95 protein-coding genes, 1 tRNA gene and 1 pseudogene are annotated in these 115,343 nt (G+C 38.1%); 49 read left to right on the top strand and 48 right to left on the bottom strand.

What is annotated here, in order from left to right:
* Positions 1 to 189 precede the first annotated feature (189 nt).
* The 3 genes from corA (at position 190) to WD048_03160 (ending at position 3,799) form a co-directional block, all read left to right on the top strand.
* Positions 190 to 1,137, top strand: a complete 948-nt coding sequence (gene corA, locus WD048_03170) for a magnesium/cobalt transporter CorA (protein MEX0811190.1) — start codon at positions 190 to 192, stop codon at positions 1,135 to 1,137.
* A 324-nt stretch (positions 1,138 to 1,461) separates the two neighbouring features.
* A complete protein-coding gene (locus WD048_03165) occupies positions 1,462 to 2,103 on the top strand; it encodes a class I SAM-dependent methyltransferase (GenBank protein ID MEX0811189.1) in 642 nt (213 codons plus the stop codon).
* Between the two features lie 4 nt (positions 2,104 to 2,107).
* On the top strand, positions 2,108 to 3,799 hold the full coding sequence (locus WD048_03160) for an insulinase family protein (protein MEX0811188.1): 1,692 nt from the start codon (positions 2,108 to 2,110) through the stop codon (positions 3,797 to 3,799).
* 12 nt (positions 3,800 to 3,811) lie between these two features.
* Here WD048_03160 and WD048_03155 read toward each other — a convergent pair whose 3' ends face one another.
* Positions 3,812 to 4,330, bottom strand: a complete 519-nt coding sequence (locus WD048_03155; GenBank protein ID MEX0811187.1) for an acyl-CoA thioesterase — start codon at positions 4,328 to 4,330, stop codon at positions 3,812 to 3,814.
* Between the two features lie 72 nt (positions 4,331 to 4,402).
* On the opposite strand from WD048_03155, the gene WD048_03150 reads away from it, so the two are divergent.
* Both WD048_03150 and WD048_03145 read left to right on the top strand, forming a co-directional pair.
* Positions 4,403 to 4,476: transfer RNA gene (locus tag WD048_03150), tRNA-Arg, on the top strand.
* A gap of 795 nt (positions 4,477 to 5,271) precedes the next feature.
* Entirely contained in the window at positions 5,272 to 10,983 is a 5,712-nt protein-coding gene (locus WD048_03145) for a PKD domain-containing protein (protein MEX0811186.1), read from the top strand.
* Between the two features lie 147 nt (positions 10,984 to 11,130).
* On the opposite strand, the gene WD048_03140 is transcribed toward WD048_03145, so the two are convergent.
* Entirely contained in the window at positions 11,131 to 12,840 is a 1,710-nt protein-coding gene (locus tag WD048_03140) for a hypothetical protein (GenBank protein MEX0811185.1), read from the bottom strand.
* A 126-nt stretch (positions 12,841 to 12,966) separates the two neighbouring features.
* Between WD048_03140 and WD048_03135 the strand changes: the two genes are divergently transcribed.
* The 4 genes from WD048_03135 (at position 12,967) to WD048_03120 (ending at position 15,116) form a co-directional block, all read left to right on the top strand.
* Positions 12,967 to 13,695 carry a glycosyltransferase family 2 protein gene (locus tag WD048_03135; GenBank protein MEX0811184.1) on the top strand — a complete coding sequence of 243 codons (729 nt, stop codon included), beginning with the start codon at positions 12,967 to 12,969 and terminating at the stop codon, positions 13,693 to 13,695.
* A 9-nt stretch (positions 13,696 to 13,704) separates the two neighbouring features.
* The gene (locus WD048_03130) at positions 13,705 to 14,475 is read left to right on the top strand and encodes a DUF6503 family protein (protein ID MEX0811183.1); all 771 of its coding nucleotides are present in this window, start codon (positions 13,705 to 13,707) and stop codon (positions 14,473 to 14,475) included.
* Between the two features lie 108 nt (positions 14,476 to 14,583).
* The gene (locus tag WD048_03125; GenBank protein MEX0811182.1) at positions 14,584 to 14,841 is read left to right on the top strand and encodes a DUF4160 domain-containing protein; all 258 of its coding nucleotides are present in this window, start codon (positions 14,584 to 14,586) and stop codon (positions 14,839 to 14,841) included.
* A 5-nt stretch (positions 14,842 to 14,846) separates the two neighbouring features.
* A complete protein-coding gene (locus WD048_03120; protein MEX0811181.1) occupies positions 14,847 to 15,116 on the top strand; it encodes a DUF2442 domain-containing protein in 270 nt (89 codons plus the stop codon).
* Between the two features lie 15 nt (positions 15,117 to 15,131).
* Here WD048_03120 and WD048_03115 read toward each other — a convergent pair whose 3' ends face one another.
* Positions 15,132 to 15,545, bottom strand: coding sequence for a transcriptional regulator (locus WD048_03115; GenBank protein ID MEX0811180.1), 414 nt, complete (start codon positions 15,543 to 15,545; stop codon positions 15,132 to 15,134).
* 2 nt (positions 15,546 to 15,547) lie between these two features.
* Positions 15,548 to 15,877: a type II toxin-antitoxin system HigB family toxin gene (locus tag WD048_03110; protein MEX0811179.1), complete on the bottom strand. Its 330-nt coding sequence runs from the start codon at positions 15,875 to 15,877 to the stop codon at positions 15,548 to 15,550.
* A gap of 170 nt (positions 15,878 to 16,047) precedes the next feature.
* Here WD048_03110 and WD048_03105 point away from each other — a divergent pair, with 170 nt between their 5' ends.
* Positions 16,048 to 16,701 (top strand): hypothetical protein, encoded by a 654-nt coding sequence (locus tag WD048_03105; GenBank protein MEX0811178.1) that lies wholly within the window; start codon positions 16,048 to 16,050, stop codon positions 16,699 to 16,701.
* A gap of 42 nt (positions 16,702 to 16,743) precedes the next feature.
* Here WD048_03105 and WD048_03100 read toward each other — a convergent pair whose 3' ends face one another.
* Positions 16,744 to 18,402 carry a M1 family metallopeptidase gene (locus WD048_03100; protein ID MEX0811177.1) on the bottom strand — a complete coding sequence of 553 codons (1,659 nt, stop codon included), beginning with the start codon at positions 18,400 to 18,402 and terminating at the stop codon, positions 16,744 to 16,746.
* A 34-nt stretch (positions 18,403 to 18,436) separates the two neighbouring features.
* Here WD048_03100 and WD048_03095 point away from each other — a divergent pair, with 34 nt between their 5' ends.
* From WD048_03095 to WD048_03075, 5 genes are all read left to right on the top strand, one after another.
* A complete protein-coding gene (locus WD048_03095; protein ID MEX0811176.1) occupies positions 18,437 to 19,666 on the top strand; it encodes a metallophosphoesterase in 1,230 nt (409 codons plus the stop codon).
* Between the two features lie 995 nt (positions 19,667 to 20,661).
* On the top strand, positions 20,662 to 21,834 hold the full coding sequence (locus WD048_03090; GenBank protein ID MEX0811175.1) for a DUF262 domain-containing protein: 1,173 nt from the start codon (positions 20,662 to 20,664) through the stop codon (positions 21,832 to 21,834).
* Positions 21,824 to 22,546: a hypothetical protein gene (locus WD048_03085; GenBank protein ID MEX0811174.1), complete on the top strand. Its 723-nt coding sequence runs from the start codon at positions 21,824 to 21,826 to the stop codon at positions 22,544 to 22,546. The genes WD048_03090 and WD048_03085 overlap by 11 nt, the downstream gene beginning before the upstream one ends.
* Before the next feature lie 287 nt (positions 22,547 to 22,833).
* Complete coding sequence (locus tag WD048_03080) at positions 22,834 to 23,091, top strand: hypothetical protein (protein ID MEX0811173.1); 258 nt, start codon at positions 22,834 to 22,836, stop codon at positions 23,089 to 23,091.
* A gap of 23 nt (positions 23,092 to 23,114) precedes the next feature.
* Complete coding sequence (locus WD048_03075) at positions 23,115 to 24,611, top strand: hypothetical protein (protein MEX0811172.1); 1,497 nt, start codon at positions 23,115 to 23,117, stop codon at positions 24,609 to 24,611.
* Between the two features lie 61 nt (positions 24,612 to 24,672).
* Here WD048_03075 and WD048_03070 read toward each other — a convergent pair whose 3' ends face one another.
* From WD048_03070 to WD048_03040, 7 genes are all read right to left on the bottom strand, one after another.
* Positions 24,673 to 25,113 (bottom strand): hypothetical protein, encoded by a 441-nt coding sequence (locus tag WD048_03070; protein MEX0811171.1) that lies wholly within the window; start codon positions 25,111 to 25,113, stop codon positions 24,673 to 24,675.
* Between the two features lie 358 nt (positions 25,114 to 25,471).
* Positions 25,472 to 26,551 (bottom strand): DNA polymerase IV, encoded by a 1,080-nt coding sequence (dinB, locus tag WD048_03065; GenBank protein MEX0811170.1) that lies wholly within the window; start codon positions 26,549 to 26,551, stop codon positions 25,472 to 25,474.
* 364 nt (positions 26,552 to 26,915) lie between these two features.
* The gene (locus WD048_03060; protein MEX0811169.1) at positions 26,916 to 27,995 is read right to left on the bottom strand and encodes a cytochrome-c peroxidase; all 1,080 of its coding nucleotides are present in this window, start codon (positions 27,993 to 27,995) and stop codon (positions 26,916 to 26,918) included.
* Positions 27,996 to 28,095: 100 nt separating this feature from the next.
* Positions 28,096 to 28,917, bottom strand: coding sequence for a hypothetical protein (locus WD048_03055; protein MEX0811168.1), 822 nt, complete (start codon positions 28,915 to 28,917; stop codon positions 28,096 to 28,098).
* A gap of 212 nt (positions 28,918 to 29,129) precedes the next feature.
* A complete protein-coding gene (locus tag WD048_03050) occupies positions 29,130 to 30,107 on the bottom strand; it encodes a DUF4249 domain-containing protein (protein MEX0811167.1) in 978 nt (325 codons plus the stop codon).
* 123 nt (positions 30,108 to 30,230) lie between these two features.
* Positions 30,231 to 31,184, bottom strand: a complete 954-nt coding sequence (locus tag WD048_03045; GenBank protein ID MEX0811166.1) for a T9SS type A sorting domain-containing protein — start codon at positions 31,182 to 31,184, stop codon at positions 30,231 to 30,233.
* Positions 31,184 to 33,103, bottom strand: a complete 1,920-nt coding sequence (locus WD048_03040) for a S8 family peptidase (GenBank protein MEX0811165.1) — start codon at positions 33,101 to 33,103, stop codon at positions 31,184 to 31,186. Before WD048_03040 ends, WD048_03045 begins: the two co-directional genes overlap by 1 nt.
* Before the next feature lie 337 nt (positions 33,104 to 33,440).
* On the opposite strand from WD048_03040, the gene WD048_03035 reads away from it, so the two are divergent.
* From WD048_03035 to WD048_03025, 3 genes are all read left to right on the top strand, one after another.
* The gene (locus WD048_03035; GenBank protein MEX0811164.1) at positions 33,441 to 35,132 is read left to right on the top strand and encodes an asparagine synthase-related protein; all 1,692 of its coding nucleotides are present in this window, start codon (positions 33,441 to 33,443) and stop codon (positions 35,130 to 35,132) included.
* Positions 35,129 to 36,376, top strand: a complete 1,248-nt coding sequence (locus WD048_03030) for an oligosaccharide flippase family protein (protein MEX0811163.1) — start codon at positions 35,129 to 35,131, stop codon at positions 36,374 to 36,376. Before WD048_03035 ends, WD048_03030 begins: the two co-directional genes overlap by 4 nt.
* 108 nt (positions 36,377 to 36,484) lie before the next feature.
* Positions 36,485 to 37,300 (top strand): class I SAM-dependent methyltransferase, encoded by an 816-nt coding sequence (locus WD048_03025; protein ID MEX0811162.1) that lies wholly within the window; start codon positions 36,485 to 36,487, stop codon positions 37,298 to 37,300.
* Between the two features lie 276 nt (positions 37,301 to 37,576).
* Here WD048_03025 and WD048_03020 read toward each other — a convergent pair whose 3' ends face one another.
* Both WD048_03020 and WD048_03015 read right to left on the bottom strand, forming a co-directional pair.
* Entirely contained in the window at positions 37,577 to 39,364 is a 1,788-nt protein-coding gene (locus WD048_03020; protein MEX0811161.1) for a chloride channel protein, read from the bottom strand.
* A gap of 101 nt (positions 39,365 to 39,465) precedes the next feature.
* A complete protein-coding gene (locus WD048_03015; protein MEX0811160.1) occupies positions 39,466 to 39,963 on the bottom strand; it encodes a DUF1761 domain-containing protein in 498 nt (165 codons plus the stop codon).
* A 724-nt stretch (positions 39,964 to 40,687) separates the two neighbouring features.
* On the opposite strand from WD048_03015, the gene WD048_03010 reads away from it, so the two are divergent.
* From WD048_03010 to WD048_03000, 3 genes are all read left to right on the top strand, one after another.
* On the top strand, positions 40,688 to 41,872 hold the full coding sequence (locus WD048_03010; GenBank protein ID MEX0811159.1) for an AIR synthase-related protein: 1,185 nt from the start codon (positions 40,688 to 40,690) through the stop codon (positions 41,870 to 41,872).
* Positions 41,873 to 42,108: 236 nt separating this feature from the next.
* On the top strand, positions 42,109 to 43,437 hold the full coding sequence (locus WD048_03005) for a hypothetical protein (protein MEX0811158.1): 1,329 nt from the start codon (positions 42,109 to 42,111) through the stop codon (positions 43,435 to 43,437).
* Between the two features lie 17 nt (positions 43,438 to 43,454).
* Positions 43,455 to 44,777, top strand: coding sequence for a lipase family protein (locus WD048_03000; GenBank protein MEX0811157.1), 1,323 nt, complete (start codon positions 43,455 to 43,457; stop codon positions 44,775 to 44,777).
* A gap of 73 nt (positions 44,778 to 44,850) precedes the next feature.
* Here the strand turns inward: WD048_03000 and WD048_02995 are convergent, their stop codons facing one another.
* The 5 genes from WD048_02995 to WD048_02975 form a co-directional block, all read right to left on the bottom strand.
* On the bottom strand, positions 44,851 to 45,783 hold the full coding sequence (locus tag WD048_02995; GenBank protein MEX0811156.1) for a sterol desaturase family protein: 933 nt from the start codon (positions 45,781 to 45,783) through the stop codon (positions 44,851 to 44,853).
* A 297-nt stretch (positions 45,784 to 46,080) separates the two neighbouring features.
* Positions 46,081 to 46,530, bottom strand: coding sequence for a MarR family transcriptional regulator (locus tag WD048_02990; protein ID MEX0811155.1), 450 nt, complete (start codon positions 46,528 to 46,530; stop codon positions 46,081 to 46,083).
* A 62-nt stretch (positions 46,531 to 46,592) separates the two neighbouring features.
* Positions 46,593 to 47,282, bottom strand: coding sequence for a DUF4412 domain-containing protein (locus WD048_02985; GenBank protein ID MEX0811154.1), 690 nt, complete (start codon positions 47,280 to 47,282; stop codon positions 46,593 to 46,595).
* A gap of 6 nt (positions 47,283 to 47,288) precedes the next feature.
* On the bottom strand, positions 47,289 to 48,419 hold the full coding sequence (locus WD048_02980) for a sulfotransferase (GenBank protein ID MEX0811153.1): 1,131 nt from the start codon (positions 48,417 to 48,419) through the stop codon (positions 47,289 to 47,291).
* 75 nt (positions 48,420 to 48,494) lie between these two features.
* Complete coding sequence (locus tag WD048_02975) at positions 48,495 to 49,919, bottom strand: hypothetical protein (protein ID MEX0811152.1); 1,425 nt, start codon at positions 49,917 to 49,919, stop codon at positions 48,495 to 48,497.
* Positions 49,920 to 50,126: 207 nt separating this feature from the next.
* Between WD048_02975 and WD048_02970 the strand changes: the two genes are divergently transcribed.
* On the top strand, positions 50,127 to 51,218 hold the full coding sequence (locus WD048_02970) for a T9SS type A sorting domain-containing protein (GenBank protein MEX0811151.1): 1,092 nt from the start codon (positions 50,127 to 50,129) through the stop codon (positions 51,216 to 51,218).
* 221 nt (positions 51,219 to 51,439) lie between these two features.
* On the top strand, positions 51,440 to 53,674 hold the full coding sequence (locus tag WD048_02965; GenBank protein MEX0811150.1) for a PKD domain-containing protein: 2,235 nt from the start codon (positions 51,440 to 51,442) through the stop codon (positions 53,672 to 53,674).
* 259 nt (positions 53,675 to 53,933) lie between these two features.
* On the opposite strand, the gene WD048_02960 is transcribed toward WD048_02965, so the two are convergent.
* Positions 53,934 to 55,577, bottom strand: a complete 1,644-nt coding sequence (locus WD048_02960) for a T9SS type A sorting domain-containing protein (GenBank protein MEX0811149.1) — start codon at positions 55,575 to 55,577, stop codon at positions 53,934 to 53,936.
* Positions 55,578 to 55,635: 58 nt separating this feature from the next.
* On the opposite strand from WD048_02960, the gene WD048_02955 reads away from it, so the two are divergent.
* Complete coding sequence (locus WD048_02955) at positions 55,636 to 55,956, top strand: antibiotic biosynthesis monooxygenase (GenBank protein MEX0811148.1); 321 nt, start codon at positions 55,636 to 55,638, stop codon at positions 55,954 to 55,956.
* 140 nt (positions 55,957 to 56,096) lie between these two features.
* Here WD048_02955 and WD048_02950 read toward each other — a convergent pair whose 3' ends face one another.
* On the bottom strand, positions 56,097 to 56,519 hold the full coding sequence (locus WD048_02950; protein MEX0811147.1) for a lipocalin family protein: 423 nt from the start codon (positions 56,517 to 56,519) through the stop codon (positions 56,097 to 56,099).
* 289 nt (positions 56,520 to 56,808) lie between these two features.
* On the opposite strand from WD048_02950, the gene WD048_02945 reads away from it, so the two are divergent.
* A complete protein-coding gene (locus WD048_02945; GenBank protein ID MEX0811146.1) occupies positions 56,809 to 58,278 on the top strand; it encodes an NAD(P)/FAD-dependent oxidoreductase in 1,470 nt (489 codons plus the stop codon).
* 209 nt (positions 58,279 to 58,487) lie between these two features.
* Here WD048_02945 and WD048_02940 read toward each other — a convergent pair whose 3' ends face one another.
* Positions 58,488 to 59,384: a hypothetical protein gene (locus WD048_02940; GenBank protein MEX0811145.1), complete on the bottom strand. Its 897-nt coding sequence runs from the start codon at positions 59,382 to 59,384 to the stop codon at positions 58,488 to 58,490.
* A gap of 45 nt (positions 59,385 to 59,429) precedes the next feature.
* Between WD048_02940 and WD048_02935 the strand changes: the two genes are divergently transcribed.
* Positions 59,430 to 60,854: a GH1 family beta-glucosidase gene (locus tag WD048_02935; protein ID MEX0811144.1), complete on the top strand. Its 1,425-nt coding sequence runs from the start codon at positions 59,430 to 59,432 to the stop codon at positions 60,852 to 60,854.
* 38 nt (positions 60,855 to 60,892) lie between these two features.
* Positions 60,893 to 61,804: a hypothetical protein gene (locus WD048_02930; protein MEX0811143.1), complete on the top strand. Its 912-nt coding sequence runs from the start codon at positions 60,893 to 60,895 to the stop codon at positions 61,802 to 61,804.
* Here the strand turns inward: WD048_02930 and WD048_02925 are convergent.
* The 4 genes from WD048_02925 to WD048_02910 are packed head-to-tail and all read right to left on the bottom strand — an operon-like array spanning position 61,788 to position 64,708.
* On the bottom strand, positions 61,788 to 62,432 hold the full coding sequence (locus tag WD048_02925; protein ID MEX0811142.1) for a GNAT family N-acetyltransferase: 645 nt from the start codon (positions 62,430 to 62,432) through the stop codon (positions 61,788 to 61,790). The genes WD048_02930 and WD048_02925 overlap by 17 nt on opposite strands.
* Positions 62,429 to 63,349: a glycosyltransferase family 2 protein gene (locus WD048_02920; GenBank protein ID MEX0811141.1), complete on the bottom strand. Its 921-nt coding sequence runs from the start codon at positions 63,347 to 63,349 to the stop codon at positions 62,429 to 62,431. Before WD048_02920 ends, WD048_02925 begins: the two co-directional genes overlap by 4 nt.
* Before the next feature lie 49 nt (positions 63,350 to 63,398).
* Entirely contained in the window at positions 63,399 to 64,460 is a 1,062-nt protein-coding gene (locus WD048_02915; GenBank protein MEX0811140.1) for a ketoacyl-ACP synthase III, read from the bottom strand.
* Positions 64,460 to 64,708, bottom strand: a complete 249-nt coding sequence (locus WD048_02910) for a phosphopantetheine-binding protein (protein ID MEX0811139.1) — start codon at positions 64,706 to 64,708, stop codon at positions 64,460 to 64,462. The genes WD048_02915 and WD048_02910 overlap by 1 nt, the downstream gene beginning before the upstream one ends.
* Positions 64,709 to 64,892: 184 nt before the next feature.
* Here WD048_02910 and guaA point away from each other — a divergent pair, with 184 nt between their 5' ends.
* From guaA to WD048_02885, 5 genes are all read left to right on the top strand, one after another.
* The gene (gene guaA, locus WD048_02905; GenBank protein ID MEX0811138.1) at positions 64,893 to 66,437 is read left to right on the top strand and encodes a glutamine-hydrolyzing GMP synthase; all 1,545 of its coding nucleotides are present in this window, start codon (positions 64,893 to 64,895) and stop codon (positions 66,435 to 66,437) included.
* Entirely contained in the window at positions 66,394 to 67,911 is a 1,518-nt protein-coding gene (locus tag WD048_02900; protein MEX0811137.1) for a hypothetical protein, read from the top strand. The genes guaA and WD048_02900 overlap by 44 nt, the downstream gene beginning before the upstream one ends.
* Positions 67,908 to 69,494 (top strand): choice-of-anchor B family protein, encoded by a 1,587-nt coding sequence (locus tag WD048_02895; GenBank protein ID MEX0811136.1) that lies wholly within the window; start codon positions 67,908 to 67,910, stop codon positions 69,492 to 69,494. The genes WD048_02900 and WD048_02895 overlap by 4 nt, the downstream gene beginning before the upstream one ends.
* Position 69,495: 1 nt before the next feature.
* Positions 69,496 to 70,188: a TrkA family potassium uptake protein gene (locus WD048_02890; GenBank protein ID MEX0811135.1), complete on the top strand. Its 693-nt coding sequence runs from the start codon at positions 69,496 to 69,498 to the stop codon at positions 70,186 to 70,188.
* A gap of 187 nt (positions 70,189 to 70,375) precedes the next feature.
* On the top strand, positions 70,376 to 72,631 hold the full coding sequence (locus tag WD048_02885) for a sodium-translocating pyrophosphatase (protein ID MEX0811134.1): 2,256 nt from the start codon (positions 70,376 to 70,378) through the stop codon (positions 72,629 to 72,631).
* A gap of 114 nt (positions 72,632 to 72,745) precedes the next feature.
* On the opposite strand, the gene WD048_02880 is transcribed toward WD048_02885, so the two are convergent.
* From WD048_02880 to WD048_02835, 10 genes are all read right to left on the bottom strand, one after another.
* Complete coding sequence (locus WD048_02880) at positions 72,746 to 73,609, bottom strand: RNA polymerase sigma factor RpoD/SigA (GenBank protein MEX0811133.1); 864 nt, start codon at positions 73,607 to 73,609, stop codon at positions 72,746 to 72,748.
* Between the two features lie 123 nt (positions 73,610 to 73,732).
* On the bottom strand, positions 73,733 to 75,862 hold the full coding sequence (gene pnp / locus WD048_02875) for a polyribonucleotide nucleotidyltransferase (GenBank protein ID MEX0811132.1): 2,130 nt from the start codon (positions 75,860 to 75,862) through the stop codon (positions 73,733 to 73,735).
* Positions 75,863 to 75,941: 79 nt separating this feature from the next.
* Positions 75,942 to 76,208 (bottom strand): 30S ribosomal protein S15, encoded by a 267-nt coding sequence (gene rpsO / locus WD048_02870; GenBank protein ID MEX0811131.1) that lies wholly within the window; start codon positions 76,206 to 76,208, stop codon positions 75,942 to 75,944.
* A 65-nt stretch (positions 76,209 to 76,273) separates the two neighbouring features.
* A complete protein-coding gene (accD, locus tag WD048_02865; GenBank protein ID MEX0811130.1) occupies positions 76,274 to 77,119 on the bottom strand; it encodes an acetyl-CoA carboxylase, carboxyltransferase subunit beta in 846 nt (281 codons plus the stop codon).
* A gap of 212 nt (positions 77,120 to 77,331) precedes the next feature.
* Positions 77,332 to 78,390 (bottom strand): class I fructose-bisphosphate aldolase, encoded by a 1,059-nt coding sequence (locus tag WD048_02860; protein MEX0811129.1) that lies wholly within the window; start codon positions 78,388 to 78,390, stop codon positions 77,332 to 77,334.
* 129 nt (positions 78,391 to 78,519) lie between these two features.
* Positions 78,520 to 79,053 carry a hypothetical protein gene (locus WD048_02855; protein ID MEX0811128.1) on the bottom strand — a complete coding sequence of 178 codons (534 nt, stop codon included), beginning with the start codon at positions 79,051 to 79,053 and terminating at the stop codon, positions 78,520 to 78,522.
* Between the two features lie 206 nt (positions 79,054 to 79,259).
* Entirely contained in the window at positions 79,260 to 79,580 is a 321-nt protein-coding gene (locus WD048_02850) for a DUF5615 family PIN-like protein (GenBank protein ID MEX0811127.1), read from the bottom strand.
* Positions 79,564 to 79,827, bottom strand: coding sequence for a DUF433 domain-containing protein (locus tag WD048_02845; GenBank protein ID MEX0811126.1), 264 nt, complete (start codon positions 79,825 to 79,827; stop codon positions 79,564 to 79,566). The genes WD048_02850 and WD048_02845 overlap by 17 nt, the downstream gene beginning before the upstream one ends.
* Before the next feature lie 17 nt (positions 79,828 to 79,844).
* Entirely contained in the window at positions 79,845 to 80,069 is a 225-nt protein-coding gene (locus WD048_02840) for a hypothetical protein (GenBank protein MEX0811125.1), read from the bottom strand.
* A 260-nt stretch (positions 80,070 to 80,329) separates the two neighbouring features.
* Positions 80,330 to 83,245 (bottom strand): class I tRNA ligase family protein, encoded by a 2,916-nt coding sequence (locus WD048_02835; protein MEX0811124.1) that lies wholly within the window; start codon positions 83,243 to 83,245, stop codon positions 80,330 to 80,332.
* A gap of 725 nt (positions 83,246 to 83,970) precedes the next feature.
* Here WD048_02835 and WD048_02830 point away from each other — a divergent pair.
* Complete coding sequence (locus tag WD048_02830; GenBank protein ID MEX0811123.1) at positions 83,971 to 84,447, top strand: Lrp/AsnC ligand binding domain-containing protein; 477 nt, start codon at positions 83,971 to 83,973, stop codon at positions 84,445 to 84,447.
* Between the two features lie 341 nt (positions 84,448 to 84,788).
* Here WD048_02830 and WD048_02825 read toward each other — a convergent pair whose 3' ends face one another.
* Entirely contained in the window at positions 84,789 to 87,566 is a 2,778-nt protein-coding gene (locus WD048_02825) for a response regulator (protein MEX0811122.1), read from the bottom strand.
* A 60-nt stretch (positions 87,567 to 87,626) separates the two neighbouring features.
* Positions 87,627 to 88,070, bottom strand: coding sequence for a hypothetical protein (locus WD048_02820; GenBank protein ID MEX0811121.1), 444 nt, complete (start codon positions 88,068 to 88,070; stop codon positions 87,627 to 87,629).
* A gap of 83 nt (positions 88,071 to 88,153) precedes the next feature.
* Between WD048_02820 and WD048_02815 the strand changes: the two genes are divergently transcribed.
* Entirely contained in the window at positions 88,154 to 88,642 is a 489-nt protein-coding gene (locus tag WD048_02815; protein MEX0811120.1) for a helix-turn-helix transcriptional regulator, read from the top strand.
* 42 nt (positions 88,643 to 88,684) lie between these two features.
* Here the strand turns inward: WD048_02815 and WD048_02810 are convergent, their stop codons facing one another.
* Positions 88,685 to 89,455, bottom strand: a complete 771-nt coding sequence (locus WD048_02810) for a hypothetical protein (GenBank protein MEX0811119.1) — start codon at positions 89,453 to 89,455, stop codon at positions 88,685 to 88,687.
* 181 nt (positions 89,456 to 89,636) lie between these two features.
* Here WD048_02810 and WD048_02805 point away from each other — a divergent pair, with 181 nt between their 5' ends.
* The 3 genes from WD048_02805 (at position 89,637) to dgt (ending at position 92,863) form a co-directional block, all read left to right on the top strand.
* Positions 89,637 to 90,650 carry a M42 family metallopeptidase gene (locus WD048_02805; protein ID MEX0811118.1) on the top strand — a complete coding sequence of 338 codons (1,014 nt, stop codon included), beginning with the start codon at positions 89,637 to 89,639 and terminating at the stop codon, positions 90,648 to 90,650.
* 23 nt (positions 90,651 to 90,673) lie between these two features.
* Positions 90,674 to 91,423 (top strand): prolipoprotein diacylglyceryl transferase, encoded by a 750-nt coding sequence (locus WD048_02800; protein MEX0811117.1) that lies wholly within the window; start codon positions 90,674 to 90,676, stop codon positions 91,421 to 91,423.
* A gap of 66 nt (positions 91,424 to 91,489) precedes the next feature.
* Positions 91,490 to 92,863, top strand: a complete 1,374-nt coding sequence (gene dgt / locus WD048_02795) for a dNTP triphosphohydrolase (protein MEX0811116.1) — start codon at positions 91,490 to 91,492, stop codon at positions 92,861 to 92,863.
* Positions 92,864 to 92,923: 60 nt separating this feature from the next.
* On the opposite strand, the gene WD048_02790 is transcribed toward dgt, so the two are convergent.
* Entirely contained in the window at positions 92,924 to 93,748 is an 825-nt protein-coding gene (locus WD048_02790; GenBank protein MEX0811115.1) for a mechanosensitive ion channel domain-containing protein, read from the bottom strand.
* Positions 93,749 to 93,951: 203 nt separating this feature from the next.
* On the opposite strand from WD048_02790, the gene WD048_02785 reads away from it, so the two are divergent.
* The 3 genes from WD048_02785 (at position 93,952) to WD048_02775 (ending at position 96,020) form a co-directional block, all read left to right on the top strand.
* Positions 93,952 to 94,692 carry a glycosyltransferase family 2 protein gene (locus tag WD048_02785; GenBank protein ID MEX0811114.1) on the top strand — a complete coding sequence of 247 codons (741 nt, stop codon included), beginning with the start codon at positions 93,952 to 93,954 and terminating at the stop codon, positions 94,690 to 94,692.
* Positions 94,693 to 94,782: 90 nt separating this feature from the next.
* Positions 94,783 to 95,493 carry a YebC/PmpR family DNA-binding transcriptional regulator gene (locus WD048_02780; protein ID MEX0811113.1) on the top strand — a complete coding sequence of 237 codons (711 nt, stop codon included), beginning with the start codon at positions 94,783 to 94,785 and terminating at the stop codon, positions 95,491 to 95,493.
* 293 nt (positions 95,494 to 95,786) lie between these two features.
* The gene (locus WD048_02775; GenBank protein ID MEX0811112.1) at positions 95,787 to 96,020 is read left to right on the top strand and encodes a cold shock domain-containing protein; all 234 of its coding nucleotides are present in this window, start codon (positions 95,787 to 95,789) and stop codon (positions 96,018 to 96,020) included.
* 11 nt (positions 96,021 to 96,031) lie between these two features.
* On the opposite strand, the gene WD048_02770 is transcribed toward WD048_02775, so the two are convergent.
* Positions 96,032 to 96,760 carry an alpha/beta hydrolase gene (locus WD048_02770; protein MEX0811111.1) on the bottom strand — a complete coding sequence of 243 codons (729 nt, stop codon included), beginning with the start codon at positions 96,758 to 96,760 and terminating at the stop codon, positions 96,032 to 96,034.
* A 77-nt stretch (positions 96,761 to 96,837) separates the two neighbouring features.
* Here WD048_02770 and WD048_02765 point away from each other — a divergent pair, with 77 nt between their 5' ends.
* Together WD048_02765 and WD048_02760 are read left to right on the top strand one after the other, a co-directional pair.
* On the top strand, positions 96,838 to 97,695 hold the full coding sequence (locus tag WD048_02765) for a lysophospholipid acyltransferase family protein (protein ID MEX0811110.1): 858 nt from the start codon (positions 96,838 to 96,840) through the stop codon (positions 97,693 to 97,695).
* A 30-nt stretch (positions 97,696 to 97,725) separates the two neighbouring features.
* Entirely contained in the window at positions 97,726 to 98,475 is a 750-nt protein-coding gene (locus WD048_02760) for a lycopene cyclase domain-containing protein (protein ID MEX0811109.1), read from the top strand.
* A gap of 3 nt (positions 98,476 to 98,478) precedes the next feature.
* Here WD048_02760 and ahcY read toward each other — a convergent pair whose 3' ends face one another.
* Positions 98,479 to 99,786, bottom strand: a complete 1,308-nt coding sequence (gene ahcY, locus WD048_02755) for an adenosylhomocysteinase (protein ID MEX0811108.1) — start codon at positions 99,784 to 99,786, stop codon at positions 98,479 to 98,481.
* Positions 99,787 to 100,023: 237 nt separating this feature from the next.
* On the opposite strand from ahcY, the pseudogene WD048_02750 reads away from it, so the two are divergent.
* A pseudogene (locus WD048_02750) lies at positions 100,024 to 101,541 on the top strand (carboxypeptidase M32).
* 83 nt (positions 101,542 to 101,624) lie between these two features.
* On the opposite strand, the gene WD048_02745 reads toward WD048_02750, so the two are convergent.
* From WD048_02745 to WD048_02735, 3 genes are read right to left on the bottom strand one after another with little or no spacing between them, the layout of a single operon-like run.
* Entirely contained in the window at positions 101,625 to 103,439 is a 1,815-nt protein-coding gene (locus WD048_02745) for a potassium transporter TrkG (protein ID MEX0811107.1), read from the bottom strand.
* Entirely contained in the window at positions 103,432 to 104,412 is a 981-nt protein-coding gene (locus WD048_02740; GenBank protein MEX0811106.1) for a bifunctional ADP-heptose synthase, read from the bottom strand. The genes WD048_02745 and WD048_02740 overlap by 8 nt, the downstream gene beginning before the upstream one ends.
* Before the next feature lies 1 nt (position 104,413).
* Positions 104,414 to 105,607: a pyridoxal phosphate-dependent aminotransferase gene (locus WD048_02735; GenBank protein ID MEX0811105.1), complete on the bottom strand. Its 1,194-nt coding sequence runs from the start codon at positions 105,605 to 105,607 to the stop codon at positions 104,414 to 104,416.
* 99 nt (positions 105,608 to 105,706) lie between these two features.
* On the opposite strand from WD048_02735, the gene WD048_02730 reads away from it, so the two are divergent.
* Both WD048_02730 and WD048_02725 read left to right on the top strand, forming a co-directional pair.
* Positions 105,707 to 107,011 (top strand): peptidoglycan DD-metalloendopeptidase family protein, encoded by a 1,305-nt coding sequence (locus WD048_02730; protein MEX0811104.1) that lies wholly within the window; start codon positions 105,707 to 105,709, stop codon positions 107,009 to 107,011.
* An 81-nt stretch (positions 107,012 to 107,092) separates the two neighbouring features.
* Positions 107,093 to 107,533, top strand: coding sequence for a DUF5004 domain-containing protein (locus WD048_02725; GenBank protein MEX0811103.1), 441 nt, complete (start codon positions 107,093 to 107,095; stop codon positions 107,531 to 107,533).
* A gap of 304 nt (positions 107,534 to 107,837) precedes the next feature.
* On the opposite strand, the gene msrA is transcribed toward WD048_02725, so the two are convergent.
* Entirely contained in the window at positions 107,838 to 108,380 is a 543-nt protein-coding gene (gene msrA / locus WD048_02720; GenBank protein ID MEX0811102.1) for a peptide-methionine (S)-S-oxide reductase MsrA, read from the bottom strand.
* Positions 108,381 to 108,876: 496 nt separating this feature from the next.
* On the opposite strand from msrA, the gene WD048_02715 reads away from it, so the two are divergent.
* From WD048_02715 to WD048_02705, 3 genes are all read left to right on the top strand, one after another.
* Positions 108,877 to 109,389 carry a hypothetical protein gene (locus tag WD048_02715; protein MEX0811101.1) on the top strand — a complete coding sequence of 171 codons (513 nt, stop codon included), beginning with the start codon at positions 108,877 to 108,879 and terminating at the stop codon, positions 109,387 to 109,389.
* Positions 109,390 to 109,394: 5 nt separating this feature from the next.
* Positions 109,395 to 110,171 (top strand): hypothetical protein, encoded by a 777-nt coding sequence (locus tag WD048_02710; protein ID MEX0811100.1) that lies wholly within the window; start codon positions 109,395 to 109,397, stop codon positions 110,169 to 110,171.
* Between the two features lie 281 nt (positions 110,172 to 110,452).
* Positions 110,453 to 110,710 carry a hypothetical protein gene (locus tag WD048_02705; protein MEX0811099.1) on the top strand — a complete coding sequence of 86 codons (258 nt, stop codon included), beginning with the start codon at positions 110,453 to 110,455 and terminating at the stop codon, positions 110,708 to 110,710.
* Here the strand turns inward: WD048_02705 and WD048_02700 are convergent.
* Positions 110,707 to 111,570, bottom strand: a complete 864-nt coding sequence (locus WD048_02700; GenBank protein ID MEX0811098.1) for a hydroxymethylglutaryl-CoA lyase — start codon at positions 111,568 to 111,570, stop codon at positions 110,707 to 110,709. The two genes, WD048_02705 and WD048_02700, sit on opposite strands and share 4 nt — an antisense overlap.
* Before the next feature lie 129 nt (positions 111,571 to 111,699).
* Between WD048_02700 and WD048_02695 the strand changes: the two genes are divergently transcribed.
* A complete protein-coding gene (locus tag WD048_02695; protein ID MEX0811097.1) occupies positions 111,700 to 112,605 on the top strand; it encodes a histidine kinase in 906 nt (301 codons plus the stop codon).
* A 368-nt stretch (positions 112,606 to 112,973) separates the two neighbouring features.
* Here the strand turns inward: WD048_02695 and WD048_02690 are convergent, their stop codons facing one another.
* The gene (locus tag WD048_02690; protein ID MEX0811096.1) at positions 112,974 to 115,160 is read right to left on the bottom strand and encodes a PKD domain-containing protein; all 2,187 of its coding nucleotides are present in this window, start codon (positions 115,158 to 115,160) and stop codon (positions 112,974 to 112,976) included.
* Positions 115,161 to 115,343: the final 183 nt, after the last annotated feature.

Raw genomic sequence — 115,343 nt, 5'->3', positions numbered from 1 at the left:
ATATAATTGCTATGATGGGGAAATTGCACACACAAACTTTGGGATTTGATGTCTTATCGATTCATGAAACAACCCTACTTTAATCGAAAAACAAAAAAGAATAAGTAATTTTCCAAAAATTCAGTGAAGTCCTGTCAAGACATTAACTTTGATGCTTGTTATTTTTTTGAACGATTCACAAAATAAAATGTGATTAGAGTTTATTACATAAAAGAAGGAGAATTGCAATGGGAGAAAAACGAAGCTCCTCTTGACTATTCTAATGTAAAAATCATATGGGTGGATCTGCAGGATCCCACTGAACTGGAAAAATCACAAATAGAACTGCGCTTTAATATTGATTTTTTCACTCCACAGGAAGCATCTGAAATTGAAAGCAGTTCGCGTTATTTTGAAGGCAGCAATATCATTGAGGCAAATAATGTATTTGTGCTCTACAAGGATCAAAATTTCTACTCAAAACAGGTTTCTTTTATACTGAAAAATAAAATTCTCTTTACACTGCGCAATGACAACCTGAAGACATTTGCCGAAACCACTCGAAAGTTAAAAACACTTACAGAAGATTCTGTTTCTGCTGAAGAAATATGGGCTATGCTTTTAGAAACCCGCATTGATCTTGATGCCGATTATATTGAGGGCATTTCAAGAATTATCAATAACACGAGCAAAAAGCTGGTAAAGAAAAAAGATACTACAGAAGATATCCTGGTAAAAATATCCGAATTACAGGAGAACACCATTTTAATAAGAGAAAGTATTTTTGACAAGCAACGCCTGGTATCCGCACTGATAAAATCAAAGAAAGTCCCCGATGAAATAAAGGATCGTTTGCGCATCATTATCAAGGATATTGCATCTCTTTTACAACATACCGAATTCAGTTTTGAAAGACTGGAATATATGCAAAACACTTTCCTGGGCCTGGTAAATATTGAGCAAAACCAGGTAATAAAAATATTTACAGTGGTAACAGTTGTTTTTATGCCTCCAACATTAATTGCAAGTATCTACGGTATGAATTTTGAAGTAATACCTGAACTGGACTGGCAATATGGCTATCTATTTGCAATCGGTATTATGATTGCTTCTTCATTGATATTCCTATTGTACTTCAAAAAGAAAAAGTGGTTGTAGTTTAGGCTATGGCTTGACCTTGCTTAAAAGGCTCATCCGAACAGCATGGCTCATATAACCTGAGTTAAATAACTATTCCCACCCACTACAGAAGAAAACAATTCAGTAGGATTAGCTCAAATAATCTAATTTTGCACATGCTCCGATTTTAATACTAAAAAGAAAAACCTGAATTTCAGATTTCAAATACTGCAATGGTTACATTACCAATGGAATGCTATAAATATTTATAACACCCACTCTCCTTTTTTATATGATTTGGCAGAAAATGTACTGTCTAATGACAATATAAAAGTGACTGATTATTGCGCAATAAATAAGGTATTGAACAATAATCTAAAGAATAAAACCAACATTGAGTTAAATGATCTTGGAGCCGGCTCTAAAAAACACCATTCCGAAATTCGCAGCATTGCTCAAATCACAAAAACAACTGCAATACCTGCAAAATATGGGCGTTTGCTCTACCGGCTCACTCAATGGAGCAAATCAAAAAAAATATTGGAACTGGGTACTGGAATGGGAGTTTCTACCGCATACTTTGCACTGGCATCAGGTCCTGATTCCCTAACTTATAGCATAGAGGGTTCAGCAAGTTTGATTCCATTTGCAAAGGAAAATATCAAAATGCTAAAAGCCAATGAAAAAATTTGTTTCTACAATGGTAATTTTGACACTTTATTAGCCCCAGTATTAATTGAAATGGGAAAAGCAGATATTGTATTAATGGATGGCAATCACAAAAAAGAAGCAAGTCTTCGCTACTTCCGCCAGATTTTGCCTTATTTGCACAATGAAAGCATTGTTGTGATGGACGATATCCGTTGGTCAGAAGAAATGCTGGAAGCCTGGGAAGAAATTAAAAAATATCCTGAAGTGCGCTGCAGTATCGATCTTTTCAGAATGGGGCTGCTTTTCTTTAAAAAAGAATTATTAAAACCACAACACGTATCCTATAAATACTAAAATTATGCACAGAATTACCTTTTTTCTATCTTTTCTAATATTCAGTAATTTACTATCCGCCCAAAATTATTTTTCAGAAAACGAGCGCTATTATCAACTGACCAATGGCCTGGAATTATTTTTGATACAAGACAAAACTCAAGATGGATATACGTTATCTTATACAAGCAAAGCGGGAAGTTATACTGAATCAAAAGAACTCGATGGGGTAACCAGCTTTTTCAGCGATATTTTCTTTATAAAAAACATAGAAGATCCAAGCACCACCAACAATCAGGAAATTTTTAGGGAAGGTATTCAGCAAGAAAGTTCTTGCACTGAAGAATACCTTAATTTTTCGTTTAATTTTTCAGATAAAAATTCAATTTTAACGACACTTAATTTCCTTAAAAATCAAATTGAAGATACTACAATCACACGATCTGCTATTGATTATATAGCAAAAACCAAATTGCGCAATTACAGAATTAACAGAGAGGAGCCATTGCTTTGGGGTGATTACTTTAACAGGGTTAATAATAAAATACATCCTGACTCTTTAAATGAAAATCTAAAAAGCAAGCTTCAAATTATACAGCAACGCAATCTGTGCACACAAAACAGCCTTATTTTGATTAGCGGTAACCTGGACTTTCAAAACACCCTGGAACTGGTACAAAAAACTCTTGGAGGCTTGAATAAATGTAATTTTAATTATTTCAGTCAATTCCCGGTTCCACAGCCTGAACCACTGCGCTTTAATCAACAAATTGTAAATTATGAAAGGACTAATTTCAGGGCTGAATACTTTTTTCAGGGGCCTACATTGCGCAGTGATCTCACAAGTGTACTTGCAGGAGCTTTGCTAAATCCCCTGGTCAAACAAGAGTTAGGTATGTACGATATTTCTTTTAACATAAAGACACTTAACTATGCTAATCCTGCAACCCTTAGTGTTAAAGGCGATACAAAAGAGGAGTTTTTAAGTAACTGGGAGAAATTAAAATCAGAATTACTGACAAATAAAAACAAACTAAATATTCTTTCTAAATCGAAATTGGATGACATTAAGACCAAAATGAATCAGATATTTCAAACCATGCACAACAATTCGCTGTTAAAATCGCGAATGGTCTATACTATGTGGGCATATAAAGACATAAATTTTCATGCAAATATAATGGATAAAATAAATGCCCTTACCACTTCAGATATACAGAATTTGGTTGATAAATATATCTCTGACAGCAATTATATTTTAAAACTAACCATCCCTAAACCGGGAGATCTAAGCGACTCATCAGAAATTGAAACCGCTAAAAGTATAAATGATTATGAACTGCTATTTAAGAAAAACAGTGGGGCGTTACTGGATGCAAAACAAGATTCCATTATTGAAAATCTACTTTATTTCCTCAATTTAAATCCAAAATTAAAAATTAAAGTTGTAGGTATTGCCAGTAAATCTGAATTGACCAGTTTAAAAGATAAAGACACTTATAAATTCACAAAAAAAGAATTTGCAGATTTCAGAATACACCCAGAATCATTGCGCCCATCCTCATCAAAAATCAGACTTGATATTTACCGCACTATAAAAATAGCGGAAAGGCTCCACAACAATGGAATAGAGCTCGTAAGACTTTTCGGGTCGGGTCGCCTTGAAAAAGAAGATACCCAGGAAAATTACAAAGTTTACTTTAGGGAAATTGATTGATTTGTAGCCGAATTATTTATCTGTCTTAAACAATGATTGAATTTCGGTAGCTTCTTCAGCTTTTAGTCTTCCTGCCAGTAAAAGGCGGAGCTCTCTTCTGCGCAGCGCATCAGCAAATTGTTGATGTTCATCCTCAGTTTCGGGTTCTACTACGGGCACTTTTTTTGGACGACCATTGCTGTCTAATGCCACAAAGGTGTAGTAGGCTGTATTGCATTTGTAAGTATTTTGTGTCGGTAGATTTTCAGCAGTAACTTCAATATACGTTTCCAAACTAGTGCGAAAGGCACGTGTAACCTTTGCTTTAATGGTTACCACATCACCTAATTTTATGGGATTTTCAAAAGATACATTGTCCACCGCAGCAGTTACACAAACAGCCTGCGTATGTTTTCCAGCACTGATTGCTGAAGCTATATCCATCCAGTGCAGGATTTTACCTCCGCGCAAATTGTGCAGTGCATTGGTATCATTAGGCAATACAATTTCTGTCATTGTTACTTCCGATTCGGAAGGCTTTTTAGCATTCATAGTTTTGTTTTGCACAAAATTATCAAAAGAAAGCTATTCCACTGCCTATTTAATTTTAAATTTGCAGCCCATGGCCCGGTAGTTCAATTGGATAGAACGGCAGATTTCGGCTCTGTTGGTTGGGGGTTCGAGTCCCTCCCGGGTCACAAAGGTTTCTTTCTACAGGATTTGCTGTCATTATTTCCGGCACAGTATAAAAACAAAAGGCGGGAATCAAATTACTTTGAATTCCCGCCTTCAACAATTTAACACCGTAGTGCAAATCATTGTCGAATTACAGTTATTATGGCTTCCCATAGCCCTACAACATACATGATGCTATAGATATTTTGGGAAAACTTTAAATCCCACCTGTCGAAATTCCCGGCTTGCACCGTTTCATTCAGTAACTCCATACCGAAGCAGAAGCGAGAAAAATCCACCTTCTGAAGTTTACACTTTTTCAACCTTTCCTTCCGAAGAAATACTCAATCCTTTGGCTTTCATTTTCTCAGATGAAGATCAAAGCTTTTGGCTTGCGCCTCTACCCTTTATCTCTCATTCGATGTTATCAAAAATAGACCTAAAGCCCAGATGTACAAATATTTTCACACAAAATTAATGCACAATATTTCCTCATCTATTTCCACATAAAACAGGTGTTTATTCACATTATTTATAAGGATACCAACCTTTAATCTTTGTTTTTACACATTTAGATAAAAATGCCTGATTTAAGTCGCTCATTTATCCACAGTCACAAATCAAAAAACTTCTTCCAGGATTGAAAGAATTAATCAGAAATAAAAATACAGGCATATTCCGGGTTCAAAGGCTTTTTAATGTAAATCTGCTAATAGAACATCCTACTGCATTTGTTTTCGGATTACCACAACTTTTTAATTGCCCTCCCGTACAAAGTGAACAACCAAACTATAATTCTCTCAACCAAACATATTATCATGACAATTCGATTTGTAAGAATGATTCAGATACTGGCCTCAGTGCTCGTCTTTGGTTCATTTTCCGCTCACGCACAAGTTACAGCAAATTTTACAGCAAATATTACCAGCGGGTGTAGTCCGGTGGTCGTTCGTTTTTCAGATCAATCCACAGGAAACATTAGTTCCTGGAACTGGAAATTCGGTAATGGAAGTACATCAAGCAGTCAAAATCCGGGAAAAATTTATATTACCCCCGGAAAATATACAGTAGAGCTTACTGTATCTGATGGAGTGAATACAGATGTCATTGTAATGAATGACTTCATAGAAGTTTTTGAAGATCCTGAAATTAATATCAGTGCCAGTCAAATTAAAGGCTGCACTCCACTTAGTGTTGATTTTACAGATGAAAGTAATCCCGGTTCTTCTCCATTGCATAAATGGACATGGAATTTTGGAGATGGAGGCACGAGCACTCAGCAAAACCCTACTTATGTCTATCAAAATGCAGGAATATATAATGTCACACTTGTAGCTGAAAACCAGGATGGCTGTAAAAGCGACTCGGTTTTTTCTCAATTTATAGAAGTAGAAGCACTGCCTGAAGCAGATTTCACTTCTGATGTTCAGTCGAGCTGTCAGGAACCGCTTACTGTAAATTTTACACAGCAGGCTACCAATGCAATTACATACTTCTGGGATTTTGGGGATGGCAATACTTCAAATCAAGCAAACCCTTCACATACTTATACCAATTCAGGAGTTTATGATGTTACATTCACCGCAACAAACTCATCTGGTTGCTCAGATGTACTTAGCATTCCCGGATATATCGCAATTGAGCAATTGCAAGCAGACTTTTCTGCAAGCAGCACATTTGCCTGTGCTGGAAAAGCAATTCAGTTTACGGATCTTTCTTCTTCAAATCCCGACACATGGCTTTGGGAGTTTGGAGATGGAAATACTTCAACAGATGAAAACCCTGTTCATGCGTACCAAACACCCGGTACTTACAATGTAAAACTCACTGCAAGTAACTCTGCTACTTGTTGGGATATAACAGAAAAAACAGGCTATATTAATGTGACCAATGCACCTACTGCAGATTTTTCTGCCAATAACCCAAGTGCTTGCACAGCTCCGCACACCGTTAATTTTAACGATTTGTCGGTAAATGCCAATTCCTGGGAATGGTATTTTGGGGATGGGACTACATCAACTGATCAAAACCCCTCTCACACTTATACTACCGAAGGCCAGTACGATATCACACTGAGCGTTGGAAGTCTCAATGGTTGTCGTGATACTTTAATTCTGGAAGATTATGTTAGTGTGGAAAGTCCTGAAGCGAGTTTTATTGCAGACCAAACCAGCGGGTGTGTTCCTATGACAAGCAATTTTACTGATCAAAGTATTTCTACAGAACCCATCAATCAATATATCTGGGATTTTGGGGATGGAAATACTTCAACCCAACCCAATCCAGCCCACACCTATACAGCACAGGGCATTTATGATGTAAGCCTGATTGTGAGAAATGCCAGGGGCTGTCGCGATACTTTGCTTATGACACAGTTTGCATCTGCCGGTGAAAAACCGGATGCAGATTTTGCCTACTCTCCTACTGTCAGTTGTAAAAGTGATCCTATAAATTTCACCAATCTCACCACACCCAATTCCAATGATTGGTACTGGGAGTTTGGTGATGAAGGTCATTCAAGTGAACAAAACCCATCTTATGTGTATAGTGATACCGGTACATTTTCAGTGGTATTAATTGCTTCTATGTATGGTTGTGCCGATACACAGGCTTATCAAAATATTGTAACCATCCATCCTCCCGGTGCAGGATTTACTTTCGACAGAACTTGTGCCGATACTTATGAAATTTCATTTACAGATGCATCACTTGCTGCACAAACCTGGGAATGGGATTTTGGCGATGGAAATACCTCTACTGACAGGAACCCAACTCACCGCTTTGATTCAACCGGTGTTTATTCCGTATCTCTTACTGTAACAGACTCAGTTTATGGTTGTATGGACATTGCTGTGGAAAATATTCGCATATACGATACCAAAGCAGATTTTACCAGTGCAGATACGCTGGTTTGTAATCCCTATTTAGTTCAGTTAAAAAATCTTTCTGTAGATGGAGATAAATATAAATGGCAGATAGAACAGGGAACACGGACTTCTAGTTTAGTTGATCCTGCGTTTACATTCCACGAGCCTGGATATTACGATATCAGTCTGATTTCGGAAGATGTGAATGGTTGTGCCGATACACTGTTGAAAGAAGATTTCATTTTCGTGAGAGGCCCTTTAGCTAATTTTGGTGCTACACCTACAACAGGATGTGCTCCATTGAATGTGGTATTTATAGATTCATCCGTGGGATTTGGCGGTGCCGTGAATCAATTCAAATGGTACTTTGGCGATGGAGATTCCAGCCAGGTGCAAAACCCTTCACATGTCTATAAAAACAGTCTGATACAGGATGTTACGCTTATGATAGAAGACGTGAATGGTTGTACCGATACCATTGTTAAATCCCAATTGATCAAACCTTCATTGCCCATAGCCAATTTTAGTGCAGATGAATTGACCTGTACAGGTAAAGCCGTTAGTTTCACTGATTCTTCCGAAGGAAATGGCTTGAGCTATTACTGGGAGTTTGGCGATGGAAATACAGATACTATTCAAAACCCTGAGCATGAATACGAATTTGAAGGTACTTACACCATTACTTTAACTGTAACCGATCAATTCGGTTGTGATTCCACCTTAGTAAAAACGGATTATGTAACTGTTTCAGATCCGGTTGCTGATTTTTATGCCGATTCGCTTTTCTCACCTTGTCCGCCATTATTGGTGCATTTCACGGACAGCTCCAAAGGCAATATTACAGCATGGGATTGGGATTTTGGTGATGGCAGTAAAAGTCAGATCAACGAGCCTTCAAATGTTTACAATCAACCGGGGAGTTTCTCTGTAGAATTGATTGTAACAAATATAGTAGGTTGTAAAGACACTTTGAAAAAAGAAGACCTGGTAATAGTCAACGGTCCTAATGGCACTTTTAGTTTTACCCCTAAAGATGGCTGCCTGGGCAATGAAATAGAATTTACGGCACAGACAATCAATTCTGTGGAGAATACCTGGGATTTTGGTGATGGTACGCTTTTTACCGGAGGAGATACAGCTACTCATACTTATCCCAATTCCGGAATCTACAACCCCGTACTGGTATTGGATGACGGGCAGGGATGCTTATTTACAATTAGCAGTAGCGACACATTAATGGTTGGGGATATTCAGGCAGATTTTATTGCAGACAGCAATTATCTGTGTAAATCAGGAAGCATTCAATTCGGAGACCTTTCAACCGGATTCCCTAATATTACAAACCGACACTGGGATTTTGGTGACGGCAATACTTCTACAGCTCAAAATCCTTTACATCATTATAATAGCCCAGGAATTTATACAGTAGAGCTGATTGTTTCAAATGACTACTGTTCTGATACCATGAGAAAAGAGGCTTTTATTCGTGTTGATCGTGGGCCACAGGCAGAATTCAGTAATGCAGGATTAAAATGTATTTCCGCAGACATCACATTTACAGACCTTACCCAATCTGACAGTACACTTGCCAAATGGAGCTGGGATTTTGGCAATGGACTAACTGACAGTACTCAAAATACAGTGACACAGTATCCAGATTCCGGAACTTACGATGTTCAATTGATTGTAACATCAGTGAGTGGTTGTAGAGATACTGTTTCCAATGCAATAACCATCAACGAGTTACCTATTGCCAATGCAGGACAAGATTCAAGTATCTGTTCTTATGAGCAAACTCAACTTAACGGCCAAGGGGGAATTACCTATAATTGGACACCTGCAGCTGGTCTAAGCAATTCAAATATAGCCAATCCTATTGCACAACCGGATTCTACTACAAATTATGTTTTAACTGTTACAGACAAAAAAGGTTGCAGCAATACAGACTCTGTAAATATTCAAGTGAATTATCCACCACAGACAAATACAAGTTCAGATACAGTACTATGCTATGGGGAAATTGCTGAAATCTGGGCAAGTGGCGGTGATTTTTACAACTGGACTCCCAATGGCAATTGTCCGAGCTGTGACACTAATATTATAAGAGCTATAGAAAGCACTGTGTATTATGTAGAAGTAAGTAATTCTGCAGGATGTGTTAGTACAGATTCCGTATCTGTAACAGTAAATCCAAATCCCGATGGAATTGTACAAAACGACACCACAATATGTGAAGGTGCTTCAGTAGTGCTAAATACACAGGGGGGCAACAGCTATAACTGGATTGCTAATGGCAATAACAGCCTGTCTTGTACTAATTGCGAAAATCCAGTTGCCACTCCCGAAGATTCTGCAACATATGTAGTTGAAATGAGCAACCAATTTGCCTGTACAATTTCTGATAGTGTAAAAGTATTTGTAAACCCGCTTCCGGTAACTCACATTGTTGGCCCTTCTGATGCTTGCCTGAATGAAACCGTAAACCTGCAGGCAAGTGGAGGAGTGAATTACACCTGGCTTGAAAATACTTCAGGATTAAACTGCACAAATTGTGATGACCCGAGCTTTACAGCCATCAATGATATAGAATATGTTGTTGAAGTTGAAAGTGAATTTGGATGTACTGCACAAGACAGTATTACAATAACTGTTCGTCCTTTGCCAGATATTCAAACAATTGAGGACACAAAACTGTGCCTCGGTGATGAAATTACATTAAGCTCTGTTTCAAATACAGGTGTTGTTTTTGAGTGGACACAGCCAAAAGTATTATCGGCAGACAATATACTGAGCCCAACAGCAAATCCTGAAGATGATATTCAATTGATCGTAACTGCATACAATCAATATGACTGTCAAAATTCCGACACTGTTAACCTGGAAGTAATAGAAAAAGTGATTGCCAGTCCATTGAATGACACAAGTATATGTGCCGGCAATGTTGTGCAGTTCAATACTAATATTTCTGCTGAAAGCTATCTGGGTTCAACTGTAAGCTGGTCACCACTTAACTACCTGAGCAATATTTCAGAGCACTCTGTTCAGAGTAAACCAGAGCGCAGTATTAGCTACACCAGAATTATTGAAAGTGGCGCTTGTATTGCTGACACACAAAAGGTAAATATCAAAGTAAACCAAATCCCTGATCTTAAAATTGAGGATCCTGAACGCTCTGTTAATGGCGGAACAATCACCCTTAACGTAGTGAGCAGTCATTTTGCAAGAAATTATGAGTGGGGGCCTTATGAAGCCCTAAACTGTACCAATTGTGAAAACCCGGAATGGTACGTTGATCAGGACGAGCAGGAATTTACATTGAAATTTACCGATACTGAGGGCTGTGTGGCCTATGATACAGTATTGGTAAAATCTGCCGGGGATTGTGGTGACAATTTCTATATTCCCAATACTTTTTCGCCCAATAAAGACGAAATCAATGACGTGCTTTATGTAAGAGGATTTGGCGTATCCCATCTGAATTATTTCAGGATATTTGATCGCTGGGGCAATATGGTATTTGAAAGTAAAGATGTCAATCACGGTTGGGATGGCTTTTACAAAGGACGTATGTTGAGTTCAGACGTATTTGTCTATGTAATGGAGGGCGTATGCTCCAACGGACAGGAAGTATTAAAAAAAGGAAATGTGACGCTTCTGAGATAAGTTTCAGGAGCATCAAAAAAGAAACTATAGTTTGGTTGTTATAGTTTTTGGTTAGAGAGAAAAAAGGCTTTTTGCAGATATGCAGAAAGCCTTTTTTCTTATTATAACAACTGTGATTAGGCATCAAATTGAATTTCCAAACTCAGGCTAATAAACACCCTTATAATTATTGAGTTTTACCGCTTTGTTTGATTTTATTGAATCTATACTTAGCTCCTTCCATTTATTTCCATCGTGATAAAGTACTGCTGTATTTTCATTCAGCTCGCCTTTAATATACAAATCATAGGATACTACGTCATTCAGTACCATTTTATACCTTTCAGTTTCATACGACACAGCACCATGGGCATTTTTCATCCACCAGGAACCCCATTTGCTAAATGTAATACTCAGATGATTGCTGCTGTCACTTTGAATTGCGAATTTGTTTTCACTATCGACCATACTGTATTGCGCAACTTCCCATATTTTTCCTTCAAATTTCTTTCCTCTCATGGTTTCCAATGAAAGATTAAACATTGATTGATCAGAGTTTACAGCTCTCAATATAATTGCCCCCATATAATTATCAGGGGTATTCAGGAAAATTATTTCTTCTTTATCATAAAAAGAAAAATCATTAACTAAAGCACGGGTTATAATTCCCGACTTGTGCCATGCATCTATAGTTATGCTAAAAAAGTAAACACTTAGCATAAAGTAAAGCAAAACAGGTATCCATTTTAAATAGCTGCGAATATTAATGAAAAGAAGTACAAATGAAGCTATTATAAAAGGAGAAGCAAGATAGCCGTACCTGTCATTTTCGGACAACAATAAGTGATAAAAAAACAAATTCAAAACCGGCAACAAACTCACAAAAAACAAAACTGCAAAATGCAGTGAGAGTAAAATATTGCGAGGAATTTTCTTAAAATAGTATAAAGCAGCAAGAAGCAGAAAAATCAAAAAACCGGTAATTACAAGCAAGACAAAAGGCTGACTGAGCAACTCATAAGCCGGTTTGTTATAAAAATTAAAATTCCTGGCAAAAAGCAGGTGTTTTACAAAGTAGCTGTAGGCATTCAGGAGAATTTTATAAAAATCGAAATTAAGATGCTTATCTGCGCCATAATGGCCTATTGCACTACCCAATTTGAGATAGGTCAATGATAGATACCCTACAAAAAAGAAGGCGGGAATCAACAACATTCTAATTCCCAAGCTTAGAAATGACTTTTTATTTTCTGAAGATAATCTTGTATTGATCAAAGCAGCAGTTAAAAACCAAAGCAATGGAGTAATAAAGGAAATTTCCAGGGTGAACAAAGCAGTAGCAAAAAGCAAAATACCAATCCAATAATGTTTTGTGGAGTTTTCAACAACATTTACCGATATAAGATATAAGCTCAATACAATCGTAAAGAATGAGAGCAAATAGTGAAGGCATGCTTTCCAAACTACCGGCTCAACATTATAGGGATGAAGTATAAACAGAACTGAAATTACAGCTGCCAAAAATACAGGAGTAGTTATTTCAAAATTAAAAAGCAGATACTTTAAAAATTTGAACAGTACAAAAGCATTCAATCCATGCAGAACTGATGTCACCAAATACCAAGCAAATCCATCAAAACCAAACAGCTTAAAAAAAGAATAGGAAAAAGCATGTAGCACCGGATGTATGCCTTTGTATTCAAAGCTGTTCAAAGCATCAAGGAAAGTACCCTGTTGATAAAGCCATGCCCAACCAATAAAATCAAATACAAAACCTGAAGGAATACTTGGTAGAAATACAATTGCAGATAATAGTATGAAAAATATTAAATAGGCATAATCAGGCAATCTATTACAGGAACTAATAATCGACTTCATAAATAATGAGTAATAAATTTATTTATCCGTGAAAATAAGAGAATTGATATAAATACCATTGCATAAATTAAGCTATATCATTTCAAAAAATAACTACAGCAATTTTTCTATAAATTTGTTGTACTAATGAATAAACCCACTCTCGATTTAATTCTCCCCTGCTACAACCCGCTTCCTGATTGGGAAAAAAATGTATTCAACAGCTACATCGAAATTCGCAAATTACTGCCTGATACAAATATTCAAGTCATTATTGTAAATGATGGATCAAGCAAAGGTATAAATGATGCTGCATTGCTTTCTTTAAATCAAAAAATACCTGATTTATGTATTGAGCATTTAGCTATAAATAAAGGCAAAGGCAATGCAATAAGGAAAGGAATTGCTTTGGGAAAAAGTGATTTGCAGATATTCACCGATATAGATTTTCCATATGCCGAAAAAGATCTGGCAAACATGTATGAAAATCTTCTCTTTGAACAAGCAGATATTGCTGTGGGATCAAGGGAAACGGATTATTATAAGAATGTCCCATTCTTAAGGGTCTTAATATCCAGGTTGCTGCGTTCTAGTGTTCGCATGCTGCTTCAGCTCCCTACTTCAGATACACAAACAGGTCTAAAGGGATTTAACAACAAAGGCAAAAAAATCCTGCTTAAAACCAAAATCAACAGATATTTGTTTGACCTCGAATTTCTTTACCTCGCAAATCAGGACAAAACCTTGAAAATAATAACAGTACCGGTTTCCCTGAAAGATACCGTGACATTTTCTAAAATAAGCTGGAAACAGATGCTGATCGAATGCGCTAACTTTATGAAGATTCTATTTTACAGGTTTTTCAGCAAGAAATAAATCCAAATCATGCAAAAACAAAAATCGGGACTTTCTTATTTTCTTGTTTTATTTCTATTTGTTGCTTGCCAAAACAACCCAGAAGAATCACATAATGCTCAAAAAATTGTAGATAAAGCCATTGAAAAATCTGGCACACAAGCATTTGCAAACGCTAAGGTGCGTTTTGATTTCAGAGACAAAAGCTACAAAAGCATTGGCCAATGCGGACAAATGACTTTGGAGCGCATCAGCAATGATTCATCAGCTACAATCAGGGATGTACTTAGTCCAACAGGTTTCAGAAGATTAAAAAACGGTGCTACACAGCAAATCCCAGACACAATGGCGGCAAAATATTCCGCTTCTGTAAATTCAGTGCATTATTTTGTGCAATTGCCCTGGCGCTTGAATGATGAGGCTGTAAACAAAAAATACCTGGGAGAAGAAAACATCAATAATAAAAAATACCATTTGCTACAAGTCACTTTTGACCAGGAAGGCGGTGGCGAAGATTTTGAGGACATCTATCTCTATTGGATACAGACTGATTCTTTTACAGTAGATTACCTGGCCTACAGCTTTGAAACAAATGTTGGTGGCATGCGCTTTCGCGAAGCTTTTAACCCAAGATATATTGAAGGCATACGCTTTGTGGATTACAACAACTATAAGCCCCTGACTAAGGATGTAGCACTTTTAGAATTGGCACAGAAATTTGACTCTGATGAATTAAAACTGCTCTCTGAAATCATTACAGAAAATGTAAAAGTTGAGCTTTTAGATTCTGAATGTCCTTGAAGCGAAAATATGTATTAGAAAATTCCTACGCCCATACCATTATGCCGTGAATACACGAATTTAATATTGCTCCATCTAAAGATTCCAAAAAAAATGTAATTTTATTTCATGCCAGAAATAAGTAGATTTTATGGAATAGTAGTAAGAATGTTTTACAATGATCATAACCCACCACATATCCATATAGAATACCAGGATTATGACGCAAAGGTTGAACTGGAAAATGGAGTTATAAAAGGTGAAATGCCAAGGAGAGCCTTGAAACTTATTTATGAATGGATTGATTTACACAAAGAAGAATTATTGGAAGACTGGAAACTTGCCATGCAATTCAAACAGTTAAATAAAATAGAACCATTAAAATAATTCACATGCTAATAAAGGTAACAACTGCAAAACATTTAAAAGAATACAAACTTGAGCTTAGTTTTAATGATGGATTACGCAGAACAATTGACTTAAAAAAACATTTAGCAGGTCCCATTTATCAACCTCTAAAAAATGTTGAGTACTTCAAAAGTTTTACATTAAACAGATGGACAATTGAGTGGGAAAATGGTGCTGATTTCGCTCCTGAGTTTTTACATAAACTAGCCTTGGAACAAAACCCAAAATCAGATAAACAGCTAACAAGCAAATGATTTTAACAATTACATTCAACTCGCATTTCTGTACTGCTTGTCAATATCTGAAATTAATTTATAGGGTCTGTTAAAAGCACTCTGCCTTACCTTGAATCTTTCAGAAAGCAATCGAATGATATTTTTGGAAAGACCTTTTTTGTAGCTTAATATATCTGACAAATGCCCTTTTGAAATCTGAAGCAGATTCGCCAGTTCTATTTGCTTCAATTGATTTTCTTTCATCAAATACTTCAACAGTTCAATGGGGTCAAGCTCATTGAGACTTGAATGTTCTTGGTCATAATGTTCTATTAGCAGTGTAAGCGTTTCTATCTTATCCAATAACACATCAGAAGGATTGTCTTGGTATTTTGAGCTCAATCTTTCGAGTTCATTGCAATAAGCATAATATTGATCTTCTGTCCTGATGATAATATAGTTCGTCATTTTCATGAAAATTTATCAATTGAATATTGAAGGTTTCTGCTGCATAATTTTGTGTACTCTGCATGTGTGCCAATCCATTTCAAGTATAGATGAACCATTTTAGGGCCAAACCAAAAAGCACAAATCATACGATAATTATTACCTCCAATGTTAAAAACTATTCTATTGTTACTTATTAAATCTGCTGAAGCAAATGTTTGCTGAACATCATTGATCGAGTTCCAATCTGCCTGTTTAATACTTTCTTTAAAGCCTTCAAATGATACTTTTGAACGCGCGTGATTCAAAATGAATCCTTCAACAGATTTCCATTTGATTAAGTGAACTTTCATAACACACATCAAAACTAATAAAATAGTTCGCTAAAAGCGAATTTTTATTAGTGAGTATTTTTATGGTCTAATTCAAAGCAACCTAAAATAACCAATCCGGAAATTTTCTATTTTAGTGGGGTATGATGAGAATTTAAATCTGGATACATAACAAATAATTGCACTTAAATATGTTGGTACTAAAAAAATGTATGCTGTCTTTTTTATTTGTTCTTCTACTCTGTTGCAACAATGATAATGATAATACTAATCAAATTGATGTTGTTTTAAGCAGTATCACTTACGCTAATAAGGAGAAAATACGGTGTGATTTTAATGAGTATAATGATAAACTTGAAAATTATAGTTGTTTCTACCCTAATGGTTCAATTGCACTAAAGGGTAGCATAGTTGATTTAAAAAAAATTAATGAAGAGTATATTTATGATACAAGTGGTTTACTGAAACAGTATAATTTTTTTAATCCTAGTGGTGAATTAGTGTATAGAAGGTTTTATGATAGTGAAGGCGGTCTTGAATTTGAAGAAGGCCAGTACTTTTGTTATGCAAAATCTAACTCACTTGATATTAAAGTAGGAGATACTCTTCAATTGTCGGTATATGTTGCTACGCCTCCTGGTTCTATAAACAAAGTTTACGGTACCAATGATAAAGGCGTGTATGACATATTTAGAAAAAAAACAGAAGGTTACTTGAATAAAATGGAAGTCATTCATAAAAAGGTTGGAGAATTTAAATTTCCATTTCAAGTTATTTTCAATGATACTTTTAATAATATAGCTGATACTAATAGCAGTTATATAGTGATAAAAGCATCAAAGTAGAATCCACATCACTAGTACGAGTTTTCAAGCTCGTTCCTAAAATCAATCCACCTTTTCCACCCCAACATAAAACAATTCCTCGGCCACAGAGAAATCCTCCTTTTTCCTCAACGGAATTTCCATTTTTTGCCACTCCCCTCTTTTTGGGAAAATCCATTTTTTCTCTCCGGCAAAACGCACAATAACGGGCATATCAAAATCAGCAACATCGGCTTTCCAGCGATATGAAAGCTCGGCCGATTTTCTACTTCTGTCCAGTCGATATTCAAAAACGGGAATATTCGGATAAGCCAAATATTGCTCAAAAAATGCTGTCAAATCCTTGTTTAATTTCTCACTTAAAAAAGCCACTACTTCTTCCGTATCCGTAGTTGTATAAGAAAATTCAGCCACCAAAGCCCGAATGGTATTCCACCACAATTCATCATCCTCAACCAATGAGCGCAAAGTATTCAACACCAACATGCCCTTGCTGTACATATCGCTCGAACCCTCATGATTTACGCCCTGCACGCCCAACATTGGTTTTTTGTTCTGAACGCCCGGTTTTTTCGCATTGATGTATTCCAGCGCTTTTTCCTTATCGTACATGCACTCCACATATATCGCTTCCGAATAAGTGCAAAAGCCCTCGTGCACCCACAAATCAGCAATATCTGCCACACTCACGGCATTGCCCCACCATTCGTGTCCGGTTTCGTGAATGATGATATAATCAAATTCCAGCCCAATGCGGGAATAATCCCGGCCGGCATAGCCCGTTTTGTACTCATTTCCATAGGCTATGGCCGACTGATGTTCCATGCCCAAATAGGGCGTTTCCACCAGTTTATAGCCATCTTCCCAAAAAGGATATTCCCCCATATATTCCTCAAAACAGCGCATCATGGGCTTAACCTGCTCAAAATGGGTTTTGGCTTTTTCAAGGTTTTCGTTCAATACATAATAATGCAAGGTTTCCGTACTTTCCGCTCGTTCATATTCATCCGAGAAATAGGCATAATCGGCAATATTCAGCGTAACATTGTAATTGTTGATGGGATTGGAAACAAACCAATTAAATCGCTTCCAGCCATTTTCCAAAACTTCCGTATTCCTTAACCGACCATTGGAAACATTCATCAAATTTTCAGGCACCGCAACCGAAATCAACATACTGTCCGGCTCATCCGACAGGTGGTCTTTATTGGGCCACCAAACGCTCGCTCCCATACCTTGACAAGCCACGCCTACCCAATGCTTTCCATTGCTGTCTTTTTTCCAAACAAATCCACCATCCCAAGGAGCATTTTCGGCCACGATCGGTTTTCCCTCGTAATGCACCGTGATTTCATGCAGCGCTCCTTTCCTGGGGTTCTCATCAAAATACACATAAAAAGCATCGTGGTGCCGCACAAATTCCAGACTGTCCTCTCCCTGCATTACCGCATTGATCTGCATATTCTTGAACAGATCCAGTTGCAATCGCTTAAAGCTGTGCACCACCTCAAAAGCAATGGTATTGCTGCCACTGATAAACTGACTATCCGGATCTACTTTTATATCCAAATGATAAAAATGTACATCAAAACAAGTCCTATCTTTGTTGAGTGAACCCCGCAGGCTGTCCGCCTCGGTAAAAGTATCCGTTTTGGAAAACAATTGCTGAGCTGTGCAATCCAGGGAAAATATTAAGGCAATTAGAAAACAAATTTGACGCATAATCGATTATTGATTTTAGCCCAAAAATACCACAATGACCCGACTTATTGCCCCCATACTTTTTGTAATACTGCTGATGTTTCTCATCGACCTTTATGCCTTCCAGGCGTTTAAGGCGGGATTTCGCAGCGAACTCCATTGGATCAAATGGGGCTATTGGGCAGTGGGCATTGCCAGCATGACCTGTGTTCTGGCTATTTTGTTCATCCCCATTCCGCTGTGGCCAGATGCTCTGCGCACTTACATTTTTGCGGTCATCCTGCTCTTGTACCTGTCCAAGTTATTCGTAGTCTTTTTCCTGCTATTGGAAGATACCGGGAGATTTCTGCGCTGGAGCTTTTCCTTTTTTGGGGACGAAAAAACAGAAGGCACCATGCCCGACCGAGCATCATTTTTCGGGAAACTCACCATTGTATTCGGTGCCATCCCCTTGCTCAGCGGCATTTACGGAATGGTCAAAAATGCCTACAACTACCAATTGCACCGTGCACAGGTGAAATTGCCCCATTTGCCAAAATCCTTCCAGGGCTTTAAAATCGTGCAGATTTCCGATATCCACTCCGGCTCCTTTACTGCCAAAAGGCCCATCCTTCGCGCCATTGAAATGATCAATCGCGAAAAGCCAGATATTGTATTGTTTACCGGTGATTTGGTAAACAACCGCGCAGATGAGTTTTTGCCCTATCTGGAATATTTCGCCCAAATCAAGGCCAAAGAAGGCATTTACTCCTGTCTGGGCAATCACGATTATGGCGATTATTACCGCTGGAAAGACCAAGCCGAAAAGGATAAAAACATGCAATTGCTACAGGATATGCAGCGCAAAATGGGCTGGCAGCTTTTGCTCAATGAAAACCGCATCATAGAAAGAAATGGCGAAAAAATTGCCGTGCTTGGTGTAGAAAACTGGAGTGCCAAGCGCTTTGGCAAAAAAGGGCGACTCGACCTGGCTGAAAAAGGTACGGAAAACATTCCCGTAAAACTCCTACTCAGCCATGACCCCAGCCACTGGGATGCCCAAGTCATTCCCAAATATCCCAAAATCGACATCACCTTTTCCGGACATACCCACGGTGCACAATTTGGTATAGAATTCGGTTCCTTCCGCTGGAGCCCCAGCCAATACATCTATCCACAATGGGCAGGACTTTACCAAAAAGGTCAACAATATTTATACGTCAATCGCGGTTTTGGCTTCCTCGGCTATCCCGGCCGCATCGGCATCTTGCCCGAAATTACGGTGATGGAACTGCACAAAGCCTAAGCCGGATAAACCGGAAATCCTAATTGCTAAAAAATAAATCCTAAACAAACCTAAATATCAAAATAAAAATGATTTAAACCATAACTAAGAGGTGGCATTTAAAAAGTTGGACAAAATAATTCCCCTCTGAACCATCAATATTTACAAGTGTTTCAGGATAATACATAAATTTTTCTGCCAAAAAATGGTAGAATTTGAATTTTAAGACACTATTTTTCATCCTCAAATCAATCCATCAGCACATCAAAAAATCAGCACATCAAATCATCAGAATGGCGTGTTTACCGGGCTGTCCGCTCTATCTTTTGGTGCGATGGCAAAGTGTTGCAAATGGACTTTAGTATGAGCTTCCGCTGGTCGCTTTCCCAAAGCCCGCAACACTAATGCCCCGCCCCAAAAGGATACCGCTTCCATCCCTCACGCGGGTTTGCGTTTTCATAACAATATTGCTTTGGATTCGAAAACAGAAAGAGCAGCATTGAGGTTAAATTGAAACCGTCATTCCCGCCCGAACGTACCTTTTCGGTACGGGCGGGCAGAACGGAGCACCCGCCTGAATCGGCAGGGGCAGGAAGCGAAGGGAAGAATCTGGTAGGATTTGGGAGATTGCCACATCCTTAGCCAACACACAAAGCCACGCTCTAAGGATTCTAAAGGACGGCTTTTATTTTAGGTCTAGGAAACTACCATACCTTTTGAAACCCCGTCATTCCCCGACTTTATGTCCCTTAGAACTAAAGATCGGGGAATCTCCAAAGATTAAGCCGAACAACCAAACCACGTTTTTATAGATGATTGATTGAATAAAAAATATTAAAAGTCCTATTGATGAATTGTGAAAAAATGTACATTTACAATAGATAAACCCTAACACCACTTGTGTATATACAACAATCTTACATGTCAGGTATAAGAAGTTTTATGAGGGTTAAATGAGTGGTTACTTAAAGACGACAATGCACAATGGTAAGAACCACAGTAAAGAAAAATAATTTATGGACAACAGAGTTTATTACGGGGAGTATTGTCTGAAACATTGGATAGAATTAATTCTGAAAAAGAATATCATACTTCCGGACTATCAACGATATTTTGTTTGGAATGAAAAAAAAGTTGAAACCTTAATTGATACATTTAAGAAAAAACAATTTGTTCCTCCCGTGACAATTGGAGCTTTTAAGAATAAAAATAATAATCAAAATTTAATACTTGATGGACAGCAGCGATTAACAAGTGTTTTGTTAGCATACCTTAGTTTATTCCCTGACGAGACCACATACAAAAAAGCTATAGAAAAATTCGCAAATGAAAATGATGACGAAGAAGAAATAGACGAACAACTTGACAACATTCTTGAATGGAAGTTTGAAAAATTAACCGAAAAAGGAAAAAACAAACAAGAAATTCTTACAAAAATTACTGACGGGAACTACAAAAAAATAGATTTCAAGATAGACGATATGTTTCTTGAAACTACATTTTTAGGCTTTTCTTACTTGGTGCCTTTTGTTACAGATGAAAGGGAGCAGCAAAAATATTACTCTTCCGTTTTTAGAAATATAAACATACAAGGTGAAGCTTTATTGCCACAGGAAAGTAGAGCTTCTTTATATTTTTTAGATCAAAATTTAGTTCAGTTTTTTGTGCCCGACTTCACTAAAACATTTGCGGTAAAAGGTGTGAGTAGCGAAACAAAAATTGACTTTGTTAGATGTTTGTCTTTATTGTCGCAATTCAACAAAGAAAATTCAGTAAACAAGGTTGCACGCAGTTATAAACCAAAAATGGAAAAGTATTACGAAGAATATATTTATTCCGTTATTGCCGATACTGATGATAAGTATGGGAAGTTTTCAAGCATATTCCCGAACAAACAATATGAGGCCCGTTTATTAAATTTGAAACAAGCGTTAAATTCATTGGAAATCAAAAATCAATTTCCATCAATTATTGATTTGGATATGTATTTCTTTGGTCTTACATACACAATTGTCTTTGAAAACAAAACGATAGACAATACAAAAAAAGACGAACTAAAACAAAAAATTGAAACTAAAATAAGTGTGTTCAAAAATGATAACTCACATACAAAAGCACCAAGTAACTTAGGACATTTAAGGTCGCGAATTAGTTCATCAATAGAAGTATTCGAAAAGTATGCGTCCTAACAATCACACCGATTTCATATTATCACCAATTACAGACATTTTGAAAGATATTGTGTCTGCAAGTACAGGAATAGGAAGTGGAATTGAAACCTTTCCCTTGTGTGACTATGTAATGCAATCCGTATTTCTAAAAATGACAGGATTTCAAGAACAGAAAATGAAATGTGTCTGTTGGGAAATGGCGACCGTTGATTACGAATACAGATATGATTTTACAAGAATGCCTTTTGGTGAATGTTCAAGCTATTCAGAAAAGCAAAAGATTTACAAGGAATTGATAAAGCAAATTGAAAAATATGGTTTAAAGTTTTCTAATATTGATATTGATAAAAAAGATATATTGATAACAACTTCTTCGGATATTTTAGATACATTTTCAAATACCAATTTATCAATTTGGGCACAGAAAGATATTCTAAGTTTTGAGTCAATTTTAAAGGATATTAAAGCCACACATTTTGCTAATGAAAAAGCGACCTTATTTGCAAACACATCATTGAAAAAAATGTATGAAAAGCATTTGTATAGGCAAAGAAATCGAATTGCACACAACACTCCCTCGTATCAACAGAATTTGCCAACACTAAAAACATTAGCAAATGAAGACCACAAATACGAAAACTATTTTATTTACTTTTTTCTATTGGTTTTGATAGACAAGGTATTCATAGAATTGTATAAAAAATATTTAGTAACAATTGATAATAATTAAATTTTAGAATATAAAAAACAACCGCTACAACATCGGCTATAATCAATTGGGGTATAGTTGTTTAACTGAAAAGTAAGTGAATGAAATAAAAGTCAGTACTAAAACGAAAAGTTAGAGCCCCCAACTGCCCCCAAGTTGTAGCGCATTTGCAGCAAAGCTTTCAGCAGAGAAAATGCGAACCTTCTTCCAATGGATACTGCTTCTACCCTTTACATACCCAGAAAAAAATTAACTTTGATAAATAAATCCAAGATTAGTAAATTCAAAAAAATGAATATAGAAAAATATTGTATGATAATGATAAGTTTTCCATTATCTCAGGGATTTGGGAAAACGATTATAGTGTTATAGCTATGAGATGGAATGGCGATGATTATAATTCTGAAGATGTAAGTTATCCTAAAGTATTTGGTAATCCAATGTGGTTTATTATCCCTGATCAATTATCTATTCAAATATTAAAAAGTATATTAAACGAAAACAATTCTAATAACAAGCTTATTATTGAAGCTTTGAGGGATTTTATAAAGGATATTCAAAGATGATTTATAAATGCATACTTCTGTGCTTGTGTTTTATACACTATGCATCTATTGCTCAAAACATTAAAACTTATAAGGGATCTTATAAAGGTGGAGAGGCTACTTATGAGTATTATGAAAATGATGCCTACGAAAGAATATACCATGGTGCATTCACATATATACGGAAATCAGAATCAGGTAATAAAAATGAAATAAAAGGACAATATGCAAATGGATTAAAAGTTGGCGAATGGAAATTTATATCTGACAATATAGTTCAATCTGGAAATTTCAAGGATGATAAATTAGACGGTAAATGGACGAAAATTAAAATTGATGGAGCAAATAAAACACTGATAAGTTCATGCACTTTTAAGGATGGAAAATTAATAGGAGAATTTTACTTCAACAATCACAGTGATTTATATGTTGAAGGCAATTTTAACAAAGAAGGTATTTTTGATGGCAAATGGTTAATAAAAGAAAAAATAAAGAAAAACAATACTTTTATTGAGATTGAAGATATTCAAAAATATGATAAAGGAATATTATATTGGAGGCTTAAGCGCAATATACAGACAGGTAGAATAATTAAGAAACTCGATATTTCAGAGTTTGTTAGAAATTTTCATGTGAATTTTGATAAGTCATCAAATACATCCTTTATAGATGGAATTGAATATGTCTCATTACCTCATCAAAGCAAAGAATTACTTTACCCAAAAAATGACTCAATAAAATATATAGCTAAAAACCATATTGCATTTCAGCCAGACGATATTGTTTGGAGGTATTCAGTTGGTAGATTGTTATTTTTTTATGAAGATCCATTTCGCCTCTATTATAAAGATTATGTAGCAGCCAGCCTTGAAGACTATTTAAAAGAGTACAATCCTGTATTTATTATCATACCTTATGATTTATCACGCGAAAAAAGAGAACTAGACCGATTAAGGAAAATTGAGGAGGATTCAATAAGAATAGCAAAAGTAAAAGCCAAACATAACGAGTTTTTAAACCTCAGAAGCAACACAATTATTAATGTTGAAGAACATAATAAAACCCTTTACTTAAAAAGAAAAGAAATAATAGAGAACTATATCTTAGAAAAATTAAAAAATCAAAATTACAGTTACTCATTAAAAGGTTTTATCCATTTAGATTGCGATTCAAATGGGAGGTCTGAAATTGAATATGATTTGCATACTGATAGTTCTCATATATTAAAAATAATAGAGTACTGGATCCCAGATATATCTGATAAACTTAGGACATGCATTTACCAAAATAATCTCTATATGCAAAGTAGAGCAACTTACCCTATAAATATAGAAAACTATCAAGTTGATTTTATATTAATTGTGAAAAAAAACTCAACATTTCAAGTTAAATCAGAAGAAAACATCCCTCAAGAAATATTACAGGATGTAAAAAATAAATTCAACTCTACATCCCACAAAAAAGGTAAGTATGATATCAATTATCATATAACCAAGTTGAATAAAGCCGTAACTTATAAAGAAATAAAAATTGAGCCTTAAGCCCCCGCTCGTGGCAAGACCCGCTAGCTATGAGCTCCAGCCATCTTGTGCGTTTTCAGAGCTATAGCGTGCTCAAGAATCCCACAAACAAAATTCCAAACCCTCCGATCTCAGCTATGATCAGCGCCACCATAAATGTGATAATCACCCAATTAGGAAGCGTGGATGCTCCCAGTTTGTGGGGTTTTTTCATCTGATTATCGGTGTCTTTTAGCACCCCATGAATCACATACGTTGAAATCGCCAGAGCGAAAAACACGATGGGCGCTGCTGCCGACCAGAAAGTCACCATCTCGGAATAGGGGCTTAGTTCCACAAATTTGGCCAGAACCAGTGTGGCAAAACTATACATCAGCGATGTTCGATGTGCGATATCCACATAGACAGGTGCTTGTGCTTCCTTCGATGAATGGATATGGTAGTACTTCCAAACGCCAGTGATTAGACCAGTGAGAAAGAAAATTCCACAAGCTGTGTACGTAAATAGCAGTGATGGAGCCATAGGGTGATTCTAGTAGATATCTAAAGTAACTGTTAAACCCGAATTATTCATTAGAAAAAATGATTAATGACGAAAAACTTTCTGTTAAGAGTGAGATTTACCAAATAGTTGACTTATTTTGTAAAAAATGCTAAACTCTGTAAGTTTGTTGGCGCCACGTAAAGTCAACCACTACATAATTTTGCAGTGAAATGACGCTAAAAGTTATTTGCGCCAAATGCTAAAAGTTGAAAACAGTGCCAGATAAAAAATCTAAAAGAGATGTCAGCCTCAAAACTGCCACTCCTTTTCCAACAAAGCTTTCAACTTCCAAACAAGTGTATCCATTGAAGCTTAACTTCCATATTCCCCCGTCCAACTAAAACTGCAAAGTCAACTGCGCTCCTGTACCTTTTGGCTGCTCGTTATTAAGATTGGAAAATGTAATGCCCAGCAAACGCACTGATTTTTCTGGGAAGTAGGGCTGGTGCAGCAATTCCCGTACAATTCCCATTATTAATTTTTCATCGGGCTCCAGGAAATAAGGGAAACTCTTGCTGCGCGTGTGCTGCTTAAAATCCTGATACTTGAGTTTTAAGGTGATCGTCCGGCCTTTGGTTTTACTTTTTTTCAGTCGCTCTACTACTTTAGCTGCTATTTTTTCCAGCTCCTGCAGCATTTCTGTTTCACTACTCAAATCGCTTTCAAAGGTATTTTCTGCACCCACCGACTTGCGAATGCGGTTGGCTTCCACCTCCCGTTCATCTTTGCCGCGCACAATGTTGTAATAATGCCTCCCTGATTTACCAAATTGCCGGACCAGTTCAATTTCTGAAAATCCTTTCAAATCTGCACCGTTGTGGATGCCCAGCTTTCTCATTTTTCCCTCTGTTACTTTACCAATGCCGTGAAACTTATTGATAGGCAACTGTTCCAAAAATGCAGTAGCTTTTTCAGGCGGGATTACGGTAATGCCATTGGGCTTATTGACATCACTGGCCACTTTGGCGAGAAACTTATTAAAAGAGATGCCGGCTGAAGCTGTAAGCCCCGTAGTTTCAAAGATCCGCTGGCGTATTTCCTCAGCTATCAAAGTGGCAGAGGGCATTTGCTTTTTATTGCTGGTGACATCCAAGTAGGCTTCATCCAGTGAAAGTGGCTCAACGAGTTCTGTGTAATCTCTAAAAATTTCCCGTATTTGAATGCTCACTGAGCGATACACTTCAAAGCGGTGTTTTACAAAAATAAGATGGGGGCATTTCCGCTTAGCAGTAACAGATGGCATAGCAGAATGCACACCATACTTACGCGCTTCATAACTGGCAGCAGCCACCACGCCTCGTTCCGCGCTACCGCCAACGGCCACCGGCTTGCCGCGTAATGTTGGATTATCACGTTGCTCAATGGAAGCATAAAAAGCATCCATATCTATATGTATGATCTTGCGGATAGCGGGCATCTCCTGCAAAAGTCCGTAATTTTTTGTTTTTGTAAACTACTTAACTGTTTCTCGTTTACACAAAAGCCAAAGCATTGATTATGAATGTCTCCAACTCACCCCAACCAACCCATCACCATTTCACCTGCTTGCCCTGCCTTTGCAGAAACGACTTCGTGCCCCTGCGAATGCCCGCCTGAACGAAGTCGTTCGGGCAGGGTTTGTCCGGGCGGGCAGGCAGGCTGGAACTCGGACATTCTAAAGCGGACACTCAGACTTTATAGACAAACTCTATTTGATTGCTGCCAGTTGAATTTTAAATATTTAAAACCTGTGTTCGGAAATTATTTATTGCTCGGCTCTTAAATAATTATCGAGCTCAGGTTTAAAGCGATGTCATGCCTTCTTCCTGATCTTTTAATGCTTCAGGTACTTCTTTTAATTCATCCGGAATATCGCTGGTTAATGCATTTAGAAAAGCAACGATGTTCTCAACTTCTGAATCACTCAACTTTAGGTCTAATTGAGTGATCGCCATAATTTGAACAGCTTTTTCAAGCGTATCAACACTTCCATCGTGGAAATAAGGGGCTGTTTTGGCTACATTCCTCAGGGAAGGCACTTTGAAAATATATTTTTCAGTTTCATTTTTTGTCACTTCAAAAAGCCCTTCATCTATATTTTTACTTCCGGTATAATCCCAATAGCTGTAATAAACACCAAATTTCTGCAATAGCTCCCCACCTAATAATCTTCCTGCATGACAAGTAGTGCAACCAACCAAAGAAAAAGTCATCATTCCTTTTTTCTGCTTTAGGGTTAATGCACTGGAATCGCCAGCAAGATATTCATCAAATGAAGAAGGGGTAATCATTAGACGCTCAAATACAGCAATGGCTTTTTTAAGGTTCTCATAGTTTATTGCAGATTCTTCCTCAGGAAATGCTTCACTAAATTTCTCTTTGTAAAGTGGAATTTGAGACAATCGCTCAATTAAAAATTCTTCGCTGGGAATAGCCATTTCTATTGGGTTTAAAATCGGCATACCAGCCTGTTCTTCCACATCTTTGGCACGGCCGTCCCAAAATTGACTTTTGTGCAATGCCGCATTAAAGACTGTTGGCGAATTTCTGGGGCCTAAAGTCCCTCCTACTCCTGGCGAAGTCGGTAGATTATCCACACCAAATGTCTCCAGGTTATGGCAGGAATTACAACTCACTGTTCCATCTTTGGACAAGCGCTTGTCGAAATAAAGCAAGCGTCCCAGTTCCACTTTTTCATCTGTGATCTTATTGTTTGGGTTTTCAGCCTTCAAAGGTAAGCTCCCATAAAGCTCAAAATGATCCTGAAGTGCCAAGTTGTATTGTATGTGTTCGCGATCTTCTAATGATTTAGAAGTTTGTTCAGAACTGCAGGCAGTTACAAAAAATACTGACAAGGCAAATAGAAAAGTCCAATAGCGCATATGATAAATTTTAGTTTTTCAATTACAGTAAAATTAAAAAACTACTGCACTATTGTGGCAAAATACAAAAACAATAAAATTGATAGGCTATAAATGGATATTATAATTCTGGTTGATAAGCACGTGCATCATCCAAACACTCCTGTCCGAACAGAATTTTTTCATTGTCATTAATGATACCTATAAAATCCGTAATGTCAGATTTGTTTTCTACCGTCCAGTACATAACACAATCTTCATTGGTGCAATGTTTGCCATGATCCTCATCTTGGTGATTGGCCGTCATGGGCAGTCCAAAATTCACCAAACCGATTGCATGACCTACCTCGTGGATTACAGTTGCCTGCTCTACATTTTTTCTGGAACCGGATGAAACACTATTGATTACAGGCTTAAATATTGCAACATAAGGGGTTTCTCCCAGCGCAACTCCCAGTACATTTTCCTGACGCTCTCCACCCGAACTGTAATAGGCATCTACAAAAAGTATAAAAATATTGCCCGTGCTTCCTTCATTTACCCCTTTCCTGAACTCATCGGCAATTTCTTTGATATCAGCGGAGCTGTAATCCCCTTGTTTTTGTTTTGGGATTTCAGTCATTTCCTGAAGGGTGAGCGGCAAATCTATCTGCGTTTCTACACTACGCCCCTGAAAAAGGGCTTCTATATTGTTTTTGGTCAGATTCCAGGCAGGTTCATTCCCTAATATTCCACCACTTTCAATAATAGGCTCTGCACCTGTTTCATAAGCTACTTCCAGCTTAAGGGTTGATATTCCAGAATAAAAATGATCTAAAGTGTATTTGTCTTCCTTTATATCATTGTCATCGGGATCATTATTGTCTTTATCACATGAGCTGAAAAGCAGCAAAGCAAATAAAACAATAGTCGCTAAACGGAAATTTCGAAAATCAAAAGCCATAGTATTTTTTTATTGAAAAATAAATTTCAGGTAAATTAGCAAAATCATTGGAAAGCTAAAACTACGACAAAAGATTGATTCGATAATATTAGCACCCAGATGTCACAGTTTCAGCAGGTATATACTGATAGAAACAGTTTCAGCAAATCTGAAATCAATTTAATTTTATCATGAAAAATCAGTGTCACCAGCGTTCCATTCATTTACAGCATTTACTCAGGCACAATTATACTCAAATATACTGCCCCATAACCGCCCCAAATACCGAGTCCCCCATTAATATTGGATTTAATACGTGTAGGTGTGCTCAATGGTGAGTCTCCTCCATCATTTTCAATAGTATTCCAAAAATCATAATGGGCCTTGTCAATGGTTGACCATTTCACCTTTACGGTATCACCTTTCCAAAAATAGCTGTATGTTTCCCAATCGATCTCTCTATTGGGATTTTGCCCCGCTTCCAGGGGAAAAGTGTAGGTGCCTCCTCTGAACAATTTATCACTGTAAACTGAAGCTGAAAGTGGTGCATAAAAAGGTTCGTTATTGCGTTTAGTCAGATACCTTATAAAATTACCGCCTGAATCCGGAACTGAAAAGGTGATCGTCACCGAAACAAGACTGTCCTTTTTTTCATCTGGATGCGGAATAACGCCCAGGGAATGTACATCGGGCTTGGCCGGAATACTTGTTTTGGATGTCAAAGTCTTTCCTTCAGCCTCAATCTTTAAGGAATAAGATTTCCGGTATTCTCCCAAAAAAGCATTGCTCGAATCGCCCTGGAACAAATCGATAATTTCTGGAATGGTGTATATACAAATATTGGGCAGTTGCACGGTATCACTAAAACTATAACCAAGGCTTCTGGCCAGTTGACGTTGCACATTTTCAGGAAAAGAAGCCGTACAGAATTCACCTAATTTTACAGAATCGGAATTGGAATACACCCATACATTTGCTCCATTAACAAAATACTGATCGAAATCTTTTAAATTGACTTCTCCAAAAAAGGAGGCATTTCTGCTAAGCGTAACAATGGGTGGGCCACCGGCATTAATACTGCCTTCTACTACCAGTTTGGGTTCTGCCTCGGGCAAATCCAGTTCAATATTGGTTGTGCAGCTTGCAAATAGCAGTAGCATTGCAATACTGCAATAGGTTACAGAAATTTGAAAACAACCTTGTTTAAGCAATTTGAAACAATTTTTAGCCGGGATCAGGTATCAAAATTGCCAAATCTTTTAAAGAAATACACTATACTGAAGAATCTTCCACAAAACTTTTTGAAATAATGGGGGGGGATTATAATGGCAGGATTATAATTTTCTAAACTTTCGCTGCTCTATTGTTTCTCCATTTTTATTCTCCAGATTTGCGATGTAAAGTCCCCTGGAGTATGCTGAAAGATTTATATCAAAATCTATTGCACCACTATTCAGCGTTTTGGTAAATAATTTTCGTCCGGTTAGATCATAAATATTAAAAATAATCCCTTGATCAATTTTCGGCAATTTGCAAAATACCCTTACCTGTTCACTTGTGACATTTACAAGATAAAACTCTCTTTCTTCTGAAAAGGCATTGTCTGAAATTGAACTAATCACTTCCTCTTCTCCCCTTTCTTCATAGGCATTTATCAAATTGGGTTGAATGTTCTTCAGAATCTGCTGATCCTCAAGATATATGGAGCGCGAGAGTTGAATCGCATTGGCATATTTCAACTCAGTATCATCAATCTCGAAAATATAGGTGAAGCTTGCCGAAGAAGGCAGATTGCCCGAAGGACGGTTTATAGCCAATAGATTGTGTTTGATTTCAAAGTTTTGAACACTGCTGCTATCAATCTCAGAGGGTTTAAAATTAGCCATCAGGTGATCATCTACAACAAACCACATTCCTTTATCGTATTTCAGATTGGGGAATTGAGTAATTACAGGGAAACTAATATCAAAATCAATAGATGATTCAATTTCTGAAATGACTTGTTGTCTATCAAATTCAGAACTCTGTTCATTGAAATAAACCAATCTGATCTTGTCTTTTTTGTCTGAACGATGTTGTACACGATCTACCAGCTCTTCATCAATATTAAGCTTTGCTGTAGATGAATTGTGCATCCTGAAGGCATAAACATCGGATTGCTCTTCCCAGTAATAGGGTTCACCGTTTACATACCAGTACAAATCATCCGAATCAGACCTGAAACTGATCAGTGAGATACTCAGTAAGAGCACCGATGTGACAATAATTATTTTGTGCAGAACCTTCATTAGTAGCTGGATTTTACAACCTTACGCGTCTCAATGGCTTGATTTTCTATTATAAAATGAACCAAATACATGCCTGTTGCCCAAGAGTTAGCATCAATCTCCATTGATTCTATTAAAGCCTGAAAATAAACAGTTTTACCCGAAAGATCAACAATTCTTGTATGTATTTCAATATTGGTATTTTGATTACTTAGATTAATTTGCAGTTTGTCTTGTACCAGGGTATTCATACTTATTCCCAATTCATCGGCATCCATTGTATTTCCAATACCTACAGGAGTACCTCCAACGGCTTTCAACGCATTTACCCGACCATAACCGGTTTCCCTGCTTCGGCCTTGCTCATCTTCATTATAATAGTAATTGTATTTAGCACCGCCATCACCTGCATTAACTTTATCAGCGGTATTTAGCAATTCTGATACAACTTCACTGTATTGCTTAGTGTTGTCTTGCCCCAGCATTAAAGCAATAACCCCACTCACTATTGGCGCTGCTGCAGAAGTTTTATGAAAGCTTATATAATCAGAACTTCCATAACCATTTCCCCCGGAAAGATCGGTAGTAAATATACATACACCAGGAGCTGATATATGCATCTTATCTCCATAATTAGTGCCCCATGAACCCGACACATCCCATCCATCATTAGGCGTTTTTCTCAAATCATCAGGTGTTGATGCACCTACACTAATCACTTCATCATAAGAAGATGGATACTGAGGATTATTAATATCATCATAATAATCATTGCCATGTGAAGCGACAATAAAAGTTCCTTTTCCATTTCTTCCATGGTTTATGGCATTGTCTATTTCATTTTTAATTGCAGGGCTCGGAAAATAAGAACCAAAACTACAATTGATCACATCAGCATCGAACCCACTGCTGATTGCTTTTTGCAGTGCCAGTACTACAGAAGCTTCAGATCCATCTATCAACATTGGAATAACTTTAGAATCGTAGGCCACTCCAGCCGAGCCGACTCCATTATTTGCTTTTGCAGCTATCACTCCAGCAACAGCCATACCATGTGCCTGAGAACTACTGGTAAAGTAAAAATTGGAGGCATCATAAGTCTTGTTTTTAATACAATCCCAGCCGCCAAGCATTTGTCCCTGCATATCGGGATGATCGTAGTCAAAACCGAAAAAATCAATCACTGCAACCTTAGTATTTTTTCCTGTAGCTCCATTGTCCCAAGCCTGACCGATTGCGGCATCTGTTGTAGCTTCTTGTTGATAACTTCCACAGGATACAGCCTGCCCGCTGTTTTCTATAAACCAGGATTTTTCAATATCAACATCATTTGCAGCGCCCAAAGGCTCAAAAAGATTGATTCTATTGGGCTGTACTTCTTTTACAATAGCATTTTCTTCTTCATAAATTTTAGCAGAAAGCAAAGCCGAATTGATGTACTCATTTGTGTTGAGATTTTTAAAAAGTACAGTATTGTAGCTATTTTCATGTGCTTTCAGCAATTCTATATTGTAGCGATTTTGCAAATACTCAATTGCTTTTGTTGATTCCAGATCACGCAATTGTAGTAATAGTATATCATCTAAATACAGTGTTTTTTCTTTAAGTCCTTCAGAATAAATAGCTGTAACAGGACTCATTAATCCTGAATTTATATAATGCTCCACAGACTCAGAGGATGAATACTGATCTATGGAAACAATATTTTGGGCAACATACTCAAAGGGAATGTATGTTTTAGCAGTAGCTGCTTCTTTAAAATAATTTTCATGCAATTTGAAAAACTGCTTAGAATGATCAACTTTCCATTCTACCGCTTTACCTGCTTCATACCAATAAAGTGTTTCATTCTGTCCACTGGCAAATAGTCCGGTAATTGTGTTGCTTAAAATAAGCCCGCTTAAAATAAATGCTTTTGCACTCCAGTTCTGTAGCTGCATAATCTTGTCTCTTCTCGTTATCAAATAGTTTTTCGATCTACACACACACTGAGAGAAGAATCACTGCATCCTTTTACGGAAGTGAAATGAAAATGTTTGGCTTTTAAATAAATGAAAGATTCTCCTGAGAGGAATTATGTCGATGGAGTATTTTAAAAGCTGTAGTAGTTGCTTTAATTTGTTAGTGACAGAGGTTTTTATTGTTCAGGGATTTAGCAAAAAACAAGATTCTATTTCCCGAAAAACATGGCTACTTTTACAACAAAGACAATTATTCAAGCAAGGATTGTTGCTCAATTTATTTTGCCAATTCCCTTCATTTGACAAGCAGTTTATTTTGTACGGATTTACTATTATATACAACAATACCGAAGACATTGAATTTGCGGAAATGCAAAAGATCGAATTTATTTCAAGTCAATCTCAAAGTCGGTATTCCTTCTATTATAATCCTCATTCAAAATTTAATAAAGACAAGTGTTTTGGGGAAAATGAGCAGTTTATTGTCGGAATGGACGGGGTTATTTTAAATCTTCGGCAACTTAGAAAAACATATGCGCTTTCAGATAATTTCAAGCTGATACTCCATCTGCACAATCAATTTGGCAAAAATTTCATCAATCAGTTCAGCGGGGAATTTTGTGGTTTTATTTTTGACAAAGACAGCCATGAGCTCTTGTTTTTCACCAACCAGGCTGGCACAAAAAAGGCACTGTACTGCAAAGCCGGAAATTCTACCATAATCAGTCCAGATTTGAAAATTATCAGTGACCTGAAAAGCGAAATAGATGGTGCTAACCAACTTAATTTTAATGCTGCTTATGCCATGCTCACTTTTGGCGGTACATACAAAAGCCAGACACTGATTTCCGGTATCCATAAGCTTTGTGCAGGACAATTGCTGCAAGTCTCCGGAGATAAATTAAGTGTGGAAAATTATCACAGTTTCAATAATATTAAATCAAAAATTTACAGTGAAGAAAAAGCCATTGAGCTGCTTGAAGCACATTTCAGCAATGCCATTGAAATGGAATATCAAAAGGATATTGAGTATGGCTACAAGCATATTGCAACCCTGAGCGGTGGACTGGACTCCAGGATGAATGTAATGGCTGCTGCAAAAATGGGGCTTTCAACACACAATTTTTGTTTTTCGCAATCGGGCTATGCAGATGAGCAAATCTCAAGAAAAATAAGTGCTGACCTGGGCAATACCTACACTTTTATTCCGCTTGATGAAGCCATATATATGGAGCATATTGAAGAAAATCTATCCTGTTACAATGCTTCGATATTTTACCTGGCAGCAGCACATTTTAATTTCGCACTGAAAAAACTCAAACTGAATGATTTTGGACTTATCCATACCGGGCAAATTGGCGGTGCTGTGATGGGAGGTTTTATTTCTAAAAATCCCGATAACCCCGATTACTTTTCCACAGCTACTTCAAAAAAGCTGATCCACAAAATTGATTTTATAAAAACTGATGATTACGCTTCGGAAGAAGTTTTTAAATTCCACAATAGATTATTCAACATAACTGTATCAGGATCATTAATTTGCGAAAATAACCAGAGCTATCTTTGTTCTCCTTTCCTCAATACCGATTTTATTGAGGCCTGCTTGTCTATTGATATCCATCTAAAACAAAACAGCAAGCTCTATTTTAAGTGGATCGAAAAATACAGACCTGAAATTGCGCAGTACAAATGGGAAAAAACAGGTTTTAAACCCAATGCGCAATGGAAAAATGAATTGAGCAGATACCGCAATAAAATTAAACAGATTTATCATAACAAAACCGGGCAATTGCAAAAAACCAGTATGAACCCCTATGAATATTGGTATAGGAAAAACAAAAATATACGAGACCTTTACAAAACCCGTTTTGAGACTCTAATTGATCTGGTCATTGACAAAAACCTGAACAAGGATATGCACTTCTTATTCGAAAAAGGAAATACCTTAGAGAAATCGCTGGTAATTACTTTGCTGGAGGCAATTAATAAATACAATATAAAAGCTTGAGTGCACAGAACTTCATACAATCTTTTCTGAAGCGCAAAGGTGCCTATGTGCTGTTTTCTTCATTTGCGATCAAATTATTGGCTTTCCTGCTTACATTATACGTGATCAGAGTAATTCCAAAAGATGAATTCGGATACATTGTTTATGCTGTTACCATTATTGCCTTTATACTGCCTTTTCACGGTTTTGGCGTACACCAGGGATTGCTCAGGTATGGCTCAATTTCAGAATCGCAGCAATTAAAGAAATACTATTTTAACCTTATCATTAAAAGGGGAATATTCTATTCGGCTATAATGATAGCAGTGATTTGCCTGCTTTCGCCATTGCTCTCCTCCAACCTTGAACAATCGCTGATTTATATCATAGTGTTGAGTTTTCAACTGATCAGTTTGTTGTTGATCGAGAGCATCAGGATTTATACCCGGCTGATCAATCTCAATAAAGGCTTTGCGATTACCGGGATATACAACAGCCTGATTCTACTACTGTCAGCGATGTTAGCCACTTATTTTTGGGGTGGAAAAGGCTATGTGGCAGCGCTTGTATTAGCACCATTTTTCTATTCTGCATACCTCATTAAAAGATTTAATTTGCTGCGGTACAACCGGAAATTAAAGCCACAGCATTCCATCAGGGAATTTTTGAGTTATGGTTTTTATTCAAGCCTGGGTGGTGTATTGTCACAATTGCTCTATGCCGTAGATATTCTGCTTATCGGAAATTTAATACAGGATGCAGAACAACTTGCGCAGTACAAAACTTCCAATATAATCCCTTTTAGCCTGCACATTTTACCGGTCGCCATTATGACCACAGATTTTGTGAAGTTGGCAAAAAATGCCCAGTCAAACAGGACATTTATTAAAGATTATTACCTCAACTACCTGAAAGTAATGCTGTTTATATGCATTGGCATAATCATAGTGTTTTACTTTTTCTCACACGATATCCTGCACATTTTTGGAAAGCAATACACCGAGGACAACAACCTGATGCTTATTTTTTCTATTGGGACTGTTGGTGCACTTTTATTAAGGATTCCACTGGGCAATATGCTTTCTGCTATTGGCTGGCCTAGAGTGAATGCGTTTTTCTCATTAATTGTATTGCTGATAAATGTATTTGCCGGCTATTATTTTGTGTTGCATTACGGAGTACTCGGGGCGGCCTACACCACTGTGTTTTTGATGTGGTTTTCAGGAATTTTGTCTTTGTTTGCACTGGTTAAATTTTTAAAATGAAAGATTCATAAATTCCGGATTTGCTGTTGATGTGCGCGTCTCGCGAGTTTCTCTAATTAATTCGCGCAAATGCAGATCAATTTCTTCAACTAAGAAATTTCAATATAAATGAACAAACTGAAAAAATTAATCCGGGGATTGCACCTGCTTATAAAAAAACCTTCACTCATCAATTTAATATTAGAGGACAATGAGCAATACAGGGAAATTGCAATAAAAAGACATCAGCTGGAAAATGGCCTTCAACAAGTTGATTTTTCAGCTATTGCTACTGGAAATAAACTCACTGTAGATCCTTTCTCCTTTCTTGACGGCACTTCCCTGCCAACGGATTTTGCCTTGTTGAGAAGTCTTGCCGAGCGCTTTAAAGTAAAAACATATCTTGAAATTGGCACCTGGCGTGGGGCAAGTGTGGCGAATATTGCACAGATAGTGCCCGAATGCTACACGCTTAACCTGCCGGATGAGAAACTCAGGGAAATGAAGCTGGGTGAAAATTATATCCAATCGCACCGTTTTTTTTCCAAAAATCTAAAAAATGTCAAGCATCTTTTTGGAAACTCCCACCAATATGATTTTGAAAAGCTGGACAAAAAATTCGACATGATCTTCATTGATGGAGATCATCACTACGAAGCGGTAAAAAAAGATACTGAAACAGCATTTAAGCTACTCCGGGATGAAAACTCCATAATCGTTTGGCACGACTATGCTTATTCCCCGGAAAAAATCCGGTGGGGTGTAATGCTCGGCATCCTCGATGGCTGCCCTCCCGATAAAAGAAACAAGATATTTCACGTGAGCAATACACTTTGTGCTGTTTTTTGCAATGAAAAATTTGAGACCAAAACACTTGTTCCATACACGCTTCCCAGTAAAAAATTCAAACTGGACATTTATAACCTGAGCTCTATAATTATTTAAGAGCTCAGAAATTCACTAAAATGCAATAGGCAAGGCGCATTTGAGAAGGTCTATCGGGATAAACCGAGCAAATGCAACGCAGCAAATTGTGTTTTATGGATTTCAAATACCAGAAAACAGCAATCTTCTTCCCGGAAATACCTTAAAATAGCCCGCTATTCCATCAGTATTTCCAGTCGAATCTCACTATTTTCTGGTATTCTGAGCAATAAATAATTTCCGAACTCAGGTTTATATCCAAAACACAGGGATTCCAGATCAGACATAATCCAAAATTCACTCTTCTGAAAACTCTACCAACAAATTCCGGTAGGCACTGAACAGTTTGGACTTTGAAACAAATCCTACATATTTTCCATTGTCGAGTACAGGTAAATTCCATGCACCACTACGCTCAAATTTCTCTACAACAGTATCCATCGACTCATGCACTTCTATTTGTTCAGGCGGTGCTTCCATAAGACTCTCTACCTTCACATCATCATAAAGCGATTTGTCAAACATAATATCCCGCACCTGATCCAGCGTCAATATCCCAACCAGAAAACCACTTTTATCCAATACCGGAAAAAGATTTCTGTTGGATTTAGAAATGCTGTTTACCAATTCACCAAGCGTAGCATTTGGGCTTAAGGGGATGAAATTTTTCTCTATTTCCTTTTCCAGCCGCATAAGCGTCAATACAGCTTTGTCTTTGTGATGCGTAATCAATTCACCTCTTTTAGCAAGCTCAATTGTATAAATAGAGTGAGGCATAAATATCTTCACCGTGGTAAAAGCTATAGCACCGGTGAACATCAGTGGTATAAACAACTCATATCCTCCGGTAATCTCTGCTATCAGAAAAATCGCAGTAAGTGGCGCATGCAAAACTCCTGCCATCAAACCTGCCATTCCTACTAAAGTAAAATTGCTTTCGGAAACATCTTTAAACCCAAACAAATTAAGTGCCCGGGAAAAGGAAAAACCCAGTACACTCCCCATAAAAAGAGTCGGGGCAAAAATCCCACCTACTCCCCCGCTGCCAATGGTAAATGAAGTGGCCAATGCCTTAAAGAAAAGGACCGTTACCACAAAGAGCAAAAACAAATAGCTGTTATCTGTTTCAAAAAGTGTGTTCTGAGTCAGCTGATCTCCCTTGCCGTTCAAAATAGCATTGACAATATCATAACCCTCACCATATAACGGAGGGAATAAAAGTAAAAGCACACCCATCAATAAACCTCCAATCAAGGCGCGTTTATAAGGATTTTTAAGACTTTGAAAACGCCCAACAATATAGAGGTAAATTTTGCTGAAATAAAGTGAAATCACTCCAGACACAACACCGAGAAGCAAATAAAAAGGTAAATCTGAAGCCCTGAACTGATCTACCAGGGTGAAATGAAACAAGACATCATCACCCAGGAAAAAGCTGGATATAATTGCAGCACTTACTGATGCCAGTAGCAATGGAATAAGCGAAGCTGTTGTCAAATCCAGCATAATCACTTCTATGGCAAAAACTATGGCCGCTACAGGGGCTTTAAAAATAGCCGCAAGTGAAGCTGTTGCAGCGCAGCCAATCAACAAGGTTCTGACTTTGTAATTCATCTTAAAAGCCCTGCCAATATTCGATCCTATGGCAGCACTCGTCATTACACTAGGCCCCTCCAATCCGGCAGAGCCACCAAAACCAACAGTAAACACACTGGTAATTACTGAAGAAAACATCCTAAATCTTCTGATTATACTATTGCGCTTGGAAATTGAAAAAAGGGCAAATGGAATGCCCGGATATACAGGTCGGCCAATAAATCTTTGAATAATAAAAACTGTAATTAAAATCCCGATTAGAGGGTATACCACAAACAAGTATTTGTGCAAATCTTCCGCAAAACCAAGTGTAATAATTTTCTGGATAAAGTGGACTGTATTCTTGATCACCACTACAGCTAATCCGGAGAGCAGCCCAACGATTACGCTTAAAATAAGAATGAAATGTCTCTGGCTTAAATTCAGCAAACGCCAGGATGTTATCCTTCTAAACAGTAATCTAAAATTTATCCACTTTTTGTTTTTCATCAGAATGAAGAAATATACAGTTTTAACTGCGAATTTATTTTTTTATAAATAAAAAACCCGGCATCAACCGGGCTTTACATCAAATTTAAATTGATTTCAGATCAAGCAAATTGACAAATAATCCCGCCCATAAGCGCAAAAGTCACTATCCAATAACCGGTGTTCAATGCAATATACTTAAAGCTTTTTCTTTCAAACAATGCATTGATGCCCAAAACAGGCAGGGCAAAAAGCAAAGCGCCCAATGCTCCGTGAAATGCTCCGTGTTTGAAGCTCCGAAAATTATCTCCATAGTTTTCCATAAAAGCAGAAATATACAATCCTACTTCAGAGTTGGGGTCTTTAAACCCGGGCTCATTCATCAAAACAGAATAAATGTGCCCCTGGTGAATGACTATAGAACTAATTCCAGCAGCAAGAAAAACACTCAAAAGATAAGAAACACCAAAGATCACAGCCATATTAGCACCTTGCATCTTTTCTTCATTCATGTCTGCGACCTTCATCCATGCTGTACCAAATACTTTTGGATTGTACCAAATAAAACCTACCACCATCGGTACCAGAGCGGCTGCTAGAATAATTGGAATGTTGAACATAATGTTTAGGGTTTGGTTGGCTTCAAATATAATTCATTTTGTCATTTATCAAAATATATAGGACAAATATTCCACACTTTTAAAGTAAGAAGGTTCGACCCCAGTGGGGGTCGAGATTTGTTGTTGGTCCTCATTTTTATAAACATACCATCCTTCCAGGATGGGGATGGGTTTTGCGGGTAATTCATAAAAAACACTATTTTGATTGTTGATTGGATTAACTTCTAAGTGGACTACCAATGCCAGAGACATCACATGTTTATAAGAAAACTGAAACCGTCCACTACATCGAATCCGGAAGAATAGTATGTTCCTGTTTTAGCTGAGTTCAATGTGAAGACAAGAAGCGATCCCACTGGAATCAGTGTTTGTTTTTGAACCGTATTTCATAAATATGCCATTCTTCCAGGATGGTTATTGTATGCTATAATTGGGTTTCAGCTAATACATCTATTACATTACATTTTCTAAAATGCGCAGCAAACTGATGCCAGTGGCATCATATATTTATAACACGAAAGCACCCAACTCATCGACTCCGGAGGAGTCGTACCATTGAAAAACTGTAGCCGATGTTTTTCATATTTTTCCTTCAATACAAACAACGCAAATAACACTATGAGCTAAATATCATTAAAAATGTGATCTAGTGAATCCTGTCAAAGCAAAATTCACCCGAATATTTGAAATCAATTTTCCCTCCACATAAAACGAAGCCCTGAAAATGGCTATCTTTGCCGCTATGAGTACAAAATATTCACAGCGAGGCGTTTCTGCCGACAAAGAAGATGTGCACAAAGCCATCAAAAATTTAGATAAAGGCTTGTTTCCCAATGCATTTTGTAAGATTTTACCCGACCTTGTAGCTGGTGACCCGGACTATTGCAATATCATGCATGCCGACACAGCGGGGACAAAACCCGCACTTGCATATTTGTATTGGCGAGAAACTGGCGATCTGAGTGTTTGGAAAGGAATAGTACAGGATGCACTTATAATGAATATTGATGATTTGATTTGTGTGGGAGCTACTGATAATATTGTAGTTTCTTCTACCATTGGCCGGAATAAAAACCTCATTCCCGGTGAAGTAATCTCAGAATTGATCAATGCTTCTGCAAATTTATTGGAAGAACTCAAAGCACTTGGGGTTAGTGCCGTGCTGGCCGGTGGAGAAACAGCAGATGTAGGCGATATCGTACGTACACTCGATGTCGGCTTTACTGCCTTTGCACGTTTGCCAAGAAAAAAAGTAATAGAAGTCAATATTCAGCCGGGAGATGTTATTGTAGGATTGGCATCATATGGTAAGGCAAGTTATGAAAATAGCTATAACGGAGGTATGGGAAGCAACGGCCTTACTTCTGCACGCCACGATGTGTTGAGCCATGAACTGGCTGAGAAATATCCCGAAAGTTTTGATCCTATGGTTCCCGGGCATTTGATTTATGCAGGCAGCAAAAAACTGACTGATTTTGAAAGAGAAACTGGAATCCCTGTCGGAAAATTAATCCTATCTCCTACGCGAACCTATGCGCCAATTGTAGCCAAAGCCCTCAAATCCATAGACAAAAAAAACATCCACGGTATTATCCATTGCAGCGGGGGCGCACAAACAAAAGTGCTACATTTTACAGATAAAGTGCATATCATTAAAGACAACTTATTTGAAGTGCCGCCACTTTTCAAATTGATTCAATCCGAATCAGGTACAGAGTGGAAGGAAATGTATAAAGTATTCAATATGGGCAGCAGAATGGAATTTTACCTGCCCGAAGCAGAAGCCGCTCAACTTATAGAAATTGCAAAAAGCTACAATGTAGATGCACGGATAATCGGACGTGTAGAAGCTTCTAATAAAAAACAATTGAGCATCAACAGCCCTTATGGGGATTTTGAGTATTCATAAAGCGCAAATAGTTAATTGTAAGTCATACATGTATTATTCATGCTTTTAGGGATATGTAGTCATATTTGTGAATTTTTTAAATAAAAACAAGAACGCTGCCTTATTTTAAAATAAATTTCTCAAAAATCAAGACATCCTTTTTTATGAAAAATGCGTCTATAGTATAGTTTTGGGAAACATTTTTCACTTAATACCAATTGTTATTGTCAAACACCTAAATCAAGTAATCAAAATCTATGAAATTCAATTTATTGTTATGTACAGGTCTCTTGCTATGCCTTTCGCTATTCGCAGAAAAAAATCAAGCAGGCGATAAGCTGCTAATTGACTACAAACTACTCTACACCTATACTCAAGATTCTCTCGAAAGATTTTACAAAGCCAATAATATTCCACAATTCATCACTCCCGTGGAAAATGGCATCGATATGTATGAAATCACATACAGGGGCGAATGGATTGATGGTTCGCTGATAAAAGCCAAAGGTGTGCTGTATGTTCCCACAACAACGGAGCCCAAAGCCGAATTGGCTTATTGCCACGGCACGCGCATATCGGTAAAACAAAAGTATGGCATTAATGACCTGGAACAATTGGTGGCCATTATGCATGCTGCCGATGGTTATATTTCCTACTTTCCCTTTTATTACGGCCTAGGCGGTGGCGATAAGGAGCATATTTACCAACATGCAGAAACGGAAGCCAATGCAGTTATTTATATGATAAAAGCCTGTAGGGAAGAGCTTTTCGATAAAATAAATATAAAAACGAACGGGCAACTTTTTGTTACCGGCTATTCCCAGGGCGGACATGCGGCTATGGCCACCCATCAAATGCTGGAAACCGATAAATTCCCTGAAATAGAAATTACGGCCTCCTCTCCTATGTCGGGTGCTTATGATATGACGGGCACACAATCCGTTACCATGTTTCAGGAATACGACCGGCCGCATTACCTGCCTTATTTATTGATTTCCTACAGCTATGCATACAAACATCTTTGGGAGGGCGATATTTATTCAGTATTCAAACCACCTTTTGACAAGGATTTAAAAAAGTATTTTGCACAACCCCGAAAAATCGATTATGGTGCATTGGACAGCATCTTGCCCAATTATCCTGCCGATATGATCATCGATAGCTTGGTCAATGTTTTTAAAACGGATACCAGTTTTTTATTCACTAAAAAACTGGCCGAAAACAACCTGCACGACTGGAAACCGGAAGCCCCAATCCAGCTATGCGCTTGCTATGGCGACAATGAGGTATTGTATCAAAACACGGAAGTGGCTTATGAAAATTTAAAGGAAAATGGCGCTGAAGTGTATAAGAGAATGTTTGGCAAACATCTGGCACACAATCCCTGCGCACCTTTTACAATTATTTACTCCAAATCCTTTTTTGATAATATTCGCAATGATAGAAAAAGAATTGCCAAAGTGCGTTTTCCAAAAAGGTTCTTCCTCAACCTGGGCATAATGAGTGCCAATAGAAAAGGAAAAAAGAAAATGAAGGAAACCGGAGAAGTAGAAAATGATGCATTGTCCGTAAGAAAGAAAAAATAAAAACCCACAAAATTTCAATGAAAATACCCATATTACTTATTGGCCTATTGCTTTTAATTGCTGCCAATACAAGTGCAGAAAGCTATAAAAAAGCAGACAATGAATTGTTAGTCGAGTATGAATTACTCTATACCTATAGCATAGATTCGCTGGAACGCTTCTTTGAAAAAAAGGAAATCCCCAAAACATTTGCTCCGATTCGCAATGCCGTGGAAATGTATGAAGTAACTTATTACGGCAAATGGGTGAATAAAAGCTATGTAAAAGCAAAAGGCATTGTTTTTATCCCAAAATCAAAAGGTGCAAAACCGGAAGTAGCATACTGCCACGGTACACGCATGGCCATAAAGGAAAAGCGTGGACTGGATGATGACGAGCAAATGGTGAGCATCATTTTTGCAGCAGATGGCTACGTGTCTTATTTCCCCTTTTACTACGGCCTGGGCGGTGGCGACAAAAGACATATCTATCAACATGCCGAAACGGAAGCCAATGCCGTTATTTATATGATCAAAGCCTGTAGGGAAAAGCTCTTGCCCGAATTGAAAATTGAGACTGATGGCAACTTGTTTGTTACCGGCTATTCCCAGGGCGGACATGCAGCTATGGCCACACACAAAATGATGGAAACACCCGCCTATTCCAATTTAAAAATCACAGCATCTGCTCCGCTGGCAGGGGCTTTTGACATGACGGGCACGCAATCAGAAACCATATATGAAGAATACAAAGATGCCTATTATTTGCCCTATTTGCTGGTGAGCTATAATGATGTTTACCCAGAACTCTGGCAGGGCGATATTTACAATGTATTTAAGGCGGAATATCGCGAGGATTTAAGGAAGTATTTTGAAAATCCGGAGGATATGGATTTCAATATCCTCAATGATAAATTACCGGGTGTGCCTTCCGAGATGATCGAGGACAGCTTATTGGCAATGCTGACCAGTGATTCCAATTCCCCTTTTGTGAAAAAAATGGCGGAAAACAACTTGCACAACTGGAAACCAGAAGCTCCTGTTTTGCTCTGTGCCTGCGAGGGTGATGATATTGTATTGGCGGCCAATACGGAAATTACCTATCAAAATATGAAAGACAATGGAGCTGAGGTGTATAAAAAAATCTATGGCAAAAACCTAGGTCATGTGCCCTGTGCTGGATTTGCCATAATGTATTCCAAAGATTTCTTTGACAATGTGCTGAAAGACAAAAGACGAATTGCCAAAACCCCATTTAAGAAACGCCTGATGATCAAATTGGGGATAATGGCAGGAAACAGAAAAGCCAAACAAATCAGCAAGGGCTTTTCCACTAAAGAAAAAGAAATTGAAGTGGAGTAGTTGATTTTATGTAGTTTGAAGTCTCAATCTACCTGAACAATCCTTTTCGGAAATCCGAAAGAACAGTTTGTGGTCAATCCTGCAAAAGTGGATTATGCACTTTCTTATCCTCTGCTTGCCCCTGTTCTATTTCCTTCCACTTAAAAGGAGAAAGAATTTGCCCAACATAGTCTTTGGGAAAATTATCCATGCCTGAGAGTCCTATATTTTCTGCAGGTTTGCGTTCTTTAGGGAAATATCTGGTACCGAAAACAATGTCCCAGAAAATGATATTGTTGCCGTAATTAGCATTGGCCTCTTCCAGTTTTTTGGAATGATGCCAACGGTGCAATTCCGCCATACTGAATATCCAGTTGAGCGGGCCGAGTTTTAGATGGATATTGCTGTGCTGAAACATGCCGTGTACATTCACCCAGGCAGCCACCAGTAACAACAATCCCGGGCTGACACCTAATAGAATAAGCGGGCCAGTGGTCACCACATAGCTGACCGTTGTATCAAGCGGGTGAAAACGTGCCGCATTTACCCAGTACAATCGCCCAGGGCTATGGTGTGTAGCATGAAAACGCCAGAAGAATGGAATTTCATGTGCCGCGCGATGCCACCAGTATTCAAAAAAACCAATGATCAGCATAGCCAGCGGCAACTGTAGTAAAAGATGCCAATCAGATGGCCAGATTGAAAAGCCAATATTATTCGCCAGCCAAATGGCAAATGAAAACAGAAAGAGTGAAAACAGAAATTCAAGAAACTGTTTCAGAAAGACCATAGAAACCAGCATGTGCAGCAAATCAACCTTTACATCATCCTGGTTTTTGTTCCAACTTGAATAATAAGGGTTAATCCGCTCACAAATTGTAATGATGGCCGCGGTGGACAAAAAAATTACACCAAGCACCAATACAGGATGCATCTCCCTGCTGATGCCTATCAGGGCAAAGACCATCGCTGCTGCAAAAACAACGGGGTAAATTCCGTAAGTGATTGCTCTTTTTACCATATCCATTTAAAAATAGATTGCTATGAAAGTAAACAACCTCGGGGCAAGCCCACGAGGCATTTATTTGGAAAAAATACTTTTGATTACGAGGCAAGCCTCGGAGCATTTAAATCTCGATTATCGAGTAAAAAAATAACATTCAATTCCAGTTCCTAAATTTACTGAAATCAATTAGAAAATACATTACCAATACGATAATCATTCAAAAACTCACCCACACGAATGCATACCAGAATGACTTTAGTAGGATAGGCTGGTAAAATCACAACTGGTATAAATCATTTCTAAAACGACAATCATTAATCACCCCCTCAACTTATCCAAAATATCATTCACTGTTTTGGCTTCTTTTTTACTGATCTGCTTGAAGCGATTGCCCTGAACGGTAAGTTCTTTATCGATTTTATCAAGCAATTGCAAGCCCGTTTCCGTAATCAAAACTTCTGCCTGTCTCCTATCTTTAGGACATTCCCTGCGTTCAACCAGTTCTTTTTTGCGCAGCTTTTCAACCAGGCGCGAAGCATTGCTCATCTTGTCGAGCATCCGGTTTACTATCAAATTTACTGAAACAGGCTCGGGATACTGACCGCGCAAAATACGCAGCACATTGTATTGCTGTGATGTTAGTTGATGTTTTTTCAATAAAGCGGCATCCAGGTTTTTTACCCAATTGCCGGTGTAGATCAGGTTGATGAACAGTTTGTGAAATTCATCCTTGAACTTTTTCTGTTTGATTTCTTCTTCTAATCGCATAATAATTGTTGTTACATTAGTTGTAACAACATTAAAGTAAAAAAGGTCAAAAGATCAATTATTTAAAATCCCATCATTTTAGAAGCATCAAAAGGCTCAATTTTATAGGAAGCTGGTAAGGTGAATATTCCACTTTCTATTTGTTGTTTCTGAACTGAATTGGCAGTCATTATCATCTTAAAGCTCATACCCATTTTATCTATGGTTGTTTCCATTTTTAATGGAAAACCTTTTACGCCCTCGTAAAAAATATTTCCGCTCAATTCAGGATTGATATCGTCCTGCCCTTTGATTTTAATATCGGTAGTTGCCCAAAGGAACTGATCCATTTTCTTACCATCTTGAGTGACTGTGACTTTATATTTCCTGCATTTATACCCCACAATATCCTGGTATTCATCCAAAGCAGTGATTTCTGCATCTGTTGGTGTTGACTTTCCTTCTTTCATAGATTCTGGGTCTATTTTGTAGGCAGTCTGTTCTTTGTGTTTTACCACATAATGATGGCCATCATTGGCATTGATCATTACCTCTCCCAGCATTCCACCGGCCATTCCACCTTCCATGCGAAAAATCATCTGATCTTCTTTAAGCACGTAAACATAACTGTTGGGAAGCATAGCTTTTAAAATATCTGTACCGGTTCCTTCAAGGTCAATTCCGAAAGTGATATTGCCTTCAAAATCTTCGGGGCCAGCCCAGGCAAAAAATTGTGTAGTGACGACAATTGCAATTAAGAGTAATTTTTTCATGGTTTGTTATTTTATGATTTCGATATTCCCGGGAATATCATAATTAAATGCTTTCATGGCAAAATCCCACCTCTGTAATATTTTGTCAACTGTTTCCTGTTTCAATTGGTGCTTGTTGCTGACAAATTTCTTTTGTTTCTGGAGGTATTTTTCAAAACCGGGTTTAGCCTCCTTAAAGTTAGGAATTTTAAGTTGTTTGTATATCTTTTCAATAAATGGAAGTGGATTTTTCTCAAAATCCTCATAACGAATCTCAATCAATTGCTGTTCATTCAACAGTTTCCTGTCTTTTAAATATTTGCGCATCAGCATTTCATATACATCAAAGATCAGTTCTTCCATTTCTGCTTCTGAAATGCGCTGAAACTGCAAGGGTGGAATGGTATCGGTAAAGAATTTTTTAGTGGAAATAAACACCGCTACCGGATTGCGATAAATATGGATAAAACGCGCATCAGGGAATATTTCTGTAAGGGTATCTATACGTCCGGTATTCGGTGGGTTTTTAGAAACAAAACATTCTTTTTCCAGATTGATCAGGGATTTTTTCACCAGGGCTTTATAATCATCTTTCCATTGTTGCTTTAATGCAGCATCAGATGCTTCAAAAGAGATAAATTGCTTAAAAAGTGTGCGGGCATCTTTTGGAAAATACCACCAATTATAGTAGGAATAAGAATTTATGCCGCCTATGGCAAATTCCTCTTCCTGTGGGTAGTTGACTGAAAGCTCAACATTATCCGAAGCGCGTTTGTCCGGCATCATCAGTTTCATCATATTGCGCCAAAGCCATCTGCTACTGAGCGTATAATTGGGAAACACACTTTGATAGGTGGTTACATAGCCCATCCTGGGATCCTGGGCAATTAAGTTGTGCAATAAGGTAGTGCCGCTGCGCCAGTGTCCCAAAATAAAAATCGGGTCGTGCTTTATTTCAAAATCACGGATTTTCTTGCCGTAGCGCAATTTTTCTGTCCAGCGAAATGGTTCGCCAATAAGACTTACAACAGCACTTTTCCAAAGTCTTGATTTATATCCAGGATCAATTGTGTGTGCTTTTATTGCCCGTAAAAAAACGGGGAAACCGCTACCGGCTATTGTAGATATTGCAGCTTCAAATTTTTCCTTTTTGGCCATTTTTCAGTCAAAAAAATTAGAGCCCAAAACTAAGGCTTTTGATCAAAAAATACTACAAAAGAATGATCATGAAAATCAGGCTTGGTTTTTTTCTGACATTTGCCCCCACTGTTCTTTCAGCCATTTGCGATCAGCAAGCAATTCGGTTTCCTTAATTTGTATTTCTATGTCTGGCAAAAGTTTTACTTCTTTCCTGATCATTTTGCCAAGAATACTTACAAAATTTTCATAAGCTTTTTTATTGCTGGATGAAATAAGCTTGTTGCGCTTTAGCAGCATTTTAAATGCTGCGGACAATGAATAAAATGCATCGATCTCTTCCTGTTCATAATAGATCTTCAGCATCAGTTTTTTTGTGTCCAGGTGATAATATACATCTGAAAAAGAAACTTTGTTGAGTTCAGTCAATGCCCTGTCATGATCTTGATTATAGTAATACAATTCTGCCAGGTTGTAGTGCAGTGCATTTTGCTGAAAATCGGAATGCAAACGCTTGTGGTACGTTTTTATAAAATTTTCCGTCCAGTCGAATTTTTTTAGACGCAACCCCACTCCTACCATGTTTTTAAAAGCCCAGGGCGAGAGATGGTCATTTTCCAACAGCAGATTTTTATCAATGGCATAGTGGTAAAAGCTGAACAATTCTTCCAGGTACTGTAAATTTCCATGATTGATCTTTCTGATACAATAATTGATGGCATAGGCATAAATATCTTTCACTTCCTCACGGGGAAAAAGCTGTCGGTGCTTTTCCACAAGTGCTTTGAATTCAGTAAAAAGCCGGTCATCCGTATCATTCTCCAGCATCAAAAGCAATTGGTAATAAATTTTAACCGGAGGAATATCTGCAAGAACTGTATCAGATGCATATTTTTTCACTTCTTCCAGAAAATGCAGATCGTATTCGGCAGCAAGGGATTTTTTGCGGTCTAACATTTCGCAGAAATAGCGCAGCTTGGCACACAAATAAAAATGGTCGAGATAATCAGATGCCTTTTGTAGCCGATCGTCATATTTTCTTATTTTTTGTTGAAGGAAATACTGGTTGTCGGTATGTGCCATCAGGTAGCGATTGTAATAATAATCTGTATCACGCCAGTTTTGATTTTCGAGCTTTTTGTCGGTTTTGTTGAAAATATATCGGTAATGCTTGTCCAGATCACGCTCCAAAAAAGCATTCATCATGTAATTTTCAAGTGCTATGCCTTCAGCCTTCATATGCTCATGTGCAAGGAATTCCTCGGCCAGTTTCAGTGTGAAACTCATCAAATAGTTGAACTGCTTTTCATCGAAAGCCTGCTTTGGATATAACTTAGAAAAGACTTTTTTTCGTGTCGTTTTTTCAGGTGGAAATGCAGGAGCCAATTTTTTGAGATATTCATAAAAAGGCAGCAGATCGCTGTTTTTATTGAAATAGGGCGATGCCATAAACTCACCAAACAGTCGCCATTCTTTAGCGGTAAATGTTCTCAGGACAGATATCAATTTGCTGTTTTCCATGGATTGAAATTGCAACTTTTATAAAAGTTATTCAAATCAGTATACCACTCATTGGGCTGATAAAATTTCTTAAAAATGAACATTATTATTTGTATTTCAATCAATTGCATAATTTTTAAGGTGAATTTTCATTGATAATTACTTTAAAATGTAGCTGATAATTGCACTTATCTGTATTAACTTCATGATGTCAAAAAAATAATCTCAATGCATGCCAGATTCTTTGTAATACTTCTTTTGTGTTTTTTGCTTGGCATCCCTGCCCGTGCACAGGTAGATGTGTGGCCGGGAGATGCGAACAACAATGGTGAGGTCAACCACTTTGACCTGCTTTACTTCGGAATGGGCTACAGCTACCAGGGGCCGCCCCGACTGCAAAAAAGCGTACTCTTCCAGGCACAAAATACATTGGTATGGCAACAGTTTCTGCCCGACCAGACCAATTTCGCCTTTCTCGATTGCAATGGCAGCGGACACATAAGCCTGGATGATACCATAGCCATCAGGCTGAATTACAAAGAACAGCATGGAAGTATCACTCCCGATCGCCTGTCCCCTATTTCCCCCAATGGCGATTCGCTTTTTATGGCAATAGCTGCTGATTCCGTACTGAATAAAAGTAGAATTGAAATACCGATACATCTCGGTTCTGTAGCCGCTCCAATTGACAGCTTCTACGGCATTGCTTTCAGCCTGAACTATGACCCACAGCGGATCCGGGAAGCTTCATTTTCCGTAAAACTTGACTCAGCAGCCTGGATAAAAAAGAGTGGCGCATTGCAGGATGATCCCTTTCTGATGTATTTTGAGGAAAGCAATGCCGGCAAACTGAACATAGCCGTAAGCAAAAGCAGTCTGGTAAATGCTGCCGGCAATGGCAAACTATTGATTGTTTCCTGCGTGATAGAGGACAATCTTATTGGCAAAGGCTTTCAGGCATTGGAATTTACTTTTGAAGATGTGCTTTTGATCAGCAACAATATGAATGCAAAACCCATTCAGGTGGCTTCAAAACAAGTCAATATTATTCCTACAAACATTGAAGCTATAAGCCGGGAAAACATAGACCTGAAATTGTATCCCAATCCGGCAAGCGATTATTTAATGGTCAAATTAGCCGAATCAAATGCCGATTTCAAATGGAGCATTATAGACCTGAACGGAAAAATACACAATGTGAAAGCTGAAAGAAGTGGCGGGAATTATAAAATAGACATTCAAGACCTATCAGAAGGTTATTATATGCTCAGGATAGAGAACGAAAAGTACGAACGGTATGAAAAATTCATAAAATTCTGATTTCAAAAAGTGGGTGATTTTTGAAAAGGACTGAGAAATGTTATTTACGAATTGAAATTAGATAACTGAAAATCAATTACTTATAAAAACAAACAGATTGACAATACTAAAACAAAAGCACTCAAAGCTTTGAAAAATGCCAAAAAATGTGATTGTATTAAATAAAGTAAGCCAATAGCTTTGAGTCAATCAGATTTAAAAAAACCTAAAAAACTACAGTTATGAAAACCCTGAAAACAATTTTACTTACAATCGCCTTGCTGGGCTTTATGCTGCCTTCAGCTATACAGGCACAAAATGATTTTGTAATAGAAGGATATGTAACTATTGCGCCCGGGAATTTGGCCAAAGTGGGGCATCCTGTTACCATTGTAACAGATTCATTCAGCAATCCCGCTGCACCAAACCGCGTGATTACGGTTTACACCAATTCCAATGGGTATTACATCGACACCATAGTTGACGGTGCTATGACAGGCCCTAATATCAGGTATTTCGTCAGTACACTGGATTCTTGTAAAAATGTATATTTGAAGGATACGGTACAAAACGCACAAGGCAGTATCAATTATGCACGGGTAGATTTCACCATGGATTGCAGCAGCAATAACAACAACTGCGGTGTTGGCTTTCAATCATTTATTACCGGTGCTTTTGGCGGTATGAAGTTTAATCCTTCTCCAAACGACAGCTCCTGGAGTTATCACTGGGATTTTGGGGATGGCAACAGTTCTTCCCTGATCAGTCCGGAACATTTTTATGCCGATACAGGTGTCTATTATGCCTGCCTGACGATAGAAGACGGCATGGGCTGTACAAGCAGCTTTTGTGATTCAGCCTATGTACCATCTGTAGTGGACAGTGGCTGCTTCAATGGCCATGCAGGTTTTTCCTACCAAGCGAATAATTATACAGTTGATTTCAGTTCAGATTCCTTGCTCCCCCCCAATCACTCGTATTATTTCTGGGATTTTGGTGACGGACATGCCTCCAATGCTGCAAACCCTGTACATACTTATTCTACCCCCATCAATACCGTTTTAAGCGATTATCAGGTTTGCCTGACCATTATCATCAACAACAGCGGTACGCTATGCTTTGAAAGAACCTGCAATACCGTAACTGTTCCTAACAGCAGCAACCCCAATTGTGATGCAGAGTGGACTGCCCACAGAACGCCCAATGGCGCTTATGCATTCAATGCAATCCACGGAACCAATACAGCATCATACCACTGGAATCTGGGCGATGGTGATACTTCTACTGCCGCGACCCCTGTTCATCATTATGCTTCTTCCGGGTATTACAATGTTTGTTTGACCATCAGCGACCAGGGCTGTACCAATACTTATTGCGACAGTATTTTTGTGGTAACTACTGTTAGCGGTAATTGCATTGACACAAGTGTAATTGACTCTAACCTGGCTTGCCCAGCCATTTACGATCCGGTATGCGGCTGCGATGGAAATACTTATGGCAATAGCTGTGAAGCCTATTATTTTTATGGCGTTACTTCCTGGACAAATGGTGCTTGTGGAAACAACAACTTTAGCCTTTCTGGACTAGTAACAAAAGGCTTGAATAATGTAGCCCAAAATGCCCTTGTTTACCTGATTTCAGCTGATTCTACAAGTAGCGGAGATGTATTGCTGACTTTGGTTGATTCACAATACACCTCACCACAGGGCTATTATAATTTTGCAAATGTCACACCAGGACAATACTACCTGAAAGCGGCCCTGACTGCCAACGATCCGGATTATCACGGTTACCTGCCCACATACTACGATGTATCTTTGTTTTGGGGCTATGCCACAGCACTCCATGTAAATGGCAATAACAACAATATAAACATTGCACTTGTGGCCGGCAACAATACCGGAGGACCGGGATTTGTAAGCGGCTATATTTCACAGGGTGCCGGAAAGGTAGCGGGGGCAGATGCCGCACCCAATATTCCTATTTTGCTGCTCGATATGAATGACAATCCGATTCAGTACACCTACAGCGATGCATCCGGCTATTTTGAATTTGACGATATTGCCTATGGTACATATCAACTCTATGCAGAAGTGTTGAACAAGGAAACCGAACCGGCTATCATTACGATTGGCCCTGACAATGAAAGCGTTGAAAATGTAGAGTTGATTATTGAAGGCCAGAAAGTAATTACTTCAAGTGATAAAAATGTGGTGGAACTCCGCAATTGGAACCTCTACCCCAACCCGGTGCAAAACAATATTGTGATTGAATATGCATTGCAGAATGCAGCGGATATTGAACTCAGTATTACCGATCTGTTGGGCAGGGAATTGATCAGAAAAAGAATAGGGGAAAACCCGAGCGGTTCACATCGCATCAATATGGATGTTCCCGGATTGCAACCGGGTGTTTTCTTCCTGAATTTTTATGCTGATGAGGCACTGCTGAAAGTAAGCCGTGTTTTTAAAGAATAGTGATTCCTTTGTTTTCATTATTAGTTTGGAAAGAGGGCTGTCCGGTTGCGGGCAGCTCTTATTTTATGTCTGGTCACTCATGCCCGAATAATTCATTCCCGTCAGAATGCCCGCCTGAACGGCTATAGTTGGACAGGGGAAGGCCGGGAGAACAGGCGGGGATTTTATGGATTCAAGGATTTCGCTGATATTCATTTGATAATTTTCACAAAAATCCGCGCAATCCTATCATCCGCCTAATCTGCGATTAAGACTATATTTACTGCTTCACAAACTTCCCTCTAACCAACTCTCCACTCCTCATTTCTACCTGATAAAAGTAAATGCCCTGTGTCAATTCTGAAGTATTGATGGGGCTTTGATTGGCATGGACTACATTTCTACCGTTTATGTCAATGATTTGAATGTTATTGATTTGATGATTTTGGGAGGATGTTTCTATGTTGAGTATATTTTGTGTGGGATTGGGGTAGACTTTTAATTCTATTTTAGAATATTTTTCATTTATTCCAGTAATTGGATTAGAGATTAAAGTTGTTGAAGTATTGTTGCAATTGGAATCAAACCTTGATACAAAAATGTTATTATCATTTTGAGAGTACGAAATACCGTTAAGAGATAATGTATTTTGGAAATTCCCAACAATAAACACTTCTCCGTCATCAGTGACTTCTATATCTGAAATTCGTCCATTTTCCACGTGGATTAAACATGCGAAATTTCCGTTTGAGTCAATCTTTATTACATAGTTAGAGTTGCTGATGTCGGAACCAACAAATGAGTTCAGCGAGGTGTTATATCTCCACTCATCATAAAGTGTATATAAATATGAATAGCCTAAATTATCCATATCAACTCCATGATACTTATAACCACCATATTCACTATTAAAATTTATCAGCCAGTTCACAGTATTTTGATTATTAACTTGAACAAAAAAATTCCCATCAGTATATGCATAATCTGTAACATCTACAACAAGAGGAAAGTTATCAATGAACAAAGTATCACCATCACCCAGATATTTTCCCGAGTAAGAAAAAATACCATTTATGCTTAGACCGACTGAATAAATTCTATTGAACCTACTACTACTAATTTTTTTCATTGATATTAAATCACCGTTGGAATCAATTTTTAACCAAAACCCATCGAAACTACCGAAACTACCTGGTGAAATTAATATGTTGCCTTGGTAACTTAAAGTATCATAGAAATTTCCAACAATAACAGAATTTCCCTCCTCATCTGTATCAATTTCATATATAGATGCATTATCACCAAATAATTTATTTAACCAAATATTAGCTCCTGTTGAATCAAATTTTGCTATGTATTTTACTAATAAATTATCTGTAGTATTGATTAATGTATCAACCCCATTTAGAATAAATAACCCATTTAATTTACCTATTGTATATATATTATTTCGGGAATCAATACCAAAAGAACCATCCGCAGAGGAAGAAATAGACCTTTCAGAGGATATACTATACCAGAGTAATTCTCCATATGAATCATATTTTATAATTAGAAGACACGAGCTTCCAGACACTATATTATTAGTATCAAGCTCTAATATTCCAGAAAACTTTGTAATCAATAACAAGTTATTTGAATTGTCAATCTTTAAATTAGAGTTAAATCCAAACTCATTATCAAAAACTTTTAACCAGAGAACATCTCCAACCGAATCTAATTTGGCTAAATAAGATTTTCGATTCCAAGGATTAGTTGTAATCATAGTTGAATCACTAAAAGTTAAAGTGTCTTGTACGACTCCACATAGATAAACATTACCATCAGAATCAACTGTAATTTTTTCGGCTTTTACTATTAAAAGCCAGAAACTGATTAATATTAAAAGTGTTGTTTTCATATCTACAATATAAAGAATTTTCATTCTTATTCGATATATTGAGACAGAATATAGATTGTTAACCACTTTTTCAGTTCAAGCCATGATGTCACAAACCCCGCAACCACCCTACTATGCAGTTATTTTCACAAGCACAATGTCTGACAACAATAAGGGATACAGTGAAATGTCCGAAAAAATGGATGCCCTGGCCGAACAACAGGAAGGATTTTTAGGCCAGGATACCGCTCGTTCTGAAATTGGTGTCTCTGTTTCTTATTGGAAAGATCTGGAATCCATCAAAAAATGGAAAGAAAATGCTGAGCACCAACTGGCCATCAGCATGGGAAGAAAACAATGGTATCAATCCTATAATGTAAGGATTGCAAAGGTTGAGCGGGAATATGGATTTGAGAGGGCATGATATAATACGACCTACAAAAACTGGCAAGTATTTGCAGCACAGCCAGCGTATAATAAAACCCACCTGCCAATCATTTCAAACATTGGGCAGGCGGGTCTATTCAAAATGATCCTAAAGATAATTGAACCGCAGCAATTAAATTATTGCTTCTCTACAATGTAGGTATCCTCCAGCGTATAATTAAACCATTCCATTCGGTTTTCACCAGATTCATCAATACGGTATTGCCGATCGCCTTCTCCTCCCGGGGAATCAGTGAAAATGATATCGTCACCTTCTACTTTCCAAAAGAAATCATTGGTGGATTCTTCTGCATTGTCGGGATTCTGATAGTACTCCCCGCTCCTATCTGCATTAAAAGTCCATTCAAATACACCATAATCTACTGGCCCGGGACTGATGCCCCCTTCGGTTTCAACATGTCTCCATGTGCCCAATAATTGCTGCTCACTTGAGCTAAGGTCGCTTTCTGTGCCATTGTTGTCTGCATCATCTTTTTCGCAAGAAAAAAGAAAGGCCGATAAAATAAAAATTCCAAATACACTTTTCATTAATTGTATCATTTCTTTACTTTTTTTGATTTGCCATAATTTATAAAATGAAAATCAGAATAAAAAATCCCCTTTTTCACAAGCAGAAAATACCAGTTCACTATTCGGATTACCCCTCACTGGCAAGTATTTCTGTATAGCCAACTTATAGCAAATGTTCACTTGACTCCATAATTTGTTACTCTCTGTTATCATAGGATTAATCCAAAAACAAAGTCTCTGTTCACTATATTTGTAATATTGACTTTCAAATTAACCCGGGAAATGCATTAATTATATGGGTTCAATATTAAATTAAAATATGTCAAATAACGCACAGAACCAAAACACATCCCACTATGATGTAATTGTAGTAGGAGCAGGACTATCAGGCATTGATGCCGCATATCATTTACAAACCAATTGTCCGGAGAGAAGTTTCACTATATTAGAAGGCAGGGCAAATATGGGGGGCACCTGGGATTTGTTTAAATACCCCGGTATCCGTTCCGATTCTGATATGTACACGCTTGGATTTCCATTCAGTCCCTGGGAAAACCCAAAATCTATAGCAGATGGCCCATCTATACTTAAATATATTAAAGACACTGCTGCAAAATTTGGTATCGATAAAAAAATTCAATTCAACCACAAAGTAATAGATGCTTCCTGGAGTGATGCGGAAAAAACATGGACACTGGAAATTGCCAGCCATGAAACTGTTCCGTACAAAAAACTGAAGTGTAATTTTTTACTGATGTGCAGCGGATATTACGATTACAAAAAAGGTTATACGCCTGATTTTGCAGGAGTAGAAAATTTTAAAGGACAAGTCATCCATCCGCAAAAATGGACATCGGACATTGACTATAAAAACAAAAAAATAATTGTAATTGGCAGTGGCGCAACTGCAATAACCCTGGTGCCTGAATTGGCGAAAAAAGCAGCAAAAGTTACCATGCTGCAACGCTCACCATCTTATATTTTAACCCTGCCCAGTGTAGATAAAATCGCCATATTCATTAGAAAAATTTTACCTGAAAAGTTGGCTTATCACATTATTCGCTGGAAAAATATTTTAATCAGTTTGGGCTTATACAAAGCAGCGCGCAAATGGCCCAATACCATTAGAAAGTTCATTGAAAAAGGAGTGCGTAGACAGCTTGGAAGTGATTTTAACATAAAGCATTTTGATCCACCATACAATCCATGGGATCAGCGGCTTTGCCTGGTCCCCGATGCTGATTTTTTCAGGGCAATTAAAAAAGGAACAGCTAATATTGTAACCGATCATATTGATAAATTTACGACAGATGGAGTATTATTGAAATCAGGTGAAGAGCTCCGGGCAGATATGATAGTTACAGCCACCGGATTGAAAGTACAGTTGTTGGGGGGAATGAGTATTCATGTCAATGGGACACCAATAAATTCTGCAGACACCCACGCATACAGAGGTGTGATGTTCAGTGATGTACCTAATTTTGCTTTTACCGTAGGTTATACCAATGCCTCATGGACCTTGAAATGTGATTTGAGTTGTCAGTTTGTAACTAAATTGCTCAATTACATGAAGCAAAACAACTATAGTGTTTGCACACCGCGTTTTGACAGTAAAGCATTTAAAACAGAACCCCTTCTCGATTTCAATGCCGGTTATGTTTTACGTGCAGCAGATATTTTGCCCAAACAAGGCTCAAAGCACCCATGGAAAGTTTACCAAAATTATGTGCTCGATTTGCTTTCCCTGAAAATGGGTACAGTGAACGACAATTATTTAGAGTATAAATAGTACCTCACCACAAAGTAGAAGATTTGGCAATTTTCTACAAAGAAAAAAGTTTTATGAAAACTGTTTCATAAAACTTTTAAATAGCCCTTTGCTGTTAAGCTTTCCAAAGATATTTACCAACCATTTTTAACCACATTGTATTCCACAAAATCACATAAAAAAAGCCCGTTTAAAACGAGCTTTAAAATTTCATAAAATTCACCTTATTGTTATTTCAAATTGTCAATTTTTTCTTTGAGCACTTCCAACACAGCTTTTTGCTGAAGCAATTCGTCCTGTTTTCTGTCCATATCAGCTTTGTTTAATTTCAACTGACGCTCTGCTTCACGTATGTCAGCTTCAGCTTCATCAATGGATTTGTGTAGCTTTTCATGTTCTTTCTGAAGCTTTTTGTAATCATTTTCCAAATTACTCAATTCCTTTTCTGCAGCTTTTAAAGCATCAGGATTATTAGAAGGTATATCTAAAATGATTTCTTTCTGATTGCCAATTTGACTTACCAGTCTGTTTTGATCAGCTTCATTTATTTTGACATCATTTTTCACCTGGCTGATCTCTCTTTCACTTTCACTTATTGTCTTGTGAATATCATCATTGGTTTTTACCAACTTCTTTTTGTCTTTTTCCAGGTCTTTGTATTTGCTTTCTGCTTCATCGAATTCTTCTTCAAGAGCATATTTGTATTCTTGCATTGCAAAATCATAAGCATATTTTTTCGCTGATTCCAGAATCAACGCATTACCTGATCTCGATAAAAAATCATCTTCAAACTGGAAAAACAACTGTCCATACACACCTTCTTTTAGTTGAGTGAATTTGGCAAAAACATTTACCGGCTGGTTCGATATAGATTCCACAGTAGCATTCATGGCTTGTATCTCATCTCTCTCAGTATTCATACTCGGTCGGTTGGCAGAACGCATTTTACTTTCCCAGTTTTTTTGAACTTCTTTTACATTTGCCTCATGAATCATAAATTCAAGGCCAGGTTGTTTGCCTCGACTCATAGGCATTACTTTTTCATCAATCTCAATTGGCAATTGTGCCAATACTTTTTCATAGTTGAAAAAAGAAATTAACAATAGCAGAGTTAGAAATCTTAACATAATTTATTTTTTTAGTGATACATTCATACCAAAAATAAGAAAATAATGGACAGAAGGGAAATGCTCAAAAATTCAATACTTGGAAGCTCAGGGATGCTAATGGCTCCAGACAATCTGGCAAAGCTGGTAGTTGGTGAAGAATTTCGAGCTGCCGATTTCGGGAAAAATTTTAAATGGGGAACTGCTACTGCCGCTTATCAAATAGAAGGCGCCTGGGATAAAGACGGTAAAGGCCCCTCTATTTGGGATACTTTTACTCACGAAAAAGGCAATGTACTGAATTTTGACAACGGTGATGTAGCTTGTGATTTTTATAATAACTACAAGCAGGATATCGACTTTGTAAGGCAAATGAATATGGACGTTTTTCGTTTTTCAGTTTCCTGGCCACGCATTCTGCCAAAAGGAAGTGGGCAAATCAATCAAAAAGGTATTGATTTTTATCACCGTGTGATAGACACTTGTTTAGAAAAAGATATTGAACCCTGGCTCACATGCTACCACTGGGATTTGCCACAGGCACTGGAGGACAAAGGGGGGTGGACAAACAGGGATATAGTAGATTGGTTTAGTGAATACATTTATATTATCAGCCGCGCTTATGGCGATAAAGTAAAAAACTGGATGGTACTGAACGAACCAATGGCTTTTATAGCTGTGGGATATTTTCTGGGCATGCATGCTCCTGGAAAATGGGGGTTTAAAAATTTCACCCAGGCCACACATCATGCTGCACTTTGCCAGGCTGAAGGTGGACGTATTATCCGAAATGAAGTACCAAATTCCAATGTGGGATCTACTTTTTCCTGCTCTTATATCGAACCCAAAAAACAAAAACCCAAACATATAAAAGCTGCCCACACTATGGATGCATTGCTCAATCGCTTGTTTTTAGACCCGGTTTTGGGACTTGGCTATCCAACAGACGGGTGGAAAGCACTGGAGCGCATTCACAAATGGATGCGCCCTGAAGATGAAAACAAATTGGCTTTTGATTTCGATTTTATCGGTTTGCAAAACTATACCAGAATGATTGCGCGTAAAGCACTGTGGCCACCAATTATTTGGGCCAATCGTGTTAAGCCCGAAAAATTAGGTACAGAGCTAACAGATATGAAATGGGAAATATATCCCGAGGGGATTTATAAAATGCTCAGGCGCTTTCAGGAATACAAAGGCATTAAAGAGATAATAGTCACCGAAAATGGCGCTGCCTTTCCCGATGTAGTTGAGAACAATGCAGTACATGATCACAAACGTGTACAGTTTTATAAAGATTATTTAAGAAATGTGCTGCGCGCAAAACATGAAGGTGTAAATGTAAAAGGCTATTTTGCCTGGAGTCTGCTGGATAATTTTGAATGGGCAGAAGGTTATCACGCACGCTTTGGACTGGTTCATGTAGATTTTGAAACACAAAAGCGCATTATCAAAGATTCCGGTTTGTGGTTTAAAGAATTTTTGAAGTAAGTTTAGCAAGTTTTCTGCTTAATTTTGTAATACAGCTTATGGTCAAACTGACACATATCGTCAACCCTTACGAGACTAAAAATCCCGAAGCACTAAAAATACAGGAGCTTACTCTGCGCTCTATGTCTGAAGCACAGAAGTTCACTCAAAATGCCGAAGTAAAGCTTTATGCAGCCGTTCATAAGAATGAAACATATGCTGAGTTGCCAGATAATTTCAAACAAACTTTACCAATTGAAAGATCAGTCCTGGATATAGCTACTTTTGAAAAAAAAATTCCCTTTCCTCTAATTGAAGATATTTTAAAACTAATCTGGAATATTGATTGCGAATATGTTATTTATACAAACATGGACATTATCCTTCAGCCCTATTTCTATGATTTTGTGAGCAATGAGCTCGATAAGGGCTATGAAGCTTTACTCATCAATCGAAGAAGGGTGAGTTTAAAACATCTGAAAAACTCCGAACTGCCTGAAATACTGGCCGATCCGGGAAAATACCATCCTGGATATGATTGTTTTGTAATCAAAAAAACATATTTGCAACAATTTCTGCTCAAAGATATTTGTGTAGGTATTCCATTTATAGGAGTATGTCTTGCCCACAATATTTTTAGTTTTGTAAAACCCTACAAGATCATCAGTCACCACCACCTGACCGCCCACGTGGGACTACAAGTAATGGGAGGAATATTGAAACCCTATTACAAACACAATTATGCGGCATTTCAAAAAATACGCAGCCAATTAAAGCCACACTTAAAAAGAGAAAACCTTCCATTTAGCGAGCTCCCATTCTACAAGCGCATTTTATCCTGGGGGCTGAACCCAAGTACACCAATTTTACTCAACATGGAAATTGAGGGAAAAGGACTTTTCAATAAACTGTACTTTTTCTGGAATGAATTGCGCTTTAAAATCCTGGAACGGGTCAGTTCTTCAAACTAAGTGCTTCAGATTTAATGAGTGCAGCCATTTGATCAGCAACACCTGGCAATGCCTGTAAGATACTATACTCCTGCCTGCCGATTTCAAAATGCTGTGGATTTCTGGTCAACAATCGCTCTAATTTACTTCTGAGTTGAAGCAAGTCCTTATCATCCTTCGCCAGGCGATATAAGCTATAGTCTTTAGGTGAATCGTCAAATACCTTAAAACCAAGACGGAGATTATAAATTATAGCAGCTTTATTGTTGTCCATAACTTTTGCAATGAGTTTATTTAGTCCAAGAAAACCGAAAGCAAAAGCAATGAGGTTCAGAGAAGCAAACACAGGAACCTGAGTTTTCCAGTATTTTTGATCCCAGATAAAAAGTCCCGCTTGTCCGGATTTTTTATTCCAGGAAATATCCGAAACGTGAATCAGGCCAATGTCCTTATTCTGATAAGCTATTATGAAATAGAAGTCTTTTGCAACATCCAAGCTTTTATACCATTTCATCTGCATTTCTTCAGTAATGAATGTCTGATAATCCATAAAAACCGCAATATCAGGATGATTGCGCCAGTAACGCAATAATTCTATATGTTCCTTCCTCAGTCGAATCAACTCTACACCAAGTCCTTTCACCTTCATTCCAGAAACTTTTTAATCACATAAGGAGGTCTTTTGTGCTCTTTCAGATAGATTCTACTGATATACTCTCCTATGATACCCATGCAAAACAAAATAATACCTGCTGATAAGAAAATAGAAACAATAATGGAAGTAAAACCCAATTCGACATCCTCATAAAATTTCTGGTAAATAAAATACAGGCCAATTCCAAAAAAAATCAAGGATACAAAAAACCCAAAATAGGTCATCATGCGCAGTGGAAAAGCAGAATAATTGAAGGTATAATTCATACTCATCTTAATCAGGCGTATGGTGTTGTAACCAGAACTTCCAGTTCCGCGCTGATGGTGATCTACCAATTGTTGCTCTATATCAAGTGTGTACCAGCTCAGAACTTCATCTAAAAGAAAATAGTCGTGTCCTACATCTTTTATTTTTTCTGTAAGACTGCGCTTTAATAAGCGAAATGAAGACCCTTTTCCGCTTGTGGATGCAATAAGTTTAAAGAAAGCATTAAAAAAACGACTGCCTATATTGCGAATTAAGCTGTGTCTTTTGGCATCAAAAATACCGTAAACAAAATCAGCATCTGTTTTCTCCATACATTCTACAAGCTTGGGAATCTCTTCTGGAGGTACCTGTAGATCGTCATCTATTGTTACTATCAAATTACCGGAACAATTTTGAATTCCGCATAAGGTGGCATTCTGCTGTCCGGCATTTTTGGCCAGGTGTATTGCCCTCACTTTATATTTAAACTCTTGCTTTAACTCACATATCACTTCCCAACTGTTATCCAGGCTTTTATCGTCAACAAATACTACCTCAAAGCTTTTGTGCATTTGCTGAAATAAAGCAGCAATACGCACATACAATTCGCGCAGGGTTTCTGCGGAATTATAGACGGGAACAACAACTGAAAAATCAGTACTCATTTGACTGCAAAATATAAAATTTATTGTGATTGATAGAATTCAATAGTCACTATACTTCTACCAGTTTCGGGCAATATAGTTTTTTGGTCTTCAAATACACACTTGCCCAAGACAAGCCAACACCAAAACCCGAGAGTATTAAATCAGTGGCTTTATTTTCCGAAAGCACAGCTCTCAGACAATATACCATTGTAATAGGAATTGAAGCTGAACTTGTGTTTCCAAATTTTTTAAGAGAAAGTGGCGCCTGATCTCTACTGAGTTTTAGTTTTTTAGCAATGGTGTCATTGATCAATTTATTGGCCTGATGAAAAACATAGTAATTCACATCCTCAACCTTTTTGTTTTCCAGGTTTAACAACTCATTAATTTGAGCAGGCACGCGTTTTACCGAGAAATTAAAAATATCAATACCTTTCAAAATCAAATGTGTAGCATTGCGATTGATACCCTCAGATTCTTCTTTCATTTCCAATGAGCTTTCACTAAAAGGATTGCGGTATCCTCCATCAGGAATAATTATGCTCTCATAACCCGATCCATCAGACGACATTAGAAAATCCATGTGCTCCCCTTCGCTTTTATTCAAAACTGTTGCTGAACCTGCATCAGAAAAGAGTGGAGCTGTACTTTTATCTGCTTCGGAAATACAAGCAGAGGAAGTATCTCCCACCAATAGAAGTGCTTTTGCTTCTGGGTTTGGAATATTAGAAAGCAATGAAGCAGCTACTGAAAGTCCATAAACATAGCCTGAACAACCAAGGTTAATATCAAAAGCAAGACAATCTTCATTCAATCCAAGTTCATGTTGCAATTTAACAGCAGTAGCAGGAGTGATATAATCAGGAGTTTGTGTTACGAAAATCAGGAGTTTAATATCAGAATGCTTGAGCTGCATGTCTTTCATTAACTTCAATGCAGCTTGGGCACAAAGATCAGCGGCAGTGTATGCTTGATCGATTATCCTTCGCTGCTCAATTCCTGTGCTTTTGATAAAAAGATCGCGTTCGCGCTCGTTGGCAAAAGGATAATCGGAATTAGAAATTGTATTTTCCGGCACAGATGCTGCAATGCCGCTTATTGCCACATTTTTAATTTGTAGAAAAGCCATTAATTGACTTTAGTTTTTTTTAAACAAACAAGTTTGTAAAGGTCTTTGAATGTTTTTGACCCAGCCAATTCATCAGCGCTCAGGGTTACGTCAAAATCATTGTCGATTTTAGCAATAATGATTAGTGCCATCATAGAATTCCAGGAATCTAAATCCCTGAAAACAACATCGGCAGCCACATTTTCCTTTTCTTCTTTTTCAAACTCTACTTTCAGAGAATCGATAAAAACCTTTAAATCCATATCCATAATATACTTGCTTTTCTAAAGATTGTCAAAGATAAATTAATCAATTAGAAATTGAATTGCTAAATCATTCACTTTAAGCCATAGAACATCACAAACCCAAAAATAATTACTGAAATAAATCAATTCCATTGAATTGTGGAAAAAGGAATTGTCTAAAGCAGCATTTAAATTTATTTTTGCGGGGATGAACGAAAGAATCCTAATTATAGACTTCGGCTCGCAATACACCCAGTTGATCGCCCGAAGAGTAAGAGAACTCAATGTTTATAGTGACATTGTCCCTTTTAATAAAATTCCGGAAGACAGTCCAGATATTAAAGGAATAATCCTTTCTGGAAGTCCTTTTTCAGTAAAAGATGAAAATGCCCCAACGATAGACATCGAAAGGCTATTGGGTAAAAAGCCCATTCTTGCCATCTGTTTTGGTGCGCAAATGCTGGCCGAGCAGCTGGGCGGAAAAGTCAGTCGCTCCGACAGCAGGGAATACGGCCGTGCAAAGCTGAGCAATATCCTTTCCAAGGAAGGGCTTTTCAAAGATGTAAGTGAAGACAGCCAAGTATGGATGTCGCATGGGGATACTATTATTGAATTGCCTCCCGATTTTGAATTGCTTGCCGGAACTGCGAGCGTGAAAGTTGCTGCTTTCAACAAAATCAGAAAAAACAATGATGAACCGCCTGTTTATTGCCTTCAATTCCATCCCGAAGTCACGCATACTGATGAGGGCAAAAGCATTCTGAAAAACTTTGTGACAGATATATGCGGATGCACAGGAGACTGGACACCGGCAGCATTTATTGAAGAAACTGTTGAAGATATCAGAAACCAGGTAAAGGACGGAAAAGTCGTGTTGGGGCTTTCAGGTGGCGTAGATTCTTCTGTAGCTGCCATGCTTTTGCATCAGGCTATTGGCAAAAAGCTGTATTGTGTATTTGTGAACAATGGCCTCTTGCGCAAAAATGAATTTGATGATGTATTGCATTCCTATAAAGACCTAGGGCTAAATGTAATAGGCGTTGACAGTTCTGATGAATTTCTCGATGCACTTGATGGTGTTAGTGATCCCGAAAAAAAACGCAAGATCATCGGAAAAACATTTATTAATGTATTCCAGGCAGAGGCAAAGAAAATTGAAGATGTAGAGTGGCTAGGGCAGGGCACCATTTATCCCGATGTTATAGAATCCGTTTCTGTAAATGGCCCTTCTGTTACCATCAAATCGCATCACAATGTCGGTGGATTGCCTGAAAAATTGCACCTGAAAGTAATAGAACCATTGCGCTTTTTGTTTAAAGATGAAGTCCGCAATGTAGGCCGTCAGCTCGGACTGCCTGAATTTATAATAGGAAGGCACCCCTTTCCCGGCCCTGGTCTTTCCATTCGTATTATTGGCGAAATTCATCGGGATAAAGTACGCATGCTTCAGGAAGCAGATCATATTTTCATAGAGAACCTTAAAAAGCACAATTTATACAATGAAGTGTGGCAGGCCGGGGTAATGCTGCTGCCAGTTCAAAGTGTAGGAGTAATGGGAGACGAAAGAACTTATGAAAATGTAGTAGCTTTGAGGGCAGTGAGTTCTGTAGATGGCATGACTGCTGACTGGTGTCATTTGCCCTATGAATTTTTGGCACTCACTTCCAATGAAATCATTAATCAAGTAAGAGGAATTAACCGCGTAGTTTATGACATCAGTTCCAAACCACCTTCTACAATTGAATGGGAGTAAACAACCTCGGGGCAAGCCCACGAGGCATTTATTTGGAAAAAATACTTTTAATTACGAGGCAAGCCTCGGAGTATTTAAATCTCGATTATCGAGTAAATTCTTACTAATTCCACTTCTGGTAACTCTCCTTCTTGTACCCTCTTGTAAAACCAAGAAAGTTCAAAAAGAGGATATTACCAGCAAGGAAACAGTTTTGCTACCCGATACCATTAAATTGCCCGAGATACTTATCGACAGCCTCCTGAGTGATATCGACAGCTTTGAAACCAAAGACCGCTACAATATTGCTTTTGTACTTCCCTTTTTCTTAGATTCCCTAAAAAGCGACTCTTTGAAAAAGCAAGCGCATTATTTTTTTGATGATGCTTCTATGTCACTAAATTTTTATCTCGGTGCTACACTTGCATTAGATTCCCTGAAAAATATGGGGCTAAATGCAGATGTTCATGTCTTTGACAGTAAAAACAATTTGGGACAACTCGTACAACTTAAAAAAACCGGTGCCCTGGATTCCATGGATTTAATTATTGGCCCTGTTTACAACAGCAATGTCCGCTATATGGCAAAATGGGCCAGGCAAAACAAAAAAATAATTATCAACCCACTTTCTCCTACGGCTGATCTTACAAAAGACAACCCCTGGTTTATACAGATCAACCCTTCAATCAACACACATATAGAGAACCTATTTGAATTGCTTCGTTTTAAATTTCCCAAAGAGAATAAAATCCTGATCAACAGACCTATAACAAATGAACTGAATTACAGGGAATTATGGGAAAAGCTCGCAGTTCAGCACAATACAATTGCAGACTCTATTAAGAAAGCAGTTGAGTTTCCTAAGTTTCCACTTGATAGCGTTAAGCTTAAACATTTTATTATCACTGAGGAAGACGATAAAATGATAAGAAAAAATCAACTGGAAGAAGATTCCATATTTGTAAATTTACTTCAGGAAGATAGTCTCAACATATTGATATTGAACACAATAGATCGAGCATTTATTAGCAAACTCAATAGAAATTTATACAAACTCAGCGAGAATTATGAAATACTTGTAGTAGGGCTTCCTGTTTGGAATGCTTTGGAAGACTTCCGGCTCGATTATGTTGAACGATTTCAATTGCACTATAGCAGCGATTACCATATTGATACTAATTTTTACAAAAGCAGTGTTTATCAATTTGCATTAGACAGTCTTTATATAAATCCAGGAGCGTTTTTTATTAAGGGATTTGATATTACAATGTGGATGGGGCAAGGATTAATGCAATACGGTCTTGATTTGAAAACTGAGCTTCACAAGGATAAACTTGATGGTTTTCACAACAAGTTTAGGCTTAAAAGCAATTTTACAGACCCTGCTGACACAAGCAATAGGGTGAATTATTTGGAAAACAGTTATGTTCACCTGCTGTATATTTCAGGTTATCAAATCAAGAATGCCCGAAAACCAATTAAAGAAAAAGAATGAAGAAACTCATTATCCTGCTTCTGTGCAGCATCACTTTTTTGCCAGGCTCAGCTCAAAAAAATATGGAACTTAGAAGTGTTCAATTATTTAACAGCACTTTGAGTGATGTTTGGGGATATGCTTCAAACGGTAGGGAATATGCACTTGTAGGGCTGAACAACGCTTTTGCTATAGTAGATGTTACCGATCCTGAACAACCCGATCCATTGTTTTCAGTACCGGGCTATTCCAGTGACTGGCGCGATATTCATACCTGGAATGACCATGCTTATGTCACCAATGAAAAAGATGGAGGATTATTAATTGTAGATATGTCCAATTTGCCCGACAGTATTTCTGCAACAAGCTGGACAGCAGATACACTTTTAAAATCAGCCCACAATATCTGGATTGACGAAAATGGCTATGCCTATATTTTTGGTTTTAACAGTCTGAACGAGCAGATACCATACAACAATCGCGGAGTCATCATTGCTGACTTGAACAATGATCCTAAAAACCCTGACTTGATCAATATCTATTCTGAAAATTATGTGCATGATGGTTATGTTCGTGGTGATACCATGTGGTTGGGAGAAATTTCCGCAGGATTTTTTTCGGTGGTAGATGTCAGCGATAAAAACAATTTGCAGGTGCTGGCAAGTGCTGAAACTCCTGGGCGATTCACGCACAATGTATGGCTGTCTGATGATGGCAAGACCCTATTTACCACTGATGAAATTGAAGGTGGTTATTTTGGTGCTTATGATGTTTCTGATCTAAACAATATCACTGAACTCACACGCTACCGGGAAGCAGTTGGCACCGGCCTTATACCGCACAATACTCATGCTTTGGGCAATTACCTTTGGAATTCCTATTATACCTATGGTGTAAACCTCGTAGATGCCACACGTCCTGATAATCTTGTAGAAACTGGCAGATATGATACTTCCCCTTTTCCTTCGCGAGGAACTTATGATGGATGCTGGGGAACCTATCCTTATTTACCTTCCGGTAATATTCTGGCTAGTGATATTCAGGAAGGACTTTTTGTTTTTACGCCTACTTATACACGCGCTTGTTACCTGGAAGGAACTATCACCGATAGCTTTAGTGGTACATTTTTAAATGGTGTCAATGTAGAATTAATCAGCACTGGAGCCGAAACAAAAAGTGATATCCTTGGCGAATACAAAACAGGAATAGCAGAGAGCGGCATGTACGATGTTCGTGTTCATTTTCAGGGTTGTTTTTCTAAGATCATTACCGATGTTCAACTTTCAAATGGGCAGGTTACGGTGCTCGATATTGAATTTGAATGTATAGTTGCAAATACAGACGAGATAAACGAACCAGCAACACTTGAATTAAAAGCCCAGCCAAGTGCTTTCAACAATCAAACAGAATTACATTTTAAAGGATTAAAACGTGAATCAGGTCAATTACAAATCTTTGACCTTGCAGGCAGAGTATTAAAATCCCTTGATTTAAACACAGAGTCAGGACAGGTAATAATTGGAGAAAACTGGGCTCCGGGTTTTTATCTTGCAGTATTGCTTTCAGACAATGAAAAAATAATCCAAAAAATACAAAAGCTGTAATATGAAGGATTCTCGATTTGCTATAATTGGTCTTGGTAGATTTGGCACTGCCATTGCCAAAACCCTTTCCAAAAAAGGTGCTGAAGTTGTAGCCATTGATGTAAATGAGGAATTTGTAGATGTACTTAGAGATGATGTAGCCTACCCCGTAACTATGGATGCAACCGATATCAAAGCACTGAAAGCTCAAAGCATAGAAGATGTAGATGTAGCTATAGTCGCCATTGGCACCAATTTTGAAAGCGAATTGCTGATCACTGCAAATTTGCTAGAGCTCAAAGTGAAAAGGATTATTGCCAGAGCAATGAACCCCACTCAAAAAATGATCCTTGAAAAAATAGGCGTCAAAGAAATTGTTTCTCCTGAAGTGGAAGTTGGTGTATCCCTGGCTGAAAAATTGTTGAACCCGGGAATTTTAACTTTTTTGCAATTACCGGATGACTATGAAATTGTAGAAGTTGAAGCACCTGTAAATTGCGTAGGCAGGACACTTCGCGAGCTCGATCTGCGTAAAAAATACCAGATCAATCTCATTACAATTAAACGTAAAGAACTTAAAATATCAAATAAGGAAAAGGAAGTCAGCCATGTAATTGGTGTGCCAGATCCCGAAACGGAGATATTAGAAACTGATACTCTCCTACTCCTGGGTATTAACAAAGACATCAATCGCTTTATTGAAGTGAATCAATAATACTATTTATTAAGTAGTGCAACACATAAACTGTCTTAAATTCAGTCATAAAACACATAGTCGTGCTGAAAATGTGGATAAATTCCAATCTAAACGGAGCTATAATTGACAGAAATATTGCTCCTTTTTCTTTTAAAGCTTAATATTGCAAACCATTTAATAAACCAATACACAATTTAGAGATTTCATGGAAAATACAATCTATCTAGTACCCGCTTTGGCCATTATTGGCCTTATAGTAATGGCTTACAAATCAATGTGGGTTAAAAAACAAGATGCCGGCACTCCTAAAATGCAGGAACTGGCCACTCATATCAAAGAAGGTGCCCTTGCATTTTTGAATGCGGAATATCGTGTACTCGCCATATTTGTAGTTGTAGCAGGAGTTCTACTGGGTGTAGTTTCTGCCTTTGTAGAATCTACACACTGGTTTATTGTGGTTGCCTTTGTCATTGGTGCTGTATTTTCTGCAGTAGCAGGCAATATAGGAATGCGTATAGCTACTGAAGCCAATGTGCGCACAACCCAGGCAGCAAGAAGCAGTCTTTCTAAAGCATTGAATGTGTCTTTCAACGGAGGTGCCGTAATGGGACTGGGCGTTGCAGGCTTGGCTGTATTCGGTCTTTCTATGTTGTTTATATTGCTTTATCAATATTTTATGGGTGGTCAATGGACAGAGAATGGTACCCACGACATGACTGTAGTTTTGGAGGCATTGGCAGGTTTTTCACTTGGTGCTGAGTCTATTGCCCTTTTTGCCCGTGTAGGTGGCGGTATATATACTAAAGCTGCTGATGTAGGTGCCGATCTTGTTGGAAAAGTTGAAGCAGGAATTCCGGAAGATGACCCGAGAAACCCTGCAACAATTGCAGATAATGTTGGTGACAATGTTGGTGATGTGGCCGGAATGGGCGCTGATTTATTCGGTTCTTATGTTGCTACGGTATTGGCTGCTATGGTATTGGGAAATTATGTTATAACAGATATGGGTGGTTCTATAAGCGATCAGTTTGGAGGAATCGGCCCAATTTTGTTACCGCTTGTTATCGCAGGCATAGGAATTATCTTTTCTATTATTGGCACTATGATGGTTAAAGTAAAAGAAGAAAATGCCAGTGAAGCTTCTGTTCAGAAAGCCTTGAATATAGGCAACTGGGCTTCAATTATACTCACCGGTATTGCAGCTTACTTCTTAATCCACTGGATGTTGCCAGCACAAATGCAAATGGAATTTTTCGGAGAAGGCTCTGTAGGTGTTACTCCCAACCATGTATTTGGTTCTGTTGTAATCGGATTGTTTGTAGGTGCAGCTATTTCATACTTCACTGAACATTATACAGCAATGAATAAAGGCCCTGTAATGAGCATAGTTCAAAACTCATCAACAGGTGCCGCAACAAATATCATTGCAGGTCTTGGTGTGGGAATGATCTCTACGGCATTGCCAATTTTGCTGTTTGCAGGAGCAATCTGGGGCGCTTATTCATTTGCAGGGTTTTATGGCGTTTCCATTGCCGCTTCGGCTATGATGGCTACAACTGCCATGCAGTTGGCCATTGATGCTTTTGGTCCTATTGCTGACAATGCAGGTGGAATTGCAGAAATGAGCGAATTGCCTGCCGATGTAAGAGAAAAAACAGATATCCTCGATTCTGTGGGAAATACAACTGCAGCAATAGGTAAAGGTTTTGCCATTGCTTCAGCTGCTTTAACAGCTTTGGCACTTTTTGCAGCGTATGTCACCTTCACGGGAATTGACGGTATTAATATCTTTAAGGCAAAAGTTCTATCTGCTTTATTTATAGGAGGAATGATTCCCGTAGTATTTTCTGCATTAGCCATGAATGCTGTTGGTAGAGCCGCTATGGAAATGGTAAAAGAAGTGAGAAGACAATTCAAGGAAATACCCGGAATTCTGGAAGGAACAGGAAAACCGGAATACGGCAAATGCGTTGAAATCTCTACCAATGCAGCCATTCGTGAAATGATGCTTCCAGGAGCAATAACTATAGTATCCCCTATTATTGTAGGTTTTGCTATGGGTGCTGAATCACTTGGGGCTTACATGGCAGGGGTTACTGTTTCAGGTGTGCTTTGGGCCATTTTCCAAAACAATGCAGGAGGTGCCTGGGACAATGCTAAAAAATCTTTTGAATCAGGAGTAATGATCGATGGTGAAATGACTTATAAAGGCTCTGAAGCACATAAAGCTGCTGTTACCGGAGATACAGTTGGAGATCCCTTTAAAGACACTTCAGGCCCTTCAATGAACATTCTTATCAAATTGACATGCCTGATTGGATTGGTGATTGCGCCTATTTTGGGACAAGTGCAGGGAACCGGGGCTCACAGTCAGAAGGAAAAAGCTCCTGAAAAAGAGGTGCTGCTGGGTGAAAACGATATTGCTAAAGAAGAGGCAGTGCTAATCAAAAGTATCAACTGACAAATAAATATCATATTTAAAAAAGGCTGTATTCAGTTGAATCCAGCCTTTTTTAATTTTATACACTTACCCAGGAACACTATGATTTGCTTAACATATTAATAATGCATGTTTTTAATCCAGATAAGATTTAAGACTTGAACAAGAAGAAGTTTTACGGATTCTCCTTAAGGCACGCTCTTTAATTTGCCTTACCCGTTCGCGTGTAAGTCCAAATATATTTCCGATTTCCTCTAGTGTCATGCAAATTTCACCTTTCAGGCCAAAATAATAAGAAAGAATTTCAGCATCTCTTTCGGGAAGTACAGACATTGCTTTTTTGATTTCTTTTTTCAGGGATTCTGATACAATTTGTTTTTCAGTTTCGCTGAGCTCATCACTGTTAATGATATCATACATGTTGCCACCGCCCTCAAAACCAAGAGGTGCATCCATAGACATAGGCTTATTGGCGCTAGCAATAATTGCATTGATTTCACTGATATTCATCTTTAAGAGCTTCTCCAATTCATCATCCGTAGGTTCTCTTTGATATTCCTGCTCAAAATCGGCCATTGCTTTGTTGATCTGATTAAAACAGCCAACTTTGTTAACAGGCAGACGAATAATTCTTGAGTGTTCAACCAGGGACTGCATTATAGATTGACGGATCCACCAAACAGCATATGAGATAAATTTAAAGCCTTTAGTCTCATCAAATCTTTCTGCTGCTTTGATTAAACCGAGATTTCCTTCATTAACCAAATCACTAAGGGCAAGACCTTGGTTTTGATATTGCTTGGCTACTGATACTACAAATCGCAAATTGGATTTCACCAATTTTTCTAAGGCAGCGTTATCGCCTTTTTTAATTTTCTGTGCAAGTTCTACTTCCTCCTCGGCAGTAAGGAGATTTACTTTGGCAATTTCCTGTAAATAGCGATCCAGAGCAATACTGTCACGCTGAGTAATCTTGTTGCTTATCTTTAATTGCCGCATGGTGTAAGTGGTTTGTTTGCCCTCTTTTACGGAGAACCGACTCCATTGTTACGACTCTAAAATAAAAAAGGGAGTCAATTAACTTAACCCCCTTTAATTTTAAATAATTCCAGCTTAAGAAAATTAAGCTTCCTCAGCTTCTTTTGGCAACAAAACTTTTCTCGACAATCTGTATTTTCCTGTCTTTTTATCTACTTCGAGTAGTTTAACCTTTACAGTATCTCCTTCGCTGAATACACCGTCCAAATTCTCTATTCGTGTCCATGAAATTTCAGAGATGTGCAATAACCCTTGTTTTCCGGGCAAAAACTCTACAAATGCGCCATAAGGCATAATTGATTTTACAACACCTTCATAAACCTCTCCGGGTTCTGGAACAGAAATAATTCCTTTGATTTTGGCCAAAGCCTGATCAATGGATTCTTTATTTTCTGAGAAAATCTCTACATAGCCTTTGCCATCAACCTCTTCAATAGAAACTTTGGCTCCACTGCTGTTTTGAATTTCCTGAATAATTTTTCCTCCAGGCCCGATTATCGCGCCAATCAAATCTTTTTCAACAGTCAATGTCACTATTCTCGGAGCATGTGGTTTAAAATCTTCTCTTGGAGCATCAATTGTTTTCAACATTTCATTCATGATATGTGCTCTACCGGCTTTTGCCTGTTCCAATGCTTGTGTCAAAACTTCATATGGAAGTCCATCGACTTTAATATCCATCTGGCAGGCTGTGATACCATCTTTGGTACCTGTTATTTTAAAATCCATATCACCCAGGTGATCTTCATCGCCAAGGATATCGGATAATACAGCAAATTTCCCACTTTTATCAGTGATCAATCCCATTGCAATTCCGGAAACGGGTTTTTTGATTTTCACTCCGGCATCCATCAATGCCAGGGTTCCTGCACATACTGTAGCCATTGAAGATGAACCATTTGATTCCAATACATCAGAAACCACTCTGATAGTGTATGGATTATCAGATGGAATTACTCTTTTTAAAGCTCTCAGTGCTAGGTTTCCGTGTCCAATTTCTCTTCTGGAAGTACTGCGCAAAAATTTGGCTTCACCTGTACAAAATGGAGGGAAATTGTAGTGCAACATAAATTCATGTGAGCCTTCTATAAGTGCGCCATCAATAGTTTGTGCATCTAATTTGGTACCCAGTGTAACTGTTGTTAAAGACTGGGTTTCTCCACGCGTAAATATTGCAGAACCATGTGCTGAAGGCAAATAATTCACTTCCGACCATATTGGACGAACTTCATCCAGTTTCCTGCCATCTAAGCGAACACGTTTATCTAATACTACTGAACGAATGGCTTCCTTTTCAGCATTGTGAAAATAACCTCCTATTAAATCACCTTTTTCTTCCAACTCTTCTTCAGAAAGGCTTTCTTTAAATTCTTCCTTTACTGCTTTGAGCAACTCAGAGCGCTTGTGTTTATCGGCAAGTCCTTGAAGTGCAATTTCTTTACACTTTTCAAATGTTGCATCCCAAACACGTTTTTCAAATGCTTCATCTTTTTCTTCTTGACTGTATTCTCTGTAAACGTCTTTTGTTCCCTTAGCTTCAGCTAATTCCAATTGAACTTCACAGGCTTTTTTAATGGCTTCATGTGCAAATGCAATGGCTTCAACCATTTCTTTTTCTGAAACTTCATTCATTTCTCCTTCCACCATGATTACGTTGTCTTTGTTGGCGGCAACGAGTAAATCTAAATCTGCACTTTCAAGCAAATCCAATGATGGATTAATTTGAAATTCTCCGTTGATGCGAACCACGCGTGCTTCAGCAACGGGGCCATTAAACGGTATATCAGAAACTGCAATTGCAGCAGATGCAGCAAGGCAGGCCAGTGCATCTGGGGGAGTGTTTTTCTCGGCAGAGATCAGGGAAATAATCACCTGTGTTTCAGAGCGGTAATCATCCGGAAAAAGCGGCCTGAGTGCACGGTCAACAAGACGGGCTATCAATATTTCATGTTCTGAGGGACGTGCCTCTCTTTTAAAGAAACCTCCTGGAAATTTTCCGGCAGAAGCATATTTTTCAAGATATTCTACTGTTAAAGGAAGGAAATTCATTCCCTCTCTTGCTTCTTTTGCAGAAACTACAGTGGCGAGCAACATGGTGTTGCCCTGGCGTACTACAACCGAGCCATCGGCTTGTTTAGCGAGTTTTCCGGTTTCAATACTAATTGGTTTTCCGTTGCCTAAATCAACGGACTTGGTTATTGGATTAATAGACATAAGCTTAATTTAATTGTAAATAAAAATTTGGTAGCACAAAGACAAAAGAGCCTTATAAAAATAAGACTCTTTTCAGGTATTACTTCCTTAAGTTTAATTCTTTGATCAGGGCTCTGTAACCTTCCAAATCTTTTTTAGCAAGATATTTTAATAATTTTTTTCTCTTTCCTACCATGTTGATCAATGAGCGGGTAGATGAGAAATCTTTTTTGTTGTTTTTCAAATGCCCAGTGATTTCTTTGATTCTTTCCGTAAAAAGTGTGATTTGGGCTTTGGTAGAGCCGGTGTCTTTTTCATTGGCCCCAAATTTTTTAAAAATTTCTTTTTTCTTTTCTGCTGTTATCATCTTCTATTAATTACTATTTACTGTATAAGCTGCAAAGGTAGCCATTATTCTATTCAAATGAAAAATTAATGAGAAAAGAAAAATAAGAGATCAGAAATTTTGTGCTTGAGTGTTTTACGCGTAACAATAAAATCAATGAAGCCGTGCTCTATAAGAAATTCAGAGCGCTGAAATCCTTCGGGCAATTCTTTTTTAATAGTTTCTCTGATTACCCTGGGACCGGCAAATCCGATCAAAGCTCCGGGTTCTGCAATAATTATATCTCCAAGGCTTGCAAATGATGCTGTTACACCACCTGTCGTAGGGTCTGTAAGAAGTGATATATAGGGCAATCCGGCTTTTGAGAGTTGAGTGAGTTTTGCACTGGTTTTTGCCATTTGCATCAATGAAAATGCAGATTCCATCATGCGCGCCCCACCGGATTTAGAAATAATCATAAGTGGAATTTCGTGTTTGATGCAGTAATCTACAGATCTGGCAATCTTCTCTCCTACTACTGAACCCATAGATCCGCCAATAAAGCTAAAATCCATGGCCGCTACTATCAGTTTTTGCTTTTCTACTTTTCCATACGCAACTTGTATAGCATCATTCAGTCCTGATTTTTCCTCCACATCTTTAAGCCGGTCTTTATAAGACTTAAGATCGGTGAAATCTAGAAAGTCTTTTGATTTCAAGTTTTGAAAATGCAACTTGTATTTGCCGTTATCAAATAAAAGCTCAAAATATTCGGAAGAAGCTATGCGCTCATGATGGCCGCATTGTGTGCAAACATGAAAGTTTTCTTTGAGTTCTTTTTGCGTAAAAGTAGCTTTACATCCTGGACATTGATACCACAATCCATCGGGAGCTTCCTTTTTCTCTCGTGTAGATGTAGTAATCCCTTCTTTAATTCGTTTAAACCAGCTCATATTTTTCCCGCTACTTTATGGGGCTAATTTCAAAAAAATAAACCGCAATTTTTAAAACAGCTGTTATTTATAGTTCAAACTTTGTTAAAAATATTGTTCATCAGCTTGTTCGAACAAATTTATATCCGCACCATTCAAAGCTGAAATATTAAGATAAGCTATTCTTCTTTAGATTTAACCAATTAATTATCAACAAGCCAAGCTTGCTGGTTTTATGCTATTGTGATTTTCTTTTCCAGGTACACGTCCTGTATGGCATTGAGCAGCTCCACACCTTCTTTCATTGGGCGTTGAAAAGCCTTCCTTCCTGAAATCAATCCCATTCCTCCTGCCCTCTTGTTGATTACTGCTGTAGTTACAGCATCTTTCAGATCGGAAGCACCTCCTGAAGCACCACCAGAATTGATTAAACCATTGCGCCCCATATAACAATTGGTCACCTGGTAGCGACACAAATCAATCGGATGATCAGAACTGAGTTCTGAATAAACTTTATCGTGTGTTTTTCCAAAACCGACAGCTTTATATCCACCATTGTTTTCAGGCATTTTTTGCTTGATTATATCTGCCTGAATGGTTACACCAATATGATTGGCTTGTCCGGTAATATCGGTAGCCACATGGTAGTCTTTTCCATCTTTTTTGAAGTCACTGTTGCGCAGGTAACACCAAAGTATGGTCACCATGCCGAGTTCATGTGCGTATTCAAAAGCCTGTGCGACTTCCTGTATTTGGCGATTGGATTCTTCAGAACCAAAATAAATAGTAGCACCAACTGCTGCTGCTCCAAGATTCCATGCTTCCCTAACACTGCCAAATGAAATCTGATCAAAAGTATTGGGATAAGTCAGCAATTCATTGTGATTGAGCTTTACAATAAAAGGGATTTTATGGGCATATTTTCTTGAATTAGCTGCTAAAACCCCAAATGTAGAAGCTACGGCATTACAACCTCCTTCAATGGCAAGTTTTACAATATTTTCAGGATCGAAATAAATTGGATTGGGCGCAAATGAAGCACCTGCTGAATGTTCTATTCCCTGGTCAACAGGTAATATAGAGACATAACCGGTTTTTGCCAGACGACCGTGGTTATATATCTCCTGCATATTTCTCAGCACCTGTGTATTGCGATTGCTCAATGCAAAGCTTTGATCTACAAAGTCTGGACCTGGCAAGTGTAGTAAGGATTTATCTATGGTCTTACATTCGTGATTTAGAAGAGTATCAGCCTCTTTCCCCAATAATTGTCTAATGCGATCTGCTGACATGTTTTTCGATTTTAGCTGGTTTTTGTAAAATTATGCGCAAATATAAGGATTCAATCCACTCTACAGGAATAATTTACGCAGCTTTAAATATGTTCTAAAGGTATCTTTTTTGAGCAGAATGCTTCTCAATTACTTAAATTTCAGTTTCTTCAGCATTTTGTGAAAATATTTCTCAGATTCATCACTCAGAAAAACCATTACCAATTGGTATTGCATCTGATCTTTAAAAAAAACAGCATAGCGCGCCTGCATATCATTTTCCAATTTCATGCGTGATTCATGGCCAACCACACCAGAATGTTCAGTACCCCGCATATAGACCAGTTCACCTTCCATGGCATTCGAAAAATTATAGGTGGCATCAATACTCATATCTTCGGGATCTTCTTCTGATAAGTCATTTTTGTGTTTTCGCGCATAAATAAAAAAGGAAAGAAAATTGTGTTCGCTGGAAAGCTGCAGTTCTTTACCAAATATATCTTCCGTGATTTTCACCTGGTGTTCAAGGGGCAATTTACATTTAAAGCTAAATTCCTTCGATTTATATTTCTTCCATTTCAGGTCGTAATCGCTGCTGTATTCTTGGGTAGATTGGGCTTGCAGTTGTGGATGAATCAGAAAATTCAAACAAAAAGAGAGTGAAAACAGGTATAAAATTCGCATAGTTTACTTTTTATTTTACCCTGACAATGAAAATCACCATTTTGGTATTCTCCATTTCATGATAAGATATTGATTTTCATTCGTCAAATTATGTAATTACTTTTCAATTGCATAATGCGGGTTTAATAGAACGCAGATGACATTGATTGTTATAATAGAGTAGGCTTCAATCTGGGAGATGCATTAGAAAATTTCATTTATTCAGATTACTTAACAATATTAGCACCATTTTTTAATCCTTTTTTGATAAGGTTCAAAATTTTGGGAGTAAAGGCTTTCAAGGTAAAATAAGTATTGTCGCTGGCATCAATCAGGATGACAGATATTGGATATTTAATGAAATTTTGCTGGTATTGAAGATTTTTATTAAAAGTAAGCAGCACATCAAATCCTTCTTTTATCATTAGCTGAAGTAGTTCCCCGTTCTTTTTTCCATTCCACTTTTTATCACTTACTGTATAGATTTCATGGTCATGAAAATCTGTTTTTAATCTTTTTGGCAAGTTTTCATCAATCAATATTTTCATAAATATTGTTCAATTTTTCAGAACTGAAAATTTTATTGGCCATTTTCAATACACCTAAAACCTGAGCTTTTTTTACACTTGGATAGTCTTTTAAAAAATCAGCAATACTTATACCTTTTTCCAAATGCCAAAATAATGTTTGCACAGGTACTCTTGTGCCTTTAAAGACAGGCTGACCATTCTGTATTTCCTTATTGGAAATTATAAATTTTTCAGGAATATTTTTATTATATGACAATACACTCATAATCTGGTTTCTTTGAATTAAGCCGATAATTTTTTGTCTGAAATGTTTTTAAAGCGGTGCTCTACCCTGAAATATTTATCGGGTTGGGTTTTCTTGTTGGTTTCAGGAATAGGAAAGCCTTTTTCGATGAACTCTATAGTAGAATTATCAGGAATACTGTGAATTTGAGAAGGGTCTTTTACAACTTCCCTTATAAAATCAAATGTTAAAGAAATATTGCGGTTGATGTCTTTAGTTTTCATTTTGTTTTATGAAGGATTGATTCATATTGAACAACAATATCATTGATTTCTACATTCTCTGTCTTAATCTTTATTCTAAGACATTCGTTCCCAGCCTCCTCAAGAAATTTAATAAATTCTTTATCTGGCAAAACATTGAATTTTCCTTAAAATTAAGAAAAATGAAAAATAGTTTGTTTTGTATTACAAAGTCTGAAAAAAAATCAGCGATTATCTGCACAATCAGCCTTATCCCTGCCTTTACCGTAGGCAGGTGTGTTCTATCCAACCACAATATTCACAATCCTGCCGGGGACAAATACGAATCGCTTGATCTCTTTGCCTTCCGTCCATTTTTGCACATCCGGATTTTCGAGCACAATTTTTTCGGCTGCCTCCTTGCCCATATCCAGTGGCAATTCCACTTTGGCCCTTACCTTTTTGCCAATATTAATGGGATATGCGTAGCTGTCCTCTTTCAGGTATTTTTCCTCAAAATCAGAAAAAGGCGCATCCGTTACCGAGCCGCTTTCCGCAAAAACTTCCTGCCACAAATATTCCGATGTATGCGGTGCAAAAGGTGCTATCAGTTGGCTTAGGGTTTTCAATATTTCCCGCTTGTGGCAGTTTTGATCGTTGAGTTCGTTCACACAAACCATAAAGGCACTCACGCAAGTATTGAAGGACAAGCGCTCCACATCTTCCCGCACTTTCTTAATGGTTTTGTGCAGTGTTTTTAATGATTCCTCGGAAGCCTCCCCGTCCGAAAGGATTAATTTTTCATCTTGAAAAATCAATCGCCAGAATTTGCGCATAAACTTCGCCACGCCATCTATGCCCTGTGTATTCCAGGGTTTGTGTACATCTATGGGCCCCAAAAACATTTCGTACATGCGAAACACATCCGCTCCGTATTGCTCAATGATATCGTCCGGGTTCACCACATTGAACTTAGACTTGGACATTTTTTCTACTTCTCTTTCACAAATAAATTTGCCTTCTGAATTTGGTATACAGATTACTTTTTTTCCTTGAAGTTTAGTCAAATATTCTTCAAATGATACTAAATCATTAATAGAGCTATCTGAATTAAGATAACAAATATCAACTCTAACCCTAGAGATACTCTCAAATGGATAATCGCCAATTTTCACTGAAGATGAAAGGTTAACAACTTCATAGCCTTTACTTTCAATCCATTTTTTCACATTGTCAATATCAGGCTTCTTATTTTCATTAAACTCATCATGAGAAAAAGCTAAAACCAAATCAACATCTTTTCCTGCTCTAGTAACTCCTGATACAGTATTAATAGACCTAATTAAAGCACTCATCCCCTGAATCATCCCTTGATTGATCAGTTTCTTAAAAGGCTCCTGTATGCTGACTTTGCCAATATCATACAAAAACATTTGCCAAAAACGGGCATACATCAAATGGCCTACGGCATGTTCTGCCCCGCCAATATAAAAATCCACTTGTTTCCAATATTGCTCTGCTTTAGGATCTACAGGGCCTTCTGTAAAATCAGGATTCATATAGCGCAAAAAATACCAGCTCGAACCTGCATAACCGGGCATGGTGTTCAAATCCAACGGATGGCCTTCATAAGTCCAATCTTTGGCCCGACCCAAAGGCGGTTCGCCCGTTTCGGTGGGTTTGTAGTTTTCAATTTTGGGCAATTCCAAAGGCAATTCCGATTCGGGCAGGGTTTTGGCAATGCCATTTTCATAATACACCGGAAAAGGTTCGCCCCAATAGCGTTGGCGGCTGAAATTGGCATCTTTCAGGCGGTAATTTATTTTTCTTTCTCCCAAAGCTTTTTCCTCTAAAACAGAAATGGCTTTGTCAATGGCAGCGGGAACTTCCATTCCGTTCAAAAAATCAGAATGGATAATTTTGCCCACTTTATCCGCACTGCTCGCATCGGGATATTCAGATTTATCGACCACAGGAATGATCTCTATTCCAAATTTCTCGGCAAAAGCTTTGTCTCTGTCATCATCGGAAGGCACGGCCATTATGGCTCCGGTGCCGTAGCCCATCAAAACGTATTCGCCAATCCACACCGGGATTTTTTCATCGGTAAAGGGATGCACCGCATAAGCCCCGGTAAAAGCCCCGGTTACTTTTTTCACTTCCGATTGGCGTTCCAAATCTGAACGGGAAGATACGTATTCCAAATATTCGCCCACTTCCTTTTGCTGATCGGGCCTTGTGATTTCCTTTACCAAAGGATGTTCGGGCGCCAGCACCATAAAAGTTACCCCGAAAATGGTATCGGGGCGAGTAGTGAAAACCTCGATTTTTTCATTGGAATTTGCCAAATGAAAAAATGCCTGTGCACCTTCACTGCGGCCGATCCAATTGCGTTGTTGCTCTTTCAGGCTTTCCGGCCAATCGAGTTGATCCAGCCCATTCAGCAATCGCTCGGTATAGGCAGTAATCCTCAAAAACCACTGTCGCATGGATTTGCGCATTACCGGATGTCCACCCCGCTCGGAAACACCATTCACTACTTCGTCATTCGCCAGTACCGTTCCCAGTGCCGGGCACCAATTGACCATGGCCTCCGCCTGAAATGCCAAACGGTATTGCATTAAAATATCGGCCTGTTGTTTTTCGCTGTAATTGTTCCATTCATCTGCCCCAAAAGTTTGCTCGCAGGCAGTGGCCGCATTCAGCCCTTTGTTTCCTTCCGATTCAAAAATCTGTTTCAATTTTTCTATGGGCTGTGCCTTGTTTTCGTCTTTTGCATACCACGAATTAAACAATTGAATAAAAATCCACTGTGTCCATTTGTAATACTCGGGGTCGCTGGTTTTCACCATTCTGTCCCAATCAAAGCTAAAGCCAATGGAATCCAACTGCTTTTTGTACCTCGCTATATTGTCTTCCGTTGTCTTGGCCGGGTGCTGACCCGTTTGAATGGCATATTGTTCAGCAGGCAAACCAAAAGCATCGTAGCCCATCGGGTGCAATACATTAAAGCCACTTTGCCTTTTGTATCGCGCATAAATATCAGAGGCGATATAGCCCAGCGGATGCCCCACGTGCAGCCCGGAACCCGAAGGATAGGGAAACATATCGAGTACGTAATACTTGGGTTTTTCCGTATTGTTTTCTACTCGGTAGGTATTGTTTTTTGACCAATAATCTTTACTGAATTGCTCTAAAGCGGCACTTTGGTATTCCATGCTTTTTCTTTTGGGGTAAATTTTAGAGCTTCAAAGTTAAGCTGCTATCCGCTAAAAACAAGAATGTTTTGTGGAATGCTTGTAATACGGCAATTTCGCCATCGCTCGAAATTCCAGCTTCTTATATTATAACCTGAGTTCGGAAATTATTTATTGCTCAGAATGCCAGATAATTTTAAACCCGAATTATGCTTTGGGACTTTGTCATGCCCGCCCGAACGTACCATTTCGGTACGGGCAGGAAGCTTGAAAGCACAATAAAATCAGGCTGTTTGGAAATTTTAGCATAGCATCGCTATGGTGAAATTGAAAACAGCAACGAAGTGTCTGATTTTGAAGTGATTTCATGCTGCAATAGATTTCCTAATGCATATTTCGGGTTAAAACCAACTCCAAAACCGCTCCTTCCCCACTCTTCATGATAAAAAAAGGGCTCCGAAGCGTTAACCTCGAAGCCCAGGGAAAAATGAACCAAAATATCGCTGTTGGGGAAGGGTTCGAACCTTCATGAGGCGGTTAGCTTCGGTAAACCGATGTTTATCCCGTAATCCTCACCCCTGAGACCGAAGGGCATGGCTGCCTGTTTCATCACCCAACAATTATTAAACACAAATGTAGTAAATAGCGTGTATTATTGAAACTAATTTATTAAATTCATAAAAAATTTCGTTTTTGTTTAGTTTTTTAGCTTAACTTTAAATTTTATCAAAAACTGCACTTTCAAAATGGGGAAAAATTATACAATTGATAATGTTGACCGGCAAATTTTACATTTACTGATGCAAAATGGGCTTATGCCTTATTCGGAAATTGCGAAAAAAATACACGTTTCAAGTGGAACTGTCCATGTAAGGCTTAAAAAAATGACAAATTCAGGGGTGATTAGTGGCAATCAATTAATTGTTGACCCAGAAAAACTCGGATTTGACATTACTGCATTTATCGGTGTTTACCTCAAAAAGAGTTCGCTTTACCAAGAAGTGCTCAAAGGAATGAAAGAAATTCCCGAAGTGGTGAGCTGCCATTATACGACCGGCAACTACAGCATGTTTGTAAAAATACTGTGTCGTGATACCAATCACTTAAAAGCAGTATTGCACGATAAACTACAGGAGCTCAGTGGGATTGATCGCACTGAGACATTTATTTCCTTGGAAAGAAGTATCAACAGGCAAATAAGCCCAGACTTGTCGGAGGATTAGTACCCTAGGGTTCAACTTCAATCATTTTTTGGCAGAATATTTTTCATGCCCATGAAAAGCCTTGTAAACATTGGTCGTTCAGAAGGAAATTATTTTATCCCGCATTATGCAATTGCATAATTTGACGAATGAAAATCAATAACTTATCATGAAATGGAGAAAACCAAAATGGTAATTTTCATTGTCAGGGTTTACCAAATTTATTCAGGTCTGTTGAGGAAGCCAATGTAGCCACAAGGCATGCCTTGTGGCTACATTGGCTACTGAGGGGTTATGGTTGACATTGCCTCTTTGGTTCTGGCTTGTCCAGATTAGATATTGACAAAGAATGCTGAAGTTGGTCATCTTCCAAAATACTTTTTAAATATATCCTGCAGATTTACCCGGCTTACAGGTTTTGCAAGAAAATCATTCATACCTGCATCCAGGCATTTTTGTTTGTCTTCAGGCATTACATTAGCTGTTAGGGCTATTATCAGTGGCTCATTTTCCAATTTCAGCTGACGAATTTCCATTGAAGTTTGAACTCCGTCTTTTTGCGGCATTTGCATATCCATAAAAATCAGGTCATAATCTTTATTCTTAATTGCAGAAATCACTTCCACACCATCTTCAACAATATCTATTTTATAACCCAGGTTTTCTACCATTTTTTGCATCACTTTTTGATTAATGGCATTGTCTTCAGCAAGCAGGATTTTTAAGTCAGCCTTAAATTCTGATTGCAAAGGCTTTGACTCAAAATTTGTTTTTACCTGATCGATAGTTGGTTTTTCAGAGGGTGTAAATAATTCTCTTAAATGCTCCAGTAAAACAATATTGCGCAAGGGCTTATTGATAATTCTTAATAGGTCATTTTGTTGATTTTTCTTCAATTTGTATTGTGGCCTTGCAAGAATTAGCATAGCATTCAAATGATGCACATTTTTCAAAACACTATCCAGTTTATCTATGTGATCTAACATATCAATATCAAACACTGACACATCAAAACTTTGACTTTGCTCAATTTTTAAAAAGTCACTTACATTGCTTGTAATCTCAACCTTGAAATCAAAATTCTTTTGTAGAAAAGTGGACAAAGCTTCTGCCACCTCATTTCTCTTCATCCCAATGAGCATGGATTTTTTGCTAAAATCAAATTCTGAAAAGCGGCTGTCTTTATCTATTTTCCGGGTGATAATGTTAAAATAAAATACAGAACCGCTGCCAAGCTCACTCTCAACACCTATTGCTCCATCCATTAAATGCACTATGCGCTTGCAAATCACCAACCCAAGACCTGTACCTCCAAAACGCCTTGAAGTACCTGTGTCTACTTGAGAAAAAGCCTTAAATAACTTAACACGCTTTGATTCAGGGATCCCAATTCCGGTATCTTCCACTTCAAATTTAAGATCACAAGTTGCTCCATTTATTTCATTATTGCTTACACGAATATATATGTACCCCTCTTTTGTGAATTTAAGAGCATTATTTACCAGGTTTACTAAAACCTGTTTCAAACGCCCTCCATCAGACATTATATGTTCAGGAACATCATCTTCAATATGATAAAACATATCTATGCCCTTTTTATTAGAAAGCGCAGAAGTAATAGCAAACACATCATCTATTACTTCGTAAATATTAACTTCACTGTTCTCTATACTTAGCTTTCCGGACTCAATTTTAGAAAAATTCAATATATCATTAATAACAGCCAGAAGATTTTTGCCTGAAATTTTAATGGTATTCAGATACTCTTTTTGTGTTTGGTTTAGTCTTGTTGTTTCTAGCAAATCAGCCATTCCAAGCACACCATTCAAAGGGGTTCGGATTTCATGGCTCATTGTAGCCAAAAAATCAGATTTGGCACGGGCTGCTTCCTCGGCCTGTTCTTTTGCTTTGCGCAGGGAAAGTGCAAAACGAAAAGTCAATATCAATGATTGAAAAGAGATAAAACCGGAAAAACCCAGGAAAATATACAGCGGTGAAGTTTGTATAATGTTTCGAAAACCCAATATATTTAACCATACAGCAATTCCAAGAACTGCAATACTCAACAGTGCATAAACAGCTCCTGATCTTTTATTATACACAGCTCTTGAGTACACATAAATACAATATATTACAAAAAACAAAATAACGAATAGGAAATACTGCCCAGCCCAGCTAAAAAACCAAACCGGTGTGAAAATCACAATCCCACAAAAAGCCAAGCTAATAGCAGCAAATCCCCTGATAAACCATTTTTTATTTTCCTTTGGATACAATGCATTTATAAATCGGGTGAATATAAACACCAGGAAAAAAAGCGTGAAATACTCCATATGTACAGTTATCCGCCAATTAATATCCGGAAGCAAATGGTGTAGGTGATACTGTGGATCTGAAGCCAATACCCTGTATATAAACACAATACAAAATATTGAGAAGTATAAAATTTCTTTTTCGTGCTGTTTCAATACATAAAGCGCTAAAAAAAAGAACCCGCACATTAAGAGAATACCTGTCAATAATAAATTAAGACTTACGATCAATTCCCTGTGATCGGAAATATATGCAGCATTGCCCAAAATAATCGGTTTTGAAATTCCACCTCTGAAATGATCAAAATTGGAAATCTGCAAAACCAGTTTTAGTGTATCAGTATCAGCAAAAAATGATTTGTTTTGGGGCAACCAATGGGGCTCATAGTCTTTTTTATCTTTTCCAACTTCACCATTTTCAGCAAAAACTTGATCGTTTATAAACAGTCTGTAACTACAATATGTGGGAGGTAGAGAAAATGCCAGCAACGGGGCATTACCATGATCAATATATACATCCAAAGTATAGGTAGCATAACCATATGCGCTAAATGAAAAATCAAGTTGCTTGTGGTGTTCCCATGTTTTTGTCAGCTCTGTATAATAATCGGGTTCAGGATCAGCACTTAGTTGTGTTGGATTAAGCAATTGCATCCAGTAAAAACCCCATTCTCCATCAAGTACCACTTCTTCATCATTTTGAAAATCATGGTCTCTCAAGTCCAATACAGCTTTATTATCTGCCCCAATTGAGGTAGAAACAAAAAACAAAAGGCAACTGAGCAATATAATCAGTCGCCTTTTCAAATAAAATACAGTGATATACATTTGATGAATTTACATTATAGCCATATGAATCACCACCAAAGCAGCTCTTTTCCTATGGGTTTATTTTGGCTTCACATATTTTCGGTTTTTATAAAATTGAAAACCAAGGAACAAGCTCAACAATGAATATCCAAACAATTCCAAGGTAAGAAGAAAATACAGTGTTGCAGCACCTATTTCGCTATCCTGAAATTCTACAGGTGTAAGTGGAGCGGAAAACAAACTGTGTAATATTAACTCACTAATAACCAAAACGATCGAGGCCGTAAGTGCAAATACACCTCCAAGCATTAAGGTTTCAGTTAATTTTAATTTGCCTCGCTGGTGAAAATGACTTCTAAATAACAAAAACACCGGGATTACAATTAAAATAGTCTTTCCAATATTGTGGAGCATCAAGGTATTCTTTCCCATAGAGCCTAATGTCAAAAAATAAGCCGCCATTAATAATGCAGAAAATAGTCCTGTTAAAATTCCTTTTTTTAAAATGCTAAAATCATTCATAGTAATCGTCTTTTTGTTTAATTAATAAACACTACCTTGTTTTAATTGTTCATAAAATAAGCAATTCATCTTATTTTTCAAATATGAAACCCCTTTTTTCTAAAAATTTAAGCTTTTTAAGAAAGCGAAAGCAACTCAGTCAGTCAGCTTTGGCTAATGCTTTAAATTATACACGCAGCAATATTGCTTCTTATGAATTTGGAGGTTCTGAGCCGAATATCAAAAGGCTGCAGGAAATCAGCCGTTTTTTTGATGTTAGTTTGGATGCATTGCTGGGCAGCAATATAGAAAAAGCAATGTTTGACAATCGCCTGAAAGAAAAGCCAATTAAAGACCATGAAGAAATTCCAGAACACTGGGAAAAATCAATTCGGGAGTTTCAATCAGATTGCGCTGAAATTGAATCCATCCAACAGGGCATGAAACAATTTTTGCAGTTTAAGAAAAAGAAATGGAACAATCCCGATCCAGAAATGAGTGCCCTAATTCAGGAATATGAAAAACTCATTGACCTAATGGATTTTCTACTTGAAAAGAGTAATGCTCTGGTAAAAAACAAAAAAGGGAGCTAAATTAACAACTCCCTTTTCATCAAATCAATCATTCACAATTAATTATTTTTTATCGCCTTTCCAGAATTTCTTCTGATCTGAAAAACTAGCCAAACCTAAAGTGAGCTTAGCATAAAATCCTGAAGGAGCATAATTCGGTCCATTATTTACATCACCTCCATTGTGTCTCCAATTGTCATTTTCAAGTGCCAGTTGATAACCTACCTTCACTCCCATCAATAAACCTTTACTTTTCATTTTACTCTCATCAGCACCATCTTTGTCCATCTTTTTTCCACAATCGAGAATATAGTCAAAGCCTAAACCAAAATCCATTAGGAAATTGCGCTGTACCAGGTCAAAAGTCGTTCCCATTGATTCTCCATCTACAATTTGAGAAGCATCAATATCTTGTTGTCTGTCAATTTGAATTTTAGTGCGATTTGCTCCAACTCCTACCATTGGGTACAATTTAAATTTCGACTTGTCCAGCACTGCATACCCAAATTGTGCCAATCCACTGTACAAACGAGCATCAATAGTAATTGGATCAGAATTTTTCCTGAAAATGCTGCCATAAGAATTTGAGTTTCTGGCCATATTACCTTCAGCCCCAATTATAAATCCTTTGAAATGACTGCGTAAATTAATGCTGCTTGAAATAAAATGATCAGTAATAGGATCTGCTCCAATGGGTGTTATATTGCTCAATCCATTGCTGTTAATAAAAGAATAACCTTTTGAAATAGTTAAAGCATGTCCGTATGAACCCTGTGCTGAAATGCTGAGATTAATAAAGACAAATGCGCTTAGGAATAAAATTAATTTTTTCATGGCGTAGTATTTTAATTTTTGTTTATGACTTTACAACAAGCTGAAAAGGAAAAAGTTGTATGATAAGGAGGAAAATCACTTTAAAATACAGGCTTATTTTTTTAGAATGCACTTCCAACGGAAAGATGTATAGCTAAACCCCTCAACAATCCGTAAATTCGCCAAAAATCACACACTATAAATGAATACCAAAGCATTAAAAGAATTAATAGCAATCGATTCACCAAGCGGATATACCCGTGAAGCAAGCCAATACGTATTTGATTATTTAAAAAACATGGGCTGGAATCCTGAATTCACCAACAAAGGTGCTGTGAAATGCAATTTCGGACAAGAAGCAAAATTGTCCATAGCAGCACATGTTGATACATTGGGTGCAGTGGTAAGTGGCATCAACAGCGATGGCACACTGCGCTTCAGCAAAGTGGGCGGCCCTTCGCTCAATGCTTATGAAGGAAGTTACGTACGCATTAGAACCTTGGAAGACAAGTGCTATGAGGGCACACTTTTGCTCAAAGACCCTGCTGTGCATGCCAATAACAAACAGGGCAAAACAGAAAGAAGTGAAGAGAACATGTGCATCAGAATTGATGAAGAGGTGGATTCAAAAGAATCCGTTGAAAAGCTTGGAGTCAGCCAGGGCGATTTCATTTGTTTTGAACCTTATTATACTGAGCTAGACAGCGGTTTTATCAAATCTAAGTTTATGGACAACAAAGCCGGTTGTTTTGTATTGATGGAATTGGCGAAAAATATCAAAGCATCTGGTAAAAGCTATCCAGTAGAAATTTTCTTTTCAAATTATGAAGAAGTGGGGCATGGCGGTACAGTTGGTTATGGAAGTGAGGTTGATGAATTATTGGTCATTGACATGGGCGTGATTGGAGAAGCCTGTTCCGGGCTGGAAACCACCTGCTCTATTTGTGCCAAAGATTCCAGTGGCCCCTATGATTATGAATTCAGAAAGAAACTCACCCAACTGGCCCAAAAAAACAAAATTCCCCACCGGGTTGATGTTTACCCTTTTTACGGATCAGATGGATCTGCTGCTTTGCGAGCGGGCAATGATTTGCGCGTAGGACTTATTGGCCCAGGAGTATCGGCATCTCATGGTATTGAGCGCACACATAAAAAAGGCATCCAGGCAAGTATTGAACTCTGCGAAGCATACATTAAAAGCCGTTTTGGCAACTGACCATGTATCCAAGCTGGCCGGGCATGGAATCGATCGATCTGGGATTTTTTCAAATTCCGGTTTACAGCTTGCTTTTAGCCATTGCTTTACTCTATGGCAGTTTTGCACTTTACTTTTTTGCCTACAGGGAAAATGCACCTACCGATAAAATGAGTGGTCTGCTGATTTGCTCTATTGTCAGCAGTTTAGTCTTTGCCCGCTTCGCACATGTGTTTTTATACGACTGGAATTATTTCAAAACCAATTTATGGGAAATCCCAATGGTTTGGGAAGGTGGACTTGCCAGTCATGGCGCTGCAATAGGCTTTATCTTTGGAGTTGTATTTCACACCCGGTTTTGGGGCAATATCTGGTACTGGTGGATTTTCGACCGCATGGCCATTGCCATTCCTTTTGGTGCAGCCATTATTCGGCTGGGAAATTTTGCCAATAGTGAACTCTACGGGAAAATAAGCAACTGCGCATTTTGTATTGTATTTGAAAATGCCGGTTCTTTACCTCGCTACCCTGTTCAATTAATGGAGGCAGCTGCATATCTTTTGCTTGGCCTTATACTATATACCTTGTATTTCAAAAAATGGAAAATCACGCATTTGGGCATCTACACAGGATTAATGCTGACAAGCATCAACATACTGCGCATTGCACTGGAATTTTTCAAAGCATCCGATTCAGTTTTTTGGGGGCTTAATACCAGTCAATTGCTCTCCATTCCATTTTTATTTTTGGGACTACTATTGATGTTTGCAGGATATGGGAAACGCTTAAATTAAAATGGATTCATACTTAAATTAGATGCTTATTTTAGAGCCTTCAAACAAGCAAATCAGCAAGATTAAATGATGCACTGGAACAATTGTTTTACCAATAAAAGACTGGGACAAGCTGAGAACAGCCAAAGCGACCGCTCTGATTATGAGCGCGATTACGACCGGATTATTTTTTCATCAGCATTCAGAAGGCTGCAAAATAAAACACAGGTTTTCCCCTTGCCCGAACATGTATTTGTACACAACCGCCTGACCCATTCTCTGGAAGTGGCAAGTGTAGGCCGTTCCCTTGGGGAAATTACCGGAAAATACATCAGTTCACTACCCGAAGTGAAAAAAGATAAAAAAGCAGTGGATTTTTATCAAAACCATTTAAAAAGTGTTGTTGCCGCTGCCTGTTTGGCACATGATCTGGGCAATCCTGCATTTGGACACTCTGGAGAAGAAGCCATTTCAAAATATTTTATTGAAAGAGGTGAAAAGGATAAAAAATTCAAAAAGCGATTTACTGAAAAACAATGGGCTGATCTTATAAAATTTGAAGGCAATGCCAATGCGCTGAGAATACTTAGCAAACAATTCAAAGGCCGTATGCCCGGAGGTTATCAACTCACCTACCCTACTATGGCCAGTATTTTAAAATATCCCTGCGCTGCTTATCAGAGAGATAAAAAAAAGCTTCATCTGAAGAAATACGGTTACTTTCAATCAGACAAAGAAATTTTCAGCAATATATGCCGGGAATTAAATATGATTCCAGACCCGGAAAACAAAGGCGCATTTTTACGGCATCCATTTGTCTTTCTTGTAGAGGCTGCCGATGATATTTGTTACAGCATTATTGACTTTGAAGACGCGCACCGACTTGGCATTTTAAGTACAGCAGAAGTCATCAATGCTTTTACAGCTCTCATCAGCTTGAACAAAAATGAAGACCAAGATAAACTACAAAGCAGGTTGAGAGTTTTAGAAGCCGACAAAAACGAACAAATTGCCTATTTGCGCGCAAAATCCATCAGCACCCTGGTGCAAATGGTTTGTGAAGTTTTTCAAAACAATGCTGATAAAATCCTTAAAGGGCAATTTAATACTTCCCTGATGGATGGAATAGAAATAGCAAGGAACGTGCTAAAAGACATTGAAAAGACATCAATCCATCGCATTTACAATTATAAAAGTGTGATCAAGATTGAAATGGCGGGTTTCAGGATTATGTCCGGCCTGATTGAGGATTTTACAGAAGCTGCATTAACTCCTGAATCTGAAAGATTAAGCCGCCACGAAAAACTTCTACTGCTTATACCACTACAATATCATTTTGATGAAAATGACAGCGATTATGAAAAAGTAATGAGTGTGCTCGATTTTATTTCCGGAATGACAGATGTTTATGCGCTTGAGCTGTACAAAAACCTGAGAGGGATTGATATACCAAATATATAAATGAAAAAAGCCCGTTTCTCAATTGGAAAAACAGGCTCTTTAAAAGTATTTTACGCAAAACTACTTCTCATTAAACATATGCACATCTCTTTGTGGGAAAGGAATTTCAATACCTTCTTTATCAAGTTCCTCTTTTATTTTCTCGAGATTGTCCCAGAAAACGCCCCAATAATCAGCTACTTTTGTCCAGGCTCTTGCAGAAAGGTTCAGGGAACTGTCAGCCAACTCTGTAAGCACAACCATAGGAGCCGGATCCTGCAATACACGCTCATCAGCACTGATTACACGCAGAATTACTTCCCTGGCTTTTTTGATATCAGAACCATAGCTGATGCCTACCGGAAAGTCGACCCTACGGGTTTCTTTTCTGGAATAGTTGGTAACAGGTGAATTGGCCAATTGCCCATTGGGAATTACCACTACTTTATTGTCAGGGGTATTTAATACAGTATGCAAGATATCTATTCTTTCTACAGTGCCCATATTTCCCTGGCCTTCTATAAATTCACCCAGTTTAAATGGTTTGAACAGTAAAATCAAAACCCCACCTGCAAAATTTGCAAGGCTACCCTGCAATGCCAGGCCAACAGCAAGACCAGCAGCACCAAGTACGGCTATGAAAGAAGTGGTATCAACCCCAAGCATTGAAACTACACTGATAACCAACATCACTTTGAGCAGTACCGATACCAGTTTGGTCAAAAACGAATTGAGGGATTCTTCAGCGCTGGATTTTTCCAGTGTTTTTCTTAAAAATTTTACCAGCAGGTTAATCACCTTGAGCCCTACAAAAAGTGTGATTATTGCCAATAAAATACTTGGCCCTACTTCAAAAAGATAATCTATTCCTTGTTGTGTTAATTCTTCAACATTTGCTTCTTCCATTTTGATTTTTTTATAGTTAAATATAATCCAAGCAACAAGTTAAACTGCATAAGGTTTATCCAAATTAGACATTAAAATGCATATTGCGAGTTTAAAAATATTAAAATATCCTGCTTTTTTAATAGATATCCCTAATTGTTTAAAAACCTCATCTTTGATTTCCCTATATAGGAATAAAGCGTAAAAGATTTATTTTTGCAGCTATGATCAATGGCAAAAGGTTAGTAGTAGTACTTCCGGCATACAATGCTGCACAAACGCTTGAAAAAACCTACAAAGAGATTGATTTTACAATAGTAGATGATGTTGTTTTGGTAGATGATGCAAGTAAAGACAACACTATTGAAGTGGGAAAAAATTTAGGAATTCAGCACATTATTCGTCACGAACAAAATAAAGGTTATGGCGGCAATCAAAAAAGTTGTTATCAAAAAGCATTAGCACTCAATGCAGATATTGTAATAATGCTGCACCCCGATTACCAATATACGCCCAAACTTATTCCATCAATGGCGCATCTAATTGCAAATGATCTGTTCCCGGTAGTTTTGGGCAGCAGAATTTTGGGCAATGGCGCTTTAAAAGGGGGGATGCCCTTGTATAAATACCTGGCCAATCGTTTCCTCACTTTAACTCAAAATATTCTGGGAGGACAAAAATTAAGCGAATACCACACCGGATACCGGGCATTTTCTAAGGAAGTACTTCAAAGTCTGAATTTAGAAGCCAATTCCGATGATTTTGTATTCGACAATCAAATGTTGAGTCAAATTATTTTCAAAGGATTCCCCATCGGTGAAATTACCTGCCCTACAAAATATTTTAAAGAAGCTTCTTCTATCAATTTTAAAAGAAGCGTAAAGTATGGTTTGGGCGTACTTTTCACAAGCTTTCAGCATCGCCTGCAAAAATGGGGAGTGATTAATTCCAACTTGTATAAATAGGACAATTCAAATCGCTTTTTTATTCAGTGCCAAATATGGAAGTTTACACCTGACAATGTTTAATTTTGCAATAAGTCAATAATCAACAGAATGGGAAGAGCATTTGAATACAGAAAAGCAGCAAAGGAAAAACGCTGGGGCAAAATGTCGAGAATTTTTCCAAAACTTGCTCGCGCAATTACAGTAGCAGCAAAGGAAGGAGGCATAGATCCTGAAATGAATTCAAAACTGCGCACTGCAATACAGAATGCCAAAGCGGAAAATATGCCCAAAGACAATATCGATGCGGCAATAAAACGTGCTGAAGGCAATGATGCAGCCAATTATGTAGAGATCAGTTATGAAGGCAAAGGGCCGCACGGAGTTTTGGTTTTTGTGGAATGTGCCTCTGATAATACAACCCGAACCGTGGCCAATGTAAAAGCATATTTCAGCAAAGCCGGTGGTGGGCTTGTCCCTTCAGGCTCCCTGGAATTTATGTTCGATCGCAAAGCTGTTTTTGAATTTGAAAAACTGGATGACATGGACATCGAAGAGCTGGAACTGGAATTAATTGATGCCGGACTGGATGAAATTGAACTTCAGGATGATTTGGTAGTGGTTTATGGAGATTACACCAATTTCGGAACCCTGTCCAAAGCCCTCGAAGATAAAGGTATTGAGGTTAAAAAAGCCACCCTGGAACGCTTTCCTAACACTCCCGTAGAATTTAGCGAAGAGCAAATGGCAGATATTGAAAAAATGCTGGACAAAATCGAAGATGACGATGATGTGCAGGCTGTTTATACCAATATTCAATAATAGATTGAATTCAATAGCTTATTTTCATTTTCTCTGCAATTAATTTCAACGCCCTTTTCGTTTTCATAAAAAGCTGATAACCAGCGTGTTTTAAACAATAATTGTTTTTTGTTGTATTGTACTAATCTATTAAAGGCAATACTTTTGTTCGATATATTTAGTATTTGTAGACTTTATTTATTAAATTCAAGGTACTGTATTCGATTTATCTTTAACTTATCTAAAAAATCGAGTCCCAGTGAACTTTTTACAAACATATTCACTTAAATTAACAGCTACCAAACCTACACATTATGAACAAAGGTATACTCATAGAATTAAATCACGGATTTGGTTATGGATATATTAAATGTTCAAAATCAGGCAAAGACTTATTTTGCAAGTTTGAGGACATTGAATACGAGCTTCCTAAAGAAAATGATTTAGTAAGCTTCGACCTTATTGAAGGAAATAATAGTGAATTGGCTATTAATATCAATCTGCTTGAGAAAATGGATGCCGGGGCAAGTAACAGAGTTTCGGCATAAAGCAGCAGCTTTTATTTTATGATTTCCTTCCTCTTTATTTTGAATCCGCTCGCTACTTCCTGGGCGGATTTTTTGTTGTAAAGGTTTTCATATTTCAATACAATATTGAGTATCCGGTTGATTTCCTCCGCCCTGCGAACAATCATAAAATGCGTGCCCCCTTTGATTTTTATATAATTTCTCAAGTGAATAGAAGGAAAAATATTGTCCCGGTCTCCGTGAATATGAATTACATTTTCCAACCTTTCCATATTACGCCAATTGATGGCTTGATGCACGGCCCATTCATTGAATTCAATATCAATATTGGAGATCATCTTTTTTATCATATCGTGTTCTTCGCTACTCAGTTTTCCAAATGCCCAGCCATGCCAAAAATCAAAATAAGTTAAAACACGGGCAGGAAACCAGCGGTAAAATTCCAACATTGACAATAAAGAAACTTTAAGAGGTTTTTCGCTTGCAGTTTTGATGCTTGAAATCAATATTGTTCTGGCAGCACTGGTCAGTTTTGCAAGTTCTATAGACACAATTCCCCCGAAAGAAAGTCCTACAAAAACAGGTTGTGTATTCGGGTCAATTTGCGGCAAAAGCCTTTTGGCATAAGCTTCTACATCCTCACCATTTTCCGGTTTTATCCATTGTATATGTCTGATTTCATAATTTGGCGGAAACCTCAAATTTTGAAAAACTGTTTCATCAGCTCCTACTCCGGGAATCAGATATATGGTTCGGTTCATTTTCTGTTTTTCTTATTTCTACGAATAATTCGCAAAATGGTTAACTTTACAATTAATCCCCATTCAAACCCGGATAAATGTCTCAAAAACCCGACCCTAAAAAAGCAAACCCTTTAGTAAATTTCACTCCCCCTTCAAAGGAATTTGTCAAAAAACTTATCGCTCCTTTGAAATTCTATTTTTCACCTTCCTTTTATGGAATGGACAATTTAGACAGTACACGACCTGCACTTTATATTACCAATCACACCGTTTTTGGAGTAACAGACGGCACTTTATTTGGTGCAGAAATGTACCTTAAAAAAGATATTTTCCTGATGTCGCTGGTTGACAAAGCGCATTTCAATGTTCCTTTTTGGCGAGATATAATTCCCAAAATTGGATTTATCAACGGATCGAGAGAAGCATGCGCTGAATTAATGCGCCAAAAGAAAAACATCCTGGTTTATCCCGGAGGAGCAAGGGAAACCTGCAAACTAAAAGGAGAGAAATACAAACTTACCTGGAAAAAACGCACTGGCTTTGCCCGAATGGCGATTGAATTTGGCTATGACATTGTTCCTGTCACAAGTATTGGAGGAGATGATGCCTATGATATTCACTACGATTCAGAGGATATTATGAGTTCTCCGGCAGGTAAATTTCTGGAGCTGACAGGCCTGGCAAAAAGATTCTTTAAAAACGGGGAGGAAATACCTCCAATTGCAACCGGAATTGGCATTACATCACTTCCCAAACCTGTAAAACTCTATATTAAATACGGCAAGCGAATTTCAACCAAAGCATTGCAAGGCAAAGAAGACGATAAGGATGTACTTTGGTCTTTGAGAAATAAAGTGGAAGATGCTATGAATGAACAGTTTGAAGAGTTGTTTGCCATTAGAAAAGTTGATAAAGACAAAAGTCCGCTCAGAAGATTTCTTGAAGGAATATAAGTGCCTATTTTGGAACAGCAATCCCTATTTATGTACAGTTATTTACTGATCAATTGTGCTTCCATTGCCATTCCGCTATTGCTCAGTTTTGAAAAAAGAGTGGCCTATTACAAAAAATGGAAAGCACTCATTCCTGCCATTGCACTAATGGCATTTGTATTCATTACCTGGGATATTTATTTCACTCATATTGGTATCTGGGGATTTAATCCGAAATATTTGTCCGGTATTTATCTCGCTAATTTACCCCTTGAGGAATACTTGTTTTTCTTCTGTATTCCCTACTCATGTTTGTTTATTTATGAAGTGCTGAACTACTACAATCCCGATGATATTCTTAAAAAATATCGAAAAAGCATTAGTGTGTTTTTACTCCTACTCCTTGTTCTACTTGCAATTGCTTTTCACGATCGTTTGTACACTGTTGTAACTTTTACTTTGACATCCATTTTTTTGCTTTATCTCTTAATATCCGGCAAGGATGGATACCTGGGACGTTTTTATCTGGCCTACGCTGTCTCTTTGATTCCCTTTTTTATAGTTAATGGCATTCTTACCGGAACAGCATTGACAGAGCCTATTGTCTGGTACAATGACGCTGAAAATATTGGATATAGATTAGGAACAATTCCTGTAGAAGATACTATCTACTCCATGATTATGCTGCTCATGACCACGCATTTTTATGAATGGCTAAAGGCTAAGTTGAATTGTTGCACAACAAAAAAACCGCCCCATATTGATAATGAGACGGCTTCTAAATTTAATAGAATAAGCTAATTATTAATAGCGGTAATGCTCAGGTTTGTATGGACCATCTACAGTTACGCCAATATATTCAGCCTGATCTGGTCTGAGCTCATCCAATTCAACACCGATTTTTTCCAGGTGCAATTTGGCTACTTTTTCATCCAAATGCTTCGGCAGCACATACACTTTGTTTTCATACTTATCGGTATTGGTCCAAAGTTCAATTTGTGCCAATGTCTGATTGGTAAAAGAGTTGGACATTACAAATGAAGGGTGTCCTGTTGCACATCCTAAATTCACCAAACGACCTTCTGCCAATAAGATGATGTCCTTGCCATTGATTTTGTATTTATCAACTTGCGGCTTGATTTCGATTTTGCCTTCCTCAGAATTTTTGTTCAACCAGGCAACATCAATTTCATTGTCGAAGTGACCAATATTACACACAATTACTTTGTCTTTCATTGCTTTAAAATGCTCAGCACCCAAAATATCTTTGTTTCCGGTAGCCGTAACAATAATATCACCCTCGGGAGCAGCATTGATCATTTTCTTTACTTCAAAACCATCCATTGCAGCTTGAAGTGCGCAAATAGGATCGATTTCAGTAACAATTACCCGGGCACCTGCACCTCTCAGTGAAGCAGCAGAACCTTTTCCAACATCGCCATATCCTGCAACCACGGCTACTTTTCCAGCCATCATTACATCCGTAGCTCTGCGAATAGCATCTACCAATGATTCTTTACAGCCGTATTTGTTGTCAAATTTAGATTTAGTCACAGAATCGTTCACATTGATGGCGGGCATTACAAGTGTTCCGTTTCTCATGCGCTCGTACAGGCGATGTACACCAGTGGTGGTTTCCTCTGACAATCCTTTGATATCTTTTGCCAATTCTGGATAGTTGTCAAAAACCATATTGGTCAAATCGCCACCATCGTCCAAAATCATATTCAAAGGCTTGCCGCCTTCAAAAGCAAATAGGGTTTGCTCAATACACCAGTCAAATTCTTCTGCATTCATTCCTTTCCAGGCAAAAACAGGAACGCCTGTGGCAGCAATAGCAGCAGCAGCCTGATCTTGTGTGGAGAAAATATTGCAAGAAGACCAGGTCACTTCAGCCCCCAATACAGTAAGCGTTTCAATCAATACGGCAGTTTGGATGGTCATATGCAGACAACCTGCAATACGCGCACCTTTCAAAGGTTTTTCTTTTCCAAACTCTTCACGTAATGCCATCAAACCAGGCATTTCCGCCTCGGCCAATTCTATTTCTTTTCTGCCCCATTCGGCCAAATTGATGTCTTTTACTTTGTAATTTGTTTTTTCAGTAATCATAATTGTGTTTTATTTTTTTACAGAATGCAAAAATACGTTTTTTCAGATTGAAATGAAAGATAAATTTAGAATGTGATGCAGGATTTACATAAATACCGATGATAATTAACCAATAAAATTTGAAATAGTTGGGGAAGAGTTTAAATAATTCAGCTTACCAACTCTCACTGTTTTTTGCCAAATGCTTTAGTATTGATAACTTGGGGCGATTTTAAACAACACAAGAAGCTTTAAACAATGAATAAAACATACCAGGAATTAAAAGATAAAATGCAGCGCATAGCTGATGTGGAATATTCTGCTGCTTTACTCAATTGGGACCAGGAAATTTTTATGCCTGAAAACAGTGCTTCCTTTCGTTCGCGTCAACTTTCAACACTATCGGGCATTGCCCACGAGTTTTTCACCGACCAGAAAATGGGCGATTTGCTCAAGACGCTCAGTGAAACAACTTCCCTCGATTTTAAAGAACAGCGCAATGTTGCTGAGATCAAGAAAGATTACGAACGCAAGAAAAAATACAGCCGTGATTTTGTGGAAAAAATGAGCCAAACAATATCGCAAAGTTTCTCTTCATAGCAAAAGGCAAGGAAAGAAGATGACTTCAGCATATTTGCTCCAAAGCTCTCTGAGCTAGTGGACCTGAAAAAACAGGAAGCCGACCTGGTGGGTTATGAAGGCCAGGCATATGATGCCTTACTCGAAGACTACGAACCGGGTGCTACTGTCAAAGACCTGGATCAGCTTTTCTCTGATGTACGCAGTGAATTGGTGGGTTTTGTGGAACATATTTTCAATACACCACAAAACAATGATGCATTTATGTTTCAGCATTTTGATAAAAACAAGCAATGGGATTTTGGGATTTACATCCTCAAAGCAATGGGATACGACATGCAATCCGGACGACAAGATCTTTCTACCCATCCTTTCACTACCAGTTTTTCTGCTCAGGATGTACGCGTTACTACACGGGTAGATGAAAAGAATCTGAGTGAAATGCTTTGGAGCTGTATTCACGAGGGCGGACATGCACTTTATGAACAGGGTTTGCCTTCGGAGGAATATGGAATGCCTGCAGGTGAAGCAATTTCACTGGGAGTACATGAGTCTCAATCTCGGATTTGGGAAAACAATATCGGTCGCGGTTTGCCTTTCTGGAAAGCTTTTTACAAAAGTATCCAAGCTTATTTTCCCGATCAGTTGATGCAGGTAAATGTGGAAGACTTTTACAAAGCAATGAACTTGGTAAAGCCCTCTCTTATCAGAACCAACGCAGATGAACTGACTTATCATTTTCATATATTGGTGCGCTACGAAGTTGAAAAAGCCCTGATCTCAGGAGATATTAAAATCAAAGAATTGCCTGAATTCTGGAACAGCAAATACAAGGAGTACCTGAAAGTAGATGTGCCCTCTGATGCACAAGGTGTGCTACAGGATATTCATTGGTCGCATGGTGGTTTTGGTTATTTCCCCACCTATTCATTGGGAAGTTTTTATGCAGCCCAATATTATGCGCAAATGAAAAAAGACCTCCCCAACCTGGAACAAGAATTGGAAAATGGAAATTGCAAGATTGCTTTGGACTGGTTGCGCAGCAATATCCATCAATATGGCAGGCAATACAGCGCAGATGCACTTTGTGAAAAAGTAACAGGTGAAAAACTTAATTTCCGCTATTTTATGCAATATGCCATCAAAAAATACAGCGACTTATATCGATTACAGCAAAAAGATACAATGATCGGTTAATAAATTTTATGTAGTTACCTGGGCTCAATGGCATTATGCAGATTTAATCTTGATTTTTCGATGCAAAAAACCAGAACAGCGGCTTAGCCCACCATCATATTGGTATTTGGATAGCGGTAATTGTTGGATTTTACTCTTGTGCTCAGCGCAAAAGCAAAGGTCAGCAGTCCTACCCTGCCGGAAAACATCCCCAGTGAAATCACAATCTTACCCACATCACTTAAATCGGGAGTAAGCCCCATGCTCAGCCCCACAGTAGCAAAGGCCGACACCGCTTCAAAAGTGATGGCCAAAATATCGGCATCCTCAGTTAAGGTCAACACAAATATTCCGAACAAGATAGAGAAGGAAGAGAAAATAAACAGTGCATAAGCGCGATTCAGCAGACTGTAGGAAATATTTCTACGCTTGAATTGCAATTGATTCCTTCCTGTAATGGTATTTCTTACTGACAGCATAATCAGAAAGAAAGTAGAAGTTTTAATTCCTCCGCCTGTGCCCCCGGAAGACCCACCAACAAACATCAGAAATATAAAAATCACTAGGGTAGGAACCGACAATGCTGCAATATTTACTGTATTCAAGCCCCCAGAACGAGTAGTTACAGATTGAAAAAATGAAGTGACAAACATCTCAAAAAAATTCATCCCTTTCATGGCAGCGTCTTTCTCAAGTGCCCAAAAAAACAGCATGCCGAAAGCCACCAAAATCACAGAAGCATAAACGGCTACCGTAGTACTTAATTTCCACTGCTTCCAGGGCATTTTCAGTCGTGCCCTCAAATTCTGTATGCTTAAAATATCCCGCATAGCCGGAAAGCCCAGTGCCCCCATGAAAATCAGTACACCAAGTACAATGTGTAAAATATAATTATTGGCAACATGCTCTGCCATCAAACCGTTTTCGAGAATTACAAAACCAGAATTACAAAAAGCTGAGACACCGTGAAATACTGAGAAAAACACTTTTTCCCCTACACTACTGAAAGCCATATCTGCACTCCATAAAAAATAGATTAAAAAGATGCCAAGTGCTTCTATTGAAAATGTGAAAAAGAAAATCTGGCGAATAAGCGATTTGGAATTATCCAGCGAATCTTCGCTAAAAAAATCCTGCAACACTGTCTGATGGCGAAAGCTCAATCCTTTTTTCAGAAAAAAAGCAAAAAAGGAAGCAAATGAAATAATGCCAATTCCACCCAATTGCATCAGCAGCAATATCACGGCCTGGCCTTTTACCGTAAAAAATGTTGCCGTATCCACCACCACCAGTCCGGTAATGCAAGTGGCGCTAACAGAAGTAAAAAAAGCATCCACATAGCGCATAGACCCTTCCTGGACAGTCATCTCGGGCAACATCAGCAAAGCACTGCCAATAAAGATCACCCCCAAAAATGACAATACAAAAAGCAAAGATGGCTTGATATTGAGATTGACTGCTGAACGCAAATATTTTATCAATTGGATGGCTATAAATAGCAGGATATACAACTGTGTAAAGACCACATAAAAACTTTCATAGGCCTCAATATTCAGCCGCTGGAAAACATGATCAAGCAAAGGTTTTTCGTAAAAAAATTGACTGAGCAATTCGTAAAACAGCAGCAGCATTAAAAAACCTTCAAACTTAGTAGTACGCAAAAAATTCAGGCGCTCAAAAGAAAAGAAAAGGCGTATCAGGTAATTGCTCAAAAAAATCAGAAAGTTTACCTTAATTATATCTTGCAACAATTCTAAGCGTTCAGGACTGTGCTCAAAGCCATAATAAACAACAATGCACGCAGAAACAACTACACAAGCCAGCAAAGTGAAGTAGAAGAAAATTTCCTTTACTCTTTTCTGGTTGTCGAAAAGAAATATATTAAACCCTTCTTTGAGTCTTTTGAAAATATTAATCATTATGCTGCCATTCGTCCACTAATTTCCGGGGATCTACCGGTACCACCCCCAGTGATTCACACACAATCCCTCCTGCCAGATTGCTCAATCTGCAAATGTCTTTATCGCTCAAACCATGATACAAAGCAAGCGCTGCAACAGCAATTACGGTATCTCCTGCCCCCGACACATCGGCTATATTCCTGACTTTTGCAGGAAATTGCTGACCCGATTTTCCATTGTTCCAATAAATGCCTTTTTCCGAAAGCGTTACCATTAAATTCTTGTGCTTTTGCTGTTTTAACAATGGTAAGCAATATTCATCCAATTGCTTGACTGATAAGCTTTCCATTGAGAATGCTTTGCGGAGTTCAGCTAAGTTTGGTTTGAATAAATCGGCATATTCAAAATTGAAAAAATGTCTGAATTTGGGATCCACAGCAATGAATGTCCCTTGCTTTAATGCCATTTCAGTAACAGATTCAATCACATGCTTTGTCAAAACTCCTTTGTCATAATCCTGCAAGATCAATATTTCGGGCTTATTTTGCTCAAATATATCCCTGATTTTATCCAATAAAGCATTTTCTTCACCTGCCTCTAAATCAGCAGAATTTTCACTGTCGATGCGCAGCAATTGCTGGCTTTTGCTCAAAACCCGGGTCTTTACTGTGGTTGGCCGCTTTTCAGAATAAAGCAAATAATCAGCACTGATGGCCTCGGCTTTCAATACTTCCTGCAATTGTCCGGCTGCACTATCTTTTCCGGCAACAGCACAAATAAGGGGTGAAAGCCCCAGGGCTTTTAAATTCAGCGCTACATTGCCTGCACCACCAAGTCTGTAATACTCATCTTTGGCAACTACAACTGGTACAGGCGCTTCAGGTGATATTCTATCTACATCTCCCGACAAATAATGATCGAGCATTATATCGCCCAGCACAAGCACTTTGGTCTTAGAAAATTGCTCAAATAAATTTTTGATATATGGCATATCAGGCTAATTTACCTAAAGCATCTTTAATTAACGACATTGCCTTGCGTAAATCTTGCTCAGATGCGGCATAGGATATTCTTAAACAATTGGGCGCGCCAAATGCAGAGCCTGTTACAAGTGAAACATTGGCTTCCTTCAACAGGTACATGCACAAATCATCGGCATCTTTTATTTTTTCGCCATCATACGATTTACCGAAAAAAGCACTTACATCCGGGAATATATAAAATGCACCTTTGGGACGATTGACTTTCAAGCCGGGCATTGCTTCCAGCAATTCAATCAGCATATCCCTTCTACGCTGAAAGGCAGCTTTCATTTCCTTTGAGGCATCTGCACCGCTTTTAATGGCAGCTTCAGCAGCTTTTTGGGCAATAGAACAAGCTCCTGAAGTATATTGCCCCTGCATTTTTGTACAGGCTTTGGCAATCCACAATGGCGCTCCTATATAACCCACGCGCCAGCCGGTCATGGCAAAGCCTTTTGAAAAACCATTCACGGTAATTACCCGATCGGCTATTTCAGGAAAAGTACCAATACTTTCATGACCTGCTTCAAAATTGATGTACTCATAAATTTCATCAGAAATAATATAAAGTTGGGGATACTTTTTAAAGACTTCAACCAGTGCGGCCAATTCATTGCGGCTATAAACTGAACCCGTAGGATTACAAGGCGAGCTGAACATAAACAGCTTGCTTTTGTCTGTAATTGCATTTTCCAATTGCTCGGCTGTGATTTTAAAATCCGCATCAATATTGGTGGAAATATTCACCATTTTGGCTTCCGCCAATTGCGCCATCGCAGCATAACTGACCCAATAGGGTTCGGGAATTATAATTTCATCACCGGGATTCGCAAGACAAAGCACCACATTGATCAGCGATTGCTTGGCTCCGGTAGAAACCACAATTTGTTCCGCTGCATAATCGAGCTTGTTTTCTCTTTTGAACTTTTCACTTATGGCTTGTCTTAACTCTGTATATCCGGGAACAGGTGGATAGGATGTGTAACCATCATCAATGGCTTTTTTTGCGGCATCCTTGATGTGCTGCGGGGTATCAAAATCGGGTTCACCCAAACTCAGGCTGATAATATCTTTGCCCTGCGTTTTTAATTCCCGTGCCAACTGCGCCATTTTTATTGTAGCAGATTCGTGCAATTCACTGATTCGTCTTGATAAGTTTTCCATCAATTTTACGTTATTTTTGCTGCGAAAATAGGAAATTGCACACTGAGAATACTATTGCCGGACGCGGTTTTAACCAGATTCTAAAAAAATAATGACTTAATGAGTCAATCTAAAAAAATTGGAGCCCTCTTGCTCCTTCCTTTTCTTATCTTAATTTCGGTTTTATTCTACAAAAATTGGAGCGATGTTCCTGTTGAAGCGCCCCAAATAGAAGCTGAAGAACTCACTGCCGCAACAAAAGTTGACAGCCTGTGCCTGAAAGAAGAATGGATCTATGGTTTCAATATGCAGAAATACAATGTGAAAGAAGCCAAAATCGGACGCAACGAATACCTTGCAGATCTTTTATTGCCGGTCGGAGTTCCCTATCAGAAAATTGTAAATATTGAAAGCGGTTCAAAAAATATTTTTCCAACAAGAAATCTAAAAGCCGGAAAAAATTATCAATTGTATTTTGAGAAAGATTCGCTCAATACGCCCGTATATATGGTATATGAAATTGACCCCATCAATTTCGCAGTTTATAGTTTAAGGGAAGACAGCATCTATACCGGAAAAAAAGAGACCTATAAAATTCGCAGAACAGCATCAGGTATAATCACTTCTTCGCTCTACGAAACACTAATGAAAGAAAACCTAAGTCCTGTATTGGCAATAGAACTGTCAGAAATTTATGCCTGGACCATAGATTTTTATCATTTGCAAAAGGGCGACCGTTTTAAAGTGATTTATTACGACAATTACATAGACGGACAGCGGGTGGGCATTGACCATATTGAAAGCAGTTTGTTTGAGCATACACGTGAAGCATATTACGCTTTCTATTTTAATCCCGATAGTACTATAATTGGCGACTTCTTTGACGAATGCGGAAGCAGCCTGCGCAAAGCACTTTTAAAATCGCCACTAAAATTTGGCCGAATCAGTTCGCGCTATAATAAAAATCGCTTTCACCCTATTCTAAAGCGCAGAAAAGCACACCTGGGAACTGATTATGCTGCACCTCACGGTACGCCTATTATGTCAGTTGGCGATGGTCTTGTAATAGAGGCACAGTATAAAAGAGGCAATGGCAATTATGTAAAAATCAGGCACAACAGCACCTACACTACGCAATATCTGCACATGTCTAAATTTGGAAAAGGCATCAAATCAGGAGCTAAAGTAAAGCAGGGACAAGTAATAGGCTATGTGGGCAGTACAGGATTGGCAACCGGCCCGCATGTCTGCTATCGCTTTTGGAAAAACGGTGCACAGGTGGATCCTTTGAAAGAAAAAATTCCGCCATCCAAACCTGTAGCTTCAAAATATTTTGACCAATATTTTGAAATAGTGAAGGAAAACAGAAATGCCCTCGATCATATTCCGTACCGTTCAGAGGAATTAATTGCGGATAAGCAATGATAAATTTAACATGATTTATTAGTCATAGTGACCTTCTGTTTTACATTTCTATGTTATCTTTAGTTCATAAATCAATAAATGATGAAAAAAACATCAGGAATACTTATAATACTCTTTCTTTTAGCAACATTTGCCTGCAATAAATACGAGTACGGGCCCAATGTTTCGCTGCGCACCAAAAAAGGAAGATTGACCAATGAATGGGAGTTGAAGCAAATTGTGCTAAACCGCACAGATACTGTGGCGCTTTTCAATCCTACTGAAATTATATTTGATAAAGATGATAATGTTCGTCTTGAAACCACATTTACCAATACGAGCATTGGGGACAGCACCGTTGTGCAAGAAGGCAAATGGACATTTGACAATGAAGGCCTAAGCATTGTGGTTATATACACAGACAGTCTGGGACAAAAAGATGCAGAATTGTACGACATCGTTAAATTGACAAATGATGAGCTATGGCTCAGCCAAATGCATCTAACAGACGAGTATCTTTATTATTTTGATGAGAAATTATAACATGCTATTCTTCTTTCAGCAAATCTGAATACTGCTGCATAAATTGGATTCCGATGGCTATCGGATTATATTTCGTGCAATCAAAATAAACAATTGAGCAAACTGTCTGACGGTTTTTTACTTAATAGCATTATGTTTTACACAAATGTTTGGAGCTTGTTAAGCGGCATAAGCCGTTTAAATACACTAACCGTCTGACAGTTTCTTTTTTTTAGGAATTTAAGCTAAGACAAAAAAGGTTTTAAATATTTTTGAAGCAAAAAAATAGGGATTTTAAGCTTAGTACTTAGGATTTGCATTTTGTTTACTCTTTCAGCAAATCTGAATACTGCTGCATAAATTTTTGCAGCTTGGGTCGGATTACCGCAGCGCAATAGCCTTGGTTGGGATTGTTCTCAAAATAATTCTGGTGGTAGTTTTCTGCCGCATAATAATTTTCCAGTGGTGAAATTTCTGTAACCACAGGATCACTGTAATAACCTTCAGCTTCTACCTTATCTTTTACTTTCTCCGCTACCTGTTTTTGCTGCTCGGTGTGATAAAAAATGGCCGAACGGTATTGTGTACCCACATCATTGCCTTGTTGGTTCAATGTGGTGGGATCATGCGTGTAAAAGAATACTTCTGCCAGGGTTTCAAAAGAGATCACTTCTGGGTTAAAAGTAATCCTTGCCACTTCCGCATGGCCGGTAGTACCACGGCACACTTCTTTGTAAGAAGGGTTTTTTACCGCTCCTCCTGAATAACCTGCCTCCACTTCACTCACGCCTTTTAATCTTTCAAAAATTGCCTCCACGCACCAGAAGCAGCCTGCTCCAAAGGTGGCTTGTTCGGTTTGCTGTGCCATAGAATATTGGGTTGTTGTGATTGAAAATAATATGAAAAACATTAATGACTTCATCATAGCAAATAACGGGAAATTTGTAGAATAGTTTTTAACTATCCGGATTTGACAGCAGCAAAAAACCTCTAAATGAAATCGTTCATTGCGAATCCTTTGCGTGCAGCTTTGTGCAGTTGCTAAGGATGTGGCAATCTCCCACCAGTCAACGGTGCTCTTTGTTTCTCAAGGAAAAACTCAACAGCCTATATTTTGAAGCCAGAATTTAAGCAGCATTATTCAAAGTCCGTTTGATGGCTTATAATATTTTTTATCTTTATCAATCTTAAAAAAATAAAAAAAGCATTTATGACACCTAATACAAGCAAAAATAGCTGGCTTTGTGTCATAAATTGAGTTTTATAAACGAGTTAGCGGTTATGCTGAAAAACGACACAGCAGACCAAAAACGGGTCAGCCGAAAACCGATTAGAGTAGGCGAAAATTAAAAAAAATCAAGAAAATGAAAAACTTAATGACAAAGACTTTTAAAGGATTAATGACACTGACATTAATTCTATTAATGAGTAACGCCTACTCTCAGACAAAATATAAAGGATACTTCTGTACCGGTGTTAATGAATTTAGCCCCATTCAATATACACGGGAGTATAAAGAAGAAGGCGACACGTATACTACTATCTATAAGATTTATTCAAGTAGAAACGGTTATTATCTGAATATTACTGCCACTCATTACAAATCAGAAAAAAGAGTTGTTGTGGATATAGATGATATTACCGTTAAAGTCGGTGGACACATTAGCACTCAAGAAGTATCCTATGATGAACCTTCAATGAAAATGTTTGGACGGCAAGGTGCGTTTAAAGCACAGTTCGATGCGCAAAATGTTCTTCCTAACGAAATTGCAGTAAAGTTTGTGAGCAGTAAATATGAAAATGTAAAAGTCGTTCACATTGCTAAAGATACAGGCATGAACTCTACTAAATGGTATGTTCTTGACGAAGAAAATTGAAAATGATGAGCGCACTTGACTTAAAGTTGAACGACAGGGCATTGGACTATGTAAACAAACTTATAGTCAAACCTATCGTTTCATACGGTCATCTACAATTGGACGAGTTCGACTTAAAGCAACTTGCTGATATTATACAGGATACTCTTGAAAACACGAAATCATCTCAAAACTTAGCCAGCAGTTTCGGACATTATACAAAGACTTGGAATATTGATTGGCATTGGATAGCACACCATATCACTTGGGATTATTACAATATAAAGCAAGCACAGACGATTAGAAAAATGTTCGGCTCTAACAGCCAAGTTTACAAATCAATAGATAACTCACACAGCCCGGATTGTTTAGAATTATATCTCACCGATAGCAGTAATAGGAAAAGTGAACCGAAAATTTTTACACTTTCAGAACTTATTGAAAACGGAAGCAACCTTGGTAAAGAGAAAAAGGATTGGAAGCCAGTTATAGGAGTAACTGATTTTGGATTACGCAAATACCATCCATATGATAACCGCGAATGGGAAGAAATTGAACATTACTACGACAATACTTCTCTTTCGACAAAATCTGAATGGGAAGTATGGGACGAAGAAGAAGGTTGCTACAAAACCGAAGATAAACCACTGACCGAAAGACAGAAGAAGATAAGGAGTTTAATAAAAATTACCGTTAAAGATGATAATGGAAAGGTGATTTACTCAAGTAAAGACAAAACAGAAAATAAATCAACGACAAAACAGAAGAAACAATTAAAATGGTGGCAAAAACTTTTCAAATAACCGTAGCGACTGACAAACCGTAGCGACTGACAAAATAAAGCACAAACTGCTAATCGAGACGGCTGACGGTCAAATGACCACCAACGCACCTCCTATCAGTAGCGCCCTCGCTACGGATTAACTCCCTATCGAGAATTGTGAGCTGGCAATGTGCGTTGGCTTTCTTGTGCCTATATCATTCTCTACATTTGGTTTAAGGGTAAAACTCACCCTTTGGGACGTTTACTTTAATGAACTATATTTACCATGCAAGGCAAACACAATTTTTTACATTTAGTAGCGTGACAAATTCAACAATCAATATCAGGACAGCTACACCGAGAGATGCGGAGCAAATTGCGCTCGTGCATATTGATAGTTGGAGAACGACTTACAAAGACATCGTTAGCAATGACTTTTTAGACAACTTAAATGTTCAGACAAGAAGCCCAGCCACTAATCGAAATGGCTTTTTGGTAATACGCCATCAAAAAAATGTAAATTTCAGGCAACTTAATCGGTTTATTTCCGATTATCTGTTTGATTTTTCACAAAACTAAACCGGGAAAACCTCTAATGCCATTTTTTGTGCTTCTGCAAAAGCTGCTTTGTCCAAGCCTGTCGGAATATTATTCTCTTCAAAATACGCAATCAGGTTTTCAGTTGGCATGTTTCCCACCAGTTCGTCCTTGGCCATTGGGCAACCGCCAAAGCCCCTGATGGCTCCATCGAATCGCTTGCAACCATTTTTAAATGATGCCTCCACCTTTGGACGCCAATTGTGCGGATGTGTGTGCAAATGAGCACCAAATTCTATTTCTTCAAAAACAGGACAAAGCTCCTCGAAACAATAAGTCAATTCATCTGGGCCGGCCACGCCTATGGTATCGGAAAGTGAAATGTGCCGTATACCCAGTTTGCTGAGTTCTGATATCCAATGTTCTATAATATCCAGGCTCCAGGGGTCATTGTAGGGGTTGCCAAACGCCATTGACAGGTAAACCACAAATTCCTTGTTTTTACGGGCTGTAATTTCACGAATAGCCTTAACCCTGTCCAGGGCTTTTTCAATTGTAGAGTTTGTATTTCTCAGTTGAAAGGTTTCTGATATTGAAAAAGGAAAACCGAGGCAATTGACCTGCGGAAATTCAGAAGCTTCAAGCGCTCCCCTTTTATTGGCAACGATTACAGAGAGTTTTGTTTGGGTTTCAGAAAGATCAAGACTGCGAATAACTTCAGCAGTATCGGCCATCTGGGGAATGGCTTTGGGTGATACAAAACTGCCACAGTCAATGGTATCGTAACCCACTTTTAATAATGCCTGTAAATACGCAATTTTCTTTTCTGTTGGAATAAATTCCTTCAAACCCTGCATCGCGTCTCTCGGACACTCAATAATTTTAATCTGTTCTTTTGTCATTGCATTGCAAAAATAACCTAAAAAGACTCACAGCCAAAGTCACTTATTAGCTTTTCCCAATTTTATTCTTTAAATATTATTCATAATTACTAAAAAGGTTAACTTCAATTGCAAACTAATAATAAATACATGATGCTAAAACTAAAATTAACTGAACTCAGCAAAAGACCAGAAATCCGGGTTGCCTTTGGCTATATAGTTTTGGGGGTTTTATGGATACTGTTTTCTGATTATTTTTTAAAGACAATAACTACAAATAAAGAAGAATTGGCCAGTTTACAATCTTATAAAGGTATTTTTTTCATTTTTTTCAGTGGATTATTTGTTTATCTATTGTCAAAAAATGAAATTGACAAAAGGGAAAAAATTGAAGAAAAAATGCTATTGAAAGAAAAGGAACTGCAAATGCGCATAGTGCAAAGTGAAGAAAGGGAGCGCAACAGAATAGCAAAAGACCTACACGATGGTTTACAGCAAAAACTTGCCGGTCTTAATTTATTTGCAGAATCACTAAATCCGGGAAAAAATTTTGACAAACACCTCAAAATCATTAAATCACTGATTCAGGAATCAATGCAAGAAACCAGAAACATCTCCTTCAATTTAAATTCTTCATTAGTGGAAAGAAAAGGCCTAAAGCTTAGCCTTAAAAAAATTGAACACAATATTAACAGCCTGGGAAAACTGAACTTATATTTAGACTGCTATTTTGAAGAAGAAATCATTTCCTACATTCTTAAAAACAACATCTACCGAATAGTACAGGAGTTGATTACCAATACCATAAAACATGCCTCTGCCAAAAATATAGATTTACATATTTGGCACGAAAACAACAAACTTAAAATTTCCTATTCTGATGATGGGGTGGGCATTAGCAATATCAAAGACACCCTAAACAACGGTCAGGGAATGAGCAATATTAAAGAACGTGTAGAAATGTTGTCTGGAACCATCAACTTTGAAGAAAAAGAAAGAGGCTTCTCTGTAGATATTGATTTTGTGTTGAATGAATACAAACTTAAAGCAGTCTGAAAAACATTACTCTTGTTTTAACCTGAGTTCGATAATTATTTAAAAGCTCACCTGCCCGAATGCTTCATGCCCGTCCGAATGGTTTGGCCGGGCGGACAGGCGGGGAAATTCATTAAAACGTAAGCTGCCATAGGCAGCCAGGTAGGCAAGGCGCATTTGTGAAGGTCTATCGGGATAAACCAAGCATCCGCCCGGATGCTCCATGCGGACGGGAATGCAACGCTGCAAATTGCGTTTTATGGATTTCAAATGCCAGAAAACAGCAATCTTCTTCCCGGAAATATCTCAAAATAGCCCGCTATTCCATCAATATTTCCAGTCGAATCTCACTATTTTCTGGCATTCTGAGCAATAAATAATTTCCGAACTTAGGTTTTTACTATTTTCCTGATCAATACCTGATTTTTCATTTTGATTTTCAGCAAATAAACACCATCAGCCATATGTGCAATATTCAATTGATTGTCAATGGATTCGCTGTAATAAATTTGGCTTCCAGCCAAGTTCCAAATACTCAGTGAAACAAAGGCTGAAGCACCTTGCCCTAAATCAATATTCAATAGCCCGGATGAAGGCACAGGATATATTTCAAGCACATAATCCTGAATTTCATGTATTCCTACTGTTGCAGTATCTTCTTCCAGATAAATCAATTTACTTAGGGTATCACTACAGTTTTTTGAATTGAAAACGATCAGGCTAATTTCATAAATGCCAGCTGAATCGAATAGCTGCACAGGGTTTTCCTGTCGTGAAGCATTACCATTTCCAAAATCCCAATAATTTAAAAAGTTGTTGCTGCTATGGTTGTAAATTTCTATTTCCAAAGCATTTGATGAAATCTCAAAATCTGCAATGGGACAATGCACAATCTCTACCACAGTAGAAAATGTATCGCTGCAAAAAGCATTGCTCAATATCAATTGAATGGGATAATTGCCATTTTCATCATAAAGTGCATGGGGCTCAAAGCCACTATATGTTAGTCCATTTCCAAAATCCCACAAAGCATCAGTTCCAAACTGCGAATGATTGCTAATATAGGCATGGCTATCAATAGCTTCTACAGTGAAATCAGCTTCAGGACATAAATCCGAAACAAGCGTATCACTTTTTGACCTGCTGCAATAAGCATTTGAAATCAAATATTCTACTACAAAACTCCCCGTGTCACTGTATTGATGCTGTGGATTTTCAAGCAGACTTGAATTCCCATCTCCAAAATCCCAAAAATAATTTTGTCCGCTGCTGTCCGAAGCACTAAAATCAAACAAGCCATCTGTGCTATTGTAGTTGAAATCAGCATTGGGCTCAAGACCTACACTCACTTCAATTTCCTGATTTGTTTTGGCGTGGATAGCATTGTATTCCACCACGGAAATACTGCCCTGCCCTACTGAAAGCCACTCTACCTCAATTGAATTGTGGTTTTCATTCAGCAAATTAGCTCCCACAATTTCCCAGCAATAATGACTGTTTGGATGAGCTGAGACACTGTATGTTTCCACATCGCCCTGGCAAGCTGATTTTTTTCCAATTATGGTATCCGTTTGCGGTCGCATCAATTCATATAAAAAAGCAGCAGCATTTTCTACAATGGTATCCGTCACCCAGGGATTGGTGAGTTCAGGCTCATGACCCAGGCCAATTAGAGGATACAGGCGATTATATATGCCCTGTTCATCGAGCCGATGATGTATCAGTTCGCTGCCATGCACAACAGGAAAAACTGGCACACTAAAAGGATAACCCGAGCTATAAGGCACTATCAAGTCATTTGTACCGTGAAACGAAATTACCGGCACATCATCTGCCGGATCGGTAGCCAGGTTAATAAATGCAGTATCGAGCAATGCCCCCCAATTATTAACAATGCCGTGTACGGGGACTTCCTGGTTGTTGTTGTTATTATTGCCCGAACAATTGGCACAGCCAAGATCTTGTGGTTCCAGCAGTGTCCCATAGGTAGAAGCCGGACGGTCGCTTTCCTTCATAAAAGTCTGTATCAATGCAGCAAAGCACCCGGCACTGCTTCCGGTAAGAAATACATTGTCCATATCCAGGCGATAGACCTCTGCACTGTCGGCCAGAAAACGCAAAGCTGCACGCATATCCTGGGCTGCTCTATATGCCGCACGAACTGCACTGTTTTGATCAGTGACATTGAATCCCAACCGGTAATCAATGGAAACAAACACAAAACCTCTTTTAGCGTACTGGGTTCCCCAGTTGGGAATATCCGGTTCATTCCTGGCACCAATTAAAAAACCACCGCCAAAAGCATGGATCAAAAAAGGACGTTTTTCCAGGGTGTCTCCTTGCGGCTCGTAGATATCCAGCCGCAAGGTCTGGTTGTTGATCAGTCCATAAGGGTCGGCACTGCCATATTCAATCCCCGTAGTGAGCTCTACATTGGAAAAAGTTTCTTCTAAATAACGATTTTGCCCACATATACTTTGAGCCGAAACCTGAATAGTGTACAGGCCAAATAAGAATAAAAACAGTCTTTTCACTTTTCCTAATTTGCTTTCTAATATAAAAAATAGAAATGACATTTGGTGAAGCTTTGATTTAACCCGGAATATGCATAACTCATTTTAGCACATTGCATCCAAACATTTTTAAAACATTTTAGCTTCAGGTAAGACCCCGCTGGGGTCAAGGTTTGTTGTTAGTTCTCGTTTTTTTTAATCGGGTAGGAAGCGGCTTTCACCGCTGTCCCCCCACACCACCCGGCA

This window comes from Chitinophagales bacterium, from assembly GCA_040877935.1.
GTDB lineage: Bacteria > Bacteroidota > Bacteroidia > Chitinophagales > CAIOSU01 > JBBDNB01.
The sequence above is the reverse complement of the archived record's forward strand: the minus strand, read 5'-3'. Positions and strand labels throughout refer to the sequence as shown.

Coding starts and splice junctions, on each gene's coding strand:
- WD048_02975 (MEX0811152.1), bottom strand. CDS start 49,919: ATGGAAAACAGCAAATTGATATCTGTCCTGAGAACATTTACCGCTAAA.
- WD048_03085 (MEX0811174.1), top strand. CDS start 21,824: ATGCGTCCTAACAATCACACCGATTTCATATTATCACCAATTACAGAC.
- WD048_02880 (MEX0811133.1), bottom strand. CDS start 73,609: ATGCGGCAATTAAAGATAAGCAACAAGATTACTCAGCGTGACAGTATT.
- WD048_02785 (MEX0811114.1), top strand. CDS start 93,952: ATGATCAATGGCAAAAGGTTAGTAGTAGTACTTCCGGCATACAATGCT.
- WD048_02740 (MEX0811106.1), bottom strand. CDS start 104,412: ATGCCATATATCAAAAATTTATTTGAGCAATTTTCTAAGACCAAAGTG.
- WD048_02745 (MEX0811107.1), bottom strand. CDS start 103,439: ATGATTAATATTTTCAAAAGACTCAAAGAAGGGTTTAATATATTTCTT.
- WD048_02980 (MEX0811153.1), bottom strand. CDS start 48,419: ATGGCCAAAAAGGAAAAATTTGAAGCTGCAATATCTACAATAGCCGGT.
- guaA (MEX0811138.1), top strand. CDS start 64,893: ATGAACGAAAGAATCCTAATTATAGACTTCGGCTCGCAATACACCCAG.
- WD048_02910 (MEX0811139.1), bottom strand. CDS start 64,708: ATGGATATGGATTTAAAGGTTTTTATCGATTCTCTGAAAGTAGAGTTT.
- WD048_03005 (MEX0811158.1), top strand. CDS start 42,109: ATGAAATTCAATTTATTGTTATGTACAGGTCTCTTGCTATGCCTTTCG.
- WD048_02945 (MEX0811146.1), top strand. CDS start 56,809: ATGTCAAATAACGCACAGAACCAAAACACATCCCACTATGATGTAATT.
- WD048_02960 (MEX0811149.1), bottom strand. CDS start 55,577: ATGAAAATTCTTTATATTGTAGATATGAAAACAACACTTTTAATATTA.
- WD048_02695 (MEX0811097.1), top strand. CDS start 111,700: ATGATGCTAAAACTAAAATTAACTGAACTCAGCAAAAGACCAGAAATC.
- WD048_02760 (MEX0811109.1), top strand. CDS start 97,726: ATGTACAGTTATTTACTGATCAATTGTGCTTCCATTGCCATTCCGCTA.
- WD048_02930 (MEX0811143.1), top strand. CDS start 60,893: ATGGTCAAACTGACACATATCGTCAACCCTTACGAGACTAAAAATCCC.
- WD048_03095 (MEX0811176.1), top strand. CDS start 18,437: ATGACCCGACTTATTGCCCCCATACTTTTTGTAATACTGCTGATGTTT.
- WD048_02840 (MEX0811125.1), bottom strand. CDS start 80,069: ATGAAAACTAAAGACATCAACCGCAATATTTCTTTAACATTTGATTTT.
- WD048_02935 (MEX0811144.1), top strand. CDS start 59,430: ATGGACAGAAGGGAAATGCTCAAAAATTCAATACTTGGAAGCTCAGGG.
- WD048_02725 (MEX0811103.1), top strand. CDS start 107,093: ATGAAAAAAACATCAGGAATACTTATAATACTCTTTCTTTTAGCAACA.
- WD048_03140 (MEX0811185.1), bottom strand. CDS start 12,840: ATGAAGTCGATTATTAGTTCCTGTAATAGATTGCCTGATTATGCCTAT.
- dinB (MEX0811170.1), bottom strand. CDS start 26,551: ATGCCCGCTATCCGCAAGATCATACATATAGATATGGATGCTTTTTAT.
- WD048_03155 (MEX0811187.1), bottom strand. CDS start 4,330: ATGAATGCTAAAAAGCCTTCCGAATCGGAAGTAACAATGACAGAAATT.
- WD048_03135 (MEX0811184.1), top strand. CDS start 12,967: ATGAATAAACCCACTCTCGATTTAATTCTCCCCTGCTACAACCCGCTT.
- WD048_03160 (MEX0811188.1), top strand. CDS start 2,108: ATGCACAGAATTACCTTTTTTCTATCTTTTCTAATATTCAGTAATTTA.
- WD048_03010 (MEX0811159.1), top strand. CDS start 40,688: ATGGCTATCTTTGCCGCTATGAGTACAAAATATTCACAGCGAGGCGTT.
- WD048_03115 (MEX0811180.1), bottom strand. CDS start 15,545: ATGACGAACTATATTATCATCAGGACAGAAGATCAATATTATGCTTAT.
- WD048_02830 (MEX0811123.1), top strand. CDS start 83,971: ATGGGGAAAAATTATACAATTGATAATGTTGACCGGCAAATTTTACAT.
- WD048_02920 (MEX0811141.1), bottom strand. CDS start 63,349: ATGAGTACTGATTTTTCAGTTGTTGTTCCCGTCTATAATTCCGCAGAA.
- WD048_02965 (MEX0811150.1), top strand. CDS start 51,440: ATGAAAACCCTGAAAACAATTTTACTTACAATCGCCTTGCTGGGCTTT.
- WD048_03040 (MEX0811165.1), bottom strand. CDS start 33,103: ATGCAGCTACAGAACTGGAGTGCAAAAGCATTTATTTTAAGCGGGCTT.
- WD048_02810 (MEX0811119.1), bottom strand. CDS start 89,455: ATGAAAAAATTAATTTTATTCCTAAGCGCATTTGTCTTTATTAATCTC.
- WD048_03020 (MEX0811161.1), bottom strand. CDS start 39,364: ATGAAAAACAAAAAGTGGATAAATTTTAGATTACTGTTTAGAAGGATA.
- WD048_02995 (MEX0811156.1), bottom strand. CDS start 45,783: ATGGATATGGTAAAAAGAGCAATCACTTACGGAATTTACCCCGTTGTT.
- WD048_03100 (MEX0811177.1), bottom strand. CDS start 18,402: ATGCGTCAAATTTGTTTTCTAATTGCCTTAATATTTTCCCTGGATTGC.
- WD048_03105 (MEX0811178.1), top strand. CDS start 16,048: ATGTTGGTACTAAAAAAATGTATGCTGTCTTTTTTATTTGTTCTTCTA.
- WD048_02845 (MEX0811126.1), bottom strand. CDS start 79,827: ATGAGTGTATTGTCATATAATAAAAATATTCCTGAAAAATTTATAATT.
- WD048_02885 (MEX0811134.1), top strand. CDS start 70,376: ATGGAAAATACAATCTATCTAGTACCCGCTTTGGCCATTATTGGCCTT.
- WD048_02800 (MEX0811117.1), top strand. CDS start 90,674: ATGGAATCGATCGATCTGGGATTTTTTCAAATTCCGGTTTACAGCTTG.
- WD048_02915 (MEX0811140.1), bottom strand. CDS start 64,460: ATGGCTTTTCTACAAATTAAAAATGTGGCAATAAGCGGCATTGCAGCA.
- WD048_02825 (MEX0811122.1), bottom strand. CDS start 87,566: ATGTATATCACTGTATTTTATTTGAAAAGGCGACTGATTATATTGCTC.
- accD (MEX0811130.1), bottom strand. CDS start 77,119: ATGAGCTGGTTTAAACGAATTAAAGAAGGGATTACTACATCTACACGA.
- WD048_02710 (MEX0811100.1), top strand. CDS start 109,395: ATGAGCGCACTTGACTTAAAGTTGAACGACAGGGCATTGGACTATGTA.
- WD048_02835 (MEX0811124.1), bottom strand. CDS start 83,245: ATGGAATACCAAAGTGCCGCTTTAGAGCAATTCAGTAAAGATTATTGG.
- WD048_02895 (MEX0811136.1), top strand. CDS start 67,908: ATGAAGAAACTCATTATCCTGCTTCTGTGCAGCATCACTTTTTTGCCA.
- WD048_02890 (MEX0811135.1), top strand. CDS start 69,496: ATGAAGGATTCTCGATTTGCTATAATTGGTCTTGGTAGATTTGGCACT.
- dgt (MEX0811116.1), top strand. CDS start 91,490: ATGATGCACTGGAACAATTGTTTTACCAATAAAAGACTGGGACAAGCT.
- WD048_02730 (MEX0811104.1), top strand. CDS start 105,707: ATGAGTCAATCTAAAAAAATTGGAGCCCTCTTGCTCCTTCCTTTTCTT.
- WD048_03130 (MEX0811183.1), top strand. CDS start 13,705: ATGCAAAAACAAAAATCGGGACTTTCTTATTTTCTTGTTTTATTTCTA.
- WD048_03045 (MEX0811166.1), bottom strand. CDS start 31,184: ATGAAGGTTCTGCACAAAATAATTATTGTCACATCGGTGCTCTTACTG.
- WD048_02775 (MEX0811112.1), top strand. CDS start 95,787: ATGAACAAAGGTATACTCATAGAATTAAATCACGGATTTGGTTATGGA.
- WD048_02990 (MEX0811155.1), bottom strand. CDS start 46,530: ATGCGATTAGAAGAAGAAATCAAACAGAAAAAGTTCAAGGATGAATTT.
- WD048_02815 (MEX0811120.1), top strand. CDS start 88,154: ATGAAACCCCTTTTTTCTAAAAATTTAAGCTTTTTAAGAAAGCGAAAG.
- WD048_02940 (MEX0811145.1), bottom strand. CDS start 59,384: ATGTTAAGATTTCTAACTCTGCTATTGTTAATTTCTTTTTTCAACTAT.
- WD048_02735 (MEX0811105.1), bottom strand. CDS start 105,607: ATGGAAAACTTATCAAGACGAATCAGTGAATTGCACGAATCTGCTACA.
- WD048_03120 (MEX0811181.1), top strand. CDS start 14,847: ATGCTAATAAAGGTAACAACTGCAAAACATTTAAAAGAATACAAACTT.
- WD048_02700 (MEX0811098.1), bottom strand. CDS start 111,570: ATGACAAAAGAACAGATTAAAATTATTGAGTGTCCGAGAGACGCGATG.
- pnp (MEX0811132.1), bottom strand. CDS start 75,862: ATGTCTATTAATCCAATAACCAAGTCCGTTGATTTAGGCAACGGAAAA.
- WD048_02900 (MEX0811137.1), top strand. CDS start 66,394: ATGACATCAGTTCCAAACCACCTTCTACAATTGAATGGGAGTAAACAA.
- WD048_02715 (MEX0811101.1), top strand. CDS start 108,877: ATGAAAAACTTAATGACAAAGACTTTTAAAGGATTAATGACACTGACA.
- WD048_03070 (MEX0811171.1), bottom strand. CDS start 25,113: ATGGCTCCATCACTGCTATTTACGTACACAGCTTGTGGAATTTTCTTT.
- WD048_03055 (MEX0811168.1), bottom strand. CDS start 28,917: ATGGCTTTTGATTTTCGAAATTTCCGTTTAGCGACTATTGTTTTATTT.
- WD048_03125 (MEX0811182.1), top strand. CDS start 14,584: ATGCCAGAAATAAGTAGATTTTATGGAATAGTAGTAAGAATGTTTTAC.
- WD048_02820 (MEX0811121.1), bottom strand. CDS start 88,070: ATGAATGATTTTAGCATTTTAAAAAAAGGAATTTTAACAGGACTATTT.
- WD048_02780 (MEX0811113.1), top strand. CDS start 94,783: ATGGGAAGAGCATTTGAATACAGAAAAGCAGCAAAGGAAAAACGCTGG.
- WD048_03090 (MEX0811175.1), top strand. CDS start 20,662: ATGGACAACAGAGTTTATTACGGGGAGTATTGTCTGAAACATTGGATA.
- WD048_02690 (MEX0811096.1), bottom strand. CDS start 115,160: ATGTCATTTCTATTTTTTATATTAGAAAGCAAATTAGGAAAAGTGAAA.
- WD048_02970 (MEX0811151.1), top strand. CDS start 50,127: ATGCATGCCAGATTCTTTGTAATACTTCTTTTGTGTTTTTTGCTTGGC.
- WD048_02770 (MEX0811111.1), bottom strand. CDS start 96,760: ATGAACCGAACCATATATCTGATTCCCGGAGTAGGAGCTGATGAAACA.
- WD048_03000 (MEX0811157.1), top strand. CDS start 43,455: ATGAAAATACCCATATTACTTATTGGCCTATTGCTTTTAATTGCTGCC.
- WD048_03015 (MEX0811160.1), bottom strand. CDS start 39,963: ATGTTCAACATTCCAATTATTCTAGCAGCCGCTCTGGTACCGATGGTG.
- WD048_03025 (MEX0811162.1), top strand. CDS start 36,485: ATGAACAAACTGAAAAAATTAATCCGGGGATTGCACCTGCTTATAAAA.
- WD048_02765 (MEX0811110.1), top strand. CDS start 96,838: ATGTCTCAAAAACCCGACCCTAAAAAAGCAAACCCTTTAGTAAATTTC.
- WD048_02850 (MEX0811127.1), bottom strand. CDS start 79,580: ATGAAAATATTGATTGATGAAAACTTGCCAAAAAGATTAAAAACAGAT.
- WD048_02860 (MEX0811129.1), bottom strand. CDS start 78,390: ATGTCAGCAGATCGCATTAGACAATTATTGGGGAAAGAGGCTGATACT.
- WD048_02805 (MEX0811118.1), top strand. CDS start 89,637: ATGAATACCAAAGCATTAAAAGAATTAATAGCAATCGATTCACCAAGC.
- WD048_02790 (MEX0811115.1), bottom strand. CDS start 93,748: ATGGAAGAAGCAAATGTTGAAGAATTAACACAACAAGGAATAGATTAT.
- msrA (MEX0811102.1), bottom strand. CDS start 108,380: ATGGCACAGCAAACCGAACAAGCCACCTTTGGAGCAGGCTGCTTCTGG.
- WD048_03145 (MEX0811186.1), top strand. CDS start 5,272: ATGACAATTCGATTTGTAAGAATGATTCAGATACTGGCCTCAGTGCTC.
- WD048_03110 (MEX0811179.1), bottom strand. CDS start 15,877: ATGAAAGTTCACTTAATCAAATGGAAATCTGTTGAAGGATTCATTTTG.
- ahcY (MEX0811108.1), bottom strand. CDS start 99,786: ATGATTACTGAAAAAACAAATTACAAAGTAAAAGACATCAATTTGGCC.
- rpsO (MEX0811131.1), bottom strand. CDS start 76,208: ATGATAACAGCAGAAAAGAAAAAAGAAATTTTTAAAAAATTTGGGGCC.
- WD048_02950 (MEX0811147.1), bottom strand. CDS start 56,519: ATGATACAATTAATGAAAAGTGTATTTGGAATTTTTATTTTATCGGCC.
- WD048_02985 (MEX0811154.1), bottom strand. CDS start 47,282: ATGAAAAAATTACTCTTAATTGCAATTGTCGTCACTACACAATTTTTT.
- WD048_02925 (MEX0811142.1), bottom strand. CDS start 62,432: ATGAAGGTGAAAGGACTTGGTGTAGAGTTGATTCGACTGAGGAAGGAA.
- WD048_02855 (MEX0811128.1), bottom strand. CDS start 79,053: ATGCGAATTTTATACCTGTTTTCACTCTCTTTTTGTTTGAATTTTCTG.
- WD048_02955 (MEX0811148.1), top strand. CDS start 55,636: ATGATGTCACAAACCCCGCAACCACCCTACTATGCAGTTATTTTCACA.
- WD048_03060 (MEX0811169.1), bottom strand. CDS start 27,995: ATGCGCTATTGGACTTTTCTATTTGCCTTGTCAGTATTTTTTGTAACT.